We start from the raw sequence: 110,998 nt of genomic DNA on the forward strand, positions 1-110,998 counted from the left end.
GAAGTGCTTGCCAAGATGAGGGTTCAGAATTTCGCGGATTTCTCGGCAGCGGTGAAGCAGGGGGCGACCGTGGGCCGTCTTGCCGGAACCGTTACCGGGCGCCAGGAACGCAAGACCCGCACCGGCAACAAGATGGGCATCGTGACGTTTTCCGACGCATCCGGCCAGTTCGAGGCGGTGCTGTTTTCCGAAGCGCTTGCGCAATATCGCGATCTCCTGGAGCCGGGCAAGTCGCTGGTCATCACCGTGCAGGCGGATGAACGGCCGGAAGGCATCGGGCTTCGGATCCAGACGGCGCAATCGCTGGAAGAGCAATCGGTCCGTATGCAGAAGGCGCTTCGCGTCTATGTCCGGGATTCCGGGCCTCTCAAGACGGTTGCGCGGCATCTGAATGCGAAGGGTGACGGGCTGGTCTCCTTCGTGGTCATCAAGGATGACGGGCGCCGCGAGATCGAAGTGGAGCTGACCGAGAAATATCGTATCTCACCCGAGATCGCGGCGGCGTTGAGGGCTGCCCCTGGCGTTCTGGATGTGGAGCTGGTTTAGGAAATACGAGGCCCGACAAGCGGTTGGCCAAATTTCGTGAATCTTTTTGAGAACTGCCGGTGCTTGGCCGCTTCCCTCAGCCTTTCCATTTTCCGCTTTGTTTGACGGGTTTCGGATCGGCCGCCGCCGGCGTCGACGCAGGCTGGGTTATCGTGATGAAATCCGTCCCCTTGCCGGTCTCGGGGCTGTAGCCGTCGTCGGTGATCGTCAGCGAGGTTCCGTCGCTCAAAAGCGCGTCGATCCGCTCGCGCACGTCTTCAGGGATATCGATCCGATCGAGCGCGCCGGCCGCCGCATCCGGATCATACGGATTGGCTTCGATGGTGATGCCGAGCCGTTTCATGGTCCGTGGCGCCATGCTGTTGGCCAAGGTAACCGTCCGCCATTCGGCGCTTTCCGCGTCGCGATCCACTTTGTCGGCGATGAGGAAATGCGTTCCGAGTGCGCGTTCCGGCTGCCGGATGCCGATCGGTGCCTCGAAGAGCGGCTTGAAATTCTGCCGCACCATGAGCTGTCCCGAGGGCGGCTCCGCCTTGCCTGCGGATCGATAGAGGGCTGTCAGGAACGCCGGCGACAACAGCGGCCCCTTCTGCGGCAGTTCCTTCCAGCGCTTGAAACCTGCGATGGCGGAGCGCGTCTTCGGTCCGGCAACGCCGTCCGGCGTGCCGGCATCGAAGCCGAGCTCCGTCAGCAGCGCCTGCGCGTCGCGCAGGATTTCCCGTTCGCCGCGGCGATGAATGAGAATCCGCAGCGGAGCGGTGTCTTCCTCCTTGGCTTCGGTCTGCTTTGCCTGCCTGCCAGGAGAGGACGGCATGACGTGCATCGCGACCTCTACCGGCCTGGACGGATCGTCGATCCTCGACGGCCGCAATTCGAGATCGGAAACAAGCGCGCCATCCGGCAGGGGCTTGCGCGGCGCAAAGAGCGCCGGATGATCGATGCGGGCCGGCGTAACCGGGGCATCGGAAACGATGACATGCACGCCGCGCCGGGTCATCTTGTAAAGCGATTTGGCGAACATGCCCGGCATGCGGATGCAGCCATGCGAGGCAGGGTAGGAGGGAACCGAGTCGGACTCGTGCAATGCGATGCCGGACCAGGTCAGCCTCTGCATGAAGGGCATCGGGGCGTTCGAATAGATGTTCGACTCGTGATACTTGCGCTTCTCGAGAATGGAGAAGATGCCGCCGGGCGTCTCATGTCCGCTCTTTCCGGTGGAGACACGTGAGGTCGCCACGACCATGTCCCCGTCATAGACGGTCATCGATTGTTTGTTCTTGGAAATGATGATCTGCAGCGTGCGGGCGCCTTCCGCCCACGCCGCATGTGGCAGCATGGCCGCCGAAAGGAGGCCTATCCCGAAGGCGATTTGACGCAACATGTCCCACACCCAGATCAAAACTTTTGCGTGTATATTAGCTGATCTGGTTAAAGGAATGTTTTCCGACAAGTGATCAAAATCGGCGGGCGGTGAGGTTTCCTATCACATTTCATTGATCGCGCCGATGCCTGCCGAACGTGTATCCGGTTTCCACGGCCGCTTTTCCGAATTTGTCGCGCAACCTGTCCATGGCGGCTTCCGCAGCGGCGCGGCGTCCTGCCTGCCGGTCCACGAGATCCGGAGGGTCGGCGCGGACGGGATCGCCGAGATCGGTGACGCCGATGCCGATCAGCCGGAATTTCGTGCCGTCGGTCTCTCGTTCGAGAAGGGTGAGCCCGGTGCGAAATATCCGGTCTGCGAGCTGGGTAGGGTCTTCGAGGCGGCGGTTGCGCGTGCGAGTCTTGAAGTCGGCGCTCTTGAGCTTCAGCACGACCGTCTGTCCGGCGATAGAGTGCTTCTTCAGCCGGGTCGAGACCTTTTCCGAAAGACCGCGCAAGATGGGCACCAGGTCATCATAGCGGGAGATGTCATCGAAGAAGGTCGTCTCGGCCGAAACGCTCTTCGCGGCCTCGTTGGGATGCACGTCGCGATCGTCGATCCCGCGGGAGAGGCGGAAGAGGCGCTGGCCCATAGAGCCGTAGCGGCGCATGAGATCGCTCTCTTCCATGGTTTGCAACTGCCCGATGGTGCGGATGCCGTCCGCCTCGAGCGTCGCATTAAAGGCGCGGCCGACCCCCCAAATGGTGGTGACGGGGCGCGGTGCAAGAAATTCGAGCGCCTCGGCCTTGCCTATTACGGAGAAACCGCGCGGTTTCATGAGGTCGGAAGCGACTTTCGCCAGGAACTTGCAGTAGGAGAGCCCCGCCGAAATGGTGATTCCCAATTCGCTTTCCACGCGCCTTGCGAATTTCGCGAGGATGCGCGCCGGCGGATCGTGGTGAAAACGCTCGGTACCGGAAAGATCCAGAAAGGCCTCATCGATCGAAAGCGGCTGCACGAGCGGGGTCAGGTCCTGCATCATCGCGCGCACCTCGCGCCCGACTTTCACGTATTTCTCCATGTTGGGCCGGATGACGACGGCATCGGGGCACAGTTCCAGCGCCTTGAACATGGGCATGGCCGATCGCACGCCGTTGATACGGGCGATATAGCATGCGGTGGAGACAACCCCTCGTTTTCCGCCGCCGATAATCACCGGTTTGTCGGCAAGTGTGGGATCGTCGCGTTTTTCGATCGTCGCATAGAAGGCGTCGCAATCGATATGGGCGAGGCTGAGCTCGTAGAGTTCGCGATGGTAGACGAGGCGAGGGCTGCCGCATGTGCGGCAGCGGCGCGTCTCCGCCTTCTGCTCGGCAAGGCAGTCACGACAGAAGCCGGGTGTCTTGTCGGGCGCGCTCGTCATGTGGGGAACAAAGATTGAACGGCTGGTACGTTACGCCTAAAGCCGGCGAGTCTCAAGGGCGGCGGCGGCCATGTGTTGGGGATATTTCATTGCCGATGAGCAGGCCGAAACCGGCGTCGCCGCAGTCTCAATACTCTCCCGAATCAAGGCCCGGACGAGAATAATGCCGCCAGGCGGCCGCGACTGCCTCGGGCTTGGTGTCCGTTGCTTCGCAGAACGAAAGCAGCGTCGGCTCGTGGCTCATTACGAAGTCGATCAAGCCGCTGAGAAAACCGGGATCGTTCACCGCGTTGCGCAATTGCGTCGCCTGCAGGCCGGAAAGCGCAAGGAAGCGCCCGAGCATCTCAGGTTCGCCGGCGAGCCAGCCAAGTATCGCTGCCGCAGTTGCCTCCGCGTCGGAAGCATTGCTTCGGGTGTTTCCGGGAGCGCTTCGCATTGCCTTGATCGAATTACCTCTTTTTCAACCAAATGGCGTTAACCTGTCCGCGACAGGACATATGGAATCGGCCTTTCGCGACCATATATGCTGAATGCAGGCGTGCAAGGCTGGATTTAAGGAACGGATCGCCATGCCCAAACGGGTCATGATTGTCGAGGACAACGAGCTGAACATGAAGCTCTTCCGCGATCTGATCGAAGCGTCGGGATATGACACGATCCAGACCCGCAACGGCATGGAAGCGCTCGACCTTGCGCGCAAGCATCGTCCGGACCTGATCCTCATGGATATCCAGCTCCCCGAGGTCTCGGGCCTGGAAGTGACCAAGTGGCTCAAGGAAGACGACGAGCTTCACCTCATTCCGGTGATCGCGGTAACCGCCTTCGCCATGAAGGGCGACGAGGAGCGCATTCGGCAGGGGGGCTGCGAGGCCTATGTCTCCAAACCGATTTCGGTGCCGAAATTCATAGATACCATCAAAACCTATCTGGGCGACGCGTGAGATCGGGGGCGTAGAGCATGACGGCGCGAATATTGGTGGTCGACGATGTTCCCGCGAACGTGAAGCTTCTGGAAGCCCGGCTTCTGGCTGAATATTTCGATGTGCTGACCGCGGCCGATGGCCAGAAGGCGCTGGATATCTGCGAAAATACCCATGTCGATCTCGTCCTGCTCGATATCATGATGCCCGGCATCAGCGGCTTCGAGGTCTGCGAGCGGCTGAAGAACAATGCCCGCACCGCCCATATCCCGGTCGTGATGGTGACGGCGCTGGACCAGCCTTCGGATCGTGTTCGAGGGCTGAAGGCAGGCGCCGACGACTTCCTGACCAAGCCGGTCAACGATCTCCAGCTCGTCTCCCGCGTGAAGAGCCTGGTGCGCCTCAAGACGCTCAGCGATGAGCTGCGTGTTCGCGCCGAGACGGCGCAGAACATGGGCATGGAGGAGATGCTGAAGGCGGGCGACGGGCGGGACGAACCCGGCCAGGTATTGCTGGTGGATGGCCGCGCCAGCTCCCAGGAACGCATCATCAAGGCGCTGAAGCCCGTGGCGAACGTCATGGCCATGTCCGACCCCCAGGCCGCATTGTTTGAGGCTGCGGAGAACCCGGTCGATCTGGTCATCGTCAACGCCAATTTCGAGGATTACGATCCGCTGCGGCTTTGCTCCCAGCTCCGCTCCCTGGAGCGCACGCGCTTCATTCCCGTCCTGCTGGTTACCGATCTCGGCGCCGAGGATATGATTGCCCGCGCGCTCGATCTCGGCGTCAACGACTATATCGTCCGGCCGGTGGATCCGAACGAGCTTGTGGCACGCACAGTCACGCAGATCAGGCGCAAGCGCTACAACGATCGCCTGCGCCAAAGCGTGCGTCAGACCATAGAACTCGCCGTCACGGATGGGCTGACGGGCCTGAACAACCGCCGTTATCTCGATAATCATCTGAAGGTCGTGTTCAACCGGGCGGTAGTACGGGCGAGGCCGCTTTCGGTGTGCATTACCGATATAGACCGTTTCAAGCACGTCAACGACACTTTCGGCCACGATGCCGGCGACGAGGTGTTGAAGGAATTCGCTTCACGGCTCCGTTCGACCGTACGCGGCGCCGATCTCGCCTGCCGCTACGGCGGCGAGGAATTCGTCGTCGTGATGCCGGATACCGACGCTGCTGCTGCGGCGATCATTGCGGAGCGCCTGCGCCATATGATCGAGAGCGAGCCCTTCGTTCTGCGCAGCTCCGGCGTGGTGCTGAACATTACCGCTTCCGTCGGTGTGGCATGCAACACATCGGGCGCCGATACGCCTGAATGGCTTCTGAAACAGGCCGATCGCGCGCTCTATGAGGCCAAGACCAGCGGTCGCAATAGGGTCGTTGCCGCCGCTGCCTGATTTCGGCACGCCTGTGGATAAGGCATGTTGCGGTGCGATCGCGCGAATTTGGTAACGATTGCGTTCATGAATAAAATCGAGAAGTTTATTCAGGTTGTTGCTTGAGACTTAACGGCTTGCTGATATCTTCGAAAATTCATCAAAGCGTGTAAAGTCAATAAAAGTTTTACCTGTGATATATTTCGGGTAATGAACCGCTTCTATCGGGAAGGGGAGGTGGTGTGAATATTTTTTCTGTATCTTCTTTTGAATTAAAATCGGAATGGAAAATTTTATCGTAGTAAAACTGCTGTGTCGCCAAAGCTACTTAGGTCTTCCGGCAAAGCAAGATAGAGATCTGGCTAGTCATTAGCCCCAATTTTAACCAACTCTGGAGGCAAATCGCCCTCCGCATTAAGAATGTGTTGATTTTCTTCCATTTCTGAGCAATTTTGGCCGCAACGCAAAAATGGGTACCCGAATAGGGTCATCTATACCCCATGATGCTCAGGTCCGCCGCATCTCCTGGGTCGTGGGGTCGGTCGACTGGCAGGCATAATAAAAACGGTTCCTCGTGCCGTGATTGCATGCCGGTCGACCCCCAATCAAAGCGCCGCTTCTTCAGGGAGCGGCGCTTTTTCTTTTGGGGCATTCGGAAGGCTATCACCGTGACGGCAAAAGAAAGGGCGCCCGGCCTATGCGGCCTGCGCCCATTGTATGCCGAAGATCAATGATTACTTGATCTTGGTTTCCTTGAACTCGACGTGCTTCTTGACGATCGGGTCGTACTTGGTCTTCGTCATCTTGTCCGTCATCGTACGGCTGTTCTTCGTCGTGACGTAGAAGAAACCTGTATCGGCCGTCGACAGCAGCTTGATCTTGATTGTCGTAGCTTTCGCCATGGTCGTTCTGCCTTTGAGAAAAATGAAGCCGCGGACAGCCGGATGGTGTCCACGGCAAAATCTGGCGCGAAATTACAAATCGCGCCCGAAAAGTCAACTCCGTTTTGGTCTTAAAAACGCGCGACCAACGGAAACAAGCACATAGAAGCCGAAGAAAGCTGCCAACGTCCAGGCAAATCCGTCCTTTCCGGTGACATCGATCGCCGCTCCGATCGCCTGCGGACCGGCGACCGTGCCCACCGCATAGCAGAAGATGAAGGCTGCGTTCGCGGCCACCAGGTCCGGGCCGGTGAGTCTCGATCCGAGATGGGCGAGCCCGACCGTATAGAGCCCGGAGACGCAGCCGCCCCAGAAGAACAGAACCACGGCCATCAAAAGCCAGTTCTCGATCAGGAAGGGCAGGGCGAGCGAACCGACGAGCCCCAGCACCGCCATGGCGGTCAGAAGCGGGCGGCGGTCGCGCAGCCGGTCGGAGTACATGCCGAGCGGGATCTGAAAGGCCATGTTCCCGACGCCCATGACGGTCAGCAGCAGGGCTGCGTGCGATTCGCTGAGCGCGGAGCGCAGGGCATAAATCGGAAAGAGGGAAAGACCGCCCGCGGAAACGGCTCCGAACGCGAAGACAGCGGCGGTCGCCGTTGGAACCAGGAATATGTAGTGCAGGAAATGCCGTTCGGGTTTCGTATCCAGCACCGGGCTTTCGTGCCTGGCGATGAAGATCGGGATGATGGCGAGCAGAATGACGCCGGCCCCCACGAGGAAGGGAAGGATGCCCTCGCTGCCGAGAAGCGAGAAGAGGAGCGGGCCGACCGCAAAGCCGATGGCGAGCACGGTGGCGTAAATGCCGAGCACCAGGCCTCTGCGTCGCGGCGGCGCCGCGTCGTTGATCCAGAATTCAGACAGGATGAAAAGGGTCGTCGTGGCACCATGGAATGCGAAACGCAACGGAAACCACATCCAGAAGGCTTCGGCATAGTAAAACCCGAGCGCGCTCAACGCCGCCAGAACAACGGCGAGCATCATGGTTTTGGCGACGCCGTGGTCATGCGCAAGCTTGGTCGTGATCGGCGCCGCCACCATTGACGCAATGCCTGCCATCGCCGCATTCAGGCCGATCAAGGTCGAAGGGATGCCGCGCTTTTCGAGAATGATGCTGAGAAGCGGCAAGCCCAGGCCGATCGCGATACCGACGGCGCTGATGGCCGAAATCGCGGCGATCAGCGAGGGCCAATGGATTTCCTCGACATGGCCGTTGGCATCGGTCGTCGGCTGGGACATTCAGTAATCCTTACAATCGGGTACGGACGAGTTGCCCATGTCGCGCGGAATAGAAGGGCACCGGGCCGCCAAACGATGGCGAGGGATCTGCTGCCATCAATTCCTTCACCTCGCTCAGCACCTTGCGCGTGATCAGCGGCATGTTCAGGCTGGAAAGATCGGCCATGTCAAGCCAGCGCAGATCCACCAACTCGCTGGAATCCCCCAGATTGGAAAGATCGAGAGACATTTCGTCCAGAAAGCCGAGAAAGAAGCGGGTATCGAAGCGCCGCACGCTTCCGGGTGGCGTGATCGCGCGGGCGACGTAGCGAAGCATCGAAAGGTCGGCCGCCAGCGCATCGATGATCGCCGCACCCGTCTCCTCGCAAAGCTCGCGGATTGCCGCAAGCGCCAGAGCCCTTGCGCCTTTGACGCCCATGCCGCTGCGGCTGCCGACCAGCAGCTTTTCGATGACCAGCGGATGCAGGTCGCTGCGATAGGGCAGGGCGTGGTCGCGCGGGTCGCGCCGCCCGCCGGGAAAGACATAGAGATCCGGCATGAAGACATGACCACTGCCCCGCCGTCCCACAAGAACTTTCGGCGTGTTGGATGAGCGGTCGACCAGGAGAATCGATGCCGCGTCACGCGGACGGACCCCGGCAACGTGCGTGCTTTTTTCCCGCGTCGCTGCGAAAGCCGTGGTTTCCTCCGGTGAAATCTTCATGCAATAGGTCCGCCGCGGCCGGGATCGGCGCTGTCGTCCTCACCGCCGAAGCCGTGCATCCGAAGCGCCCATTGCAGGCCGATCACGCCGCCCTTGATCGGCTGGATGGTGGCGAGCGCGGTAAGCAGGGAAAGCGGCGCCCATATGGCAAGGTGGAGCCACATGGAGAGAGGGAATATGAGGTCCGTCATCATGTAGCCGCCGAGCAGTACGTGGCCGACGACGAAAATGACAAGATAGGGCGGCAGGTCGTCCGCCTGCTGGTGGTGAAGCGCCTCGCCGCAGACGGCACAACGGTCCACAGGCTTCAAGAAGGCGCGGAAAAGCTTGCCAGTCCCGCAATTCGGACAGGTGTTCAGCAGGCCACGCTTGATCGAGCGTCCGAGGGGCCGGTCGCCTGCCTGCGTTCCGCCATAGCGTATCGGCTGCTGGCGTTGTCCCTCCATTCCTATCTCCCGCGGCCGCGGCGTGGCGGCCGCGTGCCGGGTTGCGACGGCCGGCCCCTGGAGCGGTCGCGCCTGCCGGACTTGTGGAACGAGCGTGTCGCTGTCGGCATCTTGCGGCCTTCGCTCAGCATCTCGAAACGCAGCGCGCCGGCAAGCGGCACGGCTTCCGCCAGCCTGACGTCGACGCTGTCTCCGAGCTGGTAGCCCAGACCGGTTTTTTCGCCGGATAGGGCCTGATGGGCTTCGTCATAAATGAAATAATCCTGTCCGAGCGTGGAGATGGGCACGAAGCCATCCGCACCATAGACCGGCAATGTGACAAAAAGGCCGGCCTTTGTGACACCCGATACGCGGCCCTCGAATTCTTCTCCGATCCGTTCGGAAAGGTGATGGGCGATCAGCCGGTTGATGGTGTCCCGCTCGGCGGCCATGGCCCTGCGCTCGAAGGTGGAGATTTCCGCGGCTATGTCGTCGAGTGCGGCTTCCTCGTCCGGCGTTATGCCGCCTTCGCCGAGACCGAGCGAACCGACGAGCGCGCGGTGCACGATCAGGTCGGCATAGCGGCGAATCGGCGAAGTGARGTGCGCATACTTCATCAGGTTGAGGCCGAAGTGCCCAATATTCTCCGGGCTGTAGATCGCCTGGCTCTGGGAGCGCAGCACCATTTCATTGACCATGGTCTGGTGGGGCGTATCGAGCGCCTTGGCGAGGATGCCGTTGAAGGAATTGGCGCGCAGCTGCCCGCCCTTGGCCATCGGAATGCCGATGGTGGCGAGGAATTCCCGTAGCGTTTCCTGTTTGGAAAGCGCCGGCGCGTCATGCACGCGGTAGACCAGCGGCTGGCGCTTCTTCTCCAGTGTTTCGGCGGCGGCGACATTCGCCTGGATCATCATCTCTTCGATGAGCTTGTGGGCGTCCAGCCGGTCCGGAATGTGGACCCGGTCGACCGTGCCGTCCGGCTTCAGGATGATCTTGCGCTCCGGCATGTCGAGCTCGAGCGGCTGGCGTCGGTCGCGACCACGCTTGAGGACGGAATAGGCGTGCCACAGCGGCTTCAGGATCGGTTCGAGCAGGGGCGCCGCCTTGTCATCCGGCTTGCCGTCGATCGCTGCCTGCGCCTGTTGATAGGAAAGCTTGGCCGCACTCTTCATCATCACGCGATGGAAGGTGTGGCCTGCCTTGCGTCCTTCCTTCGAGAAGACCATGCGGACGGCGAGCGCGGGACGATCCTCGCCTTCGCGCAGCGAGCAGAGGTCGTTCGATATGCGCTCCGGCAGCATCGGCACGACGCGATCGGGGAAATAGACGGAATTGCCGCGTTTCAAAGCCTCGCGGTCGAGCGGTGAGCCTGGCCGGATATACCAAGAGACATCCGCGATGGCGACCGTGACGATCACACCGTCCGGATTGTCGGGCGAGGGATCGAGTTCCGCATAGACCGCATCGTCATGATCCTTGGCATCGGCCGGATCGATGGTGATGAGCGGCACATCGCGCCAGTCCTCGCGCTTGGACATGCTGGCCGGCTTGGCGGATTCGGCCTCGTCGAGCACGGCTTTCGGGAAGACGTGCGGAATACCGTGGGCGTAGATCGCGATCATCGAGATCGCCTTTTCCGAGGCGACCGAGCCGATGACGGAAAGAACCCGTGCGCGCTGCAGGCCGTAGCGGCTGGAGCGGACGGTTTCCGCCTCGACGAGATCGCCGTCCTTGGCTTCGCCCAATCCATCTGCCTCGATCACCATCTCCTCGCCGCGGCGATCGATGGGAAGCAACCGGATTTCATGTTCGAGCTTGCGCACGACGCCGAGGGAGGCGCCTCGCCGCCTGTCGATGATCTTGATGACGCGTGCTGTATAGGCGGGGCCGGTCCGGTCCTTGTTGACGAAGATCTTGGCCAGGATACGGTCGTTGAGGCCGGCGGCCGGCGTCTTGCCTTTGCCCCGGTTCTCCGAGGATTGGCGGATGAGGACTGCCGGTGCCGCACCCTGGTCTTCCGGCCATTCCGCCGGTCGCCCGATCAGTTCGCCATCCTTGTCGCGGGTGGTGATGTCGAGCACGGTGACCGGGGGCAGGGCGCCTGGACGAGCAAGTGATTTGCGGCTTTTGGTGAGAAGCCCTTCATCCTCAAGCGTGCGCAGGAGGTCTTTCAGCTCCACGCGGGCTTCACCCTTCAGACCGAAAGCCTTGGCGATTTCGCGCTTGGAAGCCCGATCCGGATTGWCGGCGATGAATTCGAGGAGGATCTCGCGCGGTGGAACGGCGCCATGGATGATGACAGGCTTTTCTGCGGAAGGAGCCTTCTTTCCGCGTCTGTCTGCCTGTCTTGTTCTCTCGCGCGGTTCTCTCACGTTCCCGTCTTCTTTGCCTTGGCCGTGGTTTTCTTCGCTGCGGTCTTGGGCCTGGCCGCGGCTTTCTTGGTATCGCTACCAGCCTTCGCTGCCGCCTTCTTCGGCTTGGCCTTGCCGGAGGAGGCCTTGCCGCCCTTTTCGACGATCAGGGCGAGTGCCTGTTCCATGGTCACGGATTGCGGGTCCATGCCCTTAGGGAGCGTCGCATTCAACTTGCCCCAGTTGACATAGGGGCCGTATCGCCCGTCTCGAACGGTGATGGTACCTCCGTCCGGATGATCGCCCAACTCCTTGAGCGCGGCCGGCGTTCCGCGTGTGCGGCCACCCGGGCCCTTGCTCTGCTTTTCGGCGAGGACGGTCACGGCACGGTTGAGGCCGATGGAAAAGACGTCCTCTATGCTTTCGAGATTGGCATAGGTGCCGTCATGCAGCAGGAAGGGGCCATACCGGCCGAGCCCGGCGGAGATCATCTTGCCCGATTCAGGGTGCTTGCCCACGTCGCGCGGCAGGTTGATGAGCGCGAGCGCCTTTTCGTGATCGATATCCTCCGGTTTCCAGCCCTTGGGCAGCGACGAACGCTTGGCATCCTTGCCTTCGCCGCGCTGGATGTAGGGTCCGAAGCGGCCGGAACGGAGCGTGAGCTGCTCCCCGGTATGCGGATCGGCGCCGAGCGCCTTCGGTTCGTTGAGCCCGTTTGCTTCAGCTTCCGCGCCGCCTTCCGAAGAAAGCTGGYGGGTGTAGTTGCATTCCGGATAGTTGGAGCATCCGACGAATGCGCCGTATTTGCCGAGCTTGAGGGACAGGTTGCCGGTGCCGCAAACCTGGCAGATGCGCGGGTCGCTGCCGTCCTCGCGCTTCGGGAAAACCAGCGGCGCGAGCGCTTCGTTGAGCGCGTCGAGCACGTTGGTGACGCGCAGTTCCTTGGTGTCCTCGATCTGAGCGAAGAAATCCTGCCAGAACTCGCGAAGCACCTGTTTCCAGTCGAGTTCGCCGGCGGAGATCTTGTCGAGCTTTTCCTCGAGGTCTGCCGTGAAATCGTATTCCACATACTTGGTGAAGAAGCTTTCGAGGAAGGCTGTGACCAGCCGCCCCTTCGCCTCCGGGATCAGCTTGCGCTTCTCCGTCGTCACGTATTCGCGGTCGCTGAGTGTCTTCAGCGTGGCGGCATAGGTGGAGGGGCGGCCAATGCCGAGCTCTTCCATCTTTTTGATCAGCGAGGCTTCCGAATAGCGCGGCGGAGGCTCGGTGAAATGCTGGCTCGCATCGACCTTCTGCTTGTCGAGCTTTTCGCGCGTGTTGATCTCGGGAAGGCGGCCATCCTCCTCGTCGTCTTCGCCCTTGTCGGCATCTTCGCGGCTGTCGACATAGGCTGCGAGGAAGCCATCGAAGCGAACGACGGAACCTACCGCACGCAAGCCGGCCTTCTGCCCGGCTTTATCGGCGAGGATTTCGACTGTCGTGCGCTCCATTTCGGCAGACGCCATCTGGCTCGCGATGCCGCGCTTCCAGATGAGTTCGTAGAGCCGTGCCTGGTCGGCGTCGAGATAGCGGCGCACCTTGTCCGGCGAGCGGTTGAAATCGGTCGGCCGGATTGCCTCGTGGGCTTCCTGGGCATTCTTCGCCTTGGTGGAATAGAAGCGTGCCTTTTCCGGCAGGTAGCGATCGCCGAACTGCTCGCCGATGGCGCGGCGGGCGCCGTCGATCGCCTCCGGCGCCATCTGCACGCCATCGGTACGCATATAGGTGATGAGACCAACCGTCTCGCCGCCGATATCCACGCCCTCATAAAGCTTCTGCGCCACTTGCATGGTGCGCGAGGCATTGAAGCCGAGATTGGAGGAGGCTGCCTGCTGTAGCGTCGAGGTGGTGAAGGGCGGGCCGGGATTGCGCTTGACGGGTTTGGCCTCGACCGATTCCACCGTATAGGCGGCACCCTCGAGCAGTGCCTTCAGACGATTGGCATCCTCGCCGTTCTTGATCGAACGGTTCTGCAGCCGCTTGCCGTCGGCCGAGACGAGGCGTGCTTCGAAATCATCGCCGCGGGGCGTGCGCAGGAGCACGGAAAGGTTCCAGTATTCCTCTGAAACGAACCGCTCGATTTCCGACTCGCGGTCGCAGACGAGCCTGAGCGCGACCGACTGCACCCGACCGGCGGAACGGGCTCCCGGCAGCTTGCGCCAGAGCACGGGCGACAGATTGAAGCCGACCAGATAATCCAGCGCGCGGCGGGCGAGATAGGCGTCCACCAGCGGCACGTCTATGTTGCGCGGATTGGCCATCGCATCCAGCACCGCCTTCTTGGTGATGGCGTTGAAGACGACGCGCTTCACCGGCTTGTCGCCGAGAACCCGCCGCTTCTTCAAAAGATCCAGCACGTGCCAGGAAATGGCTTCGCCCTCGCGATCCGGGTCGGTAGCGAGAAAGAGGCCGTCCGAGCCTTTCACAGCATCGGCGATATCCTTGATGCGCTTTTGCGAGGCGCCATCAACCTCCCAGGACATTTCGAAGTCCTGGTCGGGAAGCACCGAACCGTCCTTGGCGGGAAGATCGCGCACATGGCCGAAGGATGCGAGAACCTTGTAGCCCGGGCCGAGGTACTTGTTGATCGTTTTGGCCTTGGCGGGAGATTCTACTACGACAACATTCATCTTGCTTCTCTGCAATAAAGAGGCCTCGCCCGGAATGCTTGTGCACCGAGCAAAAATCTGACCTCCCGACATGGAGGGCGTTTTCGTCGCGGTCAAGGGGGCCCGCAAATTATAAGATGCAACGATATACATCCTATTGGTGTATTTTTTGATGATTGCAATCTAAAATAAATGGAATATTCTCGTTATGACGTTCACTCGTGTGGTAACGAGTTCGGCCGCACAATGTCCGAGAGGAGCGAGGCATGATTCCCGACGCGAATAAAAAGGACTATCGCCAGGAGAAGACGCGGGAAATTAAGGAAGAGAGAGGCGGAAGTAAGGAGCCGGCGCGGGAAAATATCATCTATATCCGCGATATGCTGAAACAGCTCCGGAATCTCGCAGAGGGAGAAGATATGCTGTGCTATCTCATCGAGATGGCATATGTCGAGGCTGGAGATCTGCAGGCGGGCCGGCGTCTYCATTCAGGATGAGCCGCAATTCACTCCGGGAAGGGGCGTCTGGCATCCAACTGATATCAGGACTTCAGGAGCGTCGTGCGAATTTTATCGAGGGCTTCGTCCTGATCGGCTCCATAGGGAAGTACGCCCTTCAAGCGGCCGTCCGCCCCGACGAGGAAAAGCGAAAGTGTGTGATCCATGCTGTAGCCGCCGCTTCCGTCCGGCACTTTCTCCGCGTGTACCCGCCAGCCATCGACCACTTTGCGCATTTCCTCTGGCTCGCCGGTAAAGCCGGTGATGCGATCGGTGAAAGCGGTCACATAGCCATTCACTACCTCCTGGTTGTCGCGCTCGGGGTCGATGGTGAAGAAATAGCCCTTGAGTTCCTTTCCTTCGTCGCCAAGCCGTTCGAAGAGCCCCGCCATTTCATAGAGCGTGGTGGGGCACGCGACCGGGCAATGGGTATAGCCGAAATAGACGAGAGAAGGTTGGCCCTTGAAAAGGCCCTGGTCCGCTGGACGGCCAAGATGATCGGTCAGATGAAACTCCGCGCTGAAGTGCCCCGTCCGCGGTTCGCTCGCATAAATCCACATCATGAGCGCCGAAAGCGCGAAAACGACAGTCGCGGCGGCGATCGTGGCGGCGGCTGCAAGTCGGTTGGCGAACATCGTTTTTCCTCGCTGAATTGACCGCCGTCAACTAAGCGAGTGATCGGAAGTCGCTCAATGCGGCAATTCAACCCATCGCCAGCGAGACCATCCCGCCGGGGTGGCGGTGCAGCCGTCCCGCAAGGTCCAATTCCAGCAGAACCAGATAGACCGAAGCCGCCGGAAGGCCGGTATGCCGAATGATATCGTCGATTTCGACGGGAGTCGGGCCGAGCGCGGCGGCGATGGTGGCGCGGGCATCATCGTCGGGTGGCGGCAACATGTCGCTCCCGTCTTCGCTGTCAGGTTCCTCCGCCGAGGGAGCGGAAAAGAAATCCAATTGCGCAAGCGGCGCTAGCGCCTCCAGCACATCCGCCGAGTTTGTGGTGACGGTCGCGCCTTGCTTCAGGAGATTGTTCGTGCCTTCGCACCGCGGATCGAGCGGTGATCCCGGCACGGCGAAGACGAGGCGGCCGAAATCGCCTGCAAGGCGCGCCGTGATCAGCGAGCCGGAACGTTCCGCCGCTTCCACTACCACGACCCCGAGTGAAATGCCCGCGATCAGCCGGTTCCGCCTTGGAAAATCGCGGGCGCGAGGCTCCCAGCCGAAGGGCATCTCGCTGACGGCGAGGCCTGCGCCTGACGTGATCTCTTGGAGAAGAGGAACGTTTTCCGGCGGGTAGGGCTGGTCGAGCCCGCCGGCAAGAACCGCGATGGTGCCGGTTTCCAGACTGGCGCGATGGGCGGCCGTGTCGATGCCACGGGCGAGCCCCGACGTCACCGTGTAGCCCGCGCGGCCTGCGTCCCGCGCGATCATCGCTGCGAACTTCGAGCCGCTGATCGAGGCATTGCGGGAACCGACGATGCCGACCGAAGGCCTTGTCGCGACGCCTAGATCGCCTTTCGCGGCGATCAGCGGCGGCGCCCCTTCGATTTGACGCAGCGCAGGCGGATAATCCGGCTCTCCGATGCCGATGAAGCGCGCACCGTGCCGGGTAGCCCTCTCCAGCTCGCGCTCGGCCTCCTCGACCGTTGCGATGCGGATCGCGCGCGATGCGCCGCCGCGTGCGGACAGTTCCGGCAGCATGGAAAGGGCGTTCTCCGCCGAGCCGCAGTGATTGATGAGTTCCCTGAACGTGACCGGGCCAACATTGTCGGAGCGGATCAGCCTGAGCCAGGCGATCCTTTGCCTATCCGTCAGCGCAATTCCCGCCCGCCTCGCGCCGCCGTCCGGCATTGCCTATCCTTTTTGGCCGATCTTGCTTTCTGTGCCGGCGATCAGCCGCTTGATGTTGGCTTCGTGTTTCCACCAGGAGATTACGGTCATGACTGCCATGACGAGCGCAACCTTATGGTCGCCTACAAACCACAATACAACCGGAATGACAAGCGTCGCAACCAAGGCGGATAGCGACGAATACTTGCTGATCTTGGCAACCGCCAGCCACACGGCGGCGAAGATGAGGACCATCAGCGGCGCCACGCCGAGAAGCATGCCGATATAGGTAGCGACACCCTTTCCGCCCTTGAAACCGAGCCAGACTGGGAAGAGATGGCCGAGGAAGGCGGCGAAGCCCGCAAGCAATCCGCCCTCGGGGCCCCAGATGTAGACGCCGATGAGCGCCGCGGCGGTCGCCTTCAAAGCATCGAGCAGCAAAGTCGCCGCGGCGAGCTTCCTGTTACCGGTTCGAAGCACGTTGGTGGCGCCGATATTGCCCGAACCGATCGAGCGAATATCGCCGAGGCCTGCCATGCGGGTGAGGATCAGGCCGAAAGGGATGGAGCCCAGCAGATAGCCCAGCACGAGCGCCGCAAGTGCGATGGGCAGAGTGATCTGCCAGTTGAAAAGCTCACTCACGCGTTTTCCCTCTTAAACCGAGTAGACGCACCTGCCGGCCACGTATGTCGCCACCGCGCGGCCTGAAAAACGAGCATCCTCGAAGGGTGTGTTCTTCGAGCGCGACAGAAGCATATCCTTCGAAACGATCCAAGGCTCGTCCAGGTCGATCAGCGTAATATCCGCCCTCGCGCCGGGTTTCAGCGTGCCGGCGTCAAGCCCGAATATCTGTGCGGGACGCGTCGACATGGCGTCGATCAGCCTCATGAGCGGCACCTGTCCGCTGTGATGCAGGCGAAGGGCTGCCGCCAGCATGGTCTCAAGTCCGATCGCGCCGTCGGCGGCGTCAGCGAAGGGGAGCCGCTTGGTATCGACGTCCTGGGGATCGTGCGAGGAGACGATGATGTCGATCGTGCCGTCGGCAAGCGCATCGACCATGGCAACGCGGTCGTCTTCCGTGCGGAGCGGCGGCGAGAGCTTGAAGAAGGTGCGGTATTCGCCGATGTCGTTCTCGTTGAGCGACAGGTGGTTGATGGAGATCCCGCAGGTGACGTTGGCACCACGCGAACGGGCGACGCGCATGGCGTCCGCCGATTCCGGCACGGAGATCTTCGCTGCGTGATATTTGCCGCGCGTCAGCCCCGCGATGCGCAGGTCTCTCTCCAGCGGGATGATCTCGGCTTCCTTCGGCACACCGGACAAGCCGAGCCAGCTCGCGAACAAGCCTTCGTTCATCACCCCGTTGCCGAGGTATTTTTCGCGCAGTTCCAGCGAGATGACGGTGTCGAATTCGCGCGCATAGGTCATCGCGCGGCGCAGGATCAGCGTATCGGAAAGGCCGCTTCGTCCATTGGTGAAGGCGACTGCGCCCGCTTCTTGCAGGAGGCCGATCTCGGTCATCTCCTCGCCGGCAAGCCCCTTAGTGAGCGCCGCCGCGGGGTGGACGTTGACGATCGCCTTGTGGCGCGCGGTGTTCTGCACGAACTCCACCAGCGCGATATCGTCGAGCACGGGATCGGTATCCGGCATCATGATGAAGGAGGTGACGCCGCCGGCCGCCGCCGCGCGGCTTGCCGATTCGATCGTTTCGCGATGCTCGGCGCCCGGTTCTCCGACATAGACGCGCGCATCGACAAGGCCGGGAACGGCGACGAGGCCCTTGCAGTCCTTGACTGTCGCTCCTTCCGGGACGCCTTGGTTCTGCGCGTCCTTGCCGGCTGCGAGAATGCGCCCGTCGGCTCCGATGACGATCGTGCCGGCCTCGTCGAGATTGCGGGAAGGGTCGATGATCCGAAGGTTCTTGAGAACGGTAGGGCCGGTCATGCGCGTTCTCCCTGATTGTGAGAGAGGAGCAGGGTTTCCATGACCGCCATGCGCACCGCAACCCCCATTTCCACCTGTTCGGCAATCACGCTCTGCGGTCCGTCCGCAACGTCAGAGGCGATCTCGACCCCCCGGTTCATAGGGCCGGGATGCATGACCAGGGCATCGTCCTTCGCGGCCTTCAACTTTTCGGCGTCGAGGCCGTAGAAATGGAAATACTCGCGCACCGAAGGCACGAAGGCACCCGACATGCGCTCCCGTTGCAGGCGCAGCATCATCACCACGTCGGCGTCCCTCAGGCCTTCTTCCATGGAATGGAAGACTTCGACGCCCATTTGGGCGATGCCGGAGGGCAGAAGCGTCGCGGGCGCCACGACGCGCACCCGCGCGCCCATGGCGTTGAGAAGCAGGATGTTGGAGCGCGCGACGCGCGAATGCAGCACGTCGCCGCAGATCGCCACGATGATGCGCGAGAGCTTGCCCTTGGCGCGGCGGATCGTCAGAGCGTCGAGCAGCGCCTGGGTCGGATGCTCGTGCTGGCCGTCGCCGGCGTTCACCACCGAACAGGTGACCTTCTGGGCGAGCAGGGCGGCCGCGCCGGCCGAAGAGTGACGCAGAACCAGCACGTCCGGCCGCATGGCGTTCAGCGTCATCGCCGTGTCGATCAGCGTCTCGCCCTTCTTCACCGAGGAATTGCCGACCGACATGTTCATCACATCGGCACCGAGGCGTTTTCCGGCGAGTTCGAAGGAGGATTGGGTACGAGTGGAAGCTTCGAAGAACAGATTGATCTGCGTGAGGCCCCGGAGGGTAGAGGTTTTCTTCTCGCGCTGGCGACTGATCTTTACCGCTTCGTCGGCTTTATCGAGAAGGAAGGTGATATCCTGTTCGGTGAGACCCTTGATGCCGAGAAGATGGCGGTGAGGGAAGAAGACCATGGACACGTCTCCGCTTGCGTTCGGCGGTCTATAAGGTCTCGCGAAAAGGGGGGCAAGCGAATGCAYGGGAAATTTCCCGCATCCCGCTGCAATTTCCAAAGAAACCCGCTAGAACCCGTTCATGAACCAGATATCGCGCGCCGAAGAAAAATTTGCCGAACTGAACCAGCCCCATCCCTGGTCCGGTATCAATGCCTATCGTTCCGATCCGCTCGTGGTGGACCTGACCTCCGGATTGCACCGCACGCTTCGTGAGGAATACGATGCGCTCGGCCGTTACGTCACCTCGCCGGAGGCGCAGGAACTGGCGCGCATGGCGAACGAGAATCCGCCGAAGCTGAAGACGCACGGGCCACGCGGCGAACGTCTCGATCAGGTGGAATTTCATCCCGCTTGGCATGCACTGATGCGCCGGTCCATGCAGACCGGATTGCATTCCTCGATCTGGGAAAACATCCCGGAAGCCAAGGGCCATGAGCACAAGGCGCGCGCCATGCGCTTCTACCTGACGGCGCAGCTCGAATGCGGGCATCTCTGCCCGCTCACCATGACAAGCGCCTCGATCGCCGCGCTCATGGCGTCGCCGCGGGTGCAGAAGGAATGGGCGCCGAAGATACTCTCGCGCAAATATGATTCGTCTAATCGGCCCGCGCTGCAGAAGAGCGCGATCACACTCGGCATGGGCATGACGGAAAAGCAGGGCGGAACGGACGTGCGGGCCAATCGCTCTACCGCGGAGCGGGTGAGCGATGGCGTCTATCGGCTTTCCGGCCACAAGTGGTTCATGTCGGCTCCGATGAGCGACGGCTTCGTCATGCTGGCGAAAACGGGGGAGGGCGTCGGCTGCTTCCTCGTGCCGCGCCTTCTGGAGGACGGATCGGCGAACGGCCTGCAGTTCCAGCGCCTGAAGGACAAGCTCGGCAATCGCTCCAACGCATCGACCGAAGTGGAGTTCACCGCCGCGTTCGGCTATCTCCTCGGGCAGCCGGGCGGTGGTATCCGCACCATTCTCGACATGGTCACGCTGACGCGGCTCGATTGCGCGCTCGCATCGGCCGGCATCATGCGCGCCTCGCTTGCGGAAGCCGTGCATCATTGCCGCGGCCGCAGCGTCTTCGGCAAGATGCTGATCGATCAGCCGCTGATGACCCGCGTGCTTGCCGACATGGCGCTCGACGTTGCCGCGGCGACGGCTCTGGCCTTCCGGCTGGCGGATGCGTTCGACCGCGCGGCCGGCAATCCGGCCGATGCCGCCTTCGCGCGCGTCATGACGCCGGTCATCAAATATTGGAACTGCAAGATCGCGCCCTCGCTGATCTACGAGGCGATGGAATGCCTCGGCGGCAATGGCTACATCGAAGAGCGCCCGATCGCGCGGCACTACCGCGAGGCCCCGGTCAACGCAATCTGGGAAGGCTCGGGCAATGTGATGGCGCTCGATGTGCTGCGCGTGCTTTCTCGCGGCAAGGATCTCTTCGATACGGTGCTGCAGGGCTTCGAGCGGGATCTCGGCGCCTCCGGCAAGAAGACGGTGGAAGTGCTGCGGGCGGCGATGGCGCTTTGCGAAAGCGACGAGGGCGCGGCCCGCCTGCTCGTCGAACAGCTCGCTCTGGCCGCCGCCGCCTGCGAACTCGTGCGGCTCGGCGCCGGCAAGATCGCCGACGCCTTCCTGGAAACGCGGCTTGCCGGGGGGTGGCGTTCGACCTATGGAATGCTCGATTCGCGTTTCGACGCCGGCTATATCGTGGACCTGCTATACCCGCCCGCGAGCTGACGCATTCCTTCCAATCCTGTGCATGTTTTCCGAAACCGCTTGCCGCTCGCCGCGCCGCACACTATGCGCCTGGAAACACCGGAAGTTGGAACATGCTGCAAATCCAGGAACTCACGGCGCCGCCGGCACCGGAAAAGCGGGTGAAAAACCGCGCGGGCACCGAACAGGCAATTCTCGCCGCGGCCCGCAATCTTCTCGCGGAACAGGGATTTCAGGGCTTCGGGATCAACGCCATCGCCAGGCGCGCCGGCTGCGACAAGCAGCTCATCTATCGATATTACGGCGGTCTGGACGGGCTGATCGAGGCGATCGGTGAGGATCTCGGCTCCTGGGTCAGGGACCGTATTCCCGAAGACACCGGCGGCATGTTCGTGCTGACCTATGGCGATCTGATGGAAAAGCTGGCGCTCTATTTCATGGATGCGCTCCGTGACGATCYACTCGTTTGCAAGACCATCGCCTGGGAAGTTTCCAAGGATACCCCCCAGGTCCGCAAGCTGTCGGAGGCCCGCGCCAAGGCGCTCGCCAAATGGCTCGATCGCATGCGTGGATCGCTCGCTCCGCCGAAGGGCGTGGATGCACCGACGGTGAATGCGCTGCTTTTCGCTTCCATCCAGCATCTGGTGATCTCGGCGTCGGCCACCGGCCAGTTTGCCGGCCTTCCGTTGCGCAGCGAGAAGGACTGGGAGAAGGTCGCCGCCTCGGTCCGCCGCCTGGTGCGCGCTGTCTACGGCTGAGTTGCACCCGCTTCATTCTCTTATCCACAGGCTGGCCGCGCCCGTTAACCATAGGCGTGACTTTGCGTTGCGCCGGTAGCCTCGGCGGCTAGTGTGTCGTTAACTTATCGTTAACCGCGATCTTCCATCGGGCACCGGTTATGGGAACGACACTCCAGAACGGAGCATTGCTGGGCATCATGACGATGTTCTTCGCGGTGCTGGCGCTCAACATCGCGGTGCCCGCAATGGTGCTGAGCATCATGGCTCTGGCCAGGTGGGTCGTGCTACTGGAATTCGATCTGGCTCAACCGAAGGGGGTGACCACATGAAGTGGTTCCTGATCCTGTGGGCGGGTCCCGTCCTGCTGCTGACGAGCTGGTATGGCCTATCCTACTACGACATGAGCTTCGGCTTCTTCATGCTGACCAGGCAGACCCATGATCTTGTCTTCCAGATCTACGGTCAGGTGCTCGGCATTCCACCCGAAACCATCCCGCCGCTCGTTGCCCGCGCCATAGTCGTCGACAGCCTGATCGTCTTCGCGATCATCGCTTTCCGCAAGCGCAAGCAGATCGCCGCCTGGTGGCGGAGGCGTCAATCTACCCGGTCCGGATCTCGCGAGGCTCTGGCAAGCGAGGAGAGCCTATCGAGCGCTCCTTGAAGAATGAAGCTCGCGGCGGCCGAATCGATCCGCTCCGCGCGCTTTGCCCGCGATACGTCCATCTCCAGAAGTGCGCGTTCCGCGGCGACCGTGGAAAGCCGCTCGTCCCAGAAGACGAAGGGGAGGGCGGTCTTTTCGCTCATGGAGCGCACAAAGGCGCGGGTGGCCTGTACCCGCGGGCCGGCCGAGCCGTCCATGTTCATCGGCAGGCCGATGACGAAGCCGGCGATCCTTTCCTTTTCCGCAAAGGCGAGCAGCACGTCTGCATCCTTGGTGAATTTCACGCGCTTGATGACGGGACGGGGTGTCGCGAAGCGCCGCCCGAGATCCGAAACAGCAAGCCCGATCGTCTTGGTGCCGAGGTCAAGGCCGGCGATCGGCTGGTTCGGGGCGAGATGCCCTGCGAGTTCCTCGATGGTCAGCATTGCCATGGCATAGTATCCCGTCGCTGTCTCAGTTCTTTTTGCGGACGAATTCCGTCCTGAGCACGAGACCCTTGATCGTATCGTGGCGGCAATCGATTTCTTCAGGATTGTCGGTAAGGCGGATCGAGCGGATGACTGTGCCCTGTTTCAGGGTCTGACCGGTGCCCTTGACCTTGAGGTCCTTGATGAGCGTGACTGCGTCGCCGTTGGCCAGCACATTACCGGCTGCGTCGCGTACGGCATTCGCTTCCGCAGCTTTGGCGGCCATCTCGGAAGCGGGCAGCCATTCGCCCGTCACTTCGTCGTAGACGTATTCGTCATCATTGCCGGCCATGTTGATTTCCTTGGGTAAGAAAAGTGAAGTTTTTTCACGTATTCTGTTGAGAATGCGGCACTTCCGGTCGCTTAGCCCAGGCGATGATAGCTTGCAACCGCCTGGTTCCGGCCATTCCACCGCAGGGCCGCCGCATTGGCGGTGTAATTGAGCGAAACGGCGCTGTTATGTTGTCACCGCGTCGAACCGTCTTATACTCCCGCCCTCATATCCAAGGAGTTATCCATGAAGATCACCTGGCTCGGCCACGCTGCCTTTCGTATCGAGACGGCGAGGGCGAAAATCCTTATTGATCCGTTCTTTTCAGGCAATCCCGGTTTTTCCGGCCTTGACCGCAAGGAAGCGGCCGAGGGTATAACACATATCCTCCTCACCCACGGCCATGGCGATCATGTGGGCGATACCGTCGCGCTCGCCAAGGAAACCGGCGCGGTGGTCTTCGCCAACGCGGATCTCGCCGCCTGGCTTAGCACGAAGGGCGTCGAAAAGCTCGATATGGGCAATACCGGCGGCACGGTCGCCTTCGACGGCTTCACCGTTACCTTCACGCAGGCGCTGCATTCCTCCGCTCAAGTCACCGAGGACGGCGTCTCCCACTCGCTCGGCAGCGCCAATGGCCTGATGCTGCATATCGATGACGAGCCGTCGCTTCTGCATATGGGCGATACCGACATCTTCACCGACATGGGCCTCATCAACGAACTGCACCAACCCGACATCGGCCTCGTGCCGATCGGCGACCGCTTTACCATGGGCGGTGCCGTGGCGGCGCTTGCCTGCCAGCGCTTCTTCGATTTCAAGCACGCCATTCCCTGCCACTACGGCTCTTTCCCGATCATCGACCAGACGCCGGAAAAGTTCGTCAAGGGCATGGAGGGAACGCGCACACGGGTCGAAGCGCCCGCGCCCGGCGCCGCGCTCACCTTCTGATATTACCGCATCCCCCGTTGCGAAGGGCGGACATGGCCATTATAGCGGTAGGAAATTTCTTGCCCGGAGTTCATGCCATGTCCGTCGATCTCGCCACCGTCAAGCGCGTCGCCCATCTCGCCCGCATCGCGGTTTCCGAGGATGAGGCCAATCGCATGGTGGGCGAACTGAATGGTATCCTCGGCTTCGTCGAGCAGCTTTCCGAGGTTGACGTCACCGGTGTGGAACCGATGACATCCGTAACGCCCATGGCCATGCGCCGGCGCGACGATGCGGTGACCGACGGCGACAAGGCCGACGACGTGGTCGCCAATGCGCCGAACAGCGACCGGAACTTCTTCCTTGTGCCGAAAGTGGTCGAGTGAGCGCCTTCCAGGCCGCCGCTTGACCTTCCGCCACGTCCTCAAGCTCTTTCGAAGAACGATATCATGACCGAATTGACCAGCCTCACCATTGCCGAAGCCCGCGAAAAGCTGAAGGCCAAGGAATTTTCCGCCGTCGAGCTGACGGACGCCTATCTCAAGGCAATCGATGCGGCGAACGGAGCGCTGAACGCCTATATCGCGGTGACGCCTGAAAAGGCGCTGGAAATGGCCAAGGCTTCCGACGCACGGCTCGCATCCGGCAAGGCCGGCGCACTGGAAGGCATTCCGCTCGGCATCAAGGACCTCTTCGCCACGCGGGACATCCATACCCAGGCCTGCTCTCACATTCTGGATGGGTTCAAGCCGAAATACGAATCGACCGTTACCCAGAACCTCTGGGATGACGGCGCGGTGATGCTCGGCAAGCTCAACATGGACGAGTTCGCCATGGGCTCTTCCAACGAAACCTCCCACTACGGCGCCGTCATCAATCCGTGGCGGGCCAAGGGCTCCAACCAGCAGCTCGTGCCGGGCGGTTCCTCGGGCGGATCGGCCGCAGCCGTTGCCGCGCAGCTGTGCGCCGGTGCGACGGCCACCGATACCGGCGGCTCCATCCGCCAGCCGGCGGCCTTTACCGGTACGGTCGGCATCAAGCCGACCTATGGCCGCTGCTCGCGCTGGGGCACGGTCGCCTTCGCCTCGTCGCTCGATCAAGCCGGCCCGATCGCCCGTGACGTGCGTGACGCCGCGATCCTCCTGAAATCCATGGCGAGCGTCGACCCCAAGGACACCACCTCGGTCGATCTGCCGGTGCCGGATTACGAAGCGGCGCTCGGCCAGTCGGTCAAGGGCATGAAGATCGGCATTCCGAAAGAATACCGCGCCGAAGGCATGCCGGAAGAGATCGAAACACTCTGGCAACAGGGCATTGCCTTTCTCAGGGATGCCGGCGCGGAGATCGTCGATATCTCGCTGCCGCACACGAAATACGCTCTGCCGGCCTACTATATTGTAGCCCCGGCGGAAGCCTCCTCCAACCTTGCCCGCTATGATGGCGTTCGCTACGGCCTGCGCGTCGACGGCAAGGACATCATCGATATGTATGAGAAGACCCGCGCTGCCGGCTTCGGCACGGAGGTCAAGCGCCGCATCATGATCGGCACCTATGTCCTGTCGGCCGGTTATTATGATGCCTACTATCTGYAGGCGCAGAAGGTCCGCACGCTCATCAAGCGCGATTTTGAGCAGGTATTCGACGCTGGGATCGATGCCATCCTGACGCCGGCCACGCCGTCTTCGGCCTTCGGCGTCGCCGATGAGAACCTCGCTTCCGACCCGGTGAAGATGTACCTCAACGACATCTTCACCGTGACGGTGAACATGGCCGGCCTGCCGGGCATCGCGGTTCCCGCCGGCCTTGACCACAAGGGGCTCCCGCTCGGCCTGCAGCTCATCGGCAAGCCCTTCGATGAGGAGACGCTGTTCCGTACGGCTCACGTCATCGAACAGGCCGCCGGCAAGTTCACCCCTGCCAAGTGGTGGTAAAAGGGCTCACAATCAGGGAAATGACCATCGCCGATCACCATGTGGTCGGCGAAGTCGGCTTTGCGGCCTGGAAATCCAGCGGTGACGGAGAGGCGAGTTTCGAAAATCCTGACGTCATCGAAGCCATCCGAAGGGCTTTCTTCGACTATCCCGCAGCGGCCAAGGGTGATGTCGCTATTGCCGAGTTCGGGGGCAGAGTGGTCGGATGGGGCGCTCGTGAGGATGATCCTGACTATATTTCCGATATCTGGGTCGATCCCGCCTTTCAAGGGCGTGGAGTAGGCTCTGCGCTTGTTCGCCATTTCCTTGAGCGAGTTGCTATCGAGGGATTTTCTGTCGCGAAGATCCATACGCGCGCGAGCAATTCCAGCGCCATTCGCCTTTACGAACGCCGCGGGTTCAAGATTGTCTGGCGCGGCCGCGAATATTCGACGAGCATGGGCGTCGAGCTGGAAAAGGTGCATCTGGAGAAGCGGTTAAGCTAGAAGGTTGCTTCTGCTTCGAAATTCCACTCCGACGTGCTATGAGCGCGATCATCGATTTCGGAGATGATCGAGAACGCAAAAATGGTGGTAGTGAGATGCCTCTGACTTTCATGGAGTGGATCGCCTATCTCGGCCTGGCGCTTCCGTTCTGTGTCCTGGCCTGGTCCGCGGCCGCTTATGTTCTCGCTCTCAGAAGCAGGAACGTACACGAGCGCTATGAGCGCTTCTTCCAGATCACCGAGCATCTGGGAATGGAGGGCAATTCCACTGCCTCCAAAATGGCCGCGGCCTATGAATTGCGGAAATATCCGGAATACAGGGAGCTGATCTTTCGTCTTTGCGAGGATATTCAGGCTGATGACGCCGCGGAGGAACTGCTCCGCAAGGAGCTTGGAATGACGGCGGAATATCTGCGGAGGTAGTGCCGCGGAAATAGCGGCGCTCGTAAGAGCGCCGCCTTTCGCTTCATCTATTGTCCAGTTGCGATCTCACCAGCTGCAAGCCCCGTTCGGTGATGCGGTAGGGCTTGCCACCCGAGGATTTGATCGCCCGCTTCTGCTTGAGCTTGCGGAAGGTTGTCAGGTCGAGACCGTTGAAGGCCCAGCCTTCCCGGGTGAGGAGCTGGATCTTCTCGATCTTTCTGTTGTCGTCACGGGTAAGTTCGATCCTGCCGCCCTGAGCAAGCAGGTGAAGAATGCGCTGTTCGGCGCGGGAAATATCCATTGTTTCGATGTCCGGATAAGCTCTTCCGGCTTGCGGAAGGCATACAAAAACGTGGCCGGCGTCGGATGACGTCGGGGTTTACCGTTTTTGCCTGGGCCAGCTGGCAGGAAATCTGCGGGCTGGCCCTTTACCGGGTCTCAGCGAAAGAGAACATCAAAACTCCATGAGTACAGTCTGCAACTAAGGCATGAGTACAGGCCTGCAACTAAGGCGGTTTTCCACAATCGTCAAGCCGAGCCGGCCCGGAAGGCGGGAATTCGAGCTGGCAAAAGCCTGCACTCGATGGTGTAGTTGGAGGTGAGCAGGGGCGGTCATGATCAGCATTCGCAACGCGCGCGGGGATGAAGCGGAGATATTGGCGGCGATCGGGCTGAGGGCCTGGGAAAAGGCCATGTCCCCGATCGGCGGAATGGATGCGATGCGGGAAAATGCCCGCGCCGCCTTCCGGAATTTCACCCGTTCCTCCTGGCTCACCATCACCGTTGTCGAGCAGGGCGGTAGTCTCGCCGGCTGGGCGGCGCGCGAAGGCCTGGACGAGCTGATCAGCGATTTCTGGATCGATCCGGCATTCAAGGGGCAGGGGCTCGGCAGAACCCTCCTGCAGGAGGTCGAGCGCCAGATCGTGCAGCAGGGATTCGAGCTCGCCCGCGTCGCAACCCATGCCCGCAATGCCGAGGCGATCGGCTTTTTCCAGAAGAACGGCTATGCGGTGAACTGGCTTTCGGTCGCCTACTCTCCCAAGATCGACAATGATGTTCAGTCGGTCGGCCTTTTGAAGCAGCTCGTTGACGCAGAGGAAAATGTCTACGGGGCTGGTCTTTAGCGGCCCAAGCGTTTCGTCAGTCCGTCCGTGATGCGTTTGGCGAGTGCCTCGTAGTCGCCGTCGAAATGGTGCCCGCCATCGACCGGGATGATTTCGACGGGCGTGTCCTTGAGCGTGGGGCAGGCGTCGTCGTCATCGTCGGTGCCGTAGAAGCATTGCACGAGCGCCGGATTGATCTTGCGGATGTCGTTGGCAGGGTCGCCCGCCGAGCCATCGCCGGCGACGCCGAGCCAGCCGGACACGGAGACCTCGTAATCGACCTCGTGCGAAACGGCGAGCAGCGACATCTGCGCGATATGCTGCTTTTCCTTGTCGGTAAGAAGATTGTAGGTCGCGGGCAGGATATCCGCGCCGAAGGAGTAGCCGACGAGGAGAACGTGCTTCACATGCCACTGATGGCGGTAGGTATCGATGATCCGCGTCAGGTCATCGGCCACCTCCTGGGGCTTGCGCTCCGACCAGAAATAGCGAAGCGAATCCACGCCCACGGTCGGGATGCCGGAGGACTGAAGCGCGCCGCCGATCTCCTTGTCGATGTCGCGCCAGCCGCCGTCACCGGAATAGACCACCGCCATGGTATCGAATTTCGGCGTGGTTTCGAGAACCGTTAGCGGAAGCCCGAGCGGATTGTCGGTGTCCCCGGATGCCTCGACCCGATCGCTCAGCGTCTGCAAAAGCGCATCCGCGGGCGCGTCGTCGATATCCTGCACCTCGATATCCGGATGTGCGGCGGACAGGGTCGCGACATGGTCCCGCCCGTCTTGAGCGGCGGCCTTGGAAAACAGAACCGTGACGCCCGCCGGCAATTCCCCATCGGTCAGGCCATAGACCATCCTGTCGCCCCGCTGCTCTTTCGAGGCCGGAGTGCAGAGCTGCTTCGTCAGTGGAATGCCGGCAGCCGGATCGACCGCCACCGCTTCGCCGATCGTCGCCACCGGGCTCTGGGCGATCATCGCTAGCGCCAAGGCTCCGCCTTCGCCAATTCCGGCGATGATGGGCGGCCGATAGCTGCTATTGCCGGTGGCGCGCTGGATCTGCTGTGCAAGCGCCTCCACGTCCGAGATCATGTAGATGCAGTCGCCATCGTCCTTGCGCAATGCGGCGAGATAGGAGGGAAAATCGATACCGACCACGGCCGCGCCTTTATCGACGAGAGCCTTGGCCTCCTGCTCGTCGGTACTGCTCCAGCCCGCGGCATCGGATATCAGGAAGACGCTGGCATCGGCTTCGCCATCCGGGAGGAAGATGTGCTGTGAGGGGATCATGCCGGTATCGAATTTCGGCGGTTCCTGCGCGTGAAGACTCGTCGCGCCCATAAGGCTTACGATCATCATGATGTGGCGAAGTCTCATTTGCCGACAACTCCTCTGATGCCGCCGCCGATCAGCAGCGTGACATCCATCAGGGCCAGCAGGGCACCGCTGCCGCCGGAAACGGCAAAATAGCGGGGCTGCCAGCTCGGATGGAACTTCGATTTGAAGGCGCGCAAGCCCTTGAAGTTGTAGAACCGTTCCCCGTGCTCATAAACAGTGCTGCCGATGCGGTCCCAGACGGGTGCGATCTCCCGCTTCGACATGCCCGAGAGCGGCGCCATGCCGAGATTGAAGGTCTCATAGCCGGCGTCGCGCATATGCTGCATGATGCTGACGAAGAGGAAATCCATCGCGCCGCGCGGCGCTTCGGGCAGGAAGCGCATCAGGTCCACGGTGGCCTCCTTTTTCGTCTCCRTAACCATTAATGTCGCGAAGGCGATGATGCGTTCTTCCTGACGCAGCACGGCGACCGGCTGCGAGAGGATGTAGTCGTCGCGGAAGGCGCCCAGCGAGAACGTCTTTTCGCGTGTATTATGGTGCGAGAGCCAGGCATCGGAAACCGCCCGCAGTTCCGGCAAAATCGCCGGCACATCCGGAATCTCGATCACGGAAAATACAAGGCCGTCTCTCGCGCCACGGCTGATGGACTGACGCAGGCTGGCGAGCTTTCCGCCCTTGAGTTCGAAACGCGTGAGATCGACGATGGCGAGTTCGCCGAGCTTGAACGCCCGCAAACCGGCATCGGCACAATAGGAGAGCATGGCAGGCGAGATCTGGTAGAAGGCGGCGCGCCCGCCGGCACCGCGCGCCGTTTCGACGAACTGCCAGACCAATTCCCCCATCTCTTCCTCGAGTCCGATCGGATCGGCAAACGCAATCCACGAGCGGCCCTGGATGCCATACATGATGAAGGTGTTGCCGCTTTCCGAAAACATCAGGCGCTTGTCGCCCATGCGGACGAGATTGGCATCGGCGACGTCCTGTTGCCGGACGATGTCGGTGGCCCGTGAAAGTTCGTCCGCGATCGGGGTATCCGGCCGGTAGGCCACTGGGCGCAACAGACTGAAGATGGCGACAGCCGTGGATGCGACCACGATGCCGAGGGTGGCGCGCAGGCTTCGCGGCGCGTCTTCCATGAACTCGAACTGCCACCAGAGATCATGGCTGTATTGCGTATCGCGGTAGACGAACAGGAGGATCGCCACGGCGCCGACGGCAATCACCGCCGTGGCCGCCAACCAGGAAGGGCTCAGCGCCTGCCGGATCAGGGAGGCATGCCGCGTGAAGAGCTTGCCGTTCAACAGCATGGCGCCGATGAAGAGTGCAAGCAGCAGCGCCTCGAAAACCGCAACGGCCTTGAGGAGCGAAAGCACCAGCGCGGCCGCTGCGCCGACGACCGAGACCCACCAGGCGCCGTCGAGACGCTGGGCGATGCCCCTCGACGAGATGACGAGCACCAGTCCCAGCAGGCTGGCGAGGAAGTGGGCGCCCTCGACGATCGGCAGGGGCAGGAGGTCGGAGAGGAAATCCAGGTTCGTGTCGGGTGTCGGAGTCACGCCGGAAAAGATCAGCATGGCGCCGAGGATCAGGCAGAGCGTCGAGAGCAGAGGCGGCGCCAGACGGACGCCGATCTGTCCCATGCCCGCCACCACCGGATGGGAGGCGAGCTGCCGGACTTCCGAAACGAGAACCAGCCCGATCGCCAGGATCAGCGGCAGGACGTGATAGACGAGGCGATAGAGGACCAGGCTTCCGAGCAGGACGTCGATGCTGATGGTGTTGCCTAGGCCAGCGATGATGACCGTCTCGAAAACCCCGAGTCCCGCCGGAACGTGGCTGAGCACGCCGAGACCGACGGCTGCGGCATAGATCGCGAAGAAGGTTGGCCAGCCGACATGCGTTTCCGGCAGCAGGACATAGAGCACGGAGGCCGATGCCGCGATGTCGAAGGCGGAAACCAGGAACTGCCGAGACGAGGTGCGGGTATCGGGCAGGCGAAGGCTGAGGCGACCGAGTTTGACGGCGCGGCCGTCGCGGCCGAAAACGAGCAGCAAGGCGAGCAGCGCCACCACGGCCAACGCGCCGGCGCGTAGCCAATCTGCATCGATCGTCAGGATCGAGGCGAGGCGCGGAGCGACGACCAGCGTGGAAAGGCTCGCAACCGCAAGCAGGCCGAGCCCGAAGGACAGCGTGACGAAAGCAATGACCCGGCTGATATCGCCCGGCGAGAGCCCCAGCCGCGAATAGGCCCGCAGGCGGATCGCACCGCCGCTCAGCGCGCCGAAACCGGCCGTGTTGCCGATGGCATAGGCGCTGAAGCCGGTCATTGCGACGGTCGCGAGCGGCAGCTTCTTGCCGATATAGTCCAGCGCGTTGATGTCGTAGCAGATGAGCGCGGCGAAGCTGAGCGCGGTAAACAGGATCGCCAGCCCGATCGATGTCCAGCTCGTGTCCGAGAGCGCGGCGACAACGTCGTCATAGCGCACTTCTTCCGTCAGCCGGTAGATAGCGACGGCCATGAGGACGAAGATCGCTATGACGGCGGCCGATGTCAGGTAAACGCGAAAGCGCAGGAAGAATGCCGCAAGCGGCGATCTGTGAGGAAATTCGTCCGGGGAGGGGGCGGTATCCATCGATTCCATTGGCGATGCCGGGGAGTGATCTTGCGTGGACATTCTGTGACTGACGGATCTGTTCGCTGTTGAATTGAACCGGCTGGTTCATGCCGCCGCAATAATGGCAATTTTGAGTAGATTTGGTGGGGGCTCGAAGGTTGCGCGGCGGCGCTGAAGCTTGYGCCACGCATTCATTTGTTCTACCTCAACAGCAAACACGCCGCATCACATGAAGAGCACCAGATGACTATTGTCGACGTCCGCACGCCCGATCCCAAACGCCTGATTCCCGGCGCCACCGGCGACTGGGAAGTCATCATCGGCATGGAGGTGCATGCGCAGGTCCTCTCCAATTCCAAACTGTTTTCCGGAGCTTCGACCGAGTTCGGCAAGGCTCCGAACGCCAATGTCTCGCTCGTCGACGCAGCCATGCCCGGCATGCTGCCCGTCATCAACGAGGAATGCGTGAAGCAGGCCGTGCGCACCGGTCTCGGCCTGAAGGCGCAGATCAACAAGCGCTCGGTCTTCGACCGCAAGAACTATTTCTATCCGGACCTGCCGCAGGGATACCAGATATCCCAGTACAAGGACCCGATTGTGGGCGAGGGCAAGCTCACCATCTCGCTCGGTCCCGACCGTCAAGGCCAGTTCGAGGATATCGAGATCGGCATCGAACGCCTGCATCTGGAACAGGATGCCGGCAAGTCGATGCACGACCAGCATCCGACCATGTCCTTCGTCGATCTCAACCGTTCCGGYGTTGCGCTGATGGAAATCGTCTCGAAGCCGGACATGCGCTCGGCGGACGAGGCGAAGGCCTATATGAGCAAGCTGCGTTCGATCGTACGCTATCTCGGCACCTGCGACGGCAACATGGACGAGGGCTCCATGCGCGCCGACGTCAACGTTTCCGTGCGCCGCCCGGGCGAACCCTTCGGTACGCGATGCGAGATCAAGAATGTCAACTCGATCCGCTTCATCGGCCAGGCCGTCGAGTTCGAGGCGCGCCGCCAGATCGCTATTCTGGAGGATGGCGGCACGATCGATCAGGAGACCCGCCTGTTCGACCCGAACAAGGGCGAGACGCGCTCCATGCGCTCCAAGGAAGAGGCGCATGACTACCGCTATTTCCCCGATCCGGACCTGTTGCCGCTCGAGTTCGACGACGCCTTTGTCGAAGAGCTGAAGAAGGACCTGCCTGAACTGCCGGATGAAAAGAAGGAGCGCCTCGTTCGCGATCTCGGTCTTTCGGTCTACGATGCCTCGGTGCTGGTCTCCGAAAAGGCGATCGCAGACTATTTCGAGGCCGTAGCGGCCGGGCGCGACGGCAAGACCGCTGCTAACTGGGTCATCAACGACCTGCTGGGCGCCTTGAACAAATCCGGAAAAGGCATTGAAGAGACTCCGGTTTCGCCGGCTCAGCTCGGCGGAATCATCGATCTCATCAAGGCGGAGACCATCTCGGGCAAGATCGCCAAGGATCTGTTCGAGATCGTCTGGAACGAAGGCGGCGACCCGGCCGAAATCGTCGAGACGCGCGGCATGAAGCAGGTGACCGACACGGGCGCCATCGAGAAGGCCGTGGATGAGATCATCGCCGCCAACCCGGATCAGGTCGCGAAGGTGAAGGCAAAGCCGACGCTTGCCGGCTGGTTCGTCGGTCAGGTGATGAAGGCGACCGGTGGCAAGGCCAATCCGCAGGCCGTCCAGGCGCTCGTCAAGGCGAAACTGGGCATCGAGGAATAACCCGCATCGATTGTCGGTGCGGCAGGGAGAAAGCCTTGGTCTATTTCATTCGCACCGCCGGTGGAGAGGACGCGGAGAAAATCCGCGCCCTTCTGGCGGAAACCTTTCATGCGGCCTACGATCCGTTTTACGGAGCGCCGCAGGTCCAGCGGATGATCGACGGCTGGCACTCGGCGAGCGCCATCCGCGCCCGAATTCTCAAGAGGGACGGAGAGTTTCTGGTTGCCGATAATGGCAAGGAAATCGGCGGCATGGGATATGCGGCCATGTATCCCAAGATGGCGAAGACGGCGATGCTGCACCAGCTCTATGTGAAGCCGTCCTGTCAGAATGAAGGCATAGGGCGGGATATCTTCGCTGAACTCGAGACCTGCTTTCCGGGCGCTGAAATCATGCGGGTCGAGGTGGCGCTTCAAAATACCCGCGCGCAATCGTTTTACGAACGGCTCGGATTTACCGAAGTCGACCGCATGGAAGAATGGGGTGCGCCGAATTCCGGCCTGCCGGCGATCATCATGGAAAAAAGGCTGGCGGGGCTCTGAATGGCTGATCTCCTGATCCGCAGGGCGCGGGACACCGATCTGCCCGCCCTGATCGCGATCTTTGCCGCCGACACCGTCGGCGGACACGGCGACACCACCGACTCAGAGGCGTTCGAAGACTATCTCCGCGCATTCCATGTCATCGACGCCTCGCAAAACGAACAGCTCTTCGTGGCCGAACTGGCCGGCGAGGTCGTTGGCACTTTCCAGATCCTTTTCAATCGCACGCTGACGGGCAGGGGATCGCTCTCCATGACCATCGAAGCGGTGCAGACGCGCGAGGATATGCGTGGAAGAGGGATCGGAGCGCAGATGATTCGCCATGTGATCGAAGAGGCGAAGCGCCGCGATTGCCGCCTGGTGCAGCTTTCCTCCAATATGGCCCGTGTGGATGCTCACCGTTTCTACGAGCGGCTGGGTTTCGCCAAGAGCCATTTCAGCTTCAAGATGAAACTCAAATAGGCGCCGCGGCATCGGAAACACTGGACATCCGGCACGTCAGGTAGCATAAGCGGGTTACGTGGCGATCTCGAAATTTCGCTGTCATCATGCCCAAGTCGATGGAAAAGACATGAAAAATCTCCTGCTGCAGATTTTCACTTGGTGGAACGGACAGACACTCGGAACCCGCTTCTTCACCTGGCGTAATGGCAAGAGGGTTGGCGAAGACGAGCTCGGCAATGTCTATTACGAAGGGCCTATGACCTCTTGGGGCAAGCCGAAGCGCTGGGTCGTCTACAAGGGCTACGCGGAAGCTTCCGCCATCCCGCCCGGCTGGCACGGCTGGATGCATTACCGCACCGATGTTCCGCCTTCGGCGGAGGCTTACAAGCCGCGCGAGTGGCAGAAGCCGCACCGCGAAAATGCTACGGGCACGCCCTTCGCCTATCACCCGAAGGGCTCGCTTGCCGCGACCGGCGAGCGTGCTCGCGTTACCGGAGACTACGACGCCTGGACGCCCGGCAATTAAGCCTAGGTCCACCTGTTTTGGCCACAATCACAATCTAGGCCGCATTGGCAGGAATTGTCGAAACGGGAAACATGATGAGATCTATGAAGGTTTCTGCACGCAAACTGACCGGAGCCGTATTCGCGATCGTGGCTTCGGCTCTAGCGGCGGGAAGCGCTTCGGCGGAACGCATCAACAATCCCGTGGCGGTTTTCGCGGGCATCGACAAGATCACCGGTCGCATCACCACTTTCGATGTCTATATCGATGAGACGGTGCAGTACGGCGCTCTGCAGGTGACGCCGAAGGTCTGCTACTCGCGCGATGAATCCGAGGCTCAGAAGATCGATTCCTTCGTGGAAGTGGACGAGATCACTCTCGATCGCAAGATCCGCCGCATCTTCACCGGCTGGATGTTCGCCGACAGCCCCGGCCTGAACGCCGTGGAGCATCCGATCTATGACGTATGGCTGACCGGCTGCAAGCCGCAGTCCGACGTGCCGGCGCCGGCACCGACCAATTAATCCTGGAATTGCAGGTGCGGCGGATCTACCGCTGCCTTCAGCAGCTTGAGATACTCTTCCTTGGGAATGTCGATCGCGCCGAAGGTTTTCAGGTGCTCGGTGGTGAATTGCGTATCCAGCAAGGTGAAGCCCCTTGCCCTCAACAGTTCCACCAGATGCACGAGACAGACCTTGGAGGCATTGGTGCGCCTGGAGAACATGCTCTCGCCGAAGAAGGCGGAGCCGAGCGACACTCCGTAAAGACCGCCGGCCAGGTTTTCGCCCTCCCAGGCTTCAACGCTGTGGGCATGACCCATGCGATGCAGTTCTGAATAAAGCTTGCGGATCGTGGAGTTGATCCAGGTGCTCGGGCGGTCCTCCGCCGGTTCCGCGCAGGCGGCGATGACCTGGTCGAAGGCCGTATCGACGCGTATGTCGAAAGGTTTCTTTCGGATCGCCTTTGCCAGGCTCTTGGAGATGTGGAAGGCATCGAGCGGCAGGATGCCGCGTACTTCCGGTTCGACCCAGAAGATCTCCGGGTCGTCGGCTGATTCAGCCATCGGAAAGAGGCCGATGGAATAGGCGCGCAACAGGACTTCCGGGGTAATCGCCGGATAATATCTGCCGCGTCGCCCTCCCATGGCTCTCCTCGGTGCGCGTCTTCAGTGCGCCTTGTTCTCGGCCAGATAATTCTCAAGCCAATGGATATCGTAATCGCCGTTGGCGATATCCTGGTTCGAAACCAGGTCCTGGAAGAGCGGCAGCGTCGTCTTGACGCCATCCACGACGAACTCGTCGAGCACGCGGCGCAGCCGCATCATGCATTCGACGCGCGTGCGGCCATGGACGATCAGCTTGCCGATCAGGCTGTCATAATAAGGCGGAATACGGTAGCCCGCATAGACTCCCGAATCGACGCGCACGCCAAGTCCGCCCGGAGCGTGGAAATGCGTGATCGTGCCGGGGGAGGGCACGAAGGTCCGCGCGTCTTCCGCGTTGATGCGGCATTCGATGGCATGGCCCTGGAAGCTTATATCTTCCTGCTTCACCGAAAGCCCGCCGCCGGAAGCGACGCGGATCTGCTCATGCACCAGGTCGATGCCGGTAATGGCTTCGGTAATCGGGTGCTCCACTTGCAGACGGGTGTTCATCTCGATGAAATAGAACTCGCCGTTTTCGTAGAGGAACTCGATGGTTCCGGCGCCACGATATTTCAGCTTCTTCATGGCATCGGCGCAGATCTGGCCGATCTTCATGCGCTGCTCGACGTTGAGGGCCGGCGAGTTGGCTTCTTCCCAGACCTTCTGGTGGCGGCGCTGCAGCGAGCAGTCGCGTTCGCCGAGATGGATGGCGTTGCCCTCACCGTCGCCGACGACCTGGATTTCGATATGCCGCGGCTTGCCGAGGTATTTTTCCATGTAGACGGCGTCATTGCCGAAAGCCGCGGCCGCCTCGGAGCGGGCGGTTGCCACAGCTTCCTCAAGATCGGCTTCGGTCTTGGCGACCTTCATGCCGCGACCGCCGCCGCCCGCCGTCGCCTTGATGAGGACCGGGAAACCGATCTTGCGGGCGACCTCAAGGGCATTCTCGGGCTTCACTTCGCCGTCGGAGCCTGGAACCACGGGAATGCCGAGTTCCTGAGCGGTCTGCTTGGCGGTGATCTTGTCTCCCATGAGACGGATATGCTCGGCCGTCGGGCCGATGAAAGTGATGCCGTGGGCATCGAGAATATCCGCGAACTTGGCGTTCTCCGAAAGGAAGCCGTAGCCCGGATGCACGGCGTCCGCGCCGGTGATCTCACAGGCAGCGACGATCTGGTGGATGTTGAGATAGCTGTCGCGCGAAGGCGGCGGGCCGATGCAGACGCTCTCATCGGCGAGGCGCACATGCATGGCATCACTGTCTGCCGTCGAATGGACGGCGACGGTCGCGATGCCGAGCTCCTTGCAGGCGCGCAGCACCCGGAGCGCGATTTCGCCGCGATTGGCTATGAGAATCTTTGAAATCATCGGCCAGGCCTTATTCGATGACGACGAGGGGCTGGCCGTATTCGACGGGCTGCGCATCGCTGACCAGGATTTCCGTGACCTTGCCGGCGCGGGGAGCGGGAATCTGGTTCATCGTCTTCATGGCCTCGATGATGAGCAGCGTCTGGCCTTCCTTGACCATCGCACCGACTTCCACGAAGGCGCGTGCGCCCGGTGCCGGGGAAAGATAGGCAGTGCCGACCATCGGTGCCGGAACGGCGTTCTTGTTGTCCTGAGCCGCGGCGGGAGCGGCGGCCGCTACCGGAGCGGCGACGGCGGCGGGAGCCGAGGCAACAGCCGGCGCGCTCGCTATCGGCGCCTGGACGTACTGTGCCGGCGCGGCGCGCGAAACGCGGATGCGGAGGTCTTCCTGCTCGACTTCGATTTCGGTGAGATCGGTGTCGTTGAGGATATTCGCGAGATCGCGGATCAGTCCCTTGTCGATACCGGTTTTCTTCTCAGACATGGCAAACCCTATTGTTCTGTTTATCTTCTTGTCAGTCGGTCATGGTTTTCAAGGCATGCAGTGCCAGGACATAGCTTGCGGGACCGAAGCCGCAGATGACGCCCTTGCATGCCGCCGCAATCTTCGAATGATGGCGGAATTCTTCCCGCGCATGAACGTTCGAGATGTGGAGCTCGATCACGGGCACCGAAATGGCGCGAATGGCATCGTGGAGTGCAACCGAGGTATGGGTATAGGCGCCTGCATTGATGGCGACACCTACGGCCTTCTCGTCCGCTTCGTGCAACCAATCCACAAGCACGCCTTCGTGATTGCTCTGGCGAAAGTCGATGGAAAACCCGTAGTCGCGCCCGGCTGCGATGCAGTCGGCCTCGATATCGTTGAGAGTCTTTCCGCCGTAGATGCCCGGCTCGCGCTTGCCCAGCATATTGAGGTTGGGCCCATTGAGGACGAAGATCGTCTTGTTCATCGGTGCCTGATGTTCCAACAAAAAATTCAGGGCCACCTATAGACCGCTAGAAGAGCAAGGGAAAGCCCCGGCTTTGCGAAAGCCGTGGTTAGTCGGGCCGTCCCACCGCTCAGGCCACAGGATTTCGCCGTTCAGGTCTTGAATGGTGGCGCGGGCGGTCAGCAGGAAGCCTTGCCGCAGGCGCGTACGTTCGCAATCTTTTCCTGGAGCGTATCGAGGCCGACGGCCCCGAAAACGGCTTCATTGCCGACCACATAGGTGGGGGTCCCGGTCACGCCGAGATTGGACGCGAGCTGATAGGTCTCGCGAACGAGATTGTCGTTCGGGTTTTCCGCGAGCGACTTGCGGATTGCCGCCTCATCGAGCCCCAGCGAAGTGGCGACCGCGATCGCCGTTTCTTCCGATGCGTGAGACTGGCTGCCGAGAAGCTGGCGATGGAATTCGGCATATTTTTCCGGCGCGAGCAGGCGGACGGCATTTGAGACCTTGTGGGCGGCCATAGAATCCGGCCCGAGTATCGGCAGTTCCTTGAGAATGAAACGGACGTTCGGATCCTTGGCGATGATCTCGTCCATATCGCCCATGGCGCGTTTGCAGTAGCCGCAATTGTAGTCGAAGAACTCGACGATGGTGACGTCGCCGTTCGGATTGCCGAGCGAGATGTCGTGCTCGGAGTTGAAGATCGCCTTCGTATTCTCTGCGACGGCCTTGCTGGCCATTTCGGTGCGTTGCGCCTGCTGCTTCGCCTCGAGTGCGTTCTGCACTTCGACCATGATTTCCGGGTTCTCGATGAGATATTCCCGGATGAACTCGCCCATTTCCTTCTTCTGCTGTTCGTCCAGCGCAAACGCCGGGGCGGTGAGAGCGGAAGCGGCCATTATGGTGCCGGCGGCCAGGGTCTTGAACAGGCGGGTCATTGATATCCTCGTCATTTCGGCCGGGGTCGGCGCAACATCGTCCTGATTTGCGCCGAAACTATGCCACTTGCGCCTTTCAAGAAACCGCAAAATCGTCGAGCGGTGCCCTTCCGGCTTTCACAACTGCGTATGAGCGATGCAAGGGATAAGAAAATCCACCGCTTTCAACAACCTGGCGGCTTTTCCGGATTCAATCTGCCAAGTCGTTGAATCAGTTTCGAAGCTCTACGGGCGGAGCCCAAACAAAAACGGCCGCGTCTGGCGCGGCCGTTTTCGAAGGAATGATTCTGCGGCTCAGAAGAAGCCGCGCCGCTGCCACCAGCCGGCCTTCTTCGGCTTGGACGGCTCGCCGCCTTCTTCACCGGCCTCGGGGGCGGAACTCTTCACCACCGGCTCGGCGGATGAGGATATATTGGAGGCGCGGTTGGCGCGGGCCGGCTTTGCGGCGTCATCCGGCTCTCCGGCTTCCTCCTTTGTGGAGGCGGGTTCGGTAGCGCTTTCCGCAGGCTTCTCGCCAAGCGCCGCAGCTGCCTGCTCGGCAATCACCTCGACTGGAGCCGGCGCTTCCGCTGCCGTTTCTTCGGCAGGGGAGGCCGCAGCTTTGGCTCGCCGCGACCGGCGCGGCTTTGCCGGCTTGCTTTCCGCGGACTCCACAGGCTCGGCCTCAGCGGTTACCTCGACGGGGGTAGTCGCCGCGGTCGGCTCTTCTGCTGCCTCGGGTGAAGCAGCTTCTGCCGTTTCCTCGCCAGTCTCTTCAGCAGCTTCTTCCGCTGCCGTCAACTCCTGCTCCTCGCCGTTGCGGTTGCGACGACCGCCACGCTTGCCGCGGCGGCGGCGCTTGCGGCGGTTTTCTTCGTCGCTCTCGGCGCCGAGAGAAACCTGCTGCTCCTCCTCCGCGCTCTCGTCTTCGTCGCCTTCATCCTCGGCTTCCTGATCGGAAACCGTATCGCGGTCGGCTTGCCCTGCCTGGACATCCGCTCCGCGTTCGCCCTTGTTGCGGCGGCGGCGGCGGCGCTTGCGTTTGCGGCCGTTCTGCTCTTCTCCGTTGCCGGAAGCGGCGGGCGCCGATTTGCTTTCGACGATTTCCTCTTCCTCTTCGTCCTCCTCGATGACGATATCGTCATCTTCCTCGACGGGAAGGGCAGCAAACTGCATCAGGCTTTCGATCTTGATCGGATTTTCCACCGCCTCGCCGCGGTCGATCGCGAAATGGCTGAAGCCTATTCCATCGTCCGATTCGATGAAGATCGAGACGCCGAAGCGCTTCTCGTAATCGACAACCGTGTTGCGCTTGTAATTGAGCAGATAGAGCGCGGTTTCGGGCGTGGTGCGCACGGTGATGTCGTGCGTCGTGTTCTTCAGCAGGTATTCCTCGATGCCGCGCAGAACGTGGAGCGCGATCGAGGACTGCGAGCGCACGTGACCGGTGCCGCCGCAATGCGAGCAGATCTGTGTCGTCGATTCGAGCACCGAAGCGCGGATGCGCTGACGCGACATTTCGAGCAGGCCGAAGTGCGAGATGCGGCCGACCTGAATGCGGGCGCGGTCGTTCTTCAGGCAGTCCTTCAGCTTCTTCTCGACGGCGCGGTTGTTGCGCTTCTCCTCCATGTCGATGAAGTCGATGACGATGAGGCCGGCAAGATCGCGCAGGCGGAGCTGGCGGGCGACTTCCTCGGCAGCCTCCAGATTGGTCTGCAGCGCCGTTTCCTCGATCGAGTGCTCGCGGGTCGAGCGGCCGGAGTTGACGTCGATCGCCACCAGCGCTTCGGTCTGGTTGATGATGAGATAGCCGCCGGATTTCAGCGTCACCTGCGGCTGAAGCATGCGGTCGAGTTGGGCCTCGATACCGGAGCGCGAGAAGATCGGATGCAGGTCGCGGTAAGGCTGGACCACCTTCGCATGGCTCGGCATCAGCATCTTCATGAAGTCCTTGGCTTCACGATAGCCGTCCTCGCCCGCAACGATGATTTCGGAGATATCCTTGTTGTAGAGGTCGCGGATCGAGCGCTTGATGAGAGAGCCTTCCTCGTAGACGAGGCAGGGCGCAGTGGAGTTCAGCGTCAGCGTGCGCACATTCTCCCAAAGGCGCATCAGGTATTCGAAGTCGCGCTTGACCTCGACGCGGGTGCGGTTCGCCCCGGCCGTGCGCAGGATCACTCCCATGCCCTGCGGCACGTCGAGTTCGCGAGCGATCTCCTTCAGGCGCTTGCGGTCCTGCGGACTGGTGATCTTGCGGGAAATGCCGCCGCCACGCGCCGTGTTCGGCATCAGGACCGAATAGCGGCCGGCGAGCGAGAGATAGGTCGTCAGTGCAGCGCCCTTGTTGCCGCGCTCTTCCTTGGCGACCTGGACCAGAAGAATCTGGCGGCGCTTGATGACTTCCTGGATGCGATACTGCTTGCGCGGCTTGCGCACCACGCGGTCCGGCACCTCTTCCATCGCGTCTTCGGCGCCGACCGATTCGATCTCTTCCTTCTCGTGATGGTCGTCATCGTCGTCGTCCGCTTCATCGTTGCGGCCGCGGCGGCTCGTGACATCCTCCGAGATGGTATCGGTTTCGACCATGGCGGCCATTTCGCCGGGCGTGGAACCGTCGTCGCTCTCCGAGGACGGGGCGAGCTCCACCGTCTCCGACGCTGCGGCGGCTTCCGTGGTCTTCTTGCGGGAACGGCTGCGCTTCGGTTTGGCCTTCGGCTTCTCGGCCTCCTCGACGGGTGCGGCTTCGGTCGTTTCGACCTCGGCGGGCTCGCCCGCGCTCGCCACGTCGATAGTCGGCTGTTCCTCGTTTGCGAGGTCGACCACCGGATCGGCTGCCTCGGCCTCGGCGATCTTGCGCTGGTCCTCGGCTTCCTGCTGCATCAGCGCCTGCCGGTCGGCGAGCGGGATCTGATAGTAATCCGGGTGGATTTCCGCAAAGGCCAGGAAGCCGTGGCGATTGCCGCCGTAATCGACGAAGGCGGCCTGCAGGGAGGGTTCTACCCGCGTAACCTTCGCCAGATAGATATTGCCGCGTATCTGTTTTTTGTGCTGTGATTCGAAGTCGAACTCTTCGATCCGGTTGCCGCGAACGACAACTACCCGCGTCTCCTCTTCATGAGACGCATCGATAAGCATTTTGTCTGCCATAGAAATTCTGCTCCTCGGCGCAGCCGCACGGATGCGGATAGGCCTGCCGCGAGGGCAGGCCTATCGTGCATTGTGGCCATTGCGCCGGATAAAGATGTTCCCGTCGGGCGCGACAATTGCGGCAACCGGAATGCCGAAGGGGCTTCAAACTCCCTCAGTCTGTCCTGGTTCTGCAAATTTTGCCGCAACATAAAAGTCCAAACGAGAACGACGAACCTTAGACCCCCGAGGGGCCCGATGAATGTGCTCCGTGTGAGCGTGGGTGGCGTGCCACCCGGTACCGTTCCGGCCACCGCCGGTTTGATCGAGTATCAGGAAAAAGTGTAGCGACGGCGGATGAATATCGGCTCACGGCGCCAGGTTCCTCGTTGGCTGGCTGCCTGCCGACAGACTATCCCGTCAACACTTTAACCCTCATGCGCGTTGTATGGTTTATCTGTCACAATAGCAAGGGAAAAGCCTGATAGGGGCGAGGCCTGCCATATTGCGGATGGAATTGCGGGCCTTATGGATGCAATTGGGGCAGGGTTCGATTCGCCGGCGCCGGGTGGAAGGCGCTTGCCAGCGGCTTTCGGCGAGGCCATGAACCGATGACTGCGAAAGATTGCTTGAGAGAAGGAGCGAAATTGAACGGACATCTGCTTGGCGAAGGCACCGTCCGGCGACTGATGCGAATCACTTGCGCGGCGCTCCTGTCCCTGGGGCTCTGCCCGGGCCTGTCCTCGGCGCTCGCCGCGGCTGTCGATTCCAAGCCGCTGCTCGCCTTCGCCGCCCGCATCGCAGGGGACAATGCGCGTACGCGGATCGTGATCGATTTCGAGGAGAGGCCGGAGTTTTCCGTTCATTATATAGGCTCGCCGGAACGGGTGATCATCGATCTTCCGGCGACCGCCTTCGCGTTTCCGGAGGCGGATCTGGCGGCGCGCGGCCTGTTCAGCGACATCCGCTACGGCACGATGGACGAATCGAGCGCGCGCATCGTGCTGACGGCCATCAGACCTGTCCGGCTCGCGCTTGCTGAAGTCCAGCCGAACGAGCAGGGCGGTTTCCGCCTCGTGCTGGACACCGAGATGGTATCGGCGGAAATCTTTGCCGACCTCGTGAAGAAGCAGACCTGGACAACCCCCGCAGCTGCCAAGCCGGAGGACATCACGACCGCCGCAAAGGATGACGTCTTCACGGTCGCGGTCGATGCCGGTCACGGAGGGATCGACGCGGGCGCGACGGGTGCCTCGTCGAAGACGCCTGAAAAGACGATCACGCTTGCCTTTGCCCGCGTTCTTGCCGCCAAGCTCAACGAGCAGCAGGGTGTCGAAGCCTTCCTCACCCGCGACAAGGATACTTTCCTGTCGCTTTCCGAGCGCGTGACGATCGCGCGGCAGCGGGGCGCCGATCTTTTCGTATCCCTACATGCCGATACGCTCGCCCAGAAGGACATTCGCGGAGCGACGGTCTATACGCTTTCCGACAGGGCCTCCGACCGGATGGCGGAAAACCTGGCCATGCGCGAGAACCTGTCCGACCAGTTGGCGGGCTTCAGCCTGCAGAGCGGGCCGCCGGAGGTCGCCGACATTCTGCTCGATCTTACGCGCCGCGAGACCCAGGCCYTTTCGATCACGCTCGCCAATACCGTCGTCAAATCCTTCGAGGGGCAGATCGGTTTGATCAACAATCCGCACCGGCATGCGGGTTTCCAGGTGCTGCGGGCGCCCGACATTCCATCCGTGCTTCTCGAACTCGGCTTTCTCTCCAATCTCGAGGACGAGAAGCTGCTCCTCGACGAAGGATGGCGCGCCAAGGTTGCGGGCCTCATATCGAATGCGGTCGTTCGTTACCGGAACCAAGCGCTTGCTGATGGCGGTTGAGGCGGCTTCCGTGGCCTTCGCGCCACATCCGCCCGGGAATATCGACCGCCTTGAGGGCAGGGAGGGGATGCGTCGGGCAGGGCCCTATTTTGCTCACATTCGAACGTTTATTCGTCCCCGACGAGACAGGCGACTCGCGGGGGCGCTCGGCGATGCGCTTGCGTGTTCCCGAAGCACCGTGCAAAACGCCTCAATCCATGGCATTGTATGTCTTTAGGTGCCGAGTAGAAGCTGAGCGGTAGCATCGATGATCAGATTAATTGGTTATTTTTTCGGATTGGGCTGCGCGCTTTTTCTCGCCGTGGCCGCGGCCGTCGCCCTCTACCTGAGCGGCGTTTCAAAGCAATTGCCGGATTATGCGGTACTGGCCGCCTATGAACCACCGGTTGCCACACGCGTCCACGCGGGCAACGGTGCCCTGATGGCCGAATATGCGCGCGAGCGCCGCCTCTTCCTGCCGATCCAGGCTATTCCCGATCGTGTGAAGGCGGCGTTTCTATCGGCCGAAGACAAGAATTTCTACCAGCACCCCGGCATCGATCCGGCGGGTCTCGCCCGCGCCATCGTCAACAATTTCCAGAATCTCGGCTCGGGGCGTCGTCCCGAGGGCGCCTCCACCATTACCCAGCAGGTCGCCAAGAACTTCCTTCTGAGCAGCGACCAGACCATCGACCGCAAGGTCAAGGAAGCGATCCTCTCCTTCCGCATCGAGCAGACCTATTCCAAGGACAAGATCCTCGAGCTTTATCTCAACGAGATCTTCTTCGGCCTGAATTCCTACGGCATCGCTGGCGCGGCGCTCACCTATTTCGACAAGTCGGTGACCGAGCTCACCACGGCCGAGGCGGCCTATCTCGCCGCTCTCCCGAAGGGGCCGAACAATTACCATCCCTTCCGCCGCGAAGCAGCCGCCGTCGAGCGCCGCAACTGGGTCATCGATCGCATGGCCGAAAACGGCTACATCACCGCGTCCGAAGCGGACGACGCCAAGAAGCAGCCGCTTGGCGTCAAGACGCGCCGCGGTGGCATCCATCTCTTCGCCTCCGACTTCTTCTCCGAGGAGGTCCGCCGGCAGATCATCGAGAAATACGGTGACAAGTCGCTCTATGAGGGCGGCCTTTCGGTCCGTACGTCGCTCGATCCCGATCTCCAGGCGCTGGCCCGCCGCATTCTCCAGAAGGGGCTGGTCGATTATGACGAGCGGCGCGGCTTCCATGGACCGCTCACGAAGGTCGATATCTCGCCGGATTGGGGCGCCGCCCTGATCAAGGCCGTTGCCGACGGCAAGGCGCTCGATCTCCGGGACGTGCCCGAATGGAGGCTTGCCGTCGTTCTCAACGTTTCGGCCAAGTCCGTCGAAATCGGTCTTCGCCCGGAGACCGACGGCGGCGGCAAGGTCGAGGATAAACGCGCCACCGGCACGATCTCGGCTGCAGACATGAAATGGGCGTTCCGCGACGCGACCGGCGAGCGCAGGACCGCGAGGTCGCCGGAAGGCGTGCTGGAGCCCGGCGACGTTGTCTATGTCGAGGCCCTCAAGGAAGGCGGAGATGCCTACCGCCTGCGTCAGCCGCCGAAGGTGCAGGGCGGCTTCGTGGCCATGGACCCGCATACGGGCCGCGTTCTGGCAATGACCGGAGGCTTTTCCTATTTCCAGTCGGAGTTCAACCGTGCGACGCAGGCCATGCGCCAGCCGGGCTCGTCCTTCAAGCCTTTCGTTTATGCGGCGGCGCTCGATAACGGATATACGCCGGCATCGGTCATTCTCGACGCGCCGATCGAACTGGTTTCGGGCGGTCAGGTCTGGAAGCCGGAGAATTACGGCGGCGGCTCTGCCGGCCCGCAGACCCTGCGGCTCGGCATCGAGAAATCGCGTAACCAGATGACCGTCCGCCTGGCTCAGGATATGGGCATGGAACTGGTCGCCGAGTATGCCGAACGCTTTGGCATCTACGACAAGATGCTGCCGGTGCTTGCCATGTCGCTCGGCTCCGGTGAAACCACGGTGATGCGGATGGTTTCCGCCTATGCGGTGATCGCCAATGGCGGCAAGCAGATCAAGCCGACCGTCATCGACCGCATCCAGGACCGCTACGGCAAGACGATCTTCCGTCATGAAGAGCGCGTCTGCGAAGGCTGCAACGTCAGCAACTGGGCGGGCCAGGAAGAGCCGATCATCGCCGACAGCCGCGAGCAGGTGCTCGACCCGATGACCGCCTACCAGATCACGTCCATGATGGAAGGCGTCGTCACGCGCGGCACGGCCGCCGGCAAGATCCACGTCACCGACCGTCCGGTCGCCGGCAAGACCGGTACGACCAACGACGAGAAGGACGCCTGGTTCGTCGGCTTCACCCCCAACCTCGTTGCAGGCCTCTATATCGGCTTCGATACGCCGGCCCCGCTCGGCCGCGGCGGCACCGGCAGCTCGCTGGCAGCCCCGATCTTCGCCGATTTCATCGAGGAGGCCGTGAAACGCTCGCCCCCGGAGAAATTCCACGTTCCGGAAGGCATGCAGTTCATTCCCGTCAATCGCAAGACCGGCATGGCTGCGGCGGAAGGCGCTGCGGATACCATCATGGAAGCCTTCAAGCCCGGCACCGGTCCGGCGGATGTGTTCGCGGTCATCGGCATGACCGACAACCTGCCGCCGGAGCAGATTCTGGAGACCTCGCCGCAGGCCCAGCAGGCGGTCACTTCCGGCATGCCGGGATTGTTCTAAGTCGCTTGTCGTGAACAGTTGCGCCGGCCGCGGGACTTTACATCGGCGGCCGGCGCAACTATGTCCACGGCACTTCGAAACACTGAAATCGAGAGTGAAGAAAAGCGCCATGCGTGCCGAAATCATCAATGTGGTCGACGAAATCAAGCAGGCCGTAAGCCTGCTGAGGAGGCATCTTTGACTGGGACCAGGCGATAAGACGACTGGACTGGTTGAACAACAAGGCAGAGGATCCGAACCTCTGGAACGACGCGGCCGAAGCGCAGAAGCTGATGCGCGAGCGCCAGCAGCTCGAGGACGGCATCGGCGGCGTCAAGGCCCTCGAGCAGCAGCTTTCCGACAATATCGAGCTGATCGAGCTCGGTGAGGAGGAAGGCGACGATTCAATCGTCAAGGAGGCCGAGGATGCCCTGAAGGCACTGAAGGCCGAATCCGACCGCCGACAGGTGGAGGCCATGCTTTCCGGCGAGGCCGACGGCAACGACACCTWTCTGGAAGTTCATTCCGGTGCGGGTGGCACCGAGAGCCAGGACTGGGCGAACATGCTGCTGCGCATGTACACCCGCTGGGCCGAGCGCCAGGGCTTCAAGGTGGAGCTCATGGAAGTGCATGACGGGGAAGAGGCCGGCATCAAGTCGGCGACGATGCTTGTCAAGGGCCATAACGCCTATGGCTGGCTGAAGACCGAATCCGGCGTCCATCGCCTGGTGCGGATCTCACCCTATGACAGCAATGCGCGCCGCCATACCTCGTTCTCGTCCATCTGGGTCTATCCGGTTGTCGACGACTCCATCAACATCGAGGTCAACGAAAGCGATTGCCGCATCGATACCTATCGCTCTTCGGGTGCGGGCGGCCAGCACGTCAACACGACCGACTCGGCCGTGCGTATCACGCATATTCCGACCGGTATCGTGGTAGCCTGCCAGCAGGAACGCTCACAGCACAAGAACCGCGCCAAGGCCTGGGACATGCTGCGGGCCAGGCTCTATGAGGCGGAGCTGAAAAAGCGCGAGGAAGCCGCTAATGCCGAGGCCGCCTCCAAGACGGATATCGGCTGGGGGCACCAGATCCGCTCCTACGTTCTGCAGCCCTATCAGTTGGTGAAGGACCTGCGTACGGGCGTGGAAAGCACCGCGCCGGGAGATGTGCTGGACGGGGAACTCAATGAATTCATGGAAGCGGCTCTCGCCCACCGCATCAGCGGCAAGCCCGATGCCGCCGTGGCGGATGTCGACTGACTTTTTTGAGCCTTGAAACGATGAAAAGGCGGCCGGATTGGAAAATCCGGCCGCCTTTTCCATTGGAGGGAACGTCTATTCGGCGGCGGAGACCACGCCGCGCTCGCTGCGCAGCACGACGAGCGCGAGCAGGGAGACGATCACCGAGCAGAGGGCTATGACGGTGACCATCGGCAGCGAGGTGCCGTCTGCGAATAGCCCGCCGATGCCCACCACGATTGCGGACGTCACGAACTGGATCGTGCCCATCATGGCCGAGGCGGTTCCGGCGATTCGGCCATGTTGTTCGAGCGCCAGGACCGCAGCTGTGGGAATTATCATGCCGAGGAAACCGTACCCGCCGAAAAGGAAGGCGGCCATGACCTCCAGTTGGTCGATGCCGAGCGAGGTGACGAAGGCCAGGGCCACCATCATGGTCGAGTAGCCCACGACCGCGCCGCGAATGACCTTCCTGAGGCCGATCTTGCGGGAGAGCCAGCCGTTCATCTGCGACATGCCGATGAATGCGACCGCGTTGACCGAGAACACGATGCTGTAGAAGGACGGCGAGAGGCCATAGTGCTCGATCAGCACGAAGGACGAGTTGGCCACATAGATCATGTAGCTGGACATGCCAAAGGAGGCGATGAAGACCAACCCGAGGTAATAGGGGTCTTTCAGGAGCGTGGCATAGGCTTGCAAGGCGCTGCCTACGCTGCTTTCCGCGCGCAGTGTCGCCGGGCGCGTTTCCTCCAGGAAGAAGAGTGCGACTGCAAGACCCACGCCGGCGGCGCCCACCATGACCCAGAAGATCAGCCGCCAATCACCGAACACCGTCACGATGCTGCCTGCGAGCGGCGCCAGGATCGGCGAAACGCTGAAGACCAGCATCAGGCGCGACATCAGTTGCGCGGCCGCCGGCCCGGTATGCAGGTCGCGAACGATAGCCCGCGAGATCACCACGCCCGCACAGGCGCCCATGCCTTGCAGGAAGCGGAAGGCGATCAGCCATTCGATCGATGGAGAAAGGGCGCAGCCGATCGCGCCTATGGCATAAAGCCCAAGACCGACATAGAGAGGTCGCTTGCGGCCGAACATGTCGGACACCGGGCCATAGACGATCTGCGAAATCGCCATTGCCGCAAAGAAGGAAATCAGGCTTGCCTGGACCGCATGACTGTCGGCATTCAGGTGTTCGCTGATAGTGGGAAGCGCTGGAAGATACATGTCGAGCGCGAAAAGCCCGACGGCCGAAAGCAGCCCGAGTGTAAGAGCATGGGGAAGAGCTCTGGTCTGCATTGGAAAAAACCTTTCCCGTCACCACATCCGCCGTGGGAGACGGCAATGCGCAGGACGATTGTGAAAGAATGGAAAAATGAGAGCCGGTGAGTGCGATATCGTTGGGATGTCACTCATGTAAATAATTTTGGACACAATTGTCCAATTCGTCAAGTGCCGTTATGTTGGTGTCATGAAAAATTCGTCTGCCGAAATCGAGCAAGCCTCCACCTGGCCGCCGGCGCAGAACAAGCGCCAGGCGATTTTGAATGCTGCCGCCGATATCTTTGCGGAGCAGGGCTATGCGGGCGCCAGCATCGATGCGATCGCCGCTCGGGCAGGGGTGTCGCGCCAGACGATCTACAATCAGCTCGGGGATAAGGATAATCTCTTCAAGGTGGTGGTGGCGGAGATTACCGACCGTTCCTCCGCGGGTTTCTTCCGGGTTCTGGATACCTTTCCGGCCGCGCCGGAAGACCTCGAAAAGGAATTGACGGAGTTCTCCACACGGCTTCTGCGTAAGGCGATCTGCGACCCGAATGGTCGCTGGCTGCGCAAGCTCGTGGAAACCGAGGGCGCCCGTTTTCCGGAACTTTTCGAAACCTGGCGGGAATACGGCCCCGGCAAGAAATATCCGGCGATTGCGGCGCGGCTGGCCCAGCTCGCCCATGCCGGTTATCTGGAACTCGACGATCCGGCGCTTGCCGCACGCCAGTTCATGGCGCTGTTGGCAACCGACCTTCGCATAGAACAGCAGCTCGGTCGCCGCACCCCTGATGCCGAGATCGATCAGATGGCGGCCAATGCGACGCGCACCTTCCTGCGGGCTTTCGCAAGCCGGCCTTGATCGCCTGCGTCAGTTGTTGAACTGCTCGGCGAGAATACGGTCGGACCAAGAGTGGTTCGGATCGGAGAGGATGCGGGCAGTCACTTCCGTCGACTGTTCCATCCTGACATGCAAGACCGATTTGACTTCCGCATTGTCCGCCACCGCGTTCACCGGACGCTTTTCCGGCTCCAGGATGCGGATATCGACGCGGACGTGATTCGGCAGCAATGCCCCTCTCCAGCGGCGCGGGCGGAAGGCCGAGACCGGCGTCATGGCCAGAAGCGGCGCCTCGAGCGGCAGGATGGGTCCATGGGCGGAAAGATTGTAGGCCGTCGAACCCGCGGGGGTGGCGACCATCAATCCATCGCAGATCAGTTCCTCCAGCCGCACATGCCCGTCGATCTCCACGCAAAGCTTGGCCGCCTGGTAGGATTGCCGGAAGAGATAGACCTCGTTGATGGCGAGCGCGACCGAGCTCGATCCGTCCTCGTTGGTGGTCGTCATCTTCAACGGGTGAAGTTCGTTCTCGACGGCCTCCGCCACGCGTTCACGAAGATTTTCCATGTGGTAGTCGTTCATGAGAAAACCGACGGACCCGCAATTCATCCCATAGATGCGCTTTCCGGTATTGATCGTCTGGTGCAGCGTCTGCAGCATGAAGCCGTCGCCGCCGAGTGCGACGATCACGTCGGCATCTTCGATCGACGTATTGCCATAAAGGCGCAGAAGCTCTTCCAATGCGCTCTGCGCTTCCGGCGCGGTAGAGGCGATGAAGGCCATTTTTTTGGGCGGAAGCGTCTTCTTCGGCAGGGACATGGAGCGAAGCCTCGTGGAACCACCGGCCCTTGGTACATGAAAGAATGCTTTGCGGACAAGGCTCTTGCGGCCGGAGCGGTACGGAGTTCAACCCCGGCCGGAAAAAGACGACCGGGCCGGTTTCGAGTTTTCTCTTTACAGGAAGGGAAAATCTGCTAACTCCCCACTTCATTGGATGCCCTTGTAGCTCAGTTGGTAGAGCACCTGATTTGTAATCAGGGGGTCGCGGGTTCGAACCCTGCCGGGGGCACCAAAAAATCCCCACTTTTCAGCGTTTCCCAATCTCCAATATACCGCGCTTTGCCGGACCTTTCGCGTTTTACCGTTTGGCCTCGGCCATGCTGGGTGCGGCGGAAGCCATCCAGGGCCACAGTGTCCGTGGAGTTGCACTGATTGCCTCGCTGCGCTTCGGCGCATCATTCCGCCGAATGAGACCATAGTCCCAAGCCGACCTAGGACCTGATGCCGATGCAAAGCTCATCGGGCAGCGATAGATAACCAGGCTCTCGATAGATTAGTGGAGTGGCCCCTATGGCTAAGGTATTCCTCGTGGCTATGTCGCTAGTGCTGATCGGCTTCTGGAGTTCTGTCGGCGCAGTGATGTATTCACTACTCAACTGACGCCCAAAGCGTCGCTTCAAATCCGGCGTAGCGAAACTTTTGATTCTCGCTTATATTAGCTTCAGGCAATGGAGGTTGTCTGGAGGAGGGGCATTTGAACGACACGATATTCGGATTCCTGGTAGCGGCGGAACTATCGGCACTATTCTGGGCGGGACTGCTGATTGTAGCCTTTTAGCCTGCTGCCCAGTTTTCGTTCACTTGGTAGAAGATTTCCGGCCCGAGCTCGCTCTTGCCGGGAGGGCTATCCGGCAGAGCGGCCGAGACATTCAGGGCCGGTCCCTTGAGCATCCGCCCGCTCCCAGCTGTGCAGGGGAGTAGGATACCGGCATGAAGATGCGCGCCCTCGACCATATCGTTCTTTGTGTTGCCGATGTCGCGGCCACGCGCCGCTTCTATGAGCGCGTGCTGAACATGCAGTCGCGAGAAGAGCGGCCCGGGAAATGGTCGCTGCATTTCGGCGCAAACAAGATCAGTCTCCAGGATGCCGCCGCGTCACCGGACATTGCACGTGAGACGGTCCCCGGCAGCGGCAATTTCTGTTTGCTGACCGATACTCCCATGGAAGCCGTCATCCGGTATCTCGAGCGTGAGGGCGTGGAGATTGTCGATGGACCGAGCGAAAGGGCCGGCGCGATGGGAAAAATCCTGTCTGTTTATTTCCGGGATCCGGATGGCAATCTGGTGGAGGTCAGCAACCAGCTCGAATAGCAGCCTGACTCGCTCTACTCGACGATCCCCCGCGCGATGAAATCCGGATTGGCGAAATCGGCATCCTCGGACTGGCCGGTCTTGCCGTAGCGAAGCGGTCGGCCGTCGAGTTCCAGCGTCATTCCACCGGCTGCGCGAAGCACGGCATCGCCGGCGGCCGTATCCCACTCCATGGTGCGGTTGAAGCGCGGATAGAGATCGGCCTTGCCTTCCGCAAGAAGACAGAACTTAAGCGACGACCCGATGCAGCAGATTTCGGTTGCGCCGGATTGCTTGAGATAAGCGTCGGTTTCTGCATTRCCATGCGTGCGGCTGGCAACGGCGACTGGAGGGGAGGCGGCCGGACGTGCATGGATCGGATGCCGCGTGACGCCGGAAAGGTCATCGGCGATTTCGAGCTTGTACGCGCCCTCGGGACCGCCGCAATAGGCAACGCCCAGAGCCGGCGCGTAGACGACGCCGAGTACCGGGCTCTCCCGTTCGATCAGAGCGATATTGACCGTGAAGTCGTTTCGCCCACCGATGAATTCCTTGGTTCCGTCGAGTGGGTCGACAAGGATGAAGGATCGGTGCGCGATTTCCGGTACGCGGCCGGCCGCAACGGACTCTTCCGCGACCACTGGAGTATCCGGGCAATGCGCGGCAAGTGCTGCGAGAATGATCGCTTCGGCGCGTTCATCGGCCTCCGTCACCGGCGTGCAATCCGACTTCAGCCTGTAATCCGGACCGGCGCGATGGATATCGAGAATGACCTTGCCGGCCGCCAGGGCGGCCTTTTCGAATATATCAAGCATGGAACCCTTGTCCGGCATCCGCGGCGTCCTCGTTATCATCCGCATGCCATGTTTGCCGCAAGGTTTCGAGTCTTTTAGGCGCCGTATCCGGCGCTCCATCACCGCAAGCCTACATGCGGAGCGGCGCGATGGACGTTCGTGAGGATGCGGCCCGCATTTCCCAAAAGCCTGCGCCCGATCATTCCGAGGATCGTCAGGAGTTCGGAAAAGAGCTCACGGATTCGAGGTTCTTCCTCGATTGGAGGCGCAGGAGGACCCTCCCATAACGCCTGCCTTCTGATGATGGGATAGATATCGGTGCCGGAACGCTGCGGCCCGGATAGGGGGCGAGTATCGGCCGATGCCGCCCAGTTCTCGCCGAGAAAGGTTTCCGGCCTGACATGAAAGCCGGCCTGGAGGACAGCCTCTATGAAGTCGGCTCGCGCGAGCCCGGCAATGGCTCCGCCCTTGAGCACGTCGCGACAGGATTTGACGGCCTGGGCATGTGCTTCGCCGCCCTTGTCGGGCCATGCGCCGACCAATAGCTTGGCCGCGACGAAGGTGTCGGGCACTGCGATCTGCCTTCCGCCCGCTTCAAGGACGACGGGCCTTCTCCAGCTTCCTCGGTCCATGCACACGCTCCTGTAGAAGGATGGTGCATGAGGACATACAAAGCTTGCGCCGGGATTGCGGCTACGTGCGCCGTGGCTGTCAGCCTGGAATGGCGCCGGATCTCAGGAGATGCTGACGCGTCGCGTAGAGTGCGACGGCGGCGGCGTTCGAGACGTTGAGGGATTTGATCGCCCCCGGCATATCGAGCCGCGCCAGCGCCTGCACCGTCTCGCGGGTCTTCTGGCGCAGGCCCTTGCCCTCGGAACCGAGCACGAGTGCGATACGGTTGCTGGAGAAAGTGCTTTCCAGAGCAGCGGGGCCTTCCGAATCGAGCCCGATCGTCTGGAAGCCGAGCTCATGCAATTCGCCAAGTGCATCCGCCAGGTTGGTAATCTGGATATAAGGAATGAGTTCGAGCGCGCCGGAGGCGGATTTGGCCAGCACTCCCGATTCGGTCGGGCTGTGTCTCTGGGTGGTGACTATCGCGCCGGCGCCGAAGGCGACGGCCGAGCGCATGATCGCGCCGACGTTGTGCGGATCGGTGATCTGGTCGAGCACAAGGAGAAGGGGGCTGTCCTTCAGAGCCTCCAGCCGCCGGACGGGCAGGGGCCTTGTTTCCAGCATCACGCCCTGGTGGATGGCCTCGGGCCCGAGCACCTTGTCGATATCCTGCGGAGAGACGAAATCCACAGGGAAGGGAAGGGCGGGCGCTTCGCCGATATCGAGCCGCGCGAAAGCATTCTGCGTGACGGAAAGGCGGATGATCTGCCGGTCGGGATTGTCGAGGGCGGCGCGAACCGTGTGCAGGCCGTATAGATAGACTTGGTTCGGCTGCAGCTGCGGCGGCTTCCAGGTGTCGGCGCCCGGCTTCTGCCGCTTCTTCTGCTGAGGTGTGGGAATTTCGCCGCGCTCGCGCTTTGCATCGCGCACGGCCCGGCGCAGCGTCGCGTAATGGCTGTCGCGGCCGGATCTGTCGGATTTGTCATCTTTGCTCATGGCGCCTTATAGCGGCGTCGGCTCGTTCGGCAAAGCCCCGCGCAGGAAGGCTGCCCGCAGTCCGATGATTATTTTCCGCATTTTTCCAAAAACCTCGTGTTGACAGACGGGGACGGTGCGGTCATATACGCGGCGCAGATCGCGGGACGGCCTTTCGAACCGCCGGTCTGACGAGCTTGGTCAATCGATCCAGACGGAAAACTGGAGGGATGCCCGAGTGGTTAAAGGGGACGGACTGTAAATCCGTTGGCTCAGCCTACGTTGGTTCAAATCCAACTCCCTCCACCATTCTGTCACCGGATCGGACCACCCCGCGGGTATAGCTCAATGGTAGAGCAGCAGCCTTCCAAGCTGAATACGCGGGTTCGATTCCCGCTACCCGCTCCAAGCCTTTCAATCATTTGGCTATAGTCCATTTCACTCGGCCAAGTGGCGGGCTCGAGAGCGCGAGCGGCGTTGATTCACGCTCCGTTCGGGGAAGAGAGCCTCCCGGTCCCGAGAGGCGCAGCTTCATACCCGCTTTACCTTCTTCGACCCATATGACTGGCGCGGCTTGCACCGCGCCCTACTCTTTATCGTGTTCGTTGAAATGGAGAGGTCATATGATGCGTAGAATCATTTTCGCAGTATCGCTTTTTGCTCCTGCCGCCACTGTCGCGCAGGAACTGCCCACGGCTCCTTATCTTCCGCTCGAATTGGCGACCAAGGCCGCGCAAGCAGCGCTGGATGCCTGCGCCGCGGAAAACAACAGGGTCAGTGTCGCTATCGTGGGGCGTGATGGCGGCACCAAGGTGCTGCTCAAGGCCGACAATTCCGGCCCGCACACGGCGTCCAGCGCCGAAGGAAAGGCCTTCACCTCCGCCGCACTGGGCCGCGATACCGCGGGACTTTCCGAATTTATATCCTCCCAGCCCGCAAATGCCGGCTTGCGCGACATGGATTCGCGGATGGTCATCCAGGCCGGTGGCCTCCCGATCAAGATCGGCGACGCGCTGGTGGGCGGAATCGGCGTGGGCGGCGCGCCTTCGGGCGATATCGACGCCAATTGCGCAGCCGCCGGGATCAAGGCGATCGGCGGCGCCGAGTAAGCCCGAAAGCCACCGTGCGGCCATAATGCCATTCGCCATCTCACCGGGCGGTCTGTCCGGTGAGATGGCGAAATCCATCTGAAGTTTATTGAATAAGGAGTTTTTAATGCGCCTGTTTCTTGTCTCTGCCCTGTCCCTCATGGCCGCTTCGCTCAACGCTTATGCGGCTGCACCGGAAGGCGCGAAGCTGTCGGAGATCGTCGCGAAGGTCGAGCAGACCCCGGATGTGGACTATGTCGACGAGGTGGATTGGAACGATCGGGGCTATTACGAGATCGAGTATTTCATGAAGAACGGCGCAAAGGCCGAGATCAGGATCGATCCCAAGACGGGTGAGGCCGTCAGATAAAGTCCTTTAGGCCGGCGCGAAAACCGGCCCAAAGAATCCTGAGCAAAGTCTAGGGCCGCTGAACGTTAGTACAGGTAACCTGGTTTATTCTGCATCCCTGGCTATCCTTTTTACACGTTGCGATCGCCTCCCGCTGAGCAGAAGCAGCATTCTTGCCAGTCTTGATCGAGGTGTACCGAGAACCACCCGCCGCGGCAAAGCAGCCGTGGGTAAACCTCGCTTCGACGCGGCAGTCGCGAGGTAGCGAACTGTGCTTTCTGCACTCTTCCATAGCTACTCGATCGGCCTCGCGCTGGGTAGCATAGTCAGTACCCCATCCGAATGCCCCCGTTTTTTGAGAGAGCGCGACTGCGCTGTAATCTCTTGAGTGAACGATGTCGCTCGCGCACAGAAAAAGGATGATTGCCGGGACGGTTTTCAGCATCAGATTTCCCATTGGTTGCTCCGGCAAGATATCTACACTTTAGGTAGGCGGACGCTATTCCCAATTTTGATGGATCACAGCTGTGGCGACCACGGAAACATAAACGTTCGCTCAGGCAGCTCGTATGGGAAGCCGGAAGGCGCCTCAACAGCCTGCAGGAGGCTCGGCACACCTCGTGTGTGATCCGCCGTGCCGAGCCTCGAGATCGCGGCCCGGGATTGGCTGGGGTTGGCCGCGACGCCGCCAAGCTGTCTTCACCCCTTGAATGGTTCCAGCGCTGTTAAGGCCTATGGTTAATGGATCGTGAATATCCACAATATCTGTTCCGATCCGGAACATCCGCCCTGTATCAGCCGCCGCCAGCCGTTAAACCGATGCCGACCGCATGCCTGAGCGGAGGAAGAGGCTAGGGGGAATCGTTTGCGAAGCGAGCCGCTGTTTTGTGCGGAACGGGTAGATTGCCGGGAAATCGGAAAACATGGGCCGTGGCCGGGAAGGCGCCCTTGCGGCGCGTCTCCCCTTGTCCCGGCGGCCTGCCGCAATTATGTCTTGCGCATTCTTATGGAAAGCCTTAAACGGCTGCACCAAACCCGGTCGCCGGGTCCACCTTTATGTTCACAGGAAGCATTCAATGGCAAAGAGCAAGTTTGAGCGCACGAAGCCTCACGTCAACATTGGCACGATTGGTCACGTTGACCATGGTAAGACGTCCCTGACGGCTGCCATCACCAAGTATTTCGGTGAGTTCAAGGCTTACGACCAGATCGATGCGGCTCCGGAAGAGAAGGCGCGCGGTATCACGATTTCGACGGCGCACGTCGAGTACGAGACGCCGAACCGTCACTATGCGCACGTCGACTGCCCCGGCCACGCCGACTACGTGAAGAACATGATCACGGGCGCTGCGCAGATGGACGGCGCGATCCTGGTCTGCTCGGCTGCGGACGGCCCGATGCCGCAGACGCGCGAGCACATCCTGCTGGCCCGTCAGGTCGGCGTTCCGGCGATCGTGGTGTTCCTGAACAAGGTCGACCAGGTCGACGACGCCGAGCTTCTCGAGCTCGTGGAGCTTGAAGTTCGCGAACTTCTGTCGTCCTACGACTTCCCGGGTGACGACATTCCGGTCATCAAGGGTTCGGCGCTTGCCGCTCTGGAAGATTCGGACAAGAAGATCGGCGAAGACGCGATCCGCGAGCTGATGGCCGCTGTCGACTCTTACATCCCGACGCCTGAGCGTCCGATCGACCAGCCGTTCCTGATGCCGATCGAAGACGTGTTCTCGATCTCGGGTCGCGGCACGGTCGTGACCGGTCGCGTCGAGCGCGGCATCATCAAGGTTGGCGAGGAAGTCGAGATCGTCGGCATCCGTGCGACGTCGAAGACGACGGTGACCGGCGTTGAAATGTTCCGCAAGCTGCTCGACCAGGGCCAGGCCGGCGACAACATCGGCGCGCTGGTTCGCGGTGTGGACCGCAACGGCGTCGAGCGTGGCCAGATCCTGTGCAAGCCGGGTTCGGTCAAGCCGCACAAGAAGTTCAAGGCGGAAGCCTACATCCTGACGAAGGAAGAGGGCGGCCGTCATACGCCGTTCTTCACGAACTACCGCCCGCAGTTCTACTTCCGCACGACGGACGTTACGGGCATCGTGACGCTTCCGGAAGGCACGGAAATGGTCATGCCGGGCGACAACGTCACGGTTGACGTCGAGCTGATCGTGCCGATCGCCATGGAAGAGAAGCTGCGCTTCGCGATCCGCGAAGGCGGCCGTACCGTCGGCGCAGGCATCGTCGCAAGCATCGTCGAGTGATTTTCTCCATAGAGATGCAAGAAAGGCCCCGCCGGAAACGGCGGGGCCTTTCGCTTTATTGGGGGAAGGCGCGACATCACCTTCCGGTGACTTTTCGGGAGTGGAAAGGCGCACCCGACAAAACGACAGGCTTTTGAAATTTCCTCCGGAATAGTGCTTGTCATCGCGGATCAAGTTGAATATGAAGCCCGCGTGTCTCCGGTTGGCGCTGATTGGCCGATCGCGAGGGCGACTTAGGGGTATAGCTCAGTTGGTAGAGCGGCGGTCTCCAAAACCGCAGGTCGGGGGTTCGAGCCCCTCTGCCCCTGCCATTGCCCGAGCGGTGGGCGCGGATATCTGCAGCGGGATCGTTGGGAAGCGGCTGCCGAGAAATCGGCAAAATTTCATCGGACACTCTTTTTCCCCTTGTGAAAAGGGAATGGGGTGTTTATGTAGGGTCAAAACAGACACGCGGTGCGTGGGGCTGAGCGAGATCGGCTTTACGCGCCGTAGTTGCGTGGGCAGTCGATGGCATCTAAAACCAATCCAGTCACGTTTCTGCAGCAGGTTCGCTCTGAGGCGTCGAAAATCACGTGGCCGTCTCGTCGCGAGACCATGATCTCAACGGCCATGGTGCTGTTGATGGTGGTTTTTGYCGCGCTGTTTTTCTTTGCCGCGGACCAGCTTATAGGCTGGCTGATCAGGCTCGTTCTGAACGTCGGCAACTGATTTTGTGGAGATGAACATGGCGGCGCGTTGGTACATCGTCCACGCATATTCGAATTTTGAGAAGAAGGTCGCCGAGTCGATCGAGGAGAAGGCTCGTCAGAAAGGACTGGATCATCTCTTCGAAAAGATCCTGGTGCCGACCGAGAAGGTTGTTGAAGTGCGTCGCGGCCGCAAGGTCGACAGCGAGCGCAAGTTCTTTCCGGGCTATGTTCTTGTCCGCGCGAACCTGACCGACGAGGCTTATCACCTGATCAAGAACACGCCGAAGGTTACGGGCTTCCTCGGCTCCGACAACAAGCCGGTTCCGATTCCGGATTTCGAAGCTGAGCGCATCCTTGGCCAGGTCCAAGAGGGTGTGGAGCGGCCGAAGTCTTCCGTTTCCTTCGAGATCGGCGAGCAGGTTCGTGTTTCCGATGGTCCGTTCGCGTCGTTCAATGGCGTTGTGCAGGATGTCGATGAAGAGCGGTCCCGCCTCAAGGTCGAGGTTTCGATCTTCGGTCGCGCGACGCCGGTCGAACTTGAATACGGTCAGGTCGAGAAGGTCTGATTTCGAAATTCGCGATCGGTCGTTGCTGACGGATCGCGGGACGCGGCGTTTGCCGCAATCGCGTGGGAGGGGTGGCGCCTGAAGCCGGGCTCCATGTCCGAACCACGCAACCGCAGCCGCCGGAGCGATCCGGCATATCGGGGCCGGCAAGCCGGTCCGTAATGAAAGGCAGAGAGAAATGGCTAAGAAGGTAGCAGGCCAGCTCAAGCTGCAGGTCAAGGCAGGATCGGCAAACCCGTCCCCGCCGATTGGCCCCGCACTTGGTCAGCGTGGCATCAACATCATGGAATTCTGCAAGGCGTTCAATGCCGCCACGCAGGAAATGGAAAAGGGTATGCCGATTCCGGTCGTCATCACCTACTACCAGGACAAGTCCTTCACCTTCGTGATGAAGCAGCCGCCGGTGACCTACTGGCTGAAGAAGGAAGCGAAGATCCAGTCCGGTTCGAAGACGCCTGGCAAGGGCGGCAAGGCCGGCACGATCACCAAGGCTCAGGTTCGCACGATCGCTGAAGCCAAGATGAAGGATCTCAACGCGGCCGACGTCGAGGGCGCAATGGCGATGGTCGAGGGTTCTGCCCGCTCCATGGGCCTGGAAGTGGTGGCTTGATCATGGCAAAGCTTGCAAAGCGTATTCAGAAGATCCGCGAAGGCGTTGATCCGACCAAGCTGGTCGCTCTTTCCGACGCCATCTCGATGGTCAAGGAACGGGCTACCGCGAAGTTCGACGAAACCGTCGAAATTGCAATGAACCTCGGCGTTGACCCGCGTCATGCGGACCAGATGGTCCGCGGCGTCGTCAACCTGCCGAACGGCACTGGCCGTGACGTTCGCGTCGCCGTGTTCGCCCGTGGCGCCAAGGCCGATGAAGCCAAGGCCGCCGGTGCGGACGTCGTTGGCGCCGAAGACCTCGTCGAGGTCGTCCAGGGCGGCAAGATCGATTTCGATCGCTGCATCGCGACCCCGGACATGATGCCGCTCGTCGGCCGTCTCGGTAAGGTTCTTGGCCCCCGCGGCATGATGCCGAACCCGAAGGTTGGCACGGTCACCATGGACGTTGCCGGAGCTGTCAAGGCTTCCAAGGGCGGCGCCGTCGAGTTCCGCGTCGAGAAGGCTGGTATCGTCCATGCCGGTATCGGCAAGGCTTCCTTCGAAGCCAAGGCTCTCGAAGAGAACATCAAGGCCTTTGCCGACGCCGTCGTCAAGGCAAAGCCGGCTGGCGCCAAGGGTAACTACGTCAAGCGCGTGGCTATCTCCTCGACCATGGGTCCGGGCGTCAAGATCGATCCGTCGACCGTAACGGTCTGATTTGAAGTTTCCGGAGCCTCGTGCTCCGGATGAAAGATTCCCGGCCTTTCGGGGCCGGGGATTTCCGGAGAAATCCGGAATTCCTGTCCGAGATTGCAGGTGGTTTCGACCTTAATCACTTGAGCCTGCATGAGACGGGTAAGACCCGATTTTCGTTAGGCGCATTCGCGCTTTTGGAGTTCGGTTCGAGCCTTGTGTGCCTTGTGCCTGAAGCCGTTGAGGCGACAGTGCGAGGGGACAGGATCCTCAAGCGCCGCTTGGGATCTTACCAATGGATCCCTTGAGGCAAAGGCAAACCGATGGGGCCTGCAGGATTGCGGTCCCGTCAACTGGAGACAGACAGTGGAAAGAGCGGAAAAACGCGAATTCGTCACGGAGCTGAACGAAGTCTTCAAGGCTTCCGGTTCGGTTGTCGTGGCCCACTATGCTGGTGTCACAGTTGCGCAGATGAACGACTTCCGTTCGAAGATGCGCGCTGCTGGCGGCACCGTCAAAGTCGCGAAGAACCGCCTGGCCAAGATCGCTCTTCAGGGCACGGAAGCGGAAGGAATGTCGGACCTGTTCAAGGGTCAGACGCTCATTGCTTACAGCAATGATCCGGTCACCGCTCCCAAGGTCGTAGTGGATTTCGCCAAGACGAACGACAAGCTCGTCGTCATCGGGGGCTCCATGGGCACGACCACGCTTAACGCGGAAGGCGTCAAGTCGCTTGCGACCCTGCCTTCGCTGGACGAACTGCGTGCAAAGCTGCTGGGTATGATTCAGACCCCGGCAACCCGCATCGCAGGCGTCGTTCAGGCTCCGGCAAGCCAGCTTGCTCGCGTATTTGCGGCCTATGCAAAGAAGGACGAAGCCGCTTGAGGCGGTTTTTCGCTGTTCATAACCAACCAGTTCGAACCGAACAAAAGGAACTAGTAAAATGGCTGATCTCGCAAAGATCGTAGAAGACCTCTCCTCGCTGACCGTTCTGGAAGCCGCTGAGCTTTCCAAGCTGCTCGAAGAGAAGTGGGGCGTTTCCGCCGCTGCTCCGGTAGCTGTTGCTGCTGCTGGCGGCGCTGCTGGCGGTGCTGCTGCCGCTGCTGAAGAAGAGAAGACCGAATTCGACGTCATTCTCACGGACGCTGGCGCCAACAAGATCAACGTCATCAAGGAAGTCCGCGGCATCACCGGCCTCGGCCTCAAGGAAGCCAAGGACCTCGTCGAAGGCGCTCCGAAGGCTGTCAAGGAAGCCGTTTCCAAGGCTGAAGCTGCCGACATCAAGAAGAAGCTTGAAGACGCCGGCGCAAAGGTCGACGTCAAGTAATATCGGAATGCGATGGGGGAGGGAGCGTCTCTCCCCCATCGATTTCCTCTGAACCGGTTACCCAAAAGCCGTCCAAAACGGCTTTTGGGTAATGGGTTCTCAAGAGGATGGTCCCGAACCGGGACGCCAGGCAATCCGGCCGGCGGCTTCGGGAGGCGGGACGAGATTGAGATACTCATGTTCGACGGGATCGACTGGCCAGCGAACCCCGTCCGTTGCAGGCCCGGATGCAAGATTTGAAGGAGCGACGATGGCTCAGACCCTTTCGTTTAATGGTCGCAGGCGCGTACGCAAGTTTTTTGGAAAGATCCCCGAAGTCGCTGAAATGCCGAACCTCATCGAGGTTCAGAAGGCTTCTTACGACCAGTTCCTGATGGTCGAGGAACCGAAGGGCGGCCGCCCGGATGAAGGGCTGCAGACCGTTTTCAAGTCGGTTTTCCCCATCACTGATTTCTCCGGCGCTTCCATGCTGGAATTCGTCTCCTACGAATTCGAGCCGCCGAAATTCGACGTCGAGGAATGCCGTCAGCGCGACCTGACCTACGCGGCGCCGCTCAAGGTGACGCTGCGCCTCATCGTGTTCGATATCGACGAGGATACCGGCGCGAAGTCCATCAAGGACATCAAGGAACAGTCCGTCTACATGGGCGACATGCCGCTCATGACGAATAACGGTACGTTCATCGTGAACGGTACCGAACGCGTGATCGTGTCGCAGATGCACCGCTCTCCGGGCGTCTTCTTCGACCATGACAAGGGCAAGAGCCATTCTTCCGGCAAGCTGCTCTTCGCCGCTCGCGTGATCCCGTATCGCGGCTCCTGGCTCGATATCGAATTCGACGCCAAGGATATTGTCTATGCGCGTATCGACCGTCGCCGCAAGATTCCGGTGACCTCGCTGCTGATGGCGCTCGGCATGGACGGTGAGGACATCCTGTCCACGTTCTATTCGAAGTCCACCTACCAGCGTGATGGCGAAGGCTGGCGCATTCCGTTCCACCCCGAGACGCTGAAGGGCGCCAAGGCCCTCTCCGACATGATCGACGCCGATACTGGCGAAGTGGTTGTCGAGGCCGGCAAGAAACTGACCCCGCGTCTGCTTCGCACGCTCACCGAGAAGGGCCTCAAGGCTCTCAAGGCGACCGATGACGATCTCTACGGGAACTACCTTGCCGAAGACATCGTCAACATGGAAACCGGTGAGATCTATCTCGAAGCCGGTGACGAGATCGACGAGAAGACCCTGCCGGTCATCCTGAGCGCGGGCTTCGACGAAATCCCGGTTCTCGGCATCGACCACATCAATGTCGGCGCCTATATCCGCAACACGCTTTCTGCGGACAAGAACGAGAACCGCCAGGACGCGCTTTTCGACATCTACCGTGTCATGCGTCCGGGCGAGCCGCCGACCATGGAATCGGCCGAGGCCATGTTCAACTCGCTGTTCTTCGATGCGGAGCGTTATGATCTCTCCGCCGTTGGCCGCGTGAAGATGAACATGCGCCTCGACCTCGAGGTTGCCGATACGGTCCGCACGCTGCGCAAGGAAGACATCCTTGCCGTGGTCAAGATGCTGGTCGAACTGCGCGACGGCAAGGGCGAGATCGACGACATCGACAACCTCGGCAACCGCCGCGTCCGCTCGGTCGGCGAGCTGATGGAGAACCAATACCGCCTGGGTCTGCTGCGCATGGAGCGCGCCATCAAGGAGCGCATGTCGTCCATCGAGATCGACACCGTCATGCCGCAGGACCTGATCAACGCGAAGCCGGCAGCCGCCGCGGTTCGTGAATTCTTCGGTTCCTCGCAGCTGTCGCAGTTCATGGACCAGGTGAACCCGCTTTCGGAAATCACCCACAAGCGCCGTCTTTCGGCTCTTGGCCCGGGTGGTCTGACCCGCGAGCGCGCCGGCTTCGAAGTCCGCGACGTTCATCCGACGCACTACGGCCGTATTTGCCCGATCGAAACGCCGGAAGGTCCGAACATCGGCCTCATCAACTCGCTGGCGACCTTCGCGCGCGTCAACAAGTACGGTTTCATCGAAAGCCCGTACCGCAAGATCGTCGACGGCAAGGTCACCAACGATGTGCTCTACCTCTCCGCCATGGAAGAGGCGAAGTACTACGTTGCTCAAGCGAACGCGCCGCTCGACAAGGACGGTTCCTTCATCGAGGAATTCGTGGTCTGCCGTCACGCCGGCGAAGTCATGCTGTCTCCGCGCGACACCATCAACCTGATGGACGTTTCGCCGAAGCAGCTCGTCTCCGTCGCGGCCGCTCTGATCCCGTTCCTGGAAAACGACGACGCCAACCGCGCTCTCATGGGCTCGAACATGCAGCGTCAGGCCGTGCCGCTGGTGCGCGCCGAAGCTCCGTTCGTCGGCACCGGCATGGAGCCGGTCGTCGCCCGCGATTCCGGTGCGGCCATCGGCGCACGCCGGGCGGGTATCGTCGACCAGGTCGATGCGACCCGTATCGTTATCCGCGCGACGGAAGATCTCGATCCGTCGAAGTCGGGTGTCGATATCTACCGGCTGCAGAAGTTCCAGCGTTCGAACCAGAACACCTGCGTCAACCAGCGTCCGCTGGTGACCGTAGGCGACGTGATCTCCAAGGGTGATATCATCGCCGACGGTCCGTCGACGGATCTGGGCGATCTGGCGCTCGGCCGCAACGCGCTTGTCGCGTTCATGCCCTGGAACGGCTACAACTACGAAGACTCGATCCTGCTCTCCGAGCGCATCGTGTCGGACGACGTGTTCACCTCCATTCACATTGAGGAATTCGAGGTGATGGCGCGTGATACCAAGCTTGGTCCGGAAGAAATCACGCGCGACATTCCGAACGTTTCGGAAGAAGCGCTGAAGAATCTCGACGAAGCGGGCATCGTCTACATTGGCGCCGAAGTCCAGCCGGGCGATATCCTCGTGGGCAAGATCACGCCGAAGGGCGAAAGCCCGATGACGCCGGAAGAAAAGCTTCTGCGCGCCATCTTCGGCGAGAAGGCTTCTGACGTGCGCGATACTTCCATGCGCATGCCGCCGGGCACCTTCGGTACCGTCGTAGAAGTCCGCGTCTTCAACCGTCATGGTGTGGAGAAGGACGAGCGCGCCATGGCGATCGAGCGTGAGGAAATCGAGCGCCTCGCTAAGGACCGCGACGACGAACAGGCGATCCTCGACCGCAACGTCTACGGCCGTCTGATCGACATGCTGCGCGGCCACGTATCGGTTGCCGGTCCGAAGGGCTTCAAGAAGGGTGCCGAGCTTTCGAATGCCGTGATCTCGGAATATCCGCGGTCGCAGTGGTGGATGTTCGCCGTCGAAGACGAGAAGGTGCAGGGCGAGATCGAAGCTCTGCGCGCCCAGTACGACGAATCCAAGTCGCGCCTTGAACAGCGCTTCATGGATAAGGTCGAGAAGGTCCAGCGCGGCGACGAGATGCCTCCAGGCGTCATGAAGATGGTCAAGGTCTTCGTTGCCGTAAAGCGCAAGATCCAGCCGGGCGACAAGATGGCCGGCCGTCACGGCAACAAGGGTGTCGTATCGCGCATCGTGCCGATCGAGGACATGCCGTTCCTCGAAGACGGTACGCATGTCGATATCGTTCTGAACCCGCTGGGCGTGCCTTCGCGCATGAACGTCGGTCAGATCCTCGAGACGCATCTTGCCTGGGCCTGCGCCGGCATGGGCAGGAAGATCGGCCAGTTGCTCGAAGACTACAGGAAGTCGAACGACATCACCGACCTGAAGCGTGAGCTCAAGGACGTTTATGCCAGCGTGGCGAACGACGAAGTTGCAAGCTTCGACGACGAGTCGCTTGTTCGTCTCGCCGAGCAGTCCAAGCGCGGCGTATCCATCGCGACGCCGGTCTTCGACGGTGCGCATGAACCCGACGTTGCGTCCATGCTGAAAAAGGCTGGCCTGCATGAGTCCGGTCAGTCGGTCCTGTATGATGGCCGCACGGGGGAGCCCTTCGACCGCAAGGTGACCGTCGGCTACATGTACATGATCAAGCTGAACCACCTCGTGGACGACAAGATCCATGCCCGTTCGATCGGTCCGTACTCGCTCGTCACCCAGCAGCCGCTCGGTGGTAAGGCGCAGTTCGGCGGCCAGCGCTTCGGCGAAATGGAAGTCTGGGCGCTCGAAGCCTACGGCGCCGCCTACACGCTGCAGGAAATGCTGACCGTGAAGTCGGACGACGTGGCCGGCCGTACCAAGGTCTACGAAGCGATCGTGCGCGGCGACGACACGTTCGAGGCGGGCATTCCGGAGAGCTTCAACGTTCTCGTCAAGGAAATGCGGTCTCTGGGTCTGTCGGTCGAGCTGGAGAACTCCAAGATCGAGCCGGTCGAGGCGGGGCAGTTGCCCGACGCCGCCGAGTAAAATCAAGAAGAGGCGCGCGCCGAGCTGGCGCGCGCCGCTCCCGCCTCCGGTTTTCGCCGGCAGGCTGGGAACTTTCGCCGCATTTCGCGGCTATGACCGTATTTAAGGCGTCGGACCGTCCGTCCCGGGAAATCCGGACGGTACCGATCGCAAGCCGAGGGCGTATCCGCCCCTAAAGGAGATAGGCATGAACCAAGAGGTCATGAATCTTTTCAATCCGCAGGTGCCTGCGCAGCATTTCGATTCGATCCGTATCTCGATCGCGTCGCCCGAGAAGATTCTCTCCTGGTCCTACGGCGAAATCAAAAAGCCGGAGACCATCAACTACCGCACGTTCAAGCCGGAACGCGACGGCCTCTTCTGCGCGCGCATCTTCGGACCGATCAAGGACTACGAGTGCCTGTGCGGCAAGTACAAGCGCATGAAGTACAAGGGCATCATCTGCGAAAAGTGCGGCGTGGAAGTCACTCTGTCGCGCGTTCGCCGTGAGCGCATGGGTCATATCGAGCTCGCCGCTCCCGTCGCCCATATCTGGTTCCTGAAGTCGCTTCCGTCCCGTATCGCGACGCTTCTCGACATGACGCTCAAGGATGTCGAGCGCGTTCTCTATTTCGAGAACTACATCGTCACCGAGCCGGGCCTGACCTCGCTCAAGGAAAACCAGCTTCTTTCCGAAGAAGAGTACATGATCGCCGTCGACGAGTTCGGCGAAGATCAGTTCACCGCGATGATCGGCGCCGAGGCCATCTACGAGATGCTCGCTTCGATGAATCTCGAGAAGATCGCCGGTGACCTGCGCTCCGAGCTTGCCGACACCACGTCGGATCTCAAGCAGAAGAAGCTGATGAAGCGGCTGAAGATCGTCGAGAACTTCATCGAGTCCGGCAACCGCCCGGAATGGATGATCATGAAGGTCATCCCGGTAATTCCGCCGGACCTGCGCCCGCTGGTCCCGCTGGATGGCGGCCGTTTCGCGACGTCCGACCTCAACGATCTCTATCGTCGCGTCATCAACCGTAACAACCGTCTGAAGCGCCTCATCGAACTGCGCGCGCCGGGCATCATCATCCGTAACGAAAAGCGCATGCTGCAGGAATCTGTCGATGCGCTGTTCGACAACGGCCGCCGCGGCCGCGTCATTACGGGTGCCAACAAGCGTCCGCTGAAGTCGCTTTCCGACATGCTGAAGGGCAAGCAGGGCCGGTTCCGCCAGAACCTGCTCGGCAAGCGCGTCGACTATTCCGGCCGTTCGGTTATCGTGACCGGTCCGGAACTGAAGCTGCACCAGTGCGGCCTTCCGAAGAAGATGGCGCTCGAGCTCTTCAAGCCGTTCATCTATGCCCGCCTTGACGCCAAGGGTTACTCCTCCACCGTGAAGCAGGCCAAGAAGCTGGTCGAGAAGGAAAAGCCGGAGGTCTGGGATATCCTGGACGAGGTCATCCGCGAGCATCCGGTTCTCCTGAACCGCGCGCCGACGCTGCACCGCCTGGGTATCCAGGCCTTCGAACCGATCCTGGTCGAAGGCAAGGCGATCCAGCTGCACCCGCTCGTCTGCAYGGCCTTCAACGCCGACTTCGACGGTGACCAGATGGCCGTTCACGTGCCGCTGTCGCTCGAAGCCCAGCTCGAAGCCCGCGTGCTGATGATGTCGACGAACAACATCCTGCATCCGGCAAACGGTGCCCCGATCATCGTGCCGTCGCAGGACATGGTTCTCGGCCTCTACTATCTCTCGATCATGAACCAGAACGAGCCGGGTGAGGGCATGGCCTTCTCCGACATGGGCGAACTGCACCACGCTCTGGAAAACAAGGTCGTGACGCTGCACGCCAAGATCAAGGGCCGCTACAAGACCGTCGACGCGGACGGAAAGCCGGTTTCGAAGATCTATGAAACCACGCCCGGCCGCATGATCATCGGTGAGCTTCTGCCGAAGAACCCGAACGTGCCCTTCGACATCTGCAACCAGGAGATGACCAAGAAGAACATCTCCAGGATGATCGACGCGGTCTACCGTCATTGCGGCCAGAAGGACACGGTGATCTTCTGCGACCGTATCATGCAGCTCGGCTTTACCCATGCCTGCCGCGCCGGCATTTCGTTCGGCAAGGACGACATGATCATTCCGGACACCAAGGAGAAGATCGTCGGCGATACCGAAGCCCTGGTGAAGGAATACGAGCAGCAGTACAACGACGGCCTGATCACTCAGGGCGAGAAGTACAACAAGGTCGTCGACGCCTGGGGCAAGGCCACCGAGAAGGTCGCCGAAGACATGATGGCCCGCATCAAGGCCGTCGAGTTCGACGCCGAGACCGGTCGCCAGAAGCCGATGAACGCGATCTACATGATGTCCCACTCGGGCGCCCGCGGTTCTCCGAACCAGATGCGCCAGCTGGGCGGCATGCGCGGCCTCATGGCCAAGCCGTCGGGCGAGATCATCGAAACGCCGATCATCTCGAACTTCAAGGAAGGCCTGACCGTGAACGAGTACTTCAACTCGACGCACGGCGCCCGTAAGGGCCTGGCGGACACCGCCTTGAAGACGGCTAACTCCGGTTACCTGACCCGCCGTCTCGTCGACGTCGCGCAGGACTGCATCGTCAACATGGTCGACTGCGGCACCGAGAACGGTCTCACGATGACCGCCATCGTTGACGCCGGCCAGGTCGTGGCTTCGCTCGGCGCCCGCATTCTGGGTCGTACGGCTCTCGACGACATCGACAACCCGGTCACCGGCGAGAACCTCGTCAAGGCCGGCCAGATGATCCTCGAGCCGCATGTTGCCGAAATCGAGAAGGCCGGCATTCAGTCCGTCCGCATTCGTTCGGCACTGACCTGTGAAGTCCAGACGGGCGTCTGCTCGGTCTGCTACGGTCGAGATCTGGCACGCGGTACGCCCGTCAACATGGGCGAAGCCGTCGGTGTCATCGCGGCCCAGTCGATCGGCGAGCCGGGCACCCAGCTCACCATGCGTACCTTCCACCTGGGCGGCACTGCGACCGTGGTCGACCAGTCCTTCCTGGAAGCCTCGTATGAGGGCACGGTGCAGATCAAGAACCGCAACATGCTGCGCAACTCGGAGGGCAACCTCGTCGCGATGGGCCGCAACATGGCGATCACCATTCTCGACGAACGCGGTGTCGAACGCTCCTCGCAGCGTGTCGCCTACGGTTCGAAGCTGTTCGTGGACGATGGCGACAAGGTCAAGCGCGGTCAACGTCTCGCCGAGTGGGATCCCTACACCCGCCCGATGATGACGGAAGTCGCGGGTACCGTTCAGTTCGAGGACGTGGTGGACTCCATCTCGGTTTCGGAATCGACGGACGAATCCACCGGCATCACCAAGCGTCAGGTCATCGACTGGCGTTCGACGCCGCGCGGTTCCGACCTCAAGCCGGCAATCGTCATCAAGGATGCCTCTGGCAACATCACGAAGCTCACCCGTGGCGGTGATGCCCGCTTCATGCTGTCTGTCGACGCCATCCTCTCGGTCGAGCCTGGCCAGAAGGTATCTCAGGGTGACGTTCTCGCCCGCGTGCCGATGGAAAGCGCCAAGACCAAGGACATCACCGGTGGTCTGCCGCGCGTCGCCGAACTGTTCGAAGCTCGTCGTCCGAAGGATCACGCCATCATCGCGGAGATCGATGGCACGATCCGCCTGGGCCGCGACTACAAGAACAAGCGTCGCGTCATGATCGAGCCGGCGGAAGACGGTGTTGAACCGGTCGAGTACCTGATTCCGAAGGGCAAGCCCTTCCATCTTCAAGACGGCGACTACATCGAGAAGGGCGACTACATCCTCGACGGCAACCCGGCGCCGCATGACATCCTGGCAATCAAGGGCGTGGAGGCTCTGGCTTCCTACCTCGTCAACGAGATCCAGGAAGTCTATCGACTGCAGGGCGTTGTCATCAACGACAAGCACATCGAGGTCATCGTTCGTCAGATGCTGCAGAAGGTCGAGATCACCGATGCCGGCGACAGCCAGTACATCGTTGGTGACAATGTCGACCGGATCGAGCTGGACGACGCCAACGAGCGCCTGATCGAGGAAGGCAAGAAGCCTGCATTCGGGGATCCGGTTCTTCTCGGCATCACCAAGGCATCGCTGCAGACGCCGTCCTTCATTTCGGCCGCTTCCTTCCAGGAGACCACCAAGGTTCTCACGGAAGCTGCGATCGCCGGCAAGATGGACACGCTGCAGGGGCTCAAGGAAAACGTCATCGTCGGTCGTCTCATCCCGGCCGGTACGGGCGGCACCATGACCCAGATCCGCCGCATCGCCACTTCGCGCGACGACCTCATCCTCGAGGAGCGCAAGAAGGGCACCGGCGCCTCGGCCGCAACGCCGATGCTGCAGGACATGGCCGGCGAGAATACGCCGGCAGAATAAGGTGAGGGCAGGGGGAAGCACCCCCTGCAATCGCTGGATCGGCCAACAAAAAAGCCCGGATCGTTTCGATCCGGGCTTTTGCATTATGGGCTTGATTGTAGGGAATGTAGAACTGCCGCTACTGCATGTCACCACTCAGGGATTTCGGTCTCCGGCGGCAGCCTTCACGAGTCGAAGCGGATGATCGCGACCTCGCCTTCGAGCGCACCCTGATAGGCCGAGGCATGCGGCTCCTCCACCGGGGCTTCGGTCAACATGCCGATCTGGTCGAGGTCGGCCTCGACGAAACCCTCCTCGGTCAAGGCGTTCAGGGCTTCGCGCACTGCAGAATCGTCGTCGGCGGCGCTCAACAGGATATGCAGGTCGATGCCCTCGCCGCCCTTGATTTCATAGGCCTTGCCGATAATGATGAACACCATCGGCCCTTCGAGGTTGTTGTCGTTGTCGGGGTTGCCGATCATCGTTCTCTCCGTATCGGTTGCCGGAAAGACGTTGAACGCCGAACCGGCGGGAAGGTTCTCGGATTTTCCTTAACGTCCGTGGGATCGATTCCCAAACACTATCTGCCGGGGAGGATGAAATCGTGACGATTTCATCGCGGCAAGGCTCTCCAGGCCCATTCTGCGGGGCCTGCATCTATTAATTTTTGCTTTTTAGCTTGACGGGAAGGGGTGAAAACAGTAAACGCCCCGCATCGGAAGCGATGTGAGGCTTGCCCGTTTGGAACGAGTCGTTCCTTGAGTAGACCTCAGACACGGTTCGAAACACGCACGTTGACGACACGAATGCTGCACGCATGACGCATGAGGAATGCGTCCTCTGCCTTGGGTGGTCCATCCGGAAAACCGGGTCGGGCCACGTTTTGCGCATGAGGGGATGTGTGTGCCGCCGCCGGAAACGGCATCAGATTGGCCCGAAAAGGGTTTGAGACGAAATTTGCAAGGGATGGTTATATGCCTACCGTAAACCAGCTGATCCGCAAGCCGCGCCAGGCACAGGTAAAGCGCAATAAGGTACCTGCTCTGCAGGAAAACCCGCAGAAGCGCGGCGTTTGCACCCGCGTCTACACCACGACCCCGAAGAAGCCGAACTCGGCTCTGCGTAAGGTCGCCAAGATCCGCCTGACCAACGGCTTCGAAGTCATCGGCTACATTCCGGGTGAAGGTCATAACCTTCAGGAACACTCCGTGGTGATGATCCGTGGCGGCCGCGTCAAGGACTTGCCGGGTGTTCGCTACCACATCATCCGCGGTGTTCTCGATACCCAGGGTGTCAAGAACCGCAAGCAGCGCCGTTCCAAGTACGGTGCGAAGCGTCCGAAGTAATCCTTCGGTCCTAAGTTTTTACACGGCGCTGCGCGAGGTTCTCCGCGTGATAAGGCGCCTTAACAGGTCAAGAGACGAGAAGTAGTATGTCCAGACGCCATCGTGCAGAAAAGCGTGAGATCAACCCGGATCCGAAGTTCGGCGATCTGATCGTCACCAAGTTCATGAATGCGATCATGCTTCACGGCAAGAAGTCCGTGGCTGAAAGCATCGTTTATGGTGCGTTCGATTCCGTTCAGGGTCGCTCGAAGCAGGAGCCTCTCGCGGTCTTCCATCAGGCGCTTGAGAATGTCGCTCCGCACGTTGAAGTGCGTTCGCGCCGCGTCGGTGGTGCAACCTACCAGGTTCCGGTGGATGTTCGCCCGGAGCGCCGTCAGGCCCTCGCCATCCGCTGGCTGATCGCTGCTGCCCGCAAGCGTAACGAGACCACCATGGTGGATCGTCTCTCTGGTGAGCTTCTGGATGCTGCCAACAACCGTGGCAGCGCCGTCAAGAAGCGTGAAGACACGCATAAGATGGCGGACGCCAACCGCGCGTTCTCGCATTACCGCTGGTAATCGTCATCCGATCGAATTTCGAAAGGCAGTCCTATGGCTCGCGAATATAAAATCGAAGACTACCGTAACTTCGGTATCATGGCGCATATCGACGCCGGCAAGACGACGACCACCGAGCGTATCCTTTATTACACCGGCAAGTCGCACAAGATCGGCGAAGTCCATGATGGCGCGGCCACGATGGACTGGATGGAGCAGGAGCAGGAGCGCGGCATCACGATCACGTCCGCTGCCACCACGACCTTCTGGAAGGGCCGTGACGGCAAGACCCGTCGCTTCAACATCATCGACACCCCCGGCCACGTCGACTTCACCATCGAAGTCGAGCGTTCGCTGCGCGTTCTCGACGGCGCCATCGCGCTGCTCGATGCCAACGCCGGCGTTGAGCCTCAGACGGAAACCGTCTGGCGTCAGGCTGAGAAGTATCATGTTCCGCGCATGATCTTCTGCAACAAGATGGACAAGACCGGTGCGGACTTCTACCGCTCCGTGGAAATGATCAAGACCCGCCTCGGTGCGACGGCCGTTGTCATGCAGTTGCCGATCGGCGCTGAAAGCGAGTTCAAGGGCGTCGTAGACCTGATCGAGATGAACGCTCTCATCTGGCGCGACGAATCTCTCGGCGCCCAGTGGGATGTCGTCGAGATCCCGGCCGACATGAAGGAAAAGGCTGAAGAATATCGCGAAAAGCTGATCGAGACCGTTGTCGAGATCGACGAAGAAGCGATGGAAGCCTACCTCGAAGGCAACATGCCCGACAACGACAAGATCCGCGAGCTCGTTCGCCGCGGCACGATCGATGTCAAGTTCCATCCGATGTTCTGCGGCACCGCCTTCAAGAACAAGGGCGTTCAGCCGCTTCTCGACGCGGTCGTCGATTACCTGCCGTCGCCGCTCGACATTCCTGCGATCAAGGGCATCGACTTCAAGACCGAAGCCGAAATCGAGCGTCACGCAGATGATGCCGAGCCGCTTTCCATGCTCGCGTTCAAGATCATGAACGACCCCTTCGTCGGTTCGCTGACCTTCGCTCGTATCTACTCGGGCAAGCTCGAAAAGGGTTCCTCGGTTCTGAACACCGTCAAGGACAAGCGCGAGCGCGTCGGCCGCATGCTGCAGATGCACTCCAACTCCCGTGAAGATATCGAAGAAGCCTTTGCAGGCGACATCGTTGCTCTCGCAGGCCTGAAGGAAACCACCACGGGTGACACGCTCTGCGATCCCCTGAAGCCGGTTATCCTCGAGCGCATGGAATTCCCCGAGCCGGTCATCCAGATCGCGATCGAGCCGAAGTCCAAGGGCGACCAGGAAAAGATGGGCCTCGCGCTCAACCGCTTGGCTGCCGAAGACCCGTCCTTCCGCGTCAAGACCGACCAGGAATCCGGCCAGACGATCATCGCCGGCATGGGCGAACTTCACCTCGACATCATCGTCGACCGCATGCGTCGCGAGTTCAAGGTCGAAGCAAACGTTGGTGCTCCGCAGGTTGCTTACCGCGAAACCATCACGCGTCAGCACGAAGAAGACTACACGCACAAGAAGCAGTCCGGTGGTACCGGTCAGTTCGCTCGCGTCAAGATCATCTTTGAACCGAACCCGGATGGGGACGATTTCGTCTTCGAATCCAAGATCGTCGGCGGTGCTGTTCCGAAGGAATACATCCCAGGCGTTCAGAAGGGTATCGAAAGCGTTCTGTCTTCGGGCCCGCTCGCCGGCTTCCCGATGCTCGGCGTCAAGGCTACGCTCATCGACGGTGCCTTCCACGACGTGGATTCCTCGGTTCTCGCCTTCGAAATCGCCTCCCGCGCCTGCTTCCGTGAAGCAGCGAAGAAGGCCGGTGCTCAGCTCCTCGAGCCGATGATGAAGGTCGAGGTCGTAACGCCGGAAGATTACGTCGGCGACGTGATCGGCGACCTGAACTCCCGCCGTGGTCAGATCCAGGGCCAGGAATCGCGCGGCATCGCCGTCGTGATCAACGCCCATGTGCCGCTGGCTAACATGTTCAAGTATGTCGATAACCTGCGCTCCATGTCGCAGGGCCGTGCTCAGTACTCGATGGTCTTCGACCATTACGCACCGGTCCCGTCGAACGTGGCAACGGAAATCCAGGCAAAGTACTCCGGTCAGAAGTGACCGGAGTAACCCGCTGAAAAAGTAGAGAATTTTCCCGTCAAGGGACAAGAACGGAGAGCCGCAATGGCAAAGAGCAAGTTTGAGCGCACGAAGCCTCACGTCAACATTGGCACGATTGGTCACGTTGACCATGGGTAAGACGTCCCTGACGGCTGCCATCACCAAGTATTTCGGTGAGTTCAAGGCTTACGACCAGATCGATGCGGCTCCGGAAGAGAAGGCGCGCGGTATCACGATTTCGACGGCGCACGTCGAGTACGAGACGCCGAACCGTCACTATGCGCACGTCGACTGCCCCGGCCACGCCGACTACGTGAAGAACATGATCACGGGCGCTGCGCAGATGGACGGCGCGATCCTGGTCTGCTCGGCTGCGGACGGCCCGATGCCGCAGACGCGCGAGCACATCCTGCTGGCCCGTCAGGTCGGCGTTCCGGCGATCGTGGTGTTCCTGAACAAGGTCGACCAGGTCGACGACGCCGAGCTTCTCGAGCTCGTGGAGCTTGAAGTTCGCGAACTTCTGTCGTCCTACGACTTCCCGGGTGACGACATTCCGGTCATCAAGGGTTCGGCGCTTGCCGCTCTGGAAGATTCGGACAAGAAGATCGGCGAAGACGCGATCCGCGAGCTGATGGCCGCTGTCGACTCTTACATCCCGACGCCTGAGCGTCCGATCGACCAGCCGTTCCTGATGCCGATCGAAGACGTGTTCTCGATCTCGGGTCGCGGCACGGTCGTGACCGGTCGCGTCGAGCGCGGCATCATCAAGGTTGGCGAGGAAGTCGAGATCGTCGGCATCCGTGCGACGTCGAAGACGACGGTGACCGGCGTTGAAATGTTCCGCAAGCTGCTCGACCAGGGCCAGGCCGGCGACAACATCGGCGCGCTGGTTCGCGGTGTGGACCGCAACGGCGTCGAGCGTGGCCAGATCCTGTGCAAGCCGGGTTCGGTCAAGCCGCACAAGAAGTTCAAGGCGGAAGCCTACATCCTGACGAAGGAAGAGGGCGGCCGTCATACGCCGTTCTTCACGAACTACCGCCCGCAGTTCTACTTCCGCACGACGGACGTTACGGGCATCGTGACGCTTCCGGAAGGCACGGAAATGGTCATGCCGGGCGACAACGTCACGGTTGACGTCGAGCTGATCGTGCCGATCGCCATGGAAGAGAAGCTGCGCTTCGCGATCCGCGAAGGCGGCCGTACCGTCGGCGCAGGCATCGTCGCAAGCATCGTCGAGTGATTCAAAGACGAAGCCGGCCTCTTCGGATGCCGGCTTCGTCCGAAAAACTTTAAGCAAGCGGCCCGATGCGGCTTGCTTATGACACAAAAATGTAGCAAATGGCGCGCGAGCGTGATTTGCGCCTGCTTTGTATGTACGAAACAGGTGACTGCCCAACAATTTAAGGTGGGCCATATGGCCCGAAGAATGGAAGGGGTGCCGGGATCGGTGTCCCTTCGATCTTTGAAACCGGTGGTCCGCCTTAGGTAAACGAACAACCCCTGCCGTATTGTTTGGCATGCGGGTGACAGACAACAAGGATAACGTCGAATGAACGGCCAAAATATCCGCATTCGCCTGAAGGCGTTCGATCACCGGATTCTCGATGCTTCCACGCGCGAGATCGTGTCGACGGCGAAGCGCACCGGTGCTAGCGTCCGGGGCCCCGTTCCGCTTCCGACCCGAATCGAGAAGTTTACGGTTAACCGGTCCCCCCACATCGACAAGAAGAGCCGCGAGCAGTTCGAGATGCGCACGCATAAGCGCCTCCTCGATATCGTTGACCCGACTCCGCAGACGGTGGACGCGCTGATGAAGCTCGATCTCGCCGCCGGTGTTGATGTTGAGATCAAGCTCTGAGGCTTTTGTCTCGAGCGGAGTGAGAAGGATTGAACCGATGCGTTCGGGTGTAATTGCACAGAAGGTGGGAATGACCCGCGTCTACAACGACGCTGGCGAGCATATCCCGGTAACCGTATTGCGGCTGGAAAGCTGCCAGGTCGTCGCGCACCGCACCGTTGAGAAGAACGGCTATACCGCTGTTCAGCTCGGCGCAGGCACGGCGAAGGTGAAGAACACCTCCAAGGCGATGCGCGGCAACTTTGCTGTCGCCAACGTCGAGCCGAAGGCGAAGCTCGTGGAGTTCCGCGTTTCTGAAGACAACATGATCGATGTCGGCACCGAGCTGACGGCGGCCCATTTCCAGGCTGGCCAGTTGGTGGACGTTACCGGCACCACGATCGGTAAGGGTTTTGCTGGCGCCATGAAGCGCCACAACTTCGGTGGTCTGCGCGCCACGCACGGTGTGTCCGTTTCGCACCGTTCGCATGGTTCGACCGGTTCCAACCAGGATCCGGGCCGCGTCTGGAAGGGCAAGCGTATGGCTGGTCACATGGGCCAGACGCGCGTCACCACCCAGAACCTGGAAGTCGTCTCCACCGACGAGAACCGTGGCCTGATCCTCGTCAAGGGTGCCGTCCCCGGCTCCAAGGGCGCCTGGATCGTCGTTCGCGATGCCGTCAAGTCGGCCGCGAAGTAAGGGAGCCAAGCAAATGGAATACAACGTCAAGACCCTCGAGGGAAAAGACGCAGGCAAGGTCTCCCTGTCGGACGAGATCTTCGGCCTCGATCCCCGTGAAGACATTCTCGCCCGCATGGTTCGTTGGCAGCTCGCCAAGAAGCAGCAGGGCACGCACAAGACCAAGGGTCGTGCTGAAGTTTCCCGCACGGGCGCCAAGATGTACAAGCAGAAGGGTACGGGCCGCGCTCGTCACCATTCGGCTCGCGCTCCGCAGTTCCGCGGCGGTGGCAAGGCTCATGGTCCGGTCGTTCGCAGCCACGAGCACGATCTTCCGAAGAAGGTTCGTGCGCTTGCTCTGCGTCACGCCCTGTCGGCAAAGCTGAAGGCCGAAGAGCTGATCGTCATCGACAACCTGGTAGCGGCGGAAGCCAAGACCAAGGCGCTCGCCGGAACCTTTGCTTCGCTCGGCCTGACGAACGCGCTGGTCATCGGTGGTGCTGAGCTCGACAACAACTTCAAGCTCGCAGCCCAGAACATCCCGAACATCGATGTTCTGCCGGTTCAGGGCATCAACGTTTACGATATCCTGCGTCGCGGCAAGCTCGTCCTGTCGAAGGCCGCAGTTGAAGCTCTAGAGGAGCGTTTCAAGTGACCGATCTTCGCCACTATGATGTGATCGTATCTCCCTCGATCACCGAAAAGTCGACGCTGGTATCCGAACAGAACCAGGTTGTCTTTAACGTTGCCAAGACTGCTTCGAAGCCCGAGATCAAGGCTGCCGTAGAAGCGCTCTTCGGTGTGAAGGTCACTGCCGTCAATACGCTGGTCCGCAAGGGCAAGGTGAAGCGCTTCCGCGGCTTCATCGGCAAGCAGAAGGACGTCAAGAAGGCTGTCGTCACCCTGGCCGAAGGTCAGACGATCGACGTCTCCACCGGTCTCTGAGGTAAGATACAATGGCATTGAAAAGCTACAATCCGACGACCCMGAGCCAGCGTCAGCTGGTCATCGTCGACCGTTCGGGCCTCTGGAAGGGCAAGCCGGTCAAGACGCTGACGGAAGGTCTCACCAAGAGCGGCGGCCGTAACAACAATGGCCGCATCACCGCTCGCTTCATCGGCGGTGGTCACAAGCGCACCTACCGTCTCGTGGACTTCAAGCGTCGCAAGTTCGATGTTGAAGGCACGGTCGAGCGTCTGGAATACGACCCGAACCGTACGGCGTTCATCGCGCTCGTGACCTACACGGACGGCGAACAGGCCTACATCCTCGCTCCGCAGCGCCTTGCTGCCGGCGACAAGGTCATCGCTTCCGAGAAGGCCGTCGACGTGAAGCCCGGCAATACCATGCCGCTTCAGTACATCCCGGTCGGCTCCATCGTCCACAACGTGGAAATGAAGCCGGGCAAGGGTGGCCAGATCGCTCGTTCGGCCGGCACCTATGTCCAGCTCGTCGGCCGCGATGCCGGCATGGCGATCCTTCGTCTGAACTCCGGCGAACAGCGCCTCGTTCCGGGCTCCTGCCTGGCCACGGTTGGTGCTGTTTCCAACCCGGACCACGGCAACATCAACGACGGCAAGGCCGGTCGCACCGTTTGGCGTGGCAAGCGTCCGCATAACCGCGGCGTCGTCATGAACCCGGTCGACCATCCGCACGGCGGTGGTGAAGGCCGCACCTCCGGTGGTCGCCATCCGGTGACCCCGTGGGGCAAGCCGACCAAGGGCAAGCGCACCCGTTCGAACAAGTCGACCGACAAGTTCATCATGCGTTCGCGCCATCAGCGCAAGAAGTAAGAGGAAAGTCACACAATGGCTCGTTCAGTATGGAAAGGTCCGTTTGTTGACGGCTATCTTCTCACGAAGGCTGAGAAGGTGCGCGAAGGCGGACGCAACGAAGTAATCAAGATCTGGAGCCGTCGCTCCACGATCCTTCCGCAGTTCGTCGGGCTTACGTTCGGCGTCTACAATGGCAGCAAGCACGTGCCGGTCAGCGTCAACGAAGACATGGTCGGTCACAAGTTCGGTGAATTCTCTCCGACCCGGACCTATTACGGTCACGGTGCGGACAAGAAGGCGAAGAGGAAGTAACCATGGCGAAGGCTAAGACCGAACGCCGGCTGAAGGACAACGAAGCACAGGCAGTCGCCCGTACGCTTCGCGTCAGCCCGCAGAAGCTGAACCTGGTTGCCGCCCTGATCCGCGGCAAGAAGGTCGACCGCGCGCTTGCAGAACTCGAGTTCTCCCGCAAGCGTATCGCCGGCACGGTGAAGAAGACCCTCGAGTCTGCAATCGCCAATGCCGAGAACAACCATGACCTCGACGTCGATTCGCTGATCGTTTCCGAAGCCTATGTCGGCAAGTCGATCGTGATGAAGCGCTTCCATGCCCGCGGCCGCGGCCGCGCCTCGCGCATCGAGAAGCCCTTCGCTCACCTGACGATCGTCGTTCGCGAAGTCGAGGAAAAAGGGGAGGCCGCATAATGGGCCAGAAAATCAATCCGATCGGTTTCCGCCTCGGCATCAACCGTACCTGGGACAGCCGCTGGTTCGCCGATAATGCTGAATACGGTCAGCTCCTCCATGAGGATCTGAAGATCCGCGCATATCTGATGCAGGAGCTGAAGCAGGCCGGCATCTCCAAGGTGGTCATCGAGCGTCCGCACAAGAAGTGCCGCGTCACGATCCACTCGGCCCGTCCGGGCCTCATCATCGGCAAGAAGGGCGCCGATATCGAAAAGCTGCGTAGGAAGCTTTCCGAAATGACGTCCTCTGAAACGCACCTCAACATCGTCGAAGTGCGCAAGCCGGAAGTCGATGCGACCCTGGTCGCACAGTCGATCGCCCAGCAGCTCGAGCGCCGCGTGGCTTTCCGCCGTGCGATGAAGCGTGCCGTTCAGTCGGCCATGCGTCTCGGCGCTGAAGGCATCAAGATCACCTGCGCCGGCCGTCTCGGCGGTGCGGAAATCGCTCGTACCGAATGGTATCGTGAAGGTCGCGTTCCGCTTCACACGCTGCGCGCCGACATTGACTACGGTACGGCAGAAGCCGAAACCGCTTTCGGTATCTGCGGCATCAAGGTCTGGATCTTCAAGGGCGAAATCCTTGAGCATGATCCGATGGCTTCCGAGCGGCGCGCGCTGGAAGGCGATGCGCAGGGCCCGGCAAGCCGCGAACGTGGCGATCGTCGCCGCGAAAACGCTTGATAAGCGCTGGCGAAAGATAAGCTCGGAGAAGTAAGAAAATGTTGCAGCCAAAGCGTACCAAGTACCGCAAGCAGTTCAAGGGCCGCATCAAGGGCGTTGCCAAGGGCGGGTTCGACCTTGCCTTTGGTGAATTCGGCCTCAAGGCTCAGGAACCGAACCGCGTCAACGCACGCGAGATCGAGGCGGCTCGCCGCGCGATCACCCGTTACATGAAGCGCGCGGGTCGTGTCTGGATCCGCGTGTTCCCTGACGTTCCGGTCACCGCCAAGCCCACCGAAGTTCGTATGGGTAAAGGTAAGGGTTCGGTTGAATACTGGGCATGCAAGGTCAAGCCCGGTCGTATGATGTTCGAGATCGACGGCGTTTCGGAAGAAATCGCTCGCGAGGCTCTGCGCCTCGGTTCTGCCAAGCTCTCGGTCAAGACGCGCTTCGTACAGCGCATCGCAGAGTAAGGAGAAGGCACGAGATGAAAGCCGAAGACGTACGCGGCCTCACGGCCGACCAGCTCAAGGACAAGCTCGCCGAGCTCAAGAAGGAGCAGTTCAACCTGCGCTTCCAGAAGGCCACCGGTCAGCTCGAGAAGTCCTCGCGCATCAACGAAGTCCGCAAGGACATCGCCCGCGTGAAAACCATTGCCCGCCAGAAGGCGGCAGAAGCCAAGGCCTAAAGGAAGAATAATATGCCGAAACGCATTCTGCAGGGCGTAGTTGTTTCCGACAAGAACGAGAAGACCGTTGTTGTCCGGGTAGAGCGCCGATTCGCGCATCCGCTGCTTCAGAAGACGGTCCGCCGTTCCAAGAAGTACAAGGCGCATGACGAAAACAACCAGTACAAGGTTGGCGACGTGGTTTCCATCGAGGAATGCGCGCCGATCTCCAAGGACAAGCGCTGGACGGTTGTTGCCGCCCAGGCTTAATTGCCCAGGTTTCTGCGTCAGGCCCTTGCGTCTGGCGCAGAATCCTGTATGAAGCACGCCATTGGCGCAGGACGCTCGGCAACGAGCGTCTTTTGCTTTGAGCGCAGGGAAGGTCCCATCTGGGAAACCACCTTGGCAAGACCCATCCCGCGCACATCGAAATTCTGTCCAAAAGCCGGATCGGGGCGTTTTCGCGCCCGGTCGTTCCGGTCATTAGAAAAAGGCGACCTGACATGATTCAGATGCAAACAAACCTCGACGTGGCGGACAATTCCGGCGCACGTCGTGTCATGTGCATCAAGGTGCTGGGCGGCTCCAAGCGCAAGTACGCTTCGATCGGCGACGTCATCGTCGTATCGATCAAGGAAGCCATCCCGCGCGGCCGCGTGAAGAAGGGCGACGTGATGAAGGCGGTTGTTGTGCGCACCGCCAAGGACATCCGTCGCGCTGACGGCAGCGTCATCCGCTTCGATAACAACGCAGCGGTCCTCATCGACAACAAGAAAGAGCCGATCGGCACCCGTATCTTCGGACCGGTTCCGCGCGAACTGCGCGCCAAGAACCATATGAAGATCATCTCGCTGGCTCCGGAAGTACTCTAAGGGAGCGGGAAAGATGCAGAAGATCCGCAAGGGCGACAACGTCGTCGTATTGACCGGCAAGGACAAGGGCCGCACTGGCGAAGTTCTCCAGGTTCTGCCGAAGGAAGATCGCGCCGTGGTGCGCGGTATCAACATGGTGAAGCGTCATCAGCGTCAGACTCAGACCGCTGAAGCCGGCATCATCAACAAGGAAGCATCCATTCACCTGTCCAACATCGCGATCGTCGCGAAGGACGGGAAGCCGACCCGCGTTGGTTTCTCCGTCGTTGACGGCAAGAAGGTGCGTGTAGCCAAGCGTACGGGAGATGTGATCGATGGCTGAGGCAAAGTATGAGCCGCGGCTCAAGAAGGAATATGTTTCCCGTATTCGCGGCGCGATGAAGGAAAAGTTCGCCTACTCGAACGAGATGCAGATCCCGAAGCTCGACAAGGTCGTGATCAACATGGGCGTCGGCGAAGCTACGGCTGACTCGAAGAAGCCTACCGTTGCTGCTGCCGATCTTGCTGCGATTGCCGGCCAGAAGCCGGTCGTCACTCGCGCCCGCAATTCGATCGCCGGCTTCAAGCTTCGCGAAAACATGCCGATCGGCGCGAAGGTTACGCTCCGTGGCGCCCGCATGTACGAATTCCTGGATCGCCTGGTCAACATCGCGCTGCCGCGCGTTCGCGACTTCCGCGGCCTGAACCCCAAGAGCTTTGACGGCCGTGGCAACTTCGCCATGGGCATCAAGGAGCACATTGTGTTCCCTGAGATCAACTACGACAAGGTTGATCAGATGTGGGGCATGGACATCATCGTTTGCACGACGGCTACCAACGACGACGAAGCACGGGCTCTTCTGACAGAGTTCAACTTCCCGTTCCGTCAGTAACCGTAACGACGAGCGTTAAGAAGGAACTCCGATATGGCGAAAACCAGCGCAGTTGAAAAGAACAAGCGCCGCCGCAAGACCGTCGCCGTCCAGGCCGCCAAGCGCGCTGCCCTGAAGGCGACCATCATGAACCAGGAACTTCCGATCGAAGAACGGTTCAAGGCAACCCTGAAGCTCGCTTCGCTGCCGCGCGATGGCTCGAAGACGCGCATCCGCAACCGCTGCGAAGTCACCGGTCGTCCGCGCGCTTTCTATCGCAAGCTCAAGATGTCGCGTATCGCGCTTCGCGAGCTGGGCAACCTCGGCAAGGTGCCGGGTGTCGTCAAGTCGAGCTGGTAAGGAGATCGTTAGATGACCATGACTGATCCCTTGGGTGATATGCTCACCCGCATCCGCAATGGTGCTTCCCGCCGCAAGTCGACCGTGACCACGCCGGCTTCCCGGCTGCGTGCTCGCGTCCTCGACGTTTTGCAGGCGGAAGGCTACATCCGCGGTTATTCTCAGGTCGATTACGGCAACGGCAAGTCCGAGCTTGAGATCGAGCTGAAGTACTACGAAGGCGCGTCGGTGATCCGTGAGATCGGCCGCGTATCCAAGCCGGGCCGCCGGGTCTATGTCTCGGTAAAGTCCATTCCGCAGGTCGCGAACGGCCTCGRCATCACCATCCTTTCGACTCCGAAGGGCGTGATGGCCGATCACCAGGCTCGCGAACAGAACGTAGGTGGCGAGGTTCTCTGCTCGGTCTTCTAAGACAGGGCAGGGGTCTCCATAGCGAACAGACAGGATTGAAACATGTCTCGTATCGGTAAGAAGCCCGTTCAGGTTCCAGCAGGTGTTACGGCTGCTATCGACGGCCAGAAAGTGACTGCCAAGGGCCCGAAGGGCGAGCTGTTTTTCGTCGCGAACGACGAAGTCAAGCTCGAACTCAAGGACAATGCGGTATCGGTGACCCCGATCAACGATACCAAGGATGCTCGTTCGAAGTGGGGAATGTCCCGCACGATGGTCGAGAACATCTTCAAGGGTGTTAAGGACGGTTTCGAGCGCAAGCTCGAGATCAACGGCGTCGGTTACCGTGCCTCCATGCAGGGCAAGAACCTGCAGCTCGCGCTCGGTTTCAGCCACGACGTGGTCTACGAACCGCCRCAGGGCATCACCATTGCCGTGCCGAAGCCGACGGAAATCGTCGTCACCGGCATCAACAAGCAGCAGGTCGGTCAGGTAGCCGCGGAAATCCGCGAATACCGCGGTCCGGAGCCCTACAAGGGCAAGGGCGTCAAGTACGCCGAGGAACGGATCGTCCGCAAGGAAGGCAAGAAGAAGTAAGGATCACGCGAAATGGCTAGCAGGAAACAAGTACTTGCCAAGCGCGCGAGCCGAGTGCGTCGCCAGATCAAGGCGGTCGCCAATGGCCGCCCGCGCCTGTCGGTTCATCGCTCGTCGAAGAACATCTATGTCCAGGTCATCGATGACGTGGCCGGCCGCACGCTCGCAGCCGCTTCCACGCTCGAGGGTGATCTGCGCAAGTCGCTGAAGACCGGCGCTGACGTTGCTGCAGCTGCAGCCGTCGGCAAGCTCGTCGCCGAGCGTGCCGCCAAGGCCGGCGTGAAGGAAGTCGTGTTCGACCGCGGCCCCTTCCTCTATCACGGCCGCGTCAAGGCGCTTGCCGAAGCTGCCCGCGAAGGCGGTCTGAGCTTCTAAGAATTTCGCCTGGCCTTTCCTGATAGGGAGGCCGGGCGAATTGCGGTTCTGCCGCGAATGAGAAGCGTCCGCGGGTTTCGTGCCCGCGTTGCTTCAATGGGTAATCTGCCGATTGCACCCGGAAAAGAAAAAGGAAAAGGACAATGGCACAGGAAAGAAGGGGCCAGCGCGAAGATCGCCAGGCCCGTGAAGAGCGCGATAGCGAATTCGTCGACAAGCTGGTCGCGATCAACCGCGTCGCAAAGGTCGTCAAGGGCGGCCGTCGCTTCGGTTTCGCAGCACTCGTCGTCGTCGGCGACCAGAAGGGCCGCGTCGGCTTCGGTCATGGCAAGGCACGCGAAGTGCCGGAAGCCATCCGCAAGGCTACCGAAGCTGCAAAGCGCGACCTGATCTTCGTACCGCTGCGCGACGGCCGTACGCTGCATCATGACGTCAATGGCCGCCACGGCGCAGGCAAGGTCCTGCTGCGTTCGGCCAAGGCCGGTACCGGTATCATCGCCGGCGGTCCGATGCGCGCCGTATTCGAGACGCTCGGCGTTCACGACGTCGTTGCCAAGTCGACCGGTTCGTCGAACCCCTACAACATGGTTCGCGCCACGTTCGACGCCCTGAAGCACCAGGTTCATCCGAAGGACATCGCGGCACAGCGCGGCATCAAGTATGCAACGCTCCAGGCTCGCCGTGCTTCTTCCGGTGTGACCTCGGAAGAATAAGGAGAGCGGATCATGGCTAAGAAAGCAGAAGCCGCAAAGAAGACGATCACGGTCGAACAGATCGGATCGCCCATCCGCCGCCCGGCCGTCCAGCGTCAGACGCTGATCGGTCTCGGCCTCAACAAGATGCACCGGACCCGTACGCTGGAAGACACTCCTTCCGTTCGTGGCATGATCCGGGCTGTCCAGCATCTCGTTCGCGTCGTCGACGAGAAGTGAGACGGAGGAATTGACCATGAAACTGAATGAGATCAAGGACAACGAAGGCGCCACCAAGGATCGTATCCGCGTTGGTCGCGGTATCGGCTCCGGCAAGGGCAAGACCGGTGGTCGCGGCGTGAAGGGTCAGAAGGCTCGCTCCGGCGTATCGATCAACGGCTTCGAGGGCGGCCAGATGCCGATCTATCGTCGCCTGCCGAAGCGCGGCTTCAACAACATCTTCGCTTCCGACTTCGTCACCGTGTCGCTCGGCCGCATCCAGACGGCCATCGACGCGAAGAAGCTCGACCCGAAGGCAACGATCGATGCCGCCGCCCTCAAGGCTGCCGGCGTGATCCGCCGCGAGAAGGACGGTGTTCGCGTTCTTTCCGACGGCGAGCTCAAGGCGAAGATCTCGGTCGAAGTCGCCGGCGCCTCCAAGGCTGCCGTCGAGAAGATCGAAAAGGCCGGCGGTTCGGTGAAGCTGCTCGTCGCAGTGGAAGCCGCTGCTGAATAAATCGTTTGAAAATTGCCCGGAGTGAGCTTCACACCGGGCAATTTTATCTCCATATGTGAGCCTCACGATCCTGGGGCGATCTAGCCGGTCGCCTGTCCGGGATCATACTGAAAACAGGGTGAGGCAGCCGATTGCGCCTGCAATCTCCCCGCCCGGTTTTCTGAAACTGAATTTTTGAGACTGCTTTCCGGACCCGGCACTCGTCCACCGCCGGAGAATTGGTCAGGCGGAGAATTGCATGGCTTCTGCAGCGGAACAACTTGCCTCCAATCTGAATTTTTCGACCTTCGCCAAGGCGGAGGACCTCAAGAAGCGACTGTGGTTCACGCTCGCAGCACTCCTCGTTTATCGTCTCGGTACGCATATCCCGCTTCCGGGGTTGAACCCTGAGGCGTATGCGCAGGCCTTCCGTGGCCAGGCGAGCGGCATCCTCGGCCTCTTCAACATGTTCGCGGGCGGCGCGGTCGAGCGCATGGCGATCTTCGCGCTCGGCATCATGCCGTATATTTCCGCGTCGATCATCGTGCAGCTGATGACCTCGGTCGTTCCCTCGCTCGAAGCCTTGAAGAAGGAAGGCGAGCAGGGTCGCAAGATCATCAACCAGTACACCCGTTACGGAACCGTGCTGCTCGGCACGCTGCAGGCCTATGGCATTGCGGTCGGCCTCGAGAGCGGGCAGGGGATCGTGATGGATCCGGGTTGGTTCTTCCGTATTTCCACGGTCGTAACGCTGCTCGGCGGCACCATGTTCCTGATGTGGCTCGGTGAGCAGATCACCTCGCGCGGCATCGGCAACGGTATTTCGCTGATCATCTTTGCGGGCATCGCGGCCGGCCTTCCGTCGGCTCTGGCCGGAACGCTCGAGCTCGGTCGTACCGGCGCTCTTTCGACGGCGCTCATCCTGACTGTCATCGTCGTGGCGATCGCCGTCATCGCCTTGATCGTGTTCGTCGAGCGTGCCCAGCGCCGCCTGCTGATCCAGTATCCGAAGCGCCAGGTGGGCAATCGCATGTTCCAGGGCGATACTTCGCACCTGCCGCTGAAGCTCAATACATCGGGCGTCATCCCGGCGATCTTCGCCTCGTCGCTCCTGCTCCTACCGGCGACGGCCGCGGGTTTCGCCGGTAACAGCCAGCTTCCGAACTGGGCGACGACGATCATTTCGGCGCTCGGCCATGGCCAGCCGCTGTTCATGCTGCTCTACGGTCTGCTGATCGCCTTCTTCGCATTCTTCTACACGGCGATCGTCTTCAATCCGAAGGACACCGCCGACAATCTGAAGAAGCACGGCGGCTTCATTCCGGGCATCCGTCCGGGTGAGCGGACGGCCGAATACATCGACTACGTGCTGACCCGCATCACGGTCGTCGGCGCCATCTACCTCGTGTTCGTCTGCATTCTGCCGGAAATCCTGGTGGCGCGCACGGGCGTTCCGTTAGCCCTTGGTGGTACTTCGCTTTTGATCGTCGTCAGTGTAACGCTCGATACGGTCGCTCAGATTCAGGGCCACTTGATTGCGCAGCAATATGAGGGGCTGATCAAGAAGTCGAAATTGCGCGGAGGAAAGAGGGGACGATGAGATTGATTCTTTTGGGGCCGCCGGGCGCGGGTAAGGGGACCCAGGCTCAGCGGATCGTGGAGAAGCACGGAATTCCGCAGCTCTCCACCGGCGACATGCTGCGTGCGGCTGTAGCTGCCGAGACGGAAGTCGGCAAACGGGCCAAGGCCGTCATGGACGCGGGCAGGCTCGTCTCCGACGAAATCGTCAATGCGATCGTTTCCGAGCGTATCGATCAGCCGGACGCTGCCAACGGCTTTATCCTCGATGGTTTTCCGCGCACCCTGGTGCAGGCGGATGCCACCGAGGAGATGTTGAGGTCCAAGGGGCTCGACCTTTCAGTCGTCGTCGAGTTGCGTGTGGATGATAAGGAGCTTATCCGCCGCGTGTCCGGCCGCTATTCCTGCGCCCAGTGCGGAACGGTCTATCACGATACGGACAAGAAGCCGGCGAGCGAAGGCGTCTGCGACAAGTGTGGTTCGACCCATTTCAAGCGCCGGCCTGACGATAATGCCGAAACGATGACCAAGCGCCTGGAGGTCTATTACAAGGAGACCTCTCCGCTGATCGGTTACTACTATGCCAAGGGCAAGCTGAAGGTCGTGGACGGCATGGCCGAGATCGACACGGTCACGGCGGATATCGAGAAAATCCTTGCCGGCCTCTGAGCCGGCTTGGGTCTGTTAAAGAATCTTGGGCGGAGCAGTTGCTTTTCGGCGCTGATTCCGTTAAAGACGCGCCAACTCGCGACAGCTTTGAGCGATCGGCGCGGATTTCCCGAAAGGACATCCGGAGCTGGTCGTTTTGACTTGTTCCGGATGAAGTTTGAACTGGTGGCCTTGTGAGGCCGCTGTCATGGAAGAAGCACCACTTGCCGGATGGCAACTGGAAAAGGAGAATAGACGTGGCACGTATCGCTGGCGTCAATATCCCGACTGCGAAGCGCGTTGTTATCGCGCTGACCTACATTCACGGGATCGGCTCGAAATTTGCGCAGGAAATCATGGACAAGGTTGGCCTGCCGGCTGACAAGCGTGTCCATCAGCTGACGGATTCCGAAATCCTTCAGATCCGCGAAACCATCGACCGCGACTATCAGGTCGAAGGTGATCTTCGTCGCGAGACCGCGATGAATATCAAGCGTCTGATGGATCTCGGCTGCTACCGCGGCCTGCGTCATCGCCGTGGCCTTCCGGTCCGCGGTCAGCGTACGCACACCAATGCTCGCACCCGCAAGGGTCCGGCAAAGGCGATCGCTGGTAAGAAGAAGTAATTTTGGGTGAGCAGTGATTAGTGGGTGGTGATTAGAATCTACTCACTAACGACTGCAGACTGCTCGCTCCAAGGTGGAGCCGCTGGAATTACGGCGGTGCAGAGATCAACGAAAGGGATAATATGGCCAAGGAAGCCACCCGCGTTCGCCGTCGCGAGCGCAAGAATATCACGTCGGGCGTTGCCCACGTCAATTCGACCTTCAACAACACGATGATCACCATCACCGACGCGCAGGGCAATGCGATTGCCTGGTCGTCCGCTGGTGCCAAGGGCTTCAAGGGTTCGCGCAAGTCGACCCCGTTCGCTGCTCAGATCGCTGCCGAAGACTGCGCCAAGAAGGCTCAGGAGCATGGCATGAAGTCGCTTGAAGTCGAGGTTTGCGGTCCGGGTTCCGGCCGTGAATCTGCGCTTCGCGCTCTCCAGGCCGCCGGCTTCATGATCACCTCGATCCGCGACGTGACCCCGATCCCGCACAACGGTTGCCGTCCGCGCAAGAAGCGTCGCGTCTGATCGTCGTATTACGCTTGGACCGCCTTCGGGCGGTCCTGCATTGAACTCGGGAATAGCCGCTTTACCTCCTCGGAGGTTGGCGGCTTTGACCGTATGCCGATGAGCGATATTTGCTCCGCTCGGTGCTCCTCGTGCTCGGTTGCCACGATTGGATGGTGGCAACGAACGGAAGGTATGAAACATGATCCAGAAGAACTGGCAGGAACTGATCAAGCCGAACAAGGTGGAATTCACCTCTTCCGGCCGTACCAAGGCAACGCTGGTTGCCGAACCTCTGGAGCGCGGCTTCGGCCTGACGCTCGGCAACGCGCTTCGTCGCGTGCTTCTGTCGTCTCTGCGCGGTGCGGCCGTCACCGCCGTGCAGATCGATGGCGTATTGCATGAATTCTCTTCCATCCCCGGCGTTCGCGAGGATGTGACCGATATCGTGCTCAACATCAAGGAAATCGCCATCAAGATGGATGGCGACGATGCCAAGCGCATGGTCGTGCGCAAGCAGGGTCCGGGCTCGGTTACCGCCGGCGACATCCAGACGGTAGGCGATATCGAGATCCTGAACCCCGACCATGTGATCTGCACGCTCGACGAGGGTGCGGAAATCCGGATGGAATTCACAGTCAACAACGGCAAGGGCTACGTCCCGGCCGAGCGTAACCGTGCAGAAGATGCTCCGATCGGCCTCATCCCGGTCGACAGCCTCTATTCGCCGGTCAAGAAGGTCTCTTACAAGGTGGAGAACACCCGCGAGGGTCAGGTTCTCGACTACGACAAGCTGACCATGACCATCGAGACCGATGGTTCGGTCTCTGGTGAAGACGCCGTAGCCTTCGCCGCCCGTATCCTTCAGGACCAGCTTTCTGTCTTCGTCAACTTCGACGAGCCGCAGAAGGAAGCCGAAGAGGAAGCCGTTACCGAACTCGCGTTCAACCCGGCTCTCCTCAAGAAGGTCGACGAACTGGAACTTTCCGTCCGTTCGGCGAACTGCCTGAAGAACGACAACATCGTCTATATCGGCGATCTTATCCAGAAGACCGAGGCGGAAATGCTGCGCACTCCGAATTTCGGTCGCAAGTCGCTGAACGAGATCAAGGAAGTTCTGGCCTCCATGGGCCTCCATCTGGGTATGGAAGTTCCTGCCTGGCCGCCGGAAAACATCGAAGATCTCGCCAAGCGCTACGAAGACCAGTACTAACCATTAAACTGCAGGCGTATGCCTGCAAGTAAAGGAGACCAGAGATGCGCCACCAGAAAGCCGGCCGCAAGCTCAACCGCACCGCAAGCCATCGCAAGGCGATGTTCGCCAACATGGCTGCTTCGCTCATCACCCATGAGCAGATCGTAACGACCCTGCCGAAGGCGAAGGAAATCCGTCCGATCGTCGAGAAGCTCGTCACCCTTGGCAAGCGCGGTGACCTGCACGCTCGTCGTCAGGCGATCTCGCAGATCCAGGATCAGGATGCCGTTCGCAAGCTGTTCGACACGATCGCTTCGCGTTACGCCACCCGCAACGGCGGCTACCTTCGCATCATGAAGGCCGGCTTCCGCCAGGGCGACAACGCCGCTCTCGCCGTCATCGAGTTCGTCGAGCGCGACGTTAACGCCAAGGGCGCTGCCGACAAGGCTCGCGTTGCCGCTGAAGCCGAAGCTGCCGAAGCCGCTTGATAATTCCGCATCGTCGGAGATGAAAGGCCGGGTGGAAACACCCGGCCTTTTTGCTGCTGAACGATGAGGTCAGCTCACGCATCAAGCCGCTGGCTTGTCGAACGCACGACCTCCAGGAAGTTCCGCAGCGCCTTTCGCGCACCTCTTGGCCGCCAGCCCATGGCCAGTTCCCAAGCCACGTTCTCCGGCGCATCGAGCAGGGGAATGAATGCCACGCCGACGATCTGCATCGTCGCTGCGCCTTTGGGCACCAGCGATATGCCAAGCCCCGCGGCGACCAGGCTGAGGATCGTGTGCATCTGCCGGGCCTCCTGAACGATATTCGGTACGAAACCCACGGCCCTGCAGGCATTCGTAATGTTCCCGTGCAGTACCGGGCCTTGCTGGTAGGGGAACATGATGAAATCCTGCCCCGCCAGGTCGGCAAGCCGGCACGAATCCGAGGCCGCTAGCGGATGATGCGCCGGAACGGCGACGATCAGTTTGTCTCGGTGTATCAATTCCACGGTGAGGCCGTCGACGRCTTGAATCGGTGGATGGAAAAAGCCCAGATCGATATCTCCGCTGGCGAGATCGACCAGTTGGGCGTCCGTAGGGCGTTCATCGAGCCGAATTGCGGTATCCGGCCAGATTTCATGGAAAGCGCGGATGGTCGCGGGAAGCAGACGATAGAGAGCTGCCGAGACAAAGGCGATGGAAATCTCCGCAAGATCGTCGGATGCCGCCCGGCGGGCCAGGCGAACGGCTTCCTCGGATTGTGCAATGGTTCGCCTTGCCTCCTCCAGAAACACGCGCCCGGCGGCGGTGAGGCTCACCACGCGCTGCGTCCGCTCGAACAGTGCAAATCCCAGCCGTYCCTCGAGCCTCTTGATCGATTGGCTGAGCGGGGGCTGAGCCATGCCAAGCCGGGCGGCGGCGCGCCCGAAATGCATTTCTTCGGCCACGGCAATGAAATGCCGCATATGGTGTAGATCAATCGTCATCATATCGAAGAAGTATCAATAAACTCCGCTTTAATATTGGAAAAGTTCGCACGTCGCAACGATCTGAGGGGCTGACGTCAGCTAGGGCTGGCAAGGATTCCAAGGGGTGACCATGCAAAGACTTGCTTTTTTATGCGCTACCTTCGCGACGGCGCTGGGCGCGGCACCGGCTTTTGCGGAAATCGAACGCGAGGACTTTCGGATCACGGCTGGATCGGATATCGAGCTTGCCATCCGCGAAGTCCGCAATGACGGGATGGAGCCTAACGGACCTCCAGTCGTGCTCGTTCATGGGGCGCGGGTTCCGGGCATAGCCTCCTTCGATTTGCCGGTGGAAGGGGGATCACTCGCCGGTGATCTGGCAACGGAAGGATACAGGGTATTCATACTTGATGCCCGTGGCTACGGCGGATCGAGCCGTCCGGGGCAGGATGGCCCGCAGCAAGGCCGGCCGCTCAGCCCCTCCAATGAGATCGTCCGCGATATCGACGCTGCCGTCGAGGCGATCCGGGATAGGACCAATAGGCAGCAGATCGCCTTGCTGGGATGGGCCACCGGCGGGCATTGGGCGGGCATGTATGCCTCTCTTTTTCCGGAAAAGGTCAGCCATCTGATGGTCTATAATTCGCTTTACGGCGCAGCCTCCAAACATCCCACGCTCGGGCCTGACGGCGAGAATGCCGATCCGAACGACCGCAGCCGCTTCAACGTCGCGAAATTCGGCGCCTACCGGCTGAACACGGCGGCTTCGCTTATCCCTTCCTGGGACAGATCCATTCCTGTCGAGGACAAGGATAGCTGGCATGATCCGGCGGTGGTCGAAGCCTACCAGCGGGCGGCGCTGGCCTCCGATCCGACATCCGGTGATCACCAACCGCCGGCATTCCGTGCGCCGTCGGGTGCCATGGAGGACAGTTTCTATCTCGCCTCGGGAAGGCAGCTTTGGGATGCCGCTTCGATTACCGCGCGCGTGCTGATCATCCGTTCGGAGAGCGATTTCTGGAGCCGTCCCGATGACGTGACCGCGCTTGAACGCCATCTCGTAAACGCGGCAGGAGTTCGTAGCGTCACGATTCCAGGGGCGACGCACTATGTGCATCTCGATCGTTCCGAGCGCGGCCGTTCGCAGTTCATCACCGAAGTGCTGAGCCTGCTGTCCGAATCCGACAGAACCGCAAACCCCTGAATGGCTGGGAGCTCTAGCGAGCCGCTTGCGCGGCTCCGGTTTTTCCCCGTTTCCAGTTCAGGATCGGCTTGCGCAACGGGCGGTAGGCAAGCAGCGCCACAATCACCATCAGATAGGTGATGGGTTCCAGCGTCAGGCTCTTGCGCGCCAGAATGAAATGCAGCACGGCTCCTGCCGCGATCACGTAGACGAGCTTATGCAGCTTCGTCCAGCGCGGACCAAGTTTGCGGATCGACCAATTGTTGGAAGTGAGCGCGAGCGGGATCAGCAGAAGCAGGCAGGCCATGCCTATGGTAATGTATGGTCTTCGGGCAATGTCGCCGGCAACCGCTCCGATGTTGAAGCGCAGGTCGAGCGAAGCATAGACCGAGAAATGCATCAGCACGTAATAGAAGGCCAGCAGCCCGACCGCGCGGCGGTAACGGACCCAGTTGATGCCGACGAGGTCGCGTAGAGGTGTGATGGCAAGCGTCGCGATGATGAAGCGCAGCGCCCAGATGCCGAGCAGATGCTCGAATTCCTTGACCGGATTGAAGCCGAGCCCGCCTGTTGCCGCGAGATAGAAATACCAGGCAGCCGGCAACAATCCGATGGCGTAGAGCCCCCATATGCTGGCGCTGTGATAGCGGCGGGGCAGGGTGGGTAGCGTAAGCATCGTCAATAGTTCGCCTTCAGGTCCATGCCTTCGTAGAGGCTCGCCACCTCTTCGGCATAACCGTTGAAAGGCAGTGTGTCGCGGCGGGCGACGTTGAAGAAGCCGCCGTCACCGATCCGCTGTTCGGTCGCCTGGCTCCAGCGCGGGTGATCGACCGCCGGATTGACGTTGGAGTAAAAGCCGTATTCGCGCGCGTTGGAATTCTTCCAGGTGGTCTGCGGCTGCTCTTCCACCAGCGAGATCTTGACGATCGATTTGATGCTCTTGAAGCCATATTTCCACGGAACCACCAACCGGATTGGCGCGCCGTTCTGGTTCGGCAGGGTTTCACCATAGAGCCCGACGGCGAGAATGGTCAGCGGATGGCGGGCCTCGTCGAGTCGAAGACCCTCGATATAGGGCCAGGGAAGCGGCTGGAAGAAGCCGCGCTGTCCGGGCATCTGCTCCGGCCGCACCACGGTTTCGAAGGCGACGTACTTCGCGCTGCCGAGCGGCTCGACCTGATCCAGCAGGGCGGAGAGCGGAAAACCGATCCACGGGATCACCATCGACCAGCCTTCGACGCAGCGAAGCCGGTAGGTGCGGTCCTCCAGCGGAAACTTCATCAGTTCCTCAATGCCGAATTCCTTCGGCTTGCCCACCATGCCGTCTACCTTCACCGTCCAGGGCAGCGGCTTGAAATCGCCGGAATTGGCGGCCGGGTCCTCCTTGTTGACGCCGAATTCGTAGAAGTTGTTGTAGCTGGTGATCGCTTCCTTGGGCGTCAGCGGTTCATCCGTCTTGAAGATGCTCGGCGAGGCGCTGAGGGGCGCCGCGAGCGCATTGCCCGCGCCGGCGAACGCGATACCTGCTGCGGCCGCGCCGAGGAAGCTTCGGCGGGACATGTAGATCGAACGCGGCGTGATCTCAGAAGCCGCGATATGGGGCGGACGGAAGGCGGGCATCGTACTCTCCTTGGGCGAACCTTTTCTTCCCTATACGTATCCCGCAGCTTAAAGGTTTCACGATATCGGATGGAAGCACGTTTATGTGAAGGAACGGCCCCTGGCTGTCCTCGCAACCGTACCGCTTTGGCTCGCGTTGATAGTGACAGCTTGCCGGACATGACCTAGAAAGCTGCCAAATCAGGGGTTTTTGCGCTTGCCGGAGGAAAGGGCTAGACTGCGCGAAACCATAAGTTCGCACCCGAGGATATGAAGACAATGCCAGCCTATCGCTCCAGAACCACGACCCATGGCCGCAACATGGCGGGCGCGCGCGGCCTATGGCGCGCGACGGGCATGAAGGACAGCGATTTCGGCAAGCCGATCATTGCGGTCGTGAACTCCTTCACGCAGTTCGTGCCCGGTCATGTGCACCTGAAGGACCTTGGTCAGCTCGTGGCCCGCGAGATCGAGGCTGCCGGCGGCGTCGCCAAGGAGTTCAACACGATCGCGGTCGATGACGGCATCGCCATGGGCCACGATGGCATGCTCTATTCGCTGCCTTCGCGCGAGATCATCGCGGACTCGGTCGAATACATGGTCAATGCCCACTGCGCCGATGCCATGGTCTGCATTTCCAACTGCGACAAGATCACGCCCGGCATGCTGAACGCCGCCATGCGTCTCAATATTCCGGCCGTCTTCGTCTCCGGTGGCCCGATGGAAGCCGGCAAGGTCGTGCTGCACGGCAAGAAGGTGGCGCTCGATCTCGTCGATGCCATGGTTGCGGCTGCCGACGACAAGATTTCCGACGAGGATGTCGCCATCATCGAACGCTCGGCCTGCCCGACCTGCGGCTCGTGCTCCGGCATGTTCACGGCCAATTCGATGAACTGTCTGACCGAGGCGCTCGGCCTGTCGCTGCCAGGGAATGGTTCGACGCTCGCCACCCATGCCGACCGCAAGCGTCTGTTCGTAGAGGCCGGCCATCTGATCGTCGATCTCGCCCGCCGCTATTACGAACAGGAGGACGAAACCGTTCTGCCCCGCTCGATCGCCACCAAGAAGGCTTTCGAGAACGCCATGTCGCTCGATATCGCGATGGGCGGCTCCACGAATACGGTTCTGCACATCCTCGCGGCTGCTTATGAAGGCGGCGTCGATTTCACCATGGAAGACATCGATCGTCTCTCCCGCAAGGTGCCGTGCCTTTCCAAGGTCGCGCCCGCCAAGCAGGATGTCCATATGGAGGATGTGCATCGCGCCGGCGGCATCATGCGTATCCTCGGTGAACTCGAGCGTGGCGGCCTCATCCATCGCGATTGCTACACGGTTCATGAGGCGACGCTCGGCGACGCGATCGATCGCTGGGATATAACCCGCACGAATTCCGAGAGCGTCCGCGAATTCTTCAAGGCGGCGCCCGGCGGCGTTCCGACTCAGGTCGCCTTCAGCCAGTCCTCGCGCTGGGAAGAGCTGGACACGGACAGCGAGAAGGGCGTCATCCGCTCGGTCGAGAAGCCGTTCTCCAAGGATGGCGGCCTTGCCGTTCTCTACGGCAATATCGCGCTCGACGGCTGCATCGTGAAGACTGCCGGCGTAGACGAGTCGATCCTGAAATTCACCGGTCCTGCAGTCGTTTTCGAAAGCCAGGATGCGGCGGTGAAAGGCATTCTCGGCAACGAGGTCAAGGCCGGCGATGTCGTCGTCATCCGCTACGAAGGCCCGAAGGGCGGCCCCGGCATGCAGGAAATGCTCTATCCGACCAGCTATCTGAAGTCGAAGGGCCTCGGCAAGGCCTGCGCGCTCGTCACCGACGGCCGCTTCTCCGGCGGCACGTCCGGCCTCTCGATTGGCCATGCTTCCCCGGAAGCAGCCCAAGGCGGGGCGATCGGTCTGGTGCGCGACGGAGACTTGATCGAGATCGATATCCCGAACCGCACGATCAACCTCGCGGTGCCGGATGCGGAACTCGCCACCCGCCGCGTCGAGCAGGACGTGCTCGGCTGGAAGCCGGCTGCGCCCCGCAAGCGCAACGTCACGACGGCTCTGAAGGCCTACGCCGCCTTCGCCGCCAGCGCCGACAAGGGCGCGGTGCGCATCCTGCCGGAGGCGTGACGCGACCTTTGCCGGAGTGCCGCTCGGCTTCGCTTCTGCCTTGCACACAGTAAGGAATTTCCTTACTGTGTGCGCGAGGACGATGTCATGATAACGAGCAAAGTTACCAGCAAGGCGCAGACCACGATCCCGCAACCGATCCGGAACGCTCTTCACCTGAGGGAAGGCGATGAGATTATTTATTCCATCCAGCCCGATGGGCGCGTGGTGATCTCGCGCGCCCCCGTCGCTCCGGAAGCGGAAGATCCTTTCGCGACATTCAGCGAATGGGACAGCGAGGCTGACCGGAAGGCCTATGCCGATTTTTGAGCAAGGCGATATCGTCCGCGTTCCCTTTCCTTATACCGACCGTGACACACGGCAGCGCAGGCCGGCGCTCGTCGTCTCAAAGGGAGCGATCGGTGAAAACGCTGCGCTGCTGTGGGTTGTCATGATTACTTCAGCGGAAAACCGCCCTTGGCCTGGGGACGTCCGTATTCCCGATCATCTGAAAGCCGGATTGCCGGCTCCATCCGTTGTCCGCCCGGTGAAGATCGCCACGGTGGAGGCGAAACATGTGGATGCGGTTGGCAAAGTTTCGCGAGAGGTTCTAGACGAAGTCTTGCGCCAGACGAATTCTGTTATCGGGCTGATTACGTTATAGGCGGCCGCCGCGCGACGATCTGGCTGACCGGCCGGTGATCGCTTGTCTTTGCGTTCGCCGGCTGCGTGGAGTTGATGCGATCGTGGATTTCGTGCTCGACGAAGCCGGATCGCGGCTCGACCAGAAGCGGGCCGATCCCGCGCCGGCTCAGCGCCTCGGTGAAGACGATATGGTCGAGCAAGATGTTCGGCGATCGGCCGGGATCGAGCTTGTCCTCGAATATCGCCGTCCAGCGCAGGTGCTGCGGATAGTCGAACAGACCATGGTTCAGGAACTTGCGGGCGAAGAACACATCGCCCTGAAGCACGCTGATCAGGTCGTGCAGGAGATATTCCCGCTCGAGAAGTTCCTTGCCGGGACCGTCGTTCAAATCGCCGACGACCATGATGATCGGCAGTTCCTCCTGTGAGAACCGCTTGTCGATGTAATAGCGCACATCCATGGCTTCGGTACTGAGCTTTGCGCGCGCCACATGCGCATTCGCCATGAACCATGCGACGTCCGGCCGGTCGTGATAGGCCTTGTCGGTTTCCTCCGGCCGCCGGGCGGGCACGGAAAGGCCGATATGCTTGCTCTTGAAATGTGCCCCGATGATCTCGACCCGCACGCCTTCGTAATCCATCACGAGGATCTGCGGGTGGCGGTAGTGCGAATGGGAGCGGCGGACATTCGCGCCGACGGTTTTTTCGCGGTTGTCGAGTTGCGGAGCCGAAAACTGCCACTTGCCGTCATTGTGTGAAAGCTTGGACTCGTCGGCCGTATAGGATTTCCAAGTGGCGATATCGAGAAGGCTTGCCCGCGTCGCCTGCGCGAGCGCGGGCTTGACGAGGAACCACAGCCATTGTTCGCCCTGAATGCCATACGCCCTGTCGTCGCCATCCGGATGGGTCATGAGCTGGTATTCCGGCAGGTATTCGTCCCGGAAGGCCATCATGTCCGCGCTGCCCGGAACCGCCTCCATGAGGAACAGAATGTCCGCATCTATTTCCAGGATCTCTGCCCGCAACGCCTGGAGCTTCGCCTGCGCATCCTCCATAGCGGGCATGCGCCGCTGGCCGCGCCTCGATCGCTCCGGAACGACGCCGCGCACGACGTCGAAAGCATCGGTCAGCCATTCCACATTGAAGGAAGTTACCTTGAAGGCCTCCATATCCCCCTCCGGCATCGCGGCCCAAGCATGAACAGCATATTAGGGCGTGGCCATGAGGGGAACATGACGATCGTGGAGTTTGCCGTTAAAGCGGCCGCGTCAGGTTGTTGTAGATGTCGGTGAGCTGCTTCAGCCGTTCGTCATAGGCGGTGCGGATGCATGCGACATCGCTGCCGCAGGCCTGCCGGCGCTTGAGCCAGGCGCTTTGCTCGTCCTGCATCGTGCCTCGCGCGCCCATGGCCAGCAGCCCGGCGAGCAGGTCGAATGTCGTGACCATCTTCACGTCCGCGTCGTTGAGTGCCCGGTTGTCGCAGATCGCCTTTTCGTCCGGTGCAAGTTCAGGCTTTTCGCAATCGAAGCTGGCGGCGAGACTCGATGGCGCGTTGAGGGTGAGCGCGGTCAGCGTGAGGGTGGCCAAGGCTGCGAGTCTCTGCATCGGGTGTTCCTTTCCTGTTGGTTGATGCGCGGCCGGTTCAGGCGTCCGGTAAGAGCCATAGGCCGAGAAAGATAAGGGCGGCGGCCCAAAGGGCGAGGATGAAGGCCAGACCGCCGTGGCTGCTCGGGCGTGTGGCCCGCCCAGCGGCCTCCGCGCGAAATTCCGCCATCAGGGCAGGGGGAATGAGGCGGATCGCCAGCATGATGCCGAGCGGGACGATGACGAGGTCGTCGAGATAGCCGAGGATCGGCACGAAATCCGGAATGAGATCGACAGGTGAAAGCGCATAGGCCGCCACGGCGCCGGCCATGAGCTTGGCGGTCCACGGCACGCGGCTGTCGCGCGCAGCGAGCCACAGGGCCACTATGTCTCGCTTCAAGCTCTTGGCCCAGGCCTTCACCTTCACCATATGATCCATGCTATCTTTCCGTTTCCGGCTGCAAGGTAAGGTGCCTTCGGAGAATTCCCATTCCTATGTTCCGCCACCTTTCCTTTCTAGCGTTCGCCGCTACAAATCGTTCCAGATTTTCGTGAAGAGGAATCACATGCAGAGCACGCTGAAACGCCTGTCGGCCGGCCTTCTGGCCCTGAATCTGGTGCTGCCCGCTTCGGCATTCGCGCAGGAAGGCAAGGTCGTGCCGCAGAGCCGGCAGGAAATGCAGCTTTCCTTCTCTCCGCTCGTCAAGCAGACGGCGGGCGCAGTGGTGAACGTCTATGCCGAGCGGGTGATCCAGCGGCTGAACCCGTTCGCGGGCGATCCCTTCTTCGAACAATTCTTCGGGCAGCGACTGCCCAACCGCACGGAGAAACAGTCTTCGCTCGGCTCGGGCGTCATTCTCGCTCAGAGCGGCCTTGTGGTGACCAACAATCACGTCATCGAAGGGGCTGACGATATCAAGATCGCGCTCGCCGATGGCCGCGAATTTCCCTCCAAGGTTCTCCTGAAGGACGAGAGCGTCGATCTCGCCGTTCTGAAGATCGATGCGAAGGAGACTTTCCCGGCACTGCCGATCGGCGATTCCGACCACGTCGAGGTWGGGGATCTGGTGCTGGCGATCGGCAATCCCTTCGGTGTCGGCCAGACGGTGACGAGCGGCATCGTTTCCGCGCTTGCCCGCAACCAGATAACATCCGGCGATTTCGGCTTCTTCATCCAGACCGATGCGTCGATCAATCCCGGCAATTCCGGTGGCGCGCTGATGAACATGGACGGCCAGTTGATCGGCATCAACACCGCGATCTTCTCGCGCGGAGGCGGTTCGAACGGCATCGGTTTTGCCATTCCCGCAAATCTGGTGAAGGTCTTCCTCGCCGCCGCCGAAAGCGGCAAGGGCGTCTTCGAGCGGCCCTATATCGGTGCCGGTTTCGAGCCGGTCACCTCGGATATCGCGGAATCTCTGGGCTTGAAGACAGCTCGGGGCGCGCTGGTCGTACGTGTCGTGGAGGGCGGCCCCGCCGACAAGGCGGGCCTGAAGACCGGCGAGGTTGTGACGGCCGTGAATGGCATTCCGGTCGAGCATCCCGATGCGCTTGGCTATCGGCTGACCACTGCCGGCCTCGGCCAGCAGGCGAAGTTGACGGTCGAGGGGAACGGCAGCCAAAAAGAGGTCACGATCGCTCTGAATACGGCGCCGGAAAGCACTCCCCGCGACGAGCGGCTGATCGAAGGGCGCAATCCTTTCGCGGGGCTGAGGATCGCCAACCTTTCGCCGAAGCTTGCCACCGAGCTTCGCATTCCGGCGGACAAGACCGGCGTGGTGGTGACGGATGTGGCGCGTGGCTCGCCGTCCGGCCGCCTCGGTTTCCAGCCGCGCGATATCATCATTTCACTGAACGGCACGTCCGTTACCTCCACCAACGGCATGGAAGCCATGCTCGATGACGATCCCGGTTTCTGGCGTGTGGAGATCGAGCGCGACGGCCAGAGGATACGGCAGTTCTTTCGATGAGTGACGATCTTTTCGCGCCGAAAGTTCCCGAGGAGGTCGCCAGCCGGCGGCCTCTCGCCGATCGGCTGCGCCCGAAATCGCTGGCCGAGGTCACAGGGCAGCCGCACCTGACCGGGCCTGACGGCGCCCTTCGGCGGATGATCGAGTCCGGCTCGCTCGGCTCGATGATTTTCTGGGGCCCGCCGGGAACCGGCAAGACGACGGTAGCCCGCTTGCTGTCGGGCGAAGCGGGGCTGGCCTTCGAGCAGATTTCGGCGATCTTTTCCGGCGTCGCCGACCTGAAGAGAGTGTTCGAGGCGGCACGCATGCGCCGCATGGATGGCCGTCAGACCCTGCTCTTCGTGGACGAGATACACCGCTTCAATCGCGCGCAGCAGGATAGCTTCCTGCCGGTGATGGAGGACGGCACCGTTATCCTGGTCGGCGCGACCACCGAGAATCCATCCTTCGAGCTCAACGCCGCTCTGCTTTCGCGCGCCCGCGTGCTCACCTTTCTGCCGCATGACGGGGAGAGCCTGGAGGAGCTCCTCAAGCGCGCGGAAGAAACCGAAGGCAAGCCGCTGCCGCTCGACGAGGCGGCGCGCGCAAGCCTGATACGCATGGCGGATGGTGACGGCCGTGCCGTGCTGACGCTGGCGGAAGAGGTCTGGCGCGCGGCGAGGGAAGGGGAAGTCTTCGACACGGACGGACTGATCCGCATCGTCCAGCGCCGCGCTCCGGTCTACGACAAGGGGCAGGATGGTCATTACAATCTGATCTCCGCCCTCCATAAATCCGTGCGCGGCTCGGATCCGGATGCGGCCCTCTATTATCTTGCCCGCATGTTCGATGCTGGCGAGGACCCACTCTATCTCGGCCGGCGGCTGGTGCGCATGGCGGTGGAGGATATCGGACTTGCCGATCCACAGGCGCTGGTGATCGCCAATGCCGCCAAGGATGCCTACGATTATCTCGGCTCGCCGGAGGGCGAACTGGCGCTCGCAGAGGCCTGCGTCTATCTCGCGACCGCGCCGAAATCCAATGGCGTCTACACGGCTTTCAAGGCGGCGATGCGCGCCGCCAAGGAGAATGGTTCGCTGCTGCCGCCCAAGCATATCCTGAACGCCCCCACCAAGCTGATGAAGGGCGAAGGCTATGGCGAGGGCTATCGCTACGATCATGACCAGCCCGATGCCTTTTCCGGCCAGAACTATTTCCCGGAAAAGATGGGCCGGCAGGTCTTCTACGATCCGCCGGAGCGTGGCTTCGAACGCGAGATCAGGAAACGGCTCGATTGGTGGTCGAAGCTGCGCAAGGAACGCGGCGAACCCTGAAACGCGTCAGGACGCCTTCTTCCCGGCCGCGACGCTCGGCGGAGCGGGGATCATCCGGACGGCGGAGTCCGCAAGGCCATGATGGCCTTCCATGTCCACGACCAGATGCCAGTGGCCGCCTTCGGGGACCTGCAGCCGCACTGGAGATTTTTTCGCGACGCCGCCGATATACTTGAAATCCAGGAGCTCCTTGAAGCGCTGGAAGTTCGAATTGCTCATCAGCCGCACGTTGTTGACGGCATTCAGCGTTACCTCGATCGTGGCGCCGGCGCGCTGTTCCTTCAGATCGTAGTGGGTAAAACGGAATGTCGGGGCTGCCATGCCTTTGCCTCTTTATACCTGCATATGCTCACCGAAAGCGTAGCGGAACCCCGGTTAAGGATTGGTGGAACCTTCGGCTTGGCTTCGAGTTGAACGTGCAAAAGCCGTGGCCTCCGTCTTGGACCCGCTGCCGGAATATGCCGCTTGCGGCACTTGAAATAACAAGGTGGCGTTCGTCCCCTGCCGCCACCGCACAATAACATTGACCTCCACAACTCGAGCCTGCCGTACCCCCGGCAGGCTTTTTCTTTTTGCCTGCCGCTTTTTGAATCCGCATTGTCGGCTTGGCCGAGGCCTGGACGTCCTTGGGACATCTCAACCATTGCCTCATGGAGGAAAGTCATGCCGATGAAGATGCTTGCAGCCGCTATCGCGATCATCGCCGCCTCGATCGTTCCGGCGATCGCCGCGCCGGAGACCGTCGAGCCGTCGAAGACGGGATATGTCGAGGCGGGCGGTATAAATTACTATTACGAAATCAGGGGCGAAGGCGATCCGCTGTTGCTCCTGCATGGCGGCCTCGGCTCGATCGATATGTTCGCGCCGATCCTGCCGGCGCTGACCGAGCATCGACAGGTGATCGCCGTGGACCTGCAGGGACATGGCCGCACGCGCCTGGGTGATCGGCCGATCGCGCTGGATGCCATGGGAGCGGATATGGGCAAGCTGATCGCCGATCTCGGCTACGGTCAGGTCGATGTGATGGGCTATTCCATGGGCGGCGGCGTGGCATTGCAGATGGCGGCACAGGCTCCGGAAAAGGTGCGGCGGCTTGTTCTGGTCTCGGYGCCCTTCGCCAAGACCGGCTTCTTTCCTGAAATGATCCCGCAGCAGGAATCCGTCGGCGCCGGCATGGCGGAGATGATGAAGGACACGCCCATGTTCATCTCCTACAAGGCCGTGGCGCCGGATGTATCGGAATTCCCGCGGCTGCTGGACGCCATGGGCGACATGATGCGCCGGGATTACGATTACTCCGATGCCGTCGCCAAGCTTACCATGCCGGTCATGTTGGTCTACGGCGACAGCGACATGATCCGCCCGGAACATGTCGTCGAATTCTATCAGAAGCTCGGCGGCGGACTGAAGGATGCAGGCTGGATGCGCGAGAACATGCCGAAGAACCGGCTGGCGATCGTGCCGGACCTGACTCATTACGACATGTTCGCTTCCCCGATACTCGCGGCAACCGTACTGCCCTTCCTGGACGGCAAGTCGAATACCGCGACCTGGGCCGAGCAGGTCAGGCAGTAGAGGCTTCCTGAAAACGCTTCCGACCGGGCCAGCCCGCCGGAAGCGTTTCTTCTCAATGGGCTGGAAGGTTTTCCGGATTCAATTCCCGAAATTGTTGAATCACCTTCTGAGGTTTTCCCTGTCCAGCTGGCCGGCAAGGGTGAGGATGGTCTGCGAGGTCGGCACGGGAATGCCGGCGAGCTTCCCGAGCGAGACGACCATGCCGGTGAGTGGCGTGATTTCCAGCGGTTTTCCGGCAAGCAGATCCTGCAGCATGGAGGTGCGCACGGCGCCGATCGTGCGTGTTCGCTCGATCTCCTGTTCCACGCTCTGGGCAAAGCGGACGCCAAGCGCCTTGCCGACCGCCTGTACCTCTTCCATCAGCCTGCCCATGAGGGCGAGAAGATCCGGATTGGCGACCATGTCGTTGCAAAGTGCCCGCGTGAGAGCGCTGGTCGGATTGACGGCCGCGTTGCGCATCAGCTTTTCCCAGATCACCTCGCGGATTGCCTGGGTCGTGCGGACCTCCAGATCGGCCACCTTCAGAAGATCGGCGATGGTCTGCAGGTCGTCCGAGAGCATGCCGGAGGGTTCGCCGAGGAAGAAATGGCCGCGAACGCTCAGGCCGATCTCTCCCGGACGGACGACTTCAGCGCCCTGATAGGCGACGCAGCCGATGACCCGCTCGGGGCCGATGAGGCGCCAGAGCTTTCCGCCCGGATCGAGTTCTTCAAGTTGCCGCTCCGCATGGCCGCTCGCCTCGTCCCGGTGGAAATACCACCATGGAATGCCGTTGAGGATCATCACCACGCGGGTGYCGTCTTTCAAAAGCCCTGTTATGCCCTCGGCTGCGGCTGAAAGCTGGTGGCCCTTGAGCCCGGTGATGATGAGATCCTGTGGCGGCAGTCCGGAGGGATCGTCCGTTGCCGTAACCCGCGCCGTGATCGGCTYGGGTTCGCCGGCATAGCGCACCGTGAGGCCGTTTCTGCGGATGGCGTCGAGATGCGCGCCGCGTGCCACTACGGATACCTCGGCCCGGTCGCCGAGCCCGGATGCAATCTTTGCCGCGAATGCGCCACCGAGCGCGCCCGCACCATAGATGCAGATGTTTCGGATCGTCATGAATGCCCTCTTCGCCGTTATGCTTCTCTAGACTTAGAGCATGCCGCGTCAGATCGTGCACCGCTTTTGCGATGACGATACGCCGAAAAAAGAAGGCTTGATCCTGCGCCGGGTAGCGACAGGCTTTTCACGAAGTCAATGGGGCCGGCTTACGGGGAACAATTCATTGCGGCGCAGCTCGTCGATGGCGGCCACCGCTTCGTCGACCGACCAGCCGGCCTTTACGGCTGCCGAGATCATCTTCATTTCGGCCTCCTCTTCGAGCGCGAAGAAGAGCGGTTCGAGCGCCTCCTGGACGGTGAGGATGTGTTCATCGCGCGGCGCGATGGACTCATGTGCGGCAGACATGGCGCAATTCTCCTCTCTCTGATCGAATTTCCCACAATAGCCGCCACCGCGAAAAGTTCCGTCTGCGGATGGAAAATTTGCGCGTGCGCCGGCGAAGTAGCGGAGCCGGGGCACTGGCTGCCGCGCTCGCGGCATTGTGAACACCTTTGCCGCGGAACTCTCACCGCGTGGCGGCCGGGTTAAGGAAGTCTTTATGGATTCGTGAAAATTGAAGGATACCTGCGTATCCGGCGAGCGTCGTACCATCCGACGGGCTGGTGGAATGGCCGGTATCGCCGCGCAGTTTGTAACCTGAGTAATTGCCTGCGTATCCCCTGACGCAGGCGCTGTACGGAGTAAAGCGATGACCATGAACGTGAAGCCTTTCGCCCTGGCGATGATAGCCGCAATTTCCACCACGCCCGCTTTGATGACGCAGGCTTCGGCTGCCGATCTGGCACCTTATTCCGATGCGCCTTCCTATAACGAGCCGGCTTCGGCTTCCGGTGGCTGGACGGGTCCCTATGTCGGTCTTCACGCGGGCATGGGCTCGGACAAGATGAGCCCTTTCTCCGGTGACAAGGAATTCATGGGCGGCATCCAGGGCGGATACAATGCCGAAATGGGCGGCGCCGTCGTCGGCGGCGAGCTGGAGCTGTCGCATATGGGTGATACCGAAGTCGACGTGCGCGGCGGCGAGCTGAAGGAGCGCTATCGCGTGGCGGCAAAGGGCAAGGTAGGCGCGCCGCTCGGCGATACGCTTCTCTACGGCACCGCCGGTGTAGCGATGACGAGCCTGCGCGATACCGACAGCGCCAAAGGTCCCGATGGCTGGAAGCCCGGCTGGCTGCTCGGTGCCGGCATCGAGCAGAACATCAATTCGAACCTCTCCGCAAAGGTCGAATACAACTATGTTCGCACCAACGACGTCCGCAGCTTCGACGGCGTCCGGACGTCCAAGAGCGATGTCGGCGACCACACCATCAAGGCTGGTGTGAACTATAAGTTCTAGTTTTTCCGGGTCCATGCGGACCAAGGGTGAATGGCAGCGCCGCGCATCTTGAGAGATGCGCGGCGCTGTTTGCGTATGGGCGGCGATGCCCACGCCAGCAGAGCATCGGCCGCTCCGGCCATGGGGGCTTCGCCCCGGCTCTGCCTTGTTGTACGCCTAACCTAATGCCTGATTCGCTGTCCTCACCGGGGCGGGGCAGATACGAGACTTTGAAGGAGAGAGCAATGACGGACGCCAAGAGCGGTATTACCGGACTACGGCCGCATATTACGGTAATCGGCGTCGGCGGCGGGGGCGGCAACGCGGTCAACAATATGATTGCGGAAAATCTGCAGGGTGTGGAATTCATCGCGGCAAATACCGACTCCCAGGTGCTCGCTACTTCCAAGGCGTCGCGCCGCATCCAGCTTGGTGCAAACGTAACCGAGGGGCTTGGCGCAGGCTCGCTGCCGGATGTCGGCCGCGCCGCTGCCGAGGAGTCGATCGACGAGATCATGGACCACCTGAGCGGTTCGCATATGTGCTTCGTGACCGCCGGCATGGGCGGAGGAACGGGGACGGGGGCCGCATCGGTGATCGCGCATGCGGCGCGTTCGGCCGGCATCCTGACGGTGGGTGTGGTCACCAAGCCTTTCACCTTCGAAGGCAACCGCCGCATGAGAACGGCCGAAGCGGGTATTGAGGCGCTTCGTCAGGCTGCCGACACCGTGATCGTCATCCCCAACCAGAACCTCTTCCGCATTGCCGATGCGAAAACAACTTTCGCCGATGCCTTCATGACGGCCGATAGGGTGCTTTATTCCGGCGTCGGCTGCATCACCGATCTCATCGTCAAGGAAGGCCTGATCAACCTCGATTTTGCCGACGTGAAGTCGGTCATGCGGGGCATGGGGCGCGCGATGATGGGCACGGGCGAAGCCGGCGGCGAGGGCCGGGCGATAAAGGCGGCCGAGGCGGCAATCGCAAACCCGCTTCTTGATGATGTCTCTATGAAGGGCGCCAAGGGCGTACTGATTTCGATCTCGGGTGGTTCGGACATGACGCTCTTTGAAGTGGATGAGGCGGCAAGCCGCATCCGCGACCAAGTGCAGGACTATGCCGATATCGTGGTGGGGGCGATCTTCGACCGCAACCTCGATGGCAGGTTCCGCGTCTCTGTCGTGGCGACCGGCCTGGAAGGCGACGGACTATCCGCTGCGGTTTCCGGCGCCGCCGAGCAGATCGAGACCCGCACGCTGCAGTAACGTCACCGGGTGGTGATTTCCGGTTTCGAATAGGCGAAATTGAGAAGGGGCTTGGTATCAGGCCTCTTTTCTTGGAATTCCACCCCTGAGGGCTGCTGAGCTCACGTCATCCTGTCGGTCGCATCCTCCTTCCTCGCCGCGTCGCGTTCAGAGCGAAAACGACGGCGAGCCCGACAAGAATGCACCCCGCCCAGGGGAGCGCCTGCAAGGAAGCGCACTCCAGGACCAGGCCTCCGGCAGCGGTCCCGAGCGCCACTCCGATATGCATGGCGGAAAGGTTGAGGCCGATGCCGGCCTCAACGGTTGCGGGATCGGCGGATATCAGGAAACTCTGCACGACGGGCGATATCATCCAGCTGATGCACGCCCAGACCGCCATGACGGCGATGAAGGCCGCCGGCGTGTCCGAAAACAGCGGAATGGCCCCGAGGGCCAGCAGGTAGAAAAACGGCGTCACGATGATTGCCATGCGCGGCGTGAGCCTGTCCGCGAGCCATCCTCCGCAATATCCGCCACTCACGCCTGCTGCGCCGAAGGCTATGAAAGCCAGCACGACATGCGGGCCTGCAATGCCGACTGTCTCGGTCAGATACGGCGCGAGATAGGCGAAAAGAACGAAGTGGCCACCGATCATCAGAATGGATACCACTTGCGCTGACAAGAGCCGGTAAGACTTCAGATGCGACTTGTAATCGGGGCCGCTTTGCAGGCGCTGCCCCATTTTCGGCAGGAAGGATTGGGCGAGCAACAGGACGATGAGCGCGGCAGATGCCAGGGCGAGAAAGACAGCACGCCAGCCGAACCATTCGTTGATCAGCATCCCCGCCGGAACACCCAGCACCATCGACCCGCTGATGCCCATGAAGATGATGCCGATCGCGCGCCCTCTCATGCCGCTGTCGACCAGTTCCGTGGCCAGCATCGTGGCGATCAGGCAAACCACGGCGCTGGCGGCGGCCATGCCGATGCGAGCGATAAACAGAACGGAGTAGCTGGGGCTGATGCCGGCAACGACGTTGCTGAATGCGAAGACCGCAAGCGCCGAAAGCATGATGCTCTTGCGTTCGAAGCGTATCGTCAGGCCAAGGGCCAAGGGTGCGGTCGGTGCGAAGGTGATCGAGAAAACCGAGGTAAGCTGTCCGGCAATCCCCACCGAGACGCCGAGGCTCGGTGCAATGGTCGGCAGGATGCCGACGATGATATTCTCCGCCGTGCCTGTGGCGAATGTCGCGAGCGCGAGAAGAAATAGCCGAAAATACATTTGCCGTTCCCTTCATGGCTATGCCATGCGGGAAGCGGTAATCCCGGCACGGCATATTGCGGAGCCGGGTTTCGAGGCAGTGCTTCGGTTATCCCTGATGCCGTCTCATAACATCGGTTTGAACCGGTGACTACGGTCTATTCGGGTTAGCCACGTTCTTCCAGACGGGCCTGAATTTGGTTCATCTGCTGGATCTCCTCGCGCTGGGCACGCGAGATTTCGGAGCAGAGCGTCACCAGTTCCGGGTCCGTCAATCCCGCTTCCCTGCACATGAGGATGGCGCCCGAGTGATGCGGGATCATCGAGGCGATAAACTGCCGGTCGCCCACCAGTGCCTGGGTGCGGGTGCCCCACAATGCGGCCAGGAACAGGATTGCAAGGCCGATATGGATGGCGGCGTTCAGCCTTCCGTTGCCGTACATGCCCCTCATCGTCGCGAGCATGATGATGCCCATCGGCGCCACCATCGTCAGAGCCATGTAGAGCATGTTGATGTTGTTTCGAAAATCGCCCCATCCGTCGATCATGGAGAACATCACCAGGTACATGACGACGAAGCTGAGGATCATGTTGACGGCGAACATGGCATACGGATGCCCGCTCATGTTTTTGTTTGCATCATGGCGATCGCGCATAGCCAACCTCCTGGAAGGGATATGCCGCCTAAACTTTCCATGTTTCGGTCTGTTCCGAATACTCATACCGCAAAGCGCTGGCGATATTCCTGGGGCGTGAGGCCGACAATACGTCCGAAGATCTTCCTGAAGGCACTGGGATCGGTATAACCGACCTCCCACGCGACCTGGTCTACCGAAGCTTTGGTGAACTGCAGGAGCTCGCGGGCCTTGTTGACGCGAAGCCGCTGGATGTAATCGCCGGTGGTAAGCCCCGTTGCCTTTTGAAAGCGCCGGATGAAGGTACGCTCCTGCAGTCCGGCTTGTGCCGCCAGGGCGGCAAGGCTCATCTGCTTTCCCTCGGTTGCCTGGAGCCAGTGCTGCACCTTGAGGATGGCCGCATCGCCGTGGTTGAGCTTGGGCGCGAATGCGCTGTAATAGCTCTGTTCCCGTCCGGGCGGATCGACAAGAAATGTCCGGGCCGTTTCGACCATGATGGTGGGACCCAGGAAGCGATCGATCAGTTTCAGGCAAAGATCTATCCAGGCCATGATGCCGCCCGCCGTCACGATGTCGCCGTCGTCGACGATCAGCCGGTCCGTGTCCAGCTCCACCTCCGGAAAACGTGAGAGAAACGGTTCCTCATAGGTCCAGTGCGTCGTGACCTTTCTCCTCGATAGAAGGCCTGTCTCGCCGAGCAGGAAAGCACCGTTGCAAACCGATCCGAGCGCCGTTCCCTCAGAATGCTGGACGCGCAGCCATTGAGCATAGCGCGCCGTCATTTCTTGCGGCAGGGGAGCCCCCAAACCGGGCGGAACGAGCAGGAAGGTGGGCCGGCCAGGTGAGGTGGGCGCCGTATCGAATATTCGGGCAGGCTCCCCC

At 60.9% G+C, this 110,998-nt stretch carries 118 protein-coding genes, 4 tRNA genes and 1 pseudogene (2 of these 123 only partly in view); 79 read left to right on the top strand and 44 right to left on the bottom strand.

Annotated elements, in window-relative coordinates:
• A protein-coding gene (dnaE, locus tag LCM4573_RS23010; RefSeq protein ID WP_071008746.1) for a DNA polymerase III subunit alpha crosses the window boundary here: on the top strand, window positions 1-546 show its 3' end. The gene continues 2,952 nt to the left of window position 1, outside the view; the window shows 546 of its 3,498 coding nt (coding positions 2,953-3,498); its start codon lies beyond the left edge, outside the window; it ends in the stop codon at window positions 544-546.
• Window positions 547-622: 76 nt separating this feature from the next.
• Here dnaE and LCM4573_RS23015 read toward each other — a convergent pair whose 3' ends face one another.
• The 3 genes from LCM4573_RS23015 to LCM4573_RS23025 form a co-directional block, all read right to left on the bottom strand.
• Window positions 623-1,927, bottom strand: a complete 1,305-nt coding sequence (locus tag LCM4573_RS23015; protein WP_071008747.1) for a L,D-transpeptidase family protein — start codon at window positions 1,925-1,927, stop codon at window positions 623-625.
• A 109-nt stretch (window positions 1,928-2,036) separates the two neighbouring features.
• A complete protein-coding gene (locus LCM4573_RS23020) occupies window positions 2,037-3,329 on the bottom strand; it encodes a DNA polymerase IV (RefSeq protein WP_071008749.1) in 1,293 nt (430 codons plus the stop codon).
• Between the two features lie 127 nt (window positions 3,330-3,456).
• On the bottom strand, window positions 3,457-3,765 hold the full coding sequence (locus tag LCM4573_RS23025; RefSeq protein ID WP_071008751.1) for a DUF3572 domain-containing protein: 309 nt from the start codon (window positions 3,763-3,765) through the stop codon (window positions 3,457-3,459).
• A 133-nt stretch (window positions 3,766-3,898) separates the two neighbouring features.
• On the opposite strand from LCM4573_RS23025, the gene LCM4573_RS23030 reads away from it, so the two are divergent.
• Complete coding sequence (locus LCM4573_RS23030; RefSeq protein WP_071008753.1) at window positions 3,899-4,270, top strand: response regulator; 372 nt, start codon at window positions 3,899-3,901, stop codon at window positions 4,268-4,270.
• 17 nt (window positions 4,271-4,287) lie between these two features.
• Window positions 4,288-5,658, top strand: a complete 1,371-nt coding sequence (locus LCM4573_RS23035) for a PleD family two-component system response regulator (protein ID WP_071008755.1) — start codon at window positions 4,288-4,290, stop codon at window positions 5,656-5,658.
• 713 nt (window positions 5,659-6,371) lie between these two features.
• Here the strand turns inward: LCM4573_RS23035 and rpmG are convergent.
• From rpmG to topA, 6 genes are all read right to left on the bottom strand, one after another.
• Window positions 6,372-6,539 (bottom strand): 50S ribosomal protein L33, encoded by a 168-nt coding sequence (gene rpmG, locus LCM4573_RS23040; RefSeq protein ID WP_046792751.1) that lies wholly within the window; start codon window positions 6,537-6,539, stop codon window positions 6,372-6,374.
• A 93-nt stretch (window positions 6,540-6,632) separates the two neighbouring features.
• Window positions 6,633-7,817 carry an MFS transporter gene (locus LCM4573_RS23045; RefSeq protein ID WP_071008757.1) on the bottom strand — a complete coding sequence of 395 codons (1,185 nt, stop codon included), beginning with the start codon at window positions 7,815-7,817 and terminating at the stop codon, window positions 6,633-6,635.
• A 10-nt stretch (window positions 7,818-7,827) separates the two neighbouring features.
• On the bottom strand, window positions 7,828-8,520 hold the full coding sequence (locus tag LCM4573_RS23050; RefSeq protein ID WP_071008759.1) for an NUDIX domain-containing protein: 693 nt from the start codon (window positions 8,518-8,520) through the stop codon (window positions 7,828-7,830).
• Window positions 8,517-8,966: a DUF983 domain-containing protein gene (locus tag LCM4573_RS23055; protein ID WP_071008761.1), complete on the bottom strand. Its 450-nt coding sequence runs from the start codon at window positions 8,964-8,966 to the stop codon at window positions 8,517-8,519. The genes LCM4573_RS23050 and LCM4573_RS23055 overlap by 4 nt, the downstream gene beginning before the upstream one ends.
• Before the next feature lie 2 nt (window positions 8,967-8,968).
• The gene (gene rnr, locus LCM4573_RS23060) at window positions 8,969-11,317 is read right to left on the bottom strand and encodes a ribonuclease R (RefSeq protein ID WP_071008762.1); all 2,349 of its coding nucleotides are present in this window, start codon (window positions 11,315-11,317) and stop codon (window positions 8,969-8,971) included.
• Entirely contained in the window at window positions 11,314-13,965 is a 2,652-nt protein-coding gene (gene topA / locus LCM4573_RS23065; protein ID WP_071008764.1) for a type I DNA topoisomerase, read from the bottom strand. The genes rnr and topA overlap by 4 nt, the downstream gene beginning before the upstream one ends.
• Before the next feature lie 245 nt (window positions 13,966-14,210).
• Here topA and LCM4573_RS23070 point away from each other — a divergent pair, with 245 nt between their 5' ends.
• Window positions 14,211-14,441 (top strand): hypothetical protein, encoded by a 231-nt coding sequence (locus tag LCM4573_RS23070; protein ID WP_071008766.1) that lies wholly within the window; start codon window positions 14,211-14,213, stop codon window positions 14,439-14,441.
• Between the two features lie 44 nt (window positions 14,442-14,485).
• On the opposite strand, the gene LCM4573_RS23075 is transcribed toward LCM4573_RS23070, so the two are convergent.
• The 5 genes from LCM4573_RS23075 to LCM4573_RS23095 all read right to left on the bottom strand — a co-directional run bounded on the left by LCM4573_RS23075 (window position 14,486) and on the right by LCM4573_RS23095 (window position 19,153).
• Window positions 14,486-15,076, bottom strand: a complete 591-nt coding sequence (locus LCM4573_RS23075) for an SCO family protein (protein WP_071008767.1) — start codon at window positions 15,074-15,076, stop codon at window positions 14,486-14,488.
• Between the two features lie 67 nt (window positions 15,077-15,143).
• Window positions 15,144-16,292, bottom strand: coding sequence for a DNA-processing protein DprA (dprA, locus tag LCM4573_RS23080; protein WP_071008769.1), 1,149 nt, complete (start codon window positions 16,290-16,292; stop codon window positions 15,144-15,146).
• Between the two features lie 3 nt (window positions 16,293-16,295).
• A complete protein-coding gene (gene plsY / locus LCM4573_RS23085; RefSeq protein ID WP_071008771.1) occupies window positions 16,296-16,913 on the bottom strand; it encodes a glycerol-3-phosphate 1-O-acyltransferase PlsY in 618 nt (205 codons plus the stop codon).
• A 12-nt stretch (window positions 16,914-16,925) separates the two neighbouring features.
• Window positions 16,926-18,215, bottom strand: a complete 1,290-nt coding sequence (locus LCM4573_RS23090) for a dihydroorotase (RefSeq protein WP_071008773.1) — start codon at window positions 18,213-18,215, stop codon at window positions 16,926-16,928.
• Window positions 18,212-19,153 carry an aspartate carbamoyltransferase catalytic subunit gene (locus LCM4573_RS23095; protein ID WP_071008775.1) on the bottom strand — a complete coding sequence of 314 codons (942 nt, stop codon included), beginning with the start codon at window positions 19,151-19,153 and terminating at the stop codon, window positions 18,212-18,214. The genes LCM4573_RS23090 and LCM4573_RS23095 overlap by 4 nt, the downstream gene beginning before the upstream one ends.
• Window positions 19,154-19,274: 121 nt before the next feature.
• Between LCM4573_RS23095 and LCM4573_RS23100 the strand changes: the two genes are divergently transcribed.
• The 4 genes from LCM4573_RS23100 (at window position 19,275) to LCM4573_RS23110 (ending at window position 22,307) form a co-directional block, all read left to right on the top strand.
• On the top strand, window positions 19,275-20,927 hold the full coding sequence (locus LCM4573_RS23100; RefSeq protein WP_071008777.1) for an acyl-CoA dehydrogenase family protein: 1,653 nt from the start codon (window positions 19,275-19,277) through the stop codon (window positions 20,925-20,927).
• 92 nt (window positions 20,928-21,019) lie between these two features.
• On the top strand, window positions 21,020-21,664 hold the full coding sequence (locus LCM4573_RS23105; protein ID WP_071008779.1) for a TetR/AcrR family transcriptional regulator: 645 nt from the start codon (window positions 21,020-21,022) through the stop codon (window positions 21,662-21,664).
• Window positions 21,665-21,804: 140 nt separating this feature from the next.
• Window positions 21,805-21,975, top strand: coding sequence for a hypothetical protein (locus LCM4573_RS28370; protein WP_198539775.1), 171 nt, complete (start codon window positions 21,805-21,807; stop codon window positions 21,973-21,975).
• Window positions 21,972-22,307: a DUF6105 family protein gene (locus LCM4573_RS23110; RefSeq protein ID WP_071008781.1), complete on the top strand. Its 336-nt coding sequence runs from the start codon at window positions 21,972-21,974 to the stop codon at window positions 22,305-22,307. Before LCM4573_RS28370 ends, LCM4573_RS23110 begins: the two co-directional genes overlap by 4 nt.
• Here LCM4573_RS23110 and ruvX read toward each other — a convergent pair.
• Both ruvX and LCM4573_RS23120 read right to left on the bottom strand, forming a co-directional pair.
• Window positions 22,241-22,738, bottom strand: coding sequence for a Holliday junction resolvase RuvX (ruvX, locus tag LCM4573_RS23115; RefSeq protein ID WP_071008783.1), 498 nt, complete (start codon window positions 22,736-22,738; stop codon window positions 22,241-22,243). The two genes, LCM4573_RS23110 and ruvX, sit on opposite strands and share 67 nt — an antisense overlap.
• Before the next feature lie 22 nt (window positions 22,739-22,760).
• Complete coding sequence (locus LCM4573_RS23120) at window positions 22,761-23,066, bottom strand: alkylphosphonate utilization protein (RefSeq protein ID WP_071008785.1); 306 nt, start codon at window positions 23,064-23,066, stop codon at window positions 22,761-22,763.
• 225 nt (window positions 23,067-23,291) lie between these two features.
• Here LCM4573_RS23120 and LCM4573_RS23125 point away from each other — a divergent pair, with 225 nt between their 5' ends.
• The 5 genes from LCM4573_RS23125 to LCM4573_RS23145 all read left to right on the top strand — a co-directional run bounded on the left by LCM4573_RS23125 (window position 23,292) and on the right by LCM4573_RS23145 (window position 26,813).
• Window positions 23,292-23,996, top strand: a complete 705-nt coding sequence (locus tag LCM4573_RS23125) for a metal-dependent hydrolase (protein ID WP_071008786.1) — start codon at window positions 23,292-23,294, stop codon at window positions 23,994-23,996.
• Window positions 23,997-24,073: 77 nt separating this feature from the next.
• The gene (gatC, locus tag LCM4573_RS23130; RefSeq protein ID WP_071008788.1) at window positions 24,074-24,361 is read left to right on the top strand and encodes an Asp-tRNA(Asn)/Glu-tRNA(Gln) amidotransferase subunit GatC; all 288 of its coding nucleotides are present in this window, start codon (window positions 24,074-24,076) and stop codon (window positions 24,359-24,361) included.
• Between the two features lie 63 nt (window positions 24,362-24,424).
• Window positions 24,425-25,906: an Asp-tRNA(Asn)/Glu-tRNA(Gln) amidotransferase subunit GatA gene (gatA, locus tag LCM4573_RS23135; protein WP_071008789.1), complete on the top strand. Its 1,482-nt coding sequence runs from the start codon at window positions 24,425-24,427 to the stop codon at window positions 25,904-25,906.
• A 20-nt stretch (window positions 25,907-25,926) separates the two neighbouring features.
• Window positions 25,927-26,391, top strand: a complete 465-nt coding sequence (locus tag LCM4573_RS23140) for an N-acetyltransferase (protein WP_071008791.1) — start codon at window positions 25,927-25,929, stop codon at window positions 26,389-26,391.
• Between the two features lie 95 nt (window positions 26,392-26,486).
• A complete protein-coding gene (locus LCM4573_RS23145) occupies window positions 26,487-26,813 on the top strand; it encodes a hypothetical protein (protein WP_131819007.1) in 327 nt (108 codons plus the stop codon).
• Window positions 26,814-26,856: 43 nt separating this feature from the next.
• On the opposite strand, the gene LCM4573_RS23150 is transcribed toward LCM4573_RS23145, so the two are convergent.
• The gene (locus tag LCM4573_RS23150) at window positions 26,857-27,114 is read right to left on the bottom strand and encodes a YjhX family toxin (protein ID WP_046792730.1); all 258 of its coding nucleotides are present in this window, start codon (window positions 27,112-27,114) and stop codon (window positions 26,857-26,859) included.
• A gap of 313 nt (window positions 27,115-27,427) precedes the next feature.
• On the opposite strand from LCM4573_RS23150, the gene LCM4573_RS23155 reads away from it, so the two are divergent.
• Window positions 27,428-27,937, top strand: a complete 510-nt coding sequence (locus tag LCM4573_RS23155; RefSeq protein WP_071008792.1) for a GNAT family N-acetyltransferase — start codon at window positions 27,428-27,430, stop codon at window positions 27,935-27,937.
• On the opposite strand, the gene LCM4573_RS23160 is transcribed toward LCM4573_RS23155, so the two are convergent.
• Together LCM4573_RS23160 and mprF are read right to left on the bottom strand one after the other, a co-directional pair.
• Window positions 27,934-29,289 carry an AcvB/VirJ family lysyl-phosphatidylglycerol hydrolase gene (locus LCM4573_RS23160; protein ID WP_071008794.1) on the bottom strand — a complete coding sequence of 452 codons (1,356 nt, stop codon included), beginning with the start codon at window positions 29,287-29,289 and terminating at the stop codon, window positions 27,934-27,936. The two genes, LCM4573_RS23155 and LCM4573_RS23160, sit on opposite strands and share 4 nt — an antisense overlap.
• Complete coding sequence (mprF, locus tag LCM4573_RS23165; RefSeq protein WP_071009213.1) at window positions 29,286-31,883, bottom strand: bifunctional lysylphosphatidylglycerol flippase/synthetase MprF; 2,598 nt, start codon at window positions 31,881-31,883, stop codon at window positions 29,286-29,288. The genes LCM4573_RS23160 and mprF overlap by 4 nt, the downstream gene beginning before the upstream one ends.
• Window positions 31,884-32,108: 225 nt before the next feature.
• On the opposite strand from mprF, the gene gatB reads away from it, so the two are divergent.
• From gatB to LCM4573_RS23190, 5 genes are all read left to right on the top strand, one after another.
• A complete protein-coding gene (gene gatB / locus LCM4573_RS23170; RefSeq protein WP_071008796.1) occupies window positions 32,109-33,611 on the top strand; it encodes an Asp-tRNA(Asn)/Glu-tRNA(Gln) amidotransferase subunit GatB in 1,503 nt (500 codons plus the stop codon).
• A 35-nt stretch (window positions 33,612-33,646) separates the two neighbouring features.
• Window positions 33,647-34,153: a GNAT family N-acetyltransferase gene (locus LCM4573_RS23175; protein WP_071008797.1), complete on the top strand. Its 507-nt coding sequence runs from the start codon at window positions 33,647-33,649 to the stop codon at window positions 34,151-34,153.
• Window positions 34,154-34,615 carry a GNAT family N-acetyltransferase gene (locus LCM4573_RS23180; protein WP_071008799.1) on the top strand — a complete coding sequence of 154 codons (462 nt, stop codon included), beginning with the start codon at window positions 34,154-34,156 and terminating at the stop codon, window positions 34,613-34,615.
• 109 nt (window positions 34,616-34,724) lie between these two features.
• Window positions 34,725-35,123 (top strand): NADH:ubiquinone oxidoreductase subunit NDUFA12, encoded by a 399-nt coding sequence (locus tag LCM4573_RS23185; RefSeq protein ID WP_071008801.1) that lies wholly within the window; start codon window positions 34,725-34,727, stop codon window positions 35,121-35,123.
• A 71-nt stretch (window positions 35,124-35,194) separates the two neighbouring features.
• On the top strand, window positions 35,195-35,626 hold the full coding sequence (locus LCM4573_RS23190) for a DUF2155 domain-containing protein (RefSeq protein ID WP_407071763.1): 432 nt from the start codon (window positions 35,195-35,197) through the stop codon (window positions 35,624-35,626).
• Here LCM4573_RS23190 and aat read toward each other — a convergent pair.
• From aat to LCM4573_RS23220, 6 genes are all read right to left on the bottom strand, one after another.
• Entirely contained in the window at window positions 35,623-36,246 is a 624-nt protein-coding gene (gene aat / locus LCM4573_RS23195; RefSeq protein ID WP_071008805.1) for a leucyl/phenylalanyl-tRNA--protein transferase, read from the bottom strand. The genes LCM4573_RS23190 and aat overlap by 4 nt on opposite strands.
• Before the next feature lie 21 nt (window positions 36,247-36,267).
• Window positions 36,268-37,614 carry an acetyl-CoA carboxylase biotin carboxylase subunit gene (gene accC / locus LCM4573_RS23200; protein WP_071008807.1) on the bottom strand — a complete coding sequence of 449 codons (1,347 nt, stop codon included), beginning with the start codon at window positions 37,612-37,614 and terminating at the stop codon, window positions 36,268-36,270.
• A 10-nt stretch (window positions 37,615-37,624) separates the two neighbouring features.
• Complete coding sequence (gene accB / locus LCM4573_RS23205; protein ID WP_071008809.1) at window positions 37,625-38,098, bottom strand: acetyl-CoA carboxylase biotin carboxyl carrier protein; 474 nt, start codon at window positions 38,096-38,098, stop codon at window positions 37,625-37,627.
• 31 nt (window positions 38,099-38,129) lie between these two features.
• Entirely contained in the window at window positions 38,130-38,567 is a 438-nt protein-coding gene (gene aroQ, locus LCM4573_RS23210) for a type II 3-dehydroquinate dehydratase (RefSeq protein ID WP_071008811.1), read from the bottom strand.
• 158 nt (window positions 38,568-38,725) lie between these two features.
• Window positions 38,726-39,484, bottom strand: a complete 759-nt coding sequence (locus LCM4573_RS23215; protein ID WP_071008812.1) for a DsbA family protein — start codon at window positions 39,482-39,484, stop codon at window positions 38,726-38,728.
• 294 nt (window positions 39,485-39,778) lie between these two features.
• The gene (locus LCM4573_RS23220; RefSeq protein WP_071008814.1) at window positions 39,779-42,610 is read right to left on the bottom strand and encodes a ribonuclease E/G; all 2,832 of its coding nucleotides are present in this window, start codon (window positions 42,608-42,610) and stop codon (window positions 39,779-39,781) included.
• Window positions 42,611-43,278: 668 nt separating this feature from the next.
• Between LCM4573_RS23220 and LCM4573_RS23225 the strand changes: the two genes are divergently transcribed.
• The 3 genes from LCM4573_RS23225 (at window position 43,279) to prfB (ending at window position 48,438) form a co-directional block, all read left to right on the top strand.
• Complete coding sequence (locus LCM4573_RS23225; protein ID WP_071009214.1) at window positions 43,279-44,475, top strand: N-acetylmuramoyl-L-alanine amidase; 1,197 nt, start codon at window positions 43,279-43,281, stop codon at window positions 44,473-44,475.
• Between the two features lie 247 nt (window positions 44,476-44,722).
• Entirely contained in the window at window positions 44,723-47,197 is a 2,475-nt protein-coding gene (locus tag LCM4573_RS23230) for a penicillin-binding protein 1A (protein ID WP_071008815.1), read from the top strand.
• A 109-nt stretch (window positions 47,198-47,306) separates the two neighbouring features.
• A protein-coding gene (prfB, locus tag LCM4573_RS23240) for a peptide chain release factor 2 (protein WP_116285687.1) occupies window positions 47,307-48,438 on the top strand; the annotation gives its coding sequence in 2 pieces (ribosomal slippage) (window positions 47,307-47,375 and window positions 47,377-48,438; 1,131 coding nt in all).
• A gap of 75 nt (window positions 48,439-48,513) precedes the next feature.
• On the opposite strand, the gene LCM4573_RS23245 is transcribed toward prfB, so the two are convergent.
• A complete protein-coding gene (locus LCM4573_RS23245; protein WP_071008821.1) occupies window positions 48,514-49,716 on the bottom strand; it encodes a multidrug effflux MFS transporter in 1,203 nt (400 codons plus the stop codon).
• 172 nt (window positions 49,717-49,888) lie between these two features.
• Here LCM4573_RS23245 and LCM4573_RS23250 point away from each other — a divergent pair, with 172 nt between their 5' ends.
• Window positions 49,889-50,542 (top strand): TetR/AcrR family transcriptional regulator, encoded by a 654-nt coding sequence (locus LCM4573_RS23250; protein WP_071008822.1) that lies wholly within the window; start codon window positions 49,889-49,891, stop codon window positions 50,540-50,542.
• A 9-nt stretch (window positions 50,543-50,551) separates the two neighbouring features.
• Here LCM4573_RS23250 and LCM4573_RS23255 read toward each other — a convergent pair whose 3' ends face one another.
• Window positions 50,552-51,304: an NAD kinase gene (locus LCM4573_RS23255; protein WP_116285711.1), complete on the bottom strand. Its 753-nt coding sequence runs from the start codon at window positions 51,302-51,304 to the stop codon at window positions 50,552-50,554.
• A gap of 213 nt (window positions 51,305-51,517) precedes the next feature.
• Between LCM4573_RS23255 and LCM4573_RS23260 the strand changes: the two genes are divergently transcribed.
• Window positions 51,518-51,593 (top strand) — tRNA-Thr (locus tag LCM4573_RS23260).
• A gap of 704 nt (window positions 51,594-52,297) precedes the next feature.
• Complete coding sequence (locus LCM4573_RS23265; RefSeq protein WP_244505400.1) at window positions 52,298-52,672, top strand: VOC family protein; 375 nt, start codon at window positions 52,298-52,300, stop codon at window positions 52,670-52,672.
• A 14-nt stretch (window positions 52,673-52,686) separates the two neighbouring features.
• Here the strand turns inward: LCM4573_RS23265 and cysQ are convergent, their stop codons facing one another.
• The 3 genes from cysQ to rlmB all read right to left on the bottom strand — a co-directional run bounded on the left by cysQ (window position 52,687) and on the right by rlmB (window position 55,053).
• Complete coding sequence (gene cysQ / locus LCM4573_RS23270; RefSeq protein ID WP_071009215.1) at window positions 52,687-53,466, bottom strand: 3'(2'),5'-bisphosphate nucleotidase CysQ; 780 nt, start codon at window positions 53,464-53,466, stop codon at window positions 52,687-52,689.
• 98 nt (window positions 53,467-53,564) lie between these two features.
• Window positions 53,565-54,077, bottom strand: coding sequence for a DUF982 domain-containing protein (locus LCM4573_RS23275; protein ID WP_071008827.1), 513 nt, complete (start codon window positions 54,075-54,077; stop codon window positions 53,565-53,567).
• A gap of 79 nt (window positions 54,078-54,156) precedes the next feature.
• On the bottom strand, window positions 54,157-55,053 hold the full coding sequence (gene rlmB, locus LCM4573_RS23280) for a 23S rRNA (guanosine(2251)-2'-O)-methyltransferase RlmB (protein WP_071008829.1): 897 nt from the start codon (window positions 55,051-55,053) through the stop codon (window positions 54,157-54,159).
• Between the two features lie 203 nt (window positions 55,054-55,256).
• Between rlmB and LCM4573_RS23285 the strand changes: the two genes are divergently transcribed.
• The 4 genes from LCM4573_RS23285 (at window position 55,257) to LCM4573_RS23300 (ending at window position 56,490) form a co-directional block, all read left to right on the top strand.
• Window positions 55,257-55,341, top strand: a tRNA-Tyr gene (locus LCM4573_RS23285).
• 25 nt (window positions 55,342-55,366) lie between these two features.
• Window positions 55,367-55,440: transfer RNA gene (locus tag LCM4573_RS23290), tRNA-Gly, on the top strand.
• 215 nt (window positions 55,441-55,655) lie between these two features.
• The gene (locus LCM4573_RS23295) at window positions 55,656-56,141 is read left to right on the top strand and encodes a heme-binding protein (protein ID WP_071008830.1); all 486 of its coding nucleotides are present in this window, start codon (window positions 55,656-55,658) and stop codon (window positions 56,139-56,141) included.
• Window positions 56,142-56,247: 106 nt separating this feature from the next.
• The gene (locus LCM4573_RS23300; RefSeq protein ID WP_071008833.1) at window positions 56,248-56,490 is read left to right on the top strand and encodes a PepSY domain-containing protein; all 243 of its coding nucleotides are present in this window, start codon (window positions 56,248-56,250) and stop codon (window positions 56,488-56,490) included.
• A 49-nt stretch (window positions 56,491-56,539) separates the two neighbouring features.
• Here the strand turns inward: LCM4573_RS23300 and LCM4573_RS28975 are convergent, their stop codons facing one another.
• Window positions 56,540-56,926 (bottom strand): DUF4189 domain-containing protein, encoded by a 387-nt coding sequence (locus LCM4573_RS28975; RefSeq protein WP_071008834.1) that lies wholly within the window; start codon window positions 56,924-56,926, stop codon window positions 56,540-56,542.
• 619 nt (window positions 56,927-57,545) lie between these two features.
• Here LCM4573_RS28975 and tuf (LCM4573_RS23310) point away from each other — a divergent pair.
• The 10 genes from tuf (LCM4573_RS23310) (at window position 57,546) to rpoC (ending at window position 71,370) form a co-directional block, all read left to right on the top strand.
• Window positions 57,546-58,721, top strand: a complete 1,176-nt coding sequence (gene tuf / locus LCM4573_RS23310) for an elongation factor Tu (RefSeq protein WP_071008836.1) — start codon at window positions 57,546-57,548, stop codon at window positions 58,719-58,721.
• A 235-nt stretch (window positions 58,722-58,956) separates the two neighbouring features.
• Window positions 58,957-59,032, top strand: a tRNA-Trp gene (locus LCM4573_RS23315).
• Between the two features lie 196 nt (window positions 59,033-59,228).
• Window positions 59,229-59,429 (top strand): preprotein translocase subunit SecE, encoded by a 201-nt coding sequence (gene secE, locus LCM4573_RS23320; RefSeq protein WP_071008838.1) that lies wholly within the window; start codon window positions 59,229-59,231, stop codon window positions 59,427-59,429.
• Between the two features lie 16 nt (window positions 59,430-59,445).
• Window positions 59,446-59,976 (top strand): transcription termination/antitermination protein NusG, encoded by a 531-nt coding sequence (gene nusG / locus LCM4573_RS23325; RefSeq protein WP_071008840.1) that lies wholly within the window; start codon window positions 59,446-59,448, stop codon window positions 59,974-59,976.
• Between the two features lie 178 nt (window positions 59,977-60,154).
• Complete coding sequence (gene rplK, locus LCM4573_RS23330) at window positions 60,155-60,586, top strand: 50S ribosomal protein L11 (RefSeq protein WP_046792704.1); 432 nt, start codon at window positions 60,155-60,157, stop codon at window positions 60,584-60,586.
• A 2-nt stretch (window positions 60,587-60,588) separates the two neighbouring features.
• Window positions 60,589-61,284 (top strand): 50S ribosomal protein L1, encoded by a 696-nt coding sequence (rplA, locus tag LCM4573_RS23335; RefSeq protein ID WP_071008842.1) that lies wholly within the window; start codon window positions 60,589-60,591, stop codon window positions 61,282-61,284.
• A gap of 342 nt (window positions 61,285-61,626) precedes the next feature.
• Entirely contained in the window at window positions 61,627-62,145 is a 519-nt protein-coding gene (gene rplJ, locus LCM4573_RS23345) for a 50S ribosomal protein L10 (protein WP_071008846.1), read from the top strand.
• 58 nt (window positions 62,146-62,203) lie between these two features.
• Window positions 62,204-62,587: a 50S ribosomal protein L7/L12 gene (gene rplL / locus LCM4573_RS23350; protein ID WP_046792701.1), complete on the top strand. Its 384-nt coding sequence runs from the start codon at window positions 62,204-62,206 to the stop codon at window positions 62,585-62,587.
• Window positions 62,588-62,837: 250 nt separating this feature from the next.
• On the top strand, window positions 62,838-66,974 hold the full coding sequence (gene rpoB / locus LCM4573_RS23355; protein ID WP_071008848.1) for a DNA-directed RNA polymerase subunit beta: 4,137 nt from the start codon (window positions 62,838-62,840) through the stop codon (window positions 66,972-66,974).
• Between the two features lie 187 nt (window positions 66,975-67,161).
• On the top strand, window positions 67,162-71,370 hold the full coding sequence (gene rpoC, locus LCM4573_RS23360; RefSeq protein ID WP_071008850.1) for a DNA-directed RNA polymerase subunit beta': 4,209 nt from the start codon (window positions 67,162-67,164) through the stop codon (window positions 71,368-71,370).
• Window positions 71,371-71,534: 164 nt separating this feature from the next.
• Here rpoC and LCM4573_RS23365 read toward each other — a convergent pair whose 3' ends face one another.
• On the bottom strand, window positions 71,535-71,831 hold the full coding sequence (locus LCM4573_RS23365; RefSeq protein WP_071008852.1) for a transcriptional regulator: 297 nt from the start codon (window positions 71,829-71,831) through the stop codon (window positions 71,535-71,537).
• Window positions 71,832-72,323: 492 nt separating this feature from the next.
• On the opposite strand from LCM4573_RS23365, the gene rpsL reads away from it, so the two are divergent.
• From rpsL to rplQ, 31 genes and pseudogenes are all read left to right on the top strand, one after another.
• Window positions 72,324-72,695: a 30S ribosomal protein S12 gene (gene rpsL, locus LCM4573_RS23370; RefSeq protein WP_003507760.1), complete on the top strand. Its 372-nt coding sequence runs from the start codon at window positions 72,324-72,326 to the stop codon at window positions 72,693-72,695.
• An 86-nt stretch (window positions 72,696-72,781) separates the two neighbouring features.
• Entirely contained in the window at window positions 72,782-73,252 is a 471-nt protein-coding gene (rpsG, locus tag LCM4573_RS23375; RefSeq protein WP_071008854.1) for a 30S ribosomal protein S7, read from the top strand.
• Window positions 73,253-73,285: 33 nt separating this feature from the next.
• Window positions 73,286-75,385 (top strand): elongation factor G, encoded by a 2,100-nt coding sequence (fusA, locus tag LCM4573_RS23380; RefSeq protein WP_071008855.1) that lies wholly within the window; start codon window positions 73,286-73,288, stop codon window positions 75,383-75,385.
• A 63-nt stretch (window positions 75,386-75,448) separates the two neighbouring features.
• A pseudogene (tuf, locus tag LCM4573_RS23385) lies at window positions 75,449-76,625 on the top strand (elongation factor Tu).
• A gap of 309 nt (window positions 76,626-76,934) precedes the next feature.
• Window positions 76,935-77,243: a 30S ribosomal protein S10 gene (gene rpsJ / locus LCM4573_RS23390; protein ID WP_003547547.1), complete on the top strand. Its 309-nt coding sequence runs from the start codon at window positions 76,935-76,937 to the stop codon at window positions 77,241-77,243.
• 37 nt (window positions 77,244-77,280) lie between these two features.
• A complete protein-coding gene (rplC, locus tag LCM4573_RS23395; RefSeq protein WP_071008857.1) occupies window positions 77,281-77,922 on the top strand; it encodes a 50S ribosomal protein L3 in 642 nt (213 codons plus the stop codon).
• Between the two features lie 13 nt (window positions 77,923-77,935).
• Window positions 77,936-78,556, top strand: coding sequence for a 50S ribosomal protein L4 (gene rplD / locus LCM4573_RS23400; RefSeq protein ID WP_071008859.1), 621 nt, complete (start codon window positions 77,936-77,938; stop codon window positions 78,554-78,556).
• Window positions 78,553-78,846, top strand: a complete 294-nt coding sequence (locus LCM4573_RS23405; protein ID WP_046792692.1) for a 50S ribosomal protein L23 — start codon at window positions 78,553-78,555, stop codon at window positions 78,844-78,846. Before rplD ends, LCM4573_RS23405 begins: the two co-directional genes overlap by 4 nt.
• Before the next feature lie 11 nt (window positions 78,847-78,857).
• Window positions 78,858-79,694 (top strand): 50S ribosomal protein L2, encoded by an 837-nt coding sequence (rplB, locus tag LCM4573_RS23410; RefSeq protein WP_071008860.1) that lies wholly within the window; start codon window positions 78,858-78,860, stop codon window positions 79,692-79,694.
• Between the two features lie 15 nt (window positions 79,695-79,709).
• Entirely contained in the window at window positions 79,710-79,988 is a 279-nt protein-coding gene (gene rpsS, locus LCM4573_RS23415; protein ID WP_045230774.1) for a 30S ribosomal protein S19, read from the top strand.
• 2 nt (window positions 79,989-79,990) lie between these two features.
• Window positions 79,991-80,380, top strand: coding sequence for a 50S ribosomal protein L22 (gene rplV, locus LCM4573_RS23420; protein WP_052638126.1), 390 nt, complete (start codon window positions 79,991-79,993; stop codon window positions 80,378-80,380).
• On the top strand, window positions 80,380-81,102 hold the full coding sequence (gene rpsC, locus LCM4573_RS23425; RefSeq protein ID WP_071008862.1) for a 30S ribosomal protein S3: 723 nt from the start codon (window positions 80,380-80,382) through the stop codon (window positions 81,100-81,102). Before rplV ends, rpsC begins: the two co-directional genes overlap by 1 nt.
• A 38-nt stretch (window positions 81,103-81,140) precedes the next feature.
• A complete protein-coding gene (gene rplP / locus LCM4573_RS23430; RefSeq protein ID WP_046792689.1) occupies window positions 81,141-81,554 on the top strand; it encodes a 50S ribosomal protein L16 in 414 nt (137 codons plus the stop codon).
• A 14-nt stretch (window positions 81,555-81,568) separates the two neighbouring features.
• Window positions 81,569-81,769 (top strand): 50S ribosomal protein L29, encoded by a 201-nt coding sequence (gene rpmC / locus LCM4573_RS23435; RefSeq protein WP_046792688.1) that lies wholly within the window; start codon window positions 81,569-81,571, stop codon window positions 81,767-81,769.
• A 12-nt stretch (window positions 81,770-81,781) separates the two neighbouring features.
• Window positions 81,782-82,018, top strand: coding sequence for a 30S ribosomal protein S17 (gene rpsQ, locus LCM4573_RS23440; RefSeq protein ID WP_071008864.1), 237 nt, complete (start codon window positions 81,782-81,784; stop codon window positions 82,016-82,018).
• Window positions 82,019-82,251: 233 nt separating this feature from the next.
• Window positions 82,252-82,620: a 50S ribosomal protein L14 gene (rplN, locus tag LCM4573_RS23445; protein WP_052638136.1), complete on the top strand. Its 369-nt coding sequence runs from the start codon at window positions 82,252-82,254 to the stop codon at window positions 82,618-82,620.
• Window positions 82,621-82,633: 13 nt separating this feature from the next.
• Window positions 82,634-82,942 (top strand): 50S ribosomal protein L24, encoded by a 309-nt coding sequence (gene rplX / locus LCM4573_RS23450; RefSeq protein ID WP_071008865.1) that lies wholly within the window; start codon window positions 82,634-82,636, stop codon window positions 82,940-82,942.
• On the top strand, window positions 82,935-83,492 hold the full coding sequence (gene rplE, locus LCM4573_RS23455; RefSeq protein ID WP_071008867.1) for a 50S ribosomal protein L5: 558 nt from the start codon (window positions 82,935-82,937) through the stop codon (window positions 83,490-83,492). Before rplX ends, rplE begins: the two co-directional genes overlap by 8 nt.
• Window positions 83,493-83,525: 33 nt before the next feature.
• Window positions 83,526-83,831 (top strand): 30S ribosomal protein S14, encoded by a 306-nt coding sequence (rpsN, locus tag LCM4573_RS23460; protein WP_071008868.1) that lies wholly within the window; start codon window positions 83,526-83,528, stop codon window positions 83,829-83,831.
• A gap of 12 nt (window positions 83,832-83,843) precedes the next feature.
• Complete coding sequence (gene rpsH, locus LCM4573_RS23465) at window positions 83,844-84,242, top strand: 30S ribosomal protein S8 (RefSeq protein ID WP_071008870.1); 399 nt, start codon at window positions 83,844-83,846, stop codon at window positions 84,240-84,242.
• Window positions 84,243-84,284: 42 nt separating this feature from the next.
• Window positions 84,285-84,818: a 50S ribosomal protein L6 gene (gene rplF, locus LCM4573_RS23470; RefSeq protein WP_046792682.1), complete on the top strand. Its 534-nt coding sequence runs from the start codon at window positions 84,285-84,287 to the stop codon at window positions 84,816-84,818.
• Between the two features lie 12 nt (window positions 84,819-84,830).
• Complete coding sequence (rplR, locus tag LCM4573_RS23475) at window positions 84,831-85,193, top strand: 50S ribosomal protein L18 (RefSeq protein ID WP_071008872.1); 363 nt, start codon at window positions 84,831-84,833, stop codon at window positions 85,191-85,193.
• A gap of 143 nt (window positions 85,194-85,336) precedes the next feature.
• The gene (rpsE, locus tag LCM4573_RS23480; protein WP_046792680.1) at window positions 85,337-85,906 is read left to right on the top strand and encodes a 30S ribosomal protein S5; all 570 of its coding nucleotides are present in this window, start codon (window positions 85,337-85,339) and stop codon (window positions 85,904-85,906) included.
• A 12-nt stretch (window positions 85,907-85,918) separates the two neighbouring features.
• Window positions 85,919-86,125 carry a 50S ribosomal protein L30 gene (gene rpmD, locus LCM4573_RS23485; RefSeq protein WP_071008874.1) on the top strand — a complete coding sequence of 69 codons (207 nt, stop codon included), beginning with the start codon at window positions 85,919-85,921 and terminating at the stop codon, window positions 86,123-86,125.
• Between the two features lie 16 nt (window positions 86,126-86,141).
• Window positions 86,142-86,621 carry a 50S ribosomal protein L15 gene (gene rplO, locus LCM4573_RS23490; RefSeq protein WP_071008876.1) on the top strand — a complete coding sequence of 160 codons (480 nt, stop codon included), beginning with the start codon at window positions 86,142-86,144 and terminating at the stop codon, window positions 86,619-86,621.
• A gap of 238 nt (window positions 86,622-86,859) precedes the next feature.
• Complete coding sequence (secY, locus tag LCM4573_RS23495; RefSeq protein WP_071008877.1) at window positions 86,860-88,200, top strand: preprotein translocase subunit SecY; 1,341 nt, start codon at window positions 86,860-86,862, stop codon at window positions 88,198-88,200.
• The gene (locus tag LCM4573_RS23500; RefSeq protein ID WP_071008879.1) at window positions 88,197-88,847 is read left to right on the top strand and encodes an adenylate kinase; all 651 of its coding nucleotides are present in this window, start codon (window positions 88,197-88,199) and stop codon (window positions 88,845-88,847) included. The genes secY and LCM4573_RS23500 overlap by 4 nt, the downstream gene beginning before the upstream one ends.
• Before the next feature lie 236 nt (window positions 88,848-89,083).
• Window positions 89,084-89,452, top strand: a complete 369-nt coding sequence (gene rpsM / locus LCM4573_RS23505; protein ID WP_037151149.1) for a 30S ribosomal protein S13 — start codon at window positions 89,084-89,086, stop codon at window positions 89,450-89,452.
• A 122-nt stretch (window positions 89,453-89,574) separates the two neighbouring features.
• Window positions 89,575-89,964: a 30S ribosomal protein S11 gene (gene rpsK / locus LCM4573_RS23510; RefSeq protein ID WP_007766864.1), complete on the top strand. Its 390-nt coding sequence runs from the start codon at window positions 89,575-89,577 to the stop codon at window positions 89,962-89,964.
• Window positions 89,965-90,145: 181 nt separating this feature from the next.
• Window positions 90,146-91,156, top strand: coding sequence for a DNA-directed RNA polymerase subunit alpha (locus LCM4573_RS23515; RefSeq protein WP_046792674.1), 1,011 nt, complete (start codon window positions 90,146-90,148; stop codon window positions 91,154-91,156).
• Between the two features lie 44 nt (window positions 91,157-91,200).
• Window positions 91,201-91,626 carry a 50S ribosomal protein L17 gene (gene rplQ / locus LCM4573_RS23520; RefSeq protein WP_071008881.1) on the top strand — a complete coding sequence of 142 codons (426 nt, stop codon included), beginning with the start codon at window positions 91,201-91,203 and terminating at the stop codon, window positions 91,624-91,626.
• Window positions 91,627-91,700: 74 nt separating this feature from the next.
• Here the strand turns inward: rplQ and LCM4573_RS23525 are convergent, their stop codons facing one another.
• Entirely contained in the window at window positions 91,701-92,612 is a 912-nt protein-coding gene (locus tag LCM4573_RS23525; RefSeq protein WP_244505401.1) for a LysR family transcriptional regulator, read from the bottom strand.
• A gap of 109 nt (window positions 92,613-92,721) precedes the next feature.
• Between LCM4573_RS23525 and LCM4573_RS23530 the strand changes: the two genes are divergently transcribed.
• A complete protein-coding gene (locus tag LCM4573_RS23530; RefSeq protein ID WP_071008882.1) occupies window positions 92,722-93,795 on the top strand; it encodes an alpha/beta fold hydrolase in 1,074 nt (357 codons plus the stop codon).
• A 13-nt stretch (window positions 93,796-93,808) separates the two neighbouring features.
• Here the strand turns inward: LCM4573_RS23530 and msrQ are convergent, their stop codons facing one another.
• Both msrQ and msrP read right to left on the bottom strand, forming a co-directional pair.
• Entirely contained in the window at window positions 93,809-94,450 is a 642-nt protein-coding gene (gene msrQ / locus LCM4573_RS23535; RefSeq protein WP_071008884.1) for a protein-methionine-sulfoxide reductase heme-binding subunit MsrQ, read from the bottom strand.
• A gap of 2 nt (window positions 94,451-94,452) precedes the next feature.
• Window positions 94,453-95,394 carry a protein-methionine-sulfoxide reductase catalytic subunit MsrP gene (msrP, locus tag LCM4573_RS23540; RefSeq protein WP_071008886.1) on the bottom strand — a complete coding sequence of 314 codons (942 nt, stop codon included), beginning with the start codon at window positions 95,392-95,394 and terminating at the stop codon, window positions 94,453-94,455.
• A 258-nt stretch (window positions 95,395-95,652) separates the two neighbouring features.
• Between msrP and ilvD the strand changes: the two genes are divergently transcribed.
• From ilvD to LCM4573_RS23555, 3 genes are all read left to right on the top strand, one after another.
• Complete coding sequence (ilvD, locus tag LCM4573_RS23545) at window positions 95,653-97,491, top strand: dihydroxy-acid dehydratase (RefSeq protein ID WP_071009217.1); 1,839 nt, start codon at window positions 95,653-95,655, stop codon at window positions 97,489-97,491.
• Between the two features lie 87 nt (window positions 97,492-97,578).
• Entirely contained in the window at window positions 97,579-97,800 is a 222-nt protein-coding gene (locus LCM4573_RS23550) for a type II toxin-antitoxin system PrlF family antitoxin (RefSeq protein WP_071008888.1), read from the top strand.
• Window positions 97,787-98,134, top strand: a complete 348-nt coding sequence (locus LCM4573_RS23555; protein ID WP_071008889.1) for a type II toxin-antitoxin system PemK/MazF family toxin — start codon at window positions 97,787-97,789, stop codon at window positions 98,132-98,134. The genes LCM4573_RS23550 and LCM4573_RS23555 overlap by 14 nt, the downstream gene beginning before the upstream one ends.
• Here the strand turns inward: LCM4573_RS23555 and LCM4573_RS23560 are convergent.
• The 3 genes from LCM4573_RS23560 to LCM4573_RS23570 form a co-directional block, all read right to left on the bottom strand.
• Window positions 98,124-99,284 carry an endonuclease/exonuclease/phosphatase family protein gene (locus tag LCM4573_RS23560; RefSeq protein ID WP_071008891.1) on the bottom strand — a complete coding sequence of 387 codons (1,161 nt, stop codon included), beginning with the start codon at window positions 99,282-99,284 and terminating at the stop codon, window positions 98,124-98,126. The two genes, LCM4573_RS23555 and LCM4573_RS23560, sit on opposite strands and share 11 nt — an antisense overlap.
• An 85-nt stretch (window positions 99,285-99,369) precedes the next feature.
• Window positions 99,370-99,720: a lysozyme inhibitor LprI family protein gene (locus LCM4573_RS23565; RefSeq protein ID WP_071008893.1), complete on the bottom strand. Its 351-nt coding sequence runs from the start codon at window positions 99,718-99,720 to the stop codon at window positions 99,370-99,372.
• Window positions 99,721-99,757: 37 nt separating this feature from the next.
• Window positions 99,758-100,138 carry a YkvA family protein gene (locus LCM4573_RS23570; protein ID WP_071008894.1) on the bottom strand — a complete coding sequence of 127 codons (381 nt, stop codon included), beginning with the start codon at window positions 100,136-100,138 and terminating at the stop codon, window positions 99,758-99,760.
• A gap of 127 nt (window positions 100,139-100,265) precedes the next feature.
• On the opposite strand from LCM4573_RS23570, the gene LCM4573_RS23575 reads away from it, so the two are divergent.
• Entirely contained in the window at window positions 100,266-101,669 is a 1,404-nt protein-coding gene (locus LCM4573_RS23575) for a DegQ family serine endoprotease (protein ID WP_071008896.1), read from the top strand.
• Complete coding sequence (locus LCM4573_RS23580; protein WP_071008898.1) at window positions 101,666-102,982, top strand: replication-associated recombination protein A; 1,317 nt, start codon at window positions 101,666-101,668, stop codon at window positions 102,980-102,982. The genes LCM4573_RS23575 and LCM4573_RS23580 overlap by 4 nt, the downstream gene beginning before the upstream one ends.
• A gap of 6 nt (window positions 102,983-102,988) precedes the next feature.
• On the opposite strand, the gene LCM4573_RS23585 is transcribed toward LCM4573_RS23580, so the two are convergent.
• Window positions 102,989-103,303 carry a DUF1883 domain-containing protein gene (locus tag LCM4573_RS23585; RefSeq protein WP_071008899.1) on the bottom strand — a complete coding sequence of 105 codons (315 nt, stop codon included), beginning with the start codon at window positions 103,301-103,303 and terminating at the stop codon, window positions 102,989-102,991.
• Window positions 103,304-103,645: 342 nt separating this feature from the next.
• Here LCM4573_RS23585 and LCM4573_RS23590 point away from each other — a divergent pair, with 342 nt between their 5' ends.
• Complete coding sequence (locus LCM4573_RS23590; RefSeq protein WP_071008901.1) at window positions 103,646-104,557, top strand: alpha/beta fold hydrolase; 912 nt, start codon at window positions 103,646-103,648, stop codon at window positions 104,555-104,557.
• A gap of 99 nt (window positions 104,558-104,656) precedes the next feature.
• Here the strand turns inward: LCM4573_RS23590 and LCM4573_RS23595 are convergent, their stop codons facing one another.
• Window positions 104,657-105,658 carry a ketopantoate reductase family protein gene (locus tag LCM4573_RS23595; RefSeq protein WP_071008903.1) on the bottom strand — a complete coding sequence of 334 codons (1,002 nt, stop codon included), beginning with the start codon at window positions 105,656-105,658 and terminating at the stop codon, window positions 104,657-104,659.
• Between the two features lie 135 nt (window positions 105,659-105,793).
• On the bottom strand, window positions 105,794-106,006 hold the full coding sequence (locus tag LCM4573_RS23600; protein ID WP_071008905.1) for a hypothetical protein: 213 nt from the start codon (window positions 106,004-106,006) through the stop codon (window positions 105,794-105,796).
• Window positions 106,007-106,349: 343 nt separating this feature from the next.
• Between LCM4573_RS23600 and LCM4573_RS23605 the strand changes: the two genes are divergently transcribed.
• Entirely contained in the window at window positions 106,350-106,997 is a 648-nt protein-coding gene (locus LCM4573_RS23605) for an outer membrane protein (RefSeq protein ID WP_071008907.1), read from the top strand.
• A 224-nt stretch (window positions 106,998-107,221) separates the two neighbouring features.
• Window positions 107,222-108,241 (top strand): cell division protein FtsZ, encoded by a 1,020-nt coding sequence (gene ftsZ, locus LCM4573_RS23610; RefSeq protein ID WP_071008909.1) that lies wholly within the window; start codon window positions 107,222-107,224, stop codon window positions 108,239-108,241.
• A gap of 106 nt (window positions 108,242-108,347) precedes the next feature.
• On the opposite strand, the gene LCM4573_RS23615 is transcribed toward ftsZ, so the two are convergent.
• From LCM4573_RS23615 to LCM4573_RS23625, 3 genes are all read right to left on the bottom strand, one after another.
• The gene (locus LCM4573_RS23615) at window positions 108,348-109,502 is read right to left on the bottom strand and encodes an MFS transporter (RefSeq protein ID WP_071008910.1); all 1,155 of its coding nucleotides are present in this window, start codon (window positions 109,500-109,502) and stop codon (window positions 108,348-108,350) included.
• A 146-nt stretch (window positions 109,503-109,648) separates the two neighbouring features.
• Window positions 109,649-110,137 (bottom strand): DUF305 domain-containing protein, encoded by a 489-nt coding sequence (locus tag LCM4573_RS23620; RefSeq protein WP_071008912.1) that lies wholly within the window; start codon window positions 110,135-110,137, stop codon window positions 109,649-109,651.
• A gap of 62 nt (window positions 110,138-110,199) precedes the next feature.
• Window positions 110,200-110,998, bottom strand: the 3' portion of a protein-coding gene (locus tag LCM4573_RS23625; protein WP_071009218.1) for a GlxA family transcriptional regulator. The gene runs 173 nt beyond the window's last position; only the last 799 of its 972 coding nucleotides appear in the window; its start codon lies beyond the right edge, outside the window; it ends in the stop codon at window positions 110,200-110,202.

Source organism: Rhizobium sp. LCM 4573, from assembly GCF_001854865.1.
In the GTDB taxonomy this organism is placed as follows: Bacteria; Pseudomonadota; Alphaproteobacteria; order Rhizobiales; family Rhizobiaceae; genus Neorhizobium.

Excerpts from the sequence above, each read along its gene's own strand:
- LCM4573_RS23015 (WP_071008747.1), bottom strand. The coding sequence starts at position 1,927 with ATGTTGCGTCAAATCGCCTTCGGGATAGGCCTCCTTTCGGCGGCCATG.
- LCM4573_RS23020 (WP_071008749.1), bottom strand. The coding sequence starts at position 3,329 with ATGACGAGCGCGCCCGACAAGACACCCGGCTTCTGTCGTGACTGCCTT.
- LCM4573_RS23025 (WP_071008751.1), bottom strand. The coding sequence starts at position 3,765 with ATGCGAAGCGCTCCCGGAAACACCCGAAGCAATGCTTCCGACGCGGAG.
- LCM4573_RS23030 (WP_071008753.1), top strand. The coding sequence starts at position 3,899 with ATGCCCAAACGGGTCATGATTGTCGAGGACAACGAGCTGAACATGAAG.
- LCM4573_RS23035 (WP_071008755.1), top strand. The coding sequence starts at position 4,288 with ATGACGGCGCGAATATTGGTGGTCGACGATGTTCCCGCGAACGTGAAG.
- rpmG (WP_046792751.1), bottom strand. The coding sequence starts at position 6,539 with ATGGCGAAAGCTACGACAATCAAGATCAAGCTGCTGTCGACGGCCGAT.
- LCM4573_RS23045 (WP_071008757.1), bottom strand. The coding sequence starts at position 7,817 with ATGTCCCAGCCGACGACCGATGCCAACGGCCATGTCGAGGAAATCCAT.
- LCM4573_RS23050 (WP_071008759.1), bottom strand. The coding sequence starts at position 8,520 with ATGAAGATTTCACCGGAGGAAACCACGGCTTTCGCAGCGACGCGGGAA.
- LCM4573_RS23055 (WP_071008761.1), bottom strand. The coding sequence starts at position 8,966 with ATGGAGGGACAACGCCAGCAGCCGATACGCTATGGCGGAACGCAGGCA.
- LCM4573_RS23075 (WP_071008767.1), bottom strand. The coding sequence starts at position 15,076 with ATGTTCGCCAACCGACTTGCAGCCGCCGCCACGATCGCCGCCGCGACT.
- dprA (WP_071008769.1), bottom strand. The coding sequence starts at position 16,292 with ATGCCGGACGGCGGCGCGAGGCGGGCGGGAATTGCGCTGACGGATAGG.
- LCM4573_RS23090 (WP_071008773.1), bottom strand. The coding sequence starts at position 18,215 with ATGACCGGCCCTACCGTTCTCAAGAACCTTCGGATCATCGACCCTTCC.
- LCM4573_RS23095 (WP_071008775.1), bottom strand. The coding sequence starts at position 19,153 with ATGGTCTTCTTCCCTCACCGCCATCTTCTCGGCATCAAGGGTCTCACC.
- LCM4573_RS23100 (WP_071008777.1), top strand. The coding sequence starts at position 19,275 with ATGAACCAGATATCGCGCGCCGAAGAAAAATTTGCCGAACTGAACCAG.
- LCM4573_RS28370 (WP_198539775.1), top strand. The coding sequence starts at position 21,805 with ATGGGAACGACACTCCAGAACGGAGCATTGCTGGGCATCATGACGATG.
- LCM4573_RS23110 (WP_071008781.1), top strand. The coding sequence starts at position 21,972 with ATGAAGTGGTTCCTGATCCTGTGGGCGGGTCCCGTCCTGCTGCTGACG.
- ruvX (WP_071008783.1), bottom strand. The coding sequence starts at position 22,738 with ATGGCAATGCTGACCATCGAGGAACTCGCAGGGCATCTCGCCCCGAAC.
- LCM4573_RS23120 (WP_071008785.1), bottom strand. The coding sequence starts at position 23,066 with ATGGCCGGCAATGATGACGAATACGTCTACGACGAAGTGACGGGCGAA.
- LCM4573_RS23125 (WP_071008786.1), top strand. The coding sequence starts at position 23,292 with ATGAAGATCACCTGGCTCGGCCACGCTGCCTTTCGTATCGAGACGGCG.
- gatC (WP_071008788.1), top strand. The coding sequence starts at position 24,074 with ATGTCCGTCGATCTCGCCACCGTCAAGCGCGTCGCCCATCTCGCCCGC.
- LCM4573_RS23140 (WP_071008791.1), top strand. The coding sequence starts at position 25,927 with ATGACCATCGCCGATCACCATGTGGTCGGCGAAGTCGGCTTTGCGGCC.
- LCM4573_RS23145 (WP_131819007.1), top strand. The coding sequence starts at position 26,487 with ATGCCTCTGACTTTCATGGAGTGGATCGCCTATCTCGGCCTGGCGCTT.
- LCM4573_RS23150 (WP_046792730.1), bottom strand. The coding sequence starts at position 27,114 with ATGGATATTTCCCGCGCCGAACAGCGCATTCTTCACCTGCTTGCTCAG.
- LCM4573_RS23155 (WP_071008792.1), top strand. The coding sequence starts at position 27,428 with ATGATCAGCATTCGCAACGCGCGCGGGGATGAAGCGGAGATATTGGCG.
- LCM4573_RS23160 (WP_071008794.1), bottom strand. The coding sequence starts at position 29,289 with ATGAGACTTCGCCACATCATGATGATCGTAAGCCTTATGGGCGCGACG.
- LCM4573_RS23180 (WP_071008799.1), top strand. The coding sequence starts at position 34,154 with ATGGCTGATCTCCTGATCCGCAGGGCGCGGGACACCGATCTGCCCGCC.
- LCM4573_RS23185 (WP_071008801.1), top strand. The coding sequence starts at position 34,725 with ATGAAAAATCTCCTGCTGCAGATTTTCACTTGGTGGAACGGACAGACA.
- LCM4573_RS23190 (WP_407071763.1), top strand. The coding sequence starts at position 35,195 with ATGATGAGATCTATGAAGGTTTCTGCACGCAAACTGACCGGAGCCGTA.
- aat (WP_071008805.1), bottom strand. The coding sequence starts at position 36,246 with ATGGGAGGGCGACGCGGCAGATATTATCCGGCGATTACCCCGGAAGTC.
- accC (WP_071008807.1), bottom strand. The coding sequence starts at position 37,614 with ATGATTTCAAAGATTCTCATAGCCAATCGCGGCGAAATCGCGCTCCGG.
- accB (WP_071008809.1), bottom strand. The coding sequence starts at position 38,098 with ATGTCTGAGAAGAAAACCGGTATCGACAAGGGACTGATCCGCGATCTC.
- aroQ (WP_071008811.1), bottom strand. The coding sequence starts at position 38,567 with ATGAACAAGACGATCTTCGTCCTCAATGGGCCCAACCTCAATATGCTG.
- LCM4573_RS23215 (WP_071008812.1), bottom strand. The coding sequence starts at position 39,484 with ATGACCCGCCTGTTCAAGACCCTGGCCGCCGGCACCATAATGGCCGCT.
- LCM4573_RS23220 (WP_071008814.1), bottom strand. The coding sequence starts at position 42,610 with ATGGCAGACAAAATGCTTATCGATGCGTCTCATGAAGAGGAGACGCGG.
- LCM4573_RS23230 (WP_071008815.1), top strand. The coding sequence starts at position 44,723 with ATGATCAGATTAATTGGTTATTTTTTCGGATTGGGCTGCGCGCTTTTT.
- LCM4573_RS23245 (WP_071008821.1), bottom strand. The coding sequence starts at position 49,716 with ATGCAGACCAGAGCTCTTCCCCATGCTCTTACACTCGGGCTGCTTTCG.
- LCM4573_RS23250 (WP_071008822.1), top strand. The coding sequence starts at position 49,889 with ATGAAAAATTCGTCTGCCGAAATCGAGCAAGCCTCCACCTGGCCGCCG.
- LCM4573_RS23255 (WP_116285711.1), bottom strand. The coding sequence starts at position 51,304 with ATGGCCTTCATCGCCTCTACCGCGCCGGAAGCGCAGAGCGCATTGGAA.
- LCM4573_RS23265 (WP_244505400.1), top strand. The coding sequence starts at position 52,298 with ATGCGCGCCCTCGACCATATCGTTCTTTGTGTTGCCGATGTCGCGGCC.
- LCM4573_RS23275 (WP_071008827.1), bottom strand. The coding sequence starts at position 54,077 with ATGGACCGAGGAAGCTGGAGAAGGCCCGTCGTCCTTGAAGCGGGCGGA.
- rlmB (WP_071008829.1), bottom strand. The coding sequence starts at position 55,053 with ATGAGCAAAGATGACAAATCCGACAGATCCGGCCGCGACAGCCATTAC.
- LCM4573_RS23295 (WP_071008830.1), top strand. The coding sequence starts at position 55,656 with ATGATGCGTAGAATCATTTTCGCAGTATCGCTTTTTGCTCCTGCCGCC.
- LCM4573_RS23300 (WP_071008833.1), top strand. The coding sequence starts at position 56,248 with ATGCGCCTGTTTCTTGTCTCTGCCCTGTCCCTCATGGCCGCTTCGCTC.
- LCM4573_RS28975 (WP_071008834.1), bottom strand. The coding sequence starts at position 56,926 with ATGGGAAATCTGATGCTGAAAACCGTCCCGGCAATCATCCTTTTTCTG.
- tuf (WP_071008836.1), top strand. The coding sequence starts at position 57,546 with ATGGCAAAGAGCAAGTTTGAGCGCACGAAGCCTCACGTCAACATTGGC.
- nusG (WP_071008840.1), top strand. The coding sequence starts at position 59,446 with ATGGCGGCGCGTTGGTACATCGTCCACGCATATTCGAATTTTGAGAAG.
- rplK (WP_046792704.1), top strand. The coding sequence starts at position 60,155 with ATGGCTAAGAAGGTAGCAGGCCAGCTCAAGCTGCAGGTCAAGGCAGGA.
- rplA (WP_071008842.1), top strand. The coding sequence starts at position 60,589 with ATGGCAAAGCTTGCAAAGCGTATTCAGAAGATCCGCGAAGGCGTTGAT.
- rplL (WP_046792701.1), top strand. The coding sequence starts at position 62,204 with ATGGCTGATCTCGCAAAGATCGTAGAAGACCTCTCCTCGCTGACCGTT.
- rpoB (WP_071008848.1), top strand. The coding sequence starts at position 62,838 with ATGGCTCAGACCCTTTCGTTTAATGGTCGCAGGCGCGTACGCAAGTTT.
- LCM4573_RS23365 (WP_071008852.1), bottom strand. The coding sequence starts at position 71,831 with ATGATCGGCAACCCCGACAACGACAACAACCTCGAAGGGCCGATGGTG.
- rpsL (WP_003507760.1), top strand. The coding sequence starts at position 72,324 with ATGCCTACCGTAAACCAGCTGATCCGCAAGCCGCGCCAGGCACAGGTA.
- rpsG (WP_071008854.1), top strand. The coding sequence starts at position 72,782 with ATGTCCAGACGCCATCGTGCAGAAAAGCGTGAGATCAACCCGGATCCG.
- fusA (WP_071008855.1), top strand. The coding sequence starts at position 73,286 with ATGGCTCGCGAATATAAAATCGAAGACTACCGTAACTTCGGTATCATG.
- rpsJ (WP_003547547.1), top strand. The coding sequence starts at position 76,935 with ATGAACGGCCAAAATATCCGCATTCGCCTGAAGGCGTTCGATCACCGG.
- rplC (WP_071008857.1), top strand. The coding sequence starts at position 77,281 with ATGCGTTCGGGTGTAATTGCACAGAAGGTGGGAATGACCCGCGTCTAC.
- rplD (WP_071008859.1), top strand. The coding sequence starts at position 77,936 with ATGGAATACAACGTCAAGACCCTCGAGGGAAAAGACGCAGGCAAGGTC.
- rpsS (WP_045230774.1), top strand. The coding sequence starts at position 79,710 with ATGGCTCGTTCAGTATGGAAAGGTCCGTTTGTTGACGGCTATCTTCTC.
- rplV (WP_052638126.1), top strand. The coding sequence starts at position 79,991 with ATGGCGAAGGCTAAGACCGAACGCCGGCTGAAGGACAACGAAGCACAG.
- rpsC (WP_071008862.1), top strand. The coding sequence starts at position 80,380 with ATGGGCCAGAAAATCAATCCGATCGGTTTCCGCCTCGGCATCAACCGT.
- rplP (WP_046792689.1), top strand. The coding sequence starts at position 81,141 with ATGTTGCAGCCAAAGCGTACCAAGTACCGCAAGCAGTTCAAGGGCCGC.
- rpmC (WP_046792688.1), top strand. The coding sequence starts at position 81,569 with ATGAAAGCCGAAGACGTACGCGGCCTCACGGCCGACCAGCTCAAGGAC.
- rpsQ (WP_071008864.1), top strand. The coding sequence starts at position 81,782 with ATGCCGAAACGCATTCTGCAGGGCGTAGTTGTTTCCGACAAGAACGAG.
- rplN (WP_052638136.1), top strand. The coding sequence starts at position 82,252 with ATGATTCAGATGCAAACAAACCTCGACGTGGCGGACAATTCCGGCGCA.
- rplX (WP_071008865.1), top strand. The coding sequence starts at position 82,634 with ATGCAGAAGATCCGCAAGGGCGACAACGTCGTCGTATTGACCGGCAAG.
- rplE (WP_071008867.1), top strand. The coding sequence starts at position 82,935 with ATGGCTGAGGCAAAGTATGAGCCGCGGCTCAAGAAGGAATATGTTTCC.
- rpsN (WP_071008868.1), top strand. The coding sequence starts at position 83,526 with ATGGCGAAAACCAGCGCAGTTGAAAAGAACAAGCGCCGCCGCAAGACC.
- rplR (WP_071008872.1), top strand. The coding sequence starts at position 84,831 with ATGGCTAGCAGGAAACAAGTACTTGCCAAGCGCGCGAGCCGAGTGCGT.
- rpsE (WP_046792680.1), top strand. The coding sequence starts at position 85,337 with ATGGCACAGGAAAGAAGGGGCCAGCGCGAAGATCGCCAGGCCCGTGAA.
- rpmD (WP_071008874.1), top strand. The coding sequence starts at position 85,919 with ATGGCTAAGAAAGCAGAAGCCGCAAAGAAGACGATCACGGTCGAACAG.
- rplO (WP_071008876.1), top strand. The coding sequence starts at position 86,142 with ATGAAACTGAATGAGATCAAGGACAACGAAGGCGCCACCAAGGATCGT.
- secY (WP_071008877.1), top strand. The coding sequence starts at position 86,860 with ATGGCTTCTGCAGCGGAACAACTTGCCTCCAATCTGAATTTTTCGACC.
- LCM4573_RS23500 (WP_071008879.1), top strand. The coding sequence starts at position 88,197 with ATGAGATTGATTCTTTTGGGGCCGCCGGGCGCGGGTAAGGGGACCCAG.
- rpsK (WP_007766864.1), top strand. The coding sequence starts at position 89,575 with ATGGCCAAGGAAGCCACCCGCGTTCGCCGTCGCGAGCGCAAGAATATC.
- LCM4573_RS23515 (WP_046792674.1), top strand. The coding sequence starts at position 90,146 with ATGATCCAGAAGAACTGGCAGGAACTGATCAAGCCGAACAAGGTGGAA.
- rplQ (WP_071008881.1), top strand. The coding sequence starts at position 91,201 with ATGCGCCACCAGAAAGCCGGCCGCAAGCTCAACCGCACCGCAAGCCAT.
- LCM4573_RS23530 (WP_071008882.1), top strand. The coding sequence starts at position 92,722 with ATGCAAAGACTTGCTTTTTTATGCGCTACCTTCGCGACGGCGCTGGGC.
- msrQ (WP_071008884.1), bottom strand. The coding sequence starts at position 94,450 with ATGCTTACGCTACCCACCCTGCCCCGCCGCTATCACAGCGCCAGCATA.
- msrP (WP_071008886.1), bottom strand. The coding sequence starts at position 95,394 with ATGCCCGCCTTCCGTCCGCCCCATATCGCGGCTTCTGAGATCACGCCG.
- ilvD (WP_071009217.1), top strand. The coding sequence starts at position 95,653 with ATGCCAGCCTATCGCTCCAGAACCACGACCCATGGCCGCAACATGGCG.
- LCM4573_RS23550 (WP_071008888.1), top strand. The coding sequence starts at position 97,579 with ATGATAACGAGCAAAGTTACCAGCAAGGCGCAGACCACGATCCCGCAA.
- LCM4573_RS23555 (WP_071008889.1), top strand. The coding sequence starts at position 97,787 with ATGCCGATTTTTGAGCAAGGCGATATCGTCCGCGTTCCCTTTCCTTAT.
- LCM4573_RS23560 (WP_071008891.1), bottom strand. The coding sequence starts at position 99,284 with ATGGAGGCCTTCAAGGTAACTTCCTTCAATGTGGAATGGCTGACCGAT.
- LCM4573_RS23565 (WP_071008893.1), bottom strand. The coding sequence starts at position 99,720 with ATGCAGAGACTCGCAGCCTTGGCCACCCTCACGCTGACCGCGCTCACC.
- LCM4573_RS23570 (WP_071008894.1), bottom strand. The coding sequence starts at position 100,138 with ATGGATCATATGGTGAAGGTGAAGGCCTGGGCCAAGAGCTTGAAGCGA.
- LCM4573_RS23580 (WP_071008898.1), top strand. The coding sequence starts at position 101,666 with ATGAGTGACGATCTTTTCGCGCCGAAAGTTCCCGAGGAGGTCGCCAGC.
- LCM4573_RS23585 (WP_071008899.1), bottom strand. The coding sequence starts at position 103,303 with ATGGCAGCCCCGACATTCCGTTTTACCCACTACGATCTGAAGGAACAG.
- LCM4573_RS23600 (WP_071008905.1), bottom strand. The coding sequence starts at position 106,006 with ATGTCTGCCGCACATGAGTCCATCGCGCCGCGCGATGAACACATCCTC.
- LCM4573_RS23605 (WP_071008907.1), top strand. The coding sequence starts at position 106,350 with ATGACCATGAACGTGAAGCCTTTCGCCCTGGCGATGATAGCCGCAATT.
- ftsZ (WP_071008909.1), top strand. The coding sequence starts at position 107,222 with ATGACGGACGCCAAGAGCGGTATTACCGGACTACGGCCGCATATTACG.
- LCM4573_RS23615 (WP_071008910.1), bottom strand. The coding sequence starts at position 109,502 with ATGTATTTTCGGCTATTTCTTCTCGCGCTCGCGACATTCGCCACAGGC.
- LCM4573_RS23620 (WP_071008912.1), bottom strand. The coding sequence starts at position 110,137 with ATGCGCGATCGCCATGATGCAAACAAAAACATGAGCGGGCATCCGTAT.